Below are 108,478 nucleotides of genomic sequence, written 5' to 3' on the forward strand. Positions count from 1 at the left end.
TGATAGCTATTAACAGTTTTTAAATTTATACTCCTTCTTAAAAGAGTTCTGGCAATGGTTGTAATCAGGTTCGATTCCTGTTGCCGCAATAGGCGTGCGATGACCTATGCGTTGATCCAAGAGTTTCAACATTAGCTATTACATAGCGAGCATGTCAGAACGTGTATTGTATTAGTTTTTTGTCATTATTATTATTTATCACACAAATTATGTAGATTCATAGCAATGACCAATACGGAAGTCAAGTTATCTTAATTATAGGGCTAGACCTATTGGTACAGGTGCAATTCCTGACACGTTCTTAAGATTTCTCACAGAAAGTATGGCTGTGAGAAATCTTTTATGGACAAATAGCTCAGTTGGTAGAGCAGAGGAGTGAAGTCCCTCGTGCAGCGGTTCAATTCCGCTTTTGTCCACTATATTTTTTATTTATCAATAAAATCCGGCAGAAAACGACAGATTTTTGGTATTATTGTTTTAAACCAATTAGCATAGTTTATGCGAATAGAGATAGTACAGGAGGAAATATGAATTATTCAGAGCTATCAGGTTTGTTTAAAGATATTATTGCATGGTCAAAAAAAGCAAAGGACTATAAATTAACCCAAATCACTTTAGAATTAGAACATCAAACAATGGACATGTATCAAGAGAACATTGATTTAAAACACAAAATTGAAAAGATGGAAAATGACAATGATTTTTCCAAGAATATCCAGATTAAAAATGGGGCTTATTATTACAATGATGAACCAGATCCGTATTGCATTAGATGCTGGGATGCTGAAAAAAAGAAGGTGCATCTTGTTAAAACTCAGTATGACACATGGGTTTGCCCAGAAGAAATATATCAAGAAAGAAAAAAATATTAGAAAAGGATGCACTCAAAAGGGTGCTTTTTTGTTTGTCCAAAAAAGGAGGCGGTGAAATGATGTGACTGATCAGGAAAGAATAATAGCTGCTGAGCATGACTATGAACTTGGGATGAAGTACAAGGATATAGCCAAGAAGTACGGGGTATCTTATAACACAGTTAAGTCATGGCGCAGTCGCCACGGTTGGGCTAGAAAAGGTGCGCAAAAAAGGGTGCAACCAGACACAAAAAGGGTGCACCCTAAAAAGCCGAGTGAAAAAGCTATTGAGGAACTTAATGATAGCAAGCTAACAGACAAGCAGAAGGTATTCGTGCTTGAATATCTGCGCCTGTATAATGCAACCCAAGCTTATATCAATGCTTATGATGTGGAATATAACATTGCAAAAACTGCTGGTCCTAGACTGTTGGCGAATGTTGGAGTAAAGAAAGAAATCAAACGCATTCGTGAGGCCAAGCTGAAGGAATTAGCAATTGAACCGCTTGATCTGATTGAAGATGTAGCAAAAGAGGCCAAGGGCGACATTGGTAACTACCTAGATTTTGGCAGTTGGCCAGAGAAACTAACTGACCAAGAAAGTGGTGCATTTCTGACAGATGCAGACGGCAATGAAATCACTATTCATCACAGTTATTTGTACTTCAAAGACAAAGACAAGGTAGACACTTCGCTAATCAAGAAGATAACTAAGGGCAAAGACGGTGCAACGATTGAGCTATACGACAAGACAAAGGCACGTGACAAGCTGCTAGAGTGGCTCAAAGATCAATCAGACGACAGCGATACTACAGTTAACATCAATTTCGACATCCCAAAGGAGGACAGCGATGCAAGTAAGCCTTAAAAACAACATCTCACCAGCTTTTTACAAGCTATTTTGGGATATTCATAACAAAAGACATGCAAATTACTGGCTAAAAGGAGGACGTGGCTCGACCAAGTCCTCTTTTATTTCGCTCATGATTGTATTGGGAATAATGCAAGACAAAGATGCTAATGCAATTGTTCTTCGTAAGGTTGCAAACACATTGCGTGATTCTGTATTTGAGCAGTATCTTTGGGCAATTGACCTTTTACATGTTGATGAATACTGGCAGTCGTCAGTTAGTCCTATGCAACTGACATTTAAGCCAACTGGCCAACAGATTAGATTTAAAGGTGCAGACGATCCACGCAAGATAAAGTCGCAAACGTTCCGGCAGGGCTACACCAAGTTCAAGCACTTTGAAGAGGTCACTGAATTTAAAGGCATGGAAGAAATCCGTTCGATCAACCAATCATTAGGACGTGGTGGGTCTGGAATTATTACCTTTTATTCGTACAACCCACCAGCTCGGCAGTCTAACTGGGTTAATCAGGCAGTGGACAAAGAGCAGATGCGTGACGATACACTAGTTAACCTATCTGACTATCGGGCAGTACCTAAGCAATGGCTGGGTGTTGAGTTCCTTGCTGACGCTAGACAGTTAGAAAAAGACAATGAAAAGGCGTATCGGCATGAGTATCTTGGCGAAGTAACAGGTACTGGTGCAGAAGTGTTCAACAACATTACTACACGACCAATTACAGATGATGAGATTGCTAGGTTCGACAAGGTCTATTATGGCTTGGACTTTGGTTTTGCAAAAGACCCAACTGCGTTTGTAAAAATCTATTGGGACTCAGCAAGACGGCGTATCTTTATCTTTGACGAGTTCGAACGTGTTGGCTTAAAAGTACGTGATGCTGTTGCAATGATTAAGCAACGCAACGAGCGCAATGAACCAATAACAGCTGATTCTGCATCCCCAGACATGATTGCGGAGTATCAGGACCAAGGCTTGAACATATACGGTGCAATTAAAGGCGGTGGGTCACGTGACCACGGTTACAAGTGGCTAGAAGACTTACGCGAGATTGTCATTGATCCTAAACGTTGTCCAGATGCATGGCGTGAGTTTACTAGTTATGAGTTCGAGATAGATTTGAATGGTAATTATAAGTCGGGCTATCCAGATGGCAACGACCATACAATGGACGCCACAAGATATGCGCTTGAAAGTCTAATAAGGAAAGGAGGTTTCATCAAGTGGACGTAAAGGCAATGAAAAAGCTGCTTGAGAATACGAAACAAAGTCGTGTCAATTTCATTAATAAATATCAAAAGTCAAAAGATTACTATCAGAATAAAAATGACATCACCATAAAAAATGGCGGTGAATCTAAAACAAAAGAGGACGATGCCGCTAAAAAAGAAAAGAACCCTTTAAGACCAGCTGATAATAGAGTAAGCTCTAACTTCCATCAATTATTAGTTGATCAAGAAGCCGGTTATTTAGCCACCAAGCCACCATCAATTGATGTTGGAGATGACAAAGCTAATGAAGAAATCAAAAACACGTTGGGCGATAACTTTGCGTTGCGATTAAACGAGCTAGTTGTTGATGCAGCTAATGCAGGCGTTGCATGGTTGCATTACTGGATAGATGATGATGGACAATTCCGCTATGCACTCGTTTCTCCAGATCAAGTCACACCAATATACTCATCTGACCTAAACCGCAAGTTAGTAGCATTAAGGCGCTCATATCAGGAGTTTGATCCTGATAGTGGTAAGGATATATGGGTTCACGAATATTGGAACGACACGTCAGTGACAGCATTTAGATCCAAGGATGAACAGTTTACTGACTTGGAGCCATTTGACGATAGGTTCAACGTATATGATTTAACAACAGATGAACTTATTGGTACATCAAGCGTAAACAATCATGGTTTTGGACGGATCCCTTTTATTGCATTTCCTAAAAACAAGGAACAACAGCCAGACCTATATCACTACAAGGGTTTGATTGATGTTTACGACAAGATCTATAACGGCTACGCTAATGACCTTGATGATATTCAACAAGTTGTTCTTATTTTGAAAAATTATGGTGGAGAAAACTTAGACGAATTTCGTGAGGACCTAAAAAGATACAAGTCCATCAGGATTAGAAGTATGGGCGGTGGCGATGACTCAGGTGTCGACCAGTTAACAATTGATATACCTACTGAAGCACGTAACTCAATGCTTGAAACAACTAAGACCAACATCTTTGTTCATGCTCAAGGCATTGATCCGACAGATTTCAAGACAAACAACGCTACGGGTACTGCGATTAAGATGCTTTATTCTCACCTTGAATTGAAAGCTGCTAAGACAGAAGCTTACTTTAGGGATGCACTAACAGAATTAGTTAGGGCAATCATGAGGTGGTTGAAGGTACCAGATGCTGACAGTGTACGCATTAACCAGACATGGACAAGAACCGCTATCCAGAACGATGTTGAGCGTGCTCAGGTAGTTAGTCAACTTGCTAATTACACCAGTAAAGAGGCAATTGCTAAGGCTAACCCAATCGTTGAAGATTGGCAAGAAGAATTAAAAGACCAACAAGAAGATTTGAAGAACCGAATTGATAGTTTTGGCAATCCTGATAATCTGAACGGCGATGATGACGATGAGCAAGAAGACAAGACGAAGTCGTAGTTATTGGCAGAAAAGGTTCTTACAAGAGAAAGACAACCAATTAACCAATGCTGCTGAGTTTGAGTCAGCAATGCGAGCACGTCTAAAGGAAGTACAGCCAATGTTAGAGCAAGAAGTTGAATACTGGCTCAATCGTTATGCCAATAACCAAGAGATTAGCAAGGAGGATGCTCGTAAGATACTGAGTACGATTGGTACCCGTGATTGGCACATGACGCTTAAGGAATACAAAAGAAGAGCTAAAGAAGGTGGCTTTGATAAGGAATTAGATGCCGAGTATTTCAAAAGCCAGTTATCAAGACTTGAGAACATAGACGAGCAACTAACCAACCTATTAAGCCAATACGCCAACTCTGAAAGCAATAAACTAGAGCATAGTCTATCTAATCAGTTTCAACAAACATACATGCATAGCATCTATTTGACGCAATTAGAAAAGGCTAAGCTGTCTAGTAGCTTTGCTAACGTTAATGAGTATCAAGTTAAGGCAATCGTCAACAAACCATGGGATGGCAGCAACTTCTCTAAGCGTATTTGGAAAAACTACACTGAAGTGCTACCCAATGAGCTTGGAGATGCATTACTACGAGGCACCGTGCTTGGTCACTCACATGAACAAGTATTCCAGATGATGCGTCAACGAATAAAAGACGTTGAGGATTATCAACTGCACCGGTTAGTAATTACCGAAATGGGACATATTGCCGAGACAGCCACTGCAGATGCATACAAGGAAGAAGGCGTTGAAAAGTACCAATATTTAGCCACGCTAGAATCACATACCTGTGAGGAATGTGCACACCTTGATGGCGAGATATTTGATTTAAAGGACAGAAAAGACGGAATTAATTATCCGTTAATTCATCCATATTGCAGATGTACTACTGTACCATATATTGAAGGCTTGCCAGACGAACGAATTAGGTGGTCAAGAGATCCAGAAACTGGCAAAGGAACTTATGTTGATAACATGACTTTCGATCAGTGGAAGAAGGCTGTTGAATATCAAAGACAAAATGTGTCGTTACCGAATAACGCTGCGAGATATATTTCAAAAAAGGGCAATTATAACTGGAACGAACTCAATGCGGAGCAGTATAATAAGCACATAAGAAATACTCCTGAATATAAGAACTATACAAATGGACGCAAAAGACCAGTTAGTGAGTTAACTATTTCATCTGAAGAAGCTCAAATGTTGATTGATAAATACGGTAAAAAGCGTAAAAATACTGATAAGAACAGAATTTCATTTAACAATGATTCTTATATTGGCAAATGGGCAGATATACATGGCAATCTGTATCCGACAAAGAAAGGGCGTATTTCGTATCGGAAAAATAAAGGTGCTCATATTACACCTATTAAACCAGATTATTTAAACTAAAGGAGGTTAATCATGGATCCACATAAAATGTCATTACCTGAAATTTTAGACAATTTTCGTGCTAGAAATGTTACATTCAAATTAAAAGACGGAACTCAACGAACAATTTTTGTTAATGAGATTGAAGATGAAGACGATGATCAACCAGAACTGCTGTTTATGGCGGATGAGCCTGAAGATGATGTCTGGATTTCGGATGTAGTTAGTGCATTACCAAATTGAGGTTTATTTTGAAAACGATTGATAAAATAATTGATTTTTTAGCAAATCCGCTCAGTATTTCAGTAATTGTGGCTAGTTTTTTAACTTGCTTAGTATTATTAACTATGGAGTTTTTTTCTCCTAGTAATTTTCTGGGAAAATTGAAACTAGTTTCTTTTTTTGATAAATGGAATTATATTATCGTAATTGCTTTTTTTGGGTCTTTATTTTTGCTTATTGTTCAGTATGGATCCAGAAGAATTAAAAAAAGAAGAGATAAGGAATACAGTGATTATATTATAAAACAGCAAAATGAATTACTTGAAGACAAATACGCAATGGAAATTTTAAAGTACATGTATGCAAATCATCCCAATGCAGTAATGTTGCCATATCATAATCAAAAAGTTAGACTTTTACAACAATTCGGGTTAATAGGATTAGTTGACAATCAAATCTTTGTTAAAGATATCAATAATCCTAAATTGCCATATGTATTACAACCTATAGCCGAAAAGGCAATGATAGCTTTAAGCAAAGAAAAAACTAGGCAGTAATAAAAAATTGAACCAGAATTTGCCCTGAGCAAGGCGTAAAACTGCTCTTTTTTTATGCCTTGATTGTGGTCGCCCCACGTAAAAAGACGCGAGAGAGGAAACAAATGAAACGTGAAGAACTAAAGAAATTAGATTTAACCAATGAACAAATTGATAAGGTCATGGGTTTACACGGCGCTGACGTTGAGGCAATGAAAGCCAAGACAGACGAGCTAGGTAAAACCAATGAGTCGTTACAAACCCAGATTGCAGAGCGTGACAAGGATTTAAAGACGCTCAAAAAGCAAGCAGGCGACAACGAAGAATTAAGCAACCAGTTCAAAGAGCTTCAGTCCAAGTACAAGCAAGATACTGAGAACCTAACTAAAGAACTTCAGCAAACCAAATTAAATAGTGCAGTTGATAATGCTTTAGGAAAAGCAAAGGTACGCAATACCAAGGCTGCCAAGGCTCTCTTAAACATGGACGAAGTCAAACTCAACGACAAAGGCGAGCTTGAAGGCTTAGATGACCAGATCAGCTCATTGCAAAAATCTGACGGTTACCTATTCGACCAGGGCAGCAAAGAGCCATATAACCCGCAAGGTGGCGGAGGCAAAACAGATCCTGACCCTGTGTCGACCATGACAGAAGTATTCAAAGGAGAGACAAATAAATAATGGCAGGAACAATTAATTACGCAGAAGCGTATCAACAAGCAATTCAACAAGGGTTCTATGACGGACACTTATATTCGAGTCCGCTATGGCAATCACCATCAAACAGTATAATTAAATTCGACGGGGCAAAACATATCAAGTTGCCCCGTCTTTCAATTACAGAAGGTAGAAAAGATAGAACTAGACGTACTATTACCGACATTACGCCAAATTACAGCAACGATTGGGACACTTACGAGTTAAAAAACGAAAGATACTGGAGCACCTTAGTAGATCCTTCTGATATTGATGAGTCTAACTACGTTATTTCAATCGCTAATATTACTCGCCAATTCAATTTGGACGAAAAAATGCCAGAAATGGACAAGTACATGTTCAGTAAGCTGTTCTTAGAAAAGCAAACTAAAGACGGTGGCAAAGGTATTACTACTGATACACTGGATGAAAAGAACATTCTGACAGCATTCGATGACATGATGGTTGACTTTGACGAAGCGCGCATTCCAAATCAGAACCGTTACTTATATGTAACACCTAAGATTAACGGTGTATTGAAACGCGCTGAGGCAATGAACCGTGGTTTAACGTTAAAAGATCCTAATAGCATCCAACGTACGGTTTACAGCTTAGATGACGTGTCTATTGTAATCGTACCTTCTGACTTAATGCAGACTGCATATAATTTTACGGTTGGTGCAAAGACAATTGACTCATCAAAGCAGATTGAAATGATGTTAATCTACAATGGCGTTCAAATTGCACCTGAGAAGTACAGTTTCGTAGGCTTTGATCAACCAACTGCATCTTCCAGCGGCAACTATTTGTATTACGAGCAATCATACAACGATGTTCTTCTGCTTAACACTAAGACAGCAGGTATTCAATTTGTTATCGCCGATAAAGCGACACCAGCTGCACCAACTACCAAGACAGTGCAAGCAACTGATCCTACTGAAGATGAAAAGGTAGATACTAAATCTGCTGACGACAGCAAAGCAACCACTAAAACGGCTAAAAACGGGAAGTAGCGATGAATGAAGAACGTAAAGAAGAAATCAAGAATAAGGTCACCAAACTAACTGGTGACAAGGCTAATGCTGACATTGTGGACTTTAGCATTGACAGAGTAATTCAGTCAGTGGCCAATTACACCAATATTCCGGTCGGAGAGTTACCGCCTGAAATTGATACCACTATCGTAGCAATGTGCGTGCAGTTAATACAGACGCACAACTGGACTAGTGACAATAGTGACGTAGTTAACTCAATCAGTGAAGGCGATGTATCGGTTAATTTCGGTTCGCCAGCTGAAATATATGCTAAAGTGCAAGAGATTAACCCAATTACAGACGACTTCTTTGTTGATTTGAACCATTTTAGGAGGCTTAAATGGTAATTGACGCATTTAACAAACTAAAAGACATTGCCCCTAAGCTGTGGACTGATAAAGTGACAATCAAGGCCACCAAGAAAGTAGTCAATGAGCACCATATCACTACTAACGTGCCTGTGACGGTTATTTCAGGTGAGCCGGCTAAGGTCATACTCAAAGGATTAAAGGCCAGTGAGCAGTCATTTTTTGGCACTGATGAATACGATGCGACTTTGCTAATTAGGACTGGCATTGACATACCGGCAGGGGCAACGATTGAAGTTACCGACGCTAATGGCAAAGTAACTAAATACAAGCGCTCAAGTAAGGGATATTCGGGATATGTGAGCCATCAAGAAGTTGCAATGACGAGGGATGAGAAAGCATGAGTGCATTTGGCGATTTTGATGATGCAGAATTTCAACGATTTGCGCAGCATGTTAATGCAGTAGTTTCTGGCGGTGAACTTAAAAATGAGCTCAAAAAGAGTGTTAAGAATGTGGGTGAGACTTACAAGCGTAATGCTCAGGCTAATACTCCAGTTAAGACGGGTGATCTTCGTCGTAGTTGGCAACTAAAAGGACCCTATTTTTCAGGCTCAGACATTTCAATCGAATTGCGAAACGGTAAGAACTATGCCTCGTTCGTTGAAAATGGCCACCGGCAGAATGTTGGTCAGTATGTGCCTGCGATTGGTAAGAGGTTGAAGGCTAGTTGGGTGCCAGGGCAGCATTTCTTGCAAAGAGCAACCGACCAAACTAGCGGCCAGGTTCCTGAATTGCTGACACCTGTTATATGGGACATGCTAAGAAAGTTGATGGATGACTAATGACAATAATTGAGCGTATTGCAGATGAACTTGCAAGGCTATTTCCTAATGCAGTAATTTATACTGAAAATCAGGCAGACGGTTTTAGCGAGCCGTCTTTTTTTATTGAAAAAATCGGAACGTCGGCAAGTAGCGAATTGTTTGATAGACAGATGCGTAAGCAGACCTATCAGGTTATCTATTTTCCTAATCCTGAAAATCCTAAAACGGACATGGAGCGTGTCGAAGATTACCTACTAAGTGGATTGCTGGAATTAAAAGACTATGCGCCGCTTAGGCATATTGAAGTTATTCAGCAAGAAGACAATACATTAATCTATAAGTTCGAAATATGGGGCCGTTTCTACCCCGACAAAAAAGATGAAATCAAATTACAAAATACAGATGTGAAAGGACAGATAAAATGAGCTGGAAAACACAGAATAAACGCCGTCCAGGTGCCTATATTAACGTTGTCGGCAAGGGCAAAGATAATACAGGCGCAGACATTGGACGGACACTATTACCTATCAGCACTCAATTGAATTGGGGAGCCAAAGGAATTATTAAATTAACTAGCGATTCAAATTTTAAGGCATTGCTTGGACATGACATTAATGACCCAGAATTGCAAACACTGCATGAAGTATTAAAGGGTGCCAACACAGTACTATTGCTTAACAATAACGACGGTAAGCCAGCAACAGCTACTGAGCCATCATTGCCATGGAAGTTCACGGCAATGTATTCCGGCACTAAAGGCAACGAATTACATGTGACGGTTCAAAAACAGGATAGCAAGGTAACTGTATCAACACTGTTTGGCACTAAGATGGTTGATCAACAAGTTATAGATGTATCTAAGCCAGACAATCTAATTGACAATGATTTTGTCAAATTTGAAAAAACAACTGAATTAGCGCCATCTGCTCCAGGTAGTGATGGAAATGGCAGCAATGGTAGTGACTGCTCTGATACCAAAACTAAATCATTAAAAGCAAGCAATACACCAGTTGTAATGGCATCTAAGTTAGAAAGCCTAGGCAATGACGTAACTGTTGACCTAACTGGAGGTACTACTGTGCCTGTTCAGATTGCTGACTTACTAAATGATGCGCTAGAAACTGAAGACTATGATGTAGCAACTACAGCAGGCTTCCCAGTTGATAGTCCATTGCACAAGCAGTTAGTGGATGAGATTAAGCACCTACGTGATGACAATGATGTTAAGGTTCGAGGAGTTGTGCCAGCAACAACTGACAAGATCAATTATGAAGGTATTTCTACAGTAGCTAATGGTGTTGTACTTGGAGATGGCACTGAATTAGATGCCACGGTAGCAGCAGGCTACTTTGCAGGTGCATCTAGTTCAGCTGATGCTTCAAAATCATTAACATATGTGGAATACCCCGATGCAATCAGTGCGTACCCGAAGTTCAGTAACGACAAGACGATTGAAGCTTTGGAAAATGGGCAGATTGTTTTCACTACAAAACGTAATGAAACAGTGGTTATTGAACAGGATATTAACTCACTGACCAAGGTTACTGCTGATAAGCCAGTCTTTTTCAGCAAAAACCGTGTTGTAAGAACAATGGACACAGTCGTAACTCGAATTAAGCGTACATTTGAAGAAATGTTTATTGGCAAGATTACCAATAACTCAGCTGGACGTGACTTATTTAAGGCCAACATTGTCAGTTATTTGCAAAGCTTGTCAGATGCTGGCGTAATCAATGGTTTTAACGAGGATGATATTACGGTTGAAGAAGGCAATGACCGAGACGCAATCGTTGTTAACTTAGCAATTATTCCACTGGACTCAATGGAAAAGTTGTACATGACAATGGTTGTTCAATAATTAGGAGGTAAATATAGATGGCAGATGAAACAGTAAGCACCGTTGGCTCATTTCTTAATGGTCGCGATACCATTTCAACAAAAGATGCAAAAGTATATATCACAATTAATGGCAATGTTTATCCGTTGATTGAATGTAATGAGTTCAGTGCAAAGTTGGAAAAGAACAAAGAAGATGTGCAAACATTAGGCAGTCGCTGGGTTCATAAAAAAGTTACTTCTGTTGAAGGAACAGGCTCAATTGGTGGCTATTTAATTAGTTCAAATTGGACTAAGTATGCTTTACCTTACGTACAAGGTGGTAAAGACCTATACTTTGAAATCACGTTTACAATTAATGACCCAACCAGCCAAGCTGGTACTCAAACAATCCATTTAGGCGAAGTGAATCTAAACGATATTTCATTTGCAGATTTCAAAGCTGATAATGGCGTCATGCAATGGAAAACAGACTTTACCTTTGAACAAGTTAATTTAGTAACGCCATTCACAGGCTTTGATTTATAAGGAGAACTATAGATGAGTATTAAAAAGGAATACAACGTTAATGACTTTTTAGCGGAAAATGTAAAGCAAGAACGTAGTACTAAAGAGATTAAGATTACGGGCTATAAGGAACCTTTTGTAATTCAGAGCATAACTTCTGAAGAGTTTGATCAATTACAAAAACAAGCAACTTCAAGAATGATCAGCAAGAAGACTTATCAAGAAGTTGAAAAGTCAGACAGTAACAAGTTTACTGACTTGCTAATTGAAAAATCTGTTATTGTTCCTAATTTAAACGATGAAAAACTACAAAAATCATGGGGATGTATTGCTGAGCCGGCTAAAATGTTACGAAAAATGATTTCTAAGGCCGGAGAATATGGCGATTTATTAGAAGCAATATCTGAAATTTCTGGATTTGATAAAGATAGCTTGAGCAATTTCGTTGAAATAGCAAAAAACTAATTCAGTCCAATCGGGACTTTAATTATTGTTACTACTGCATTAACGAATATCATTGGACGCCTAGTCAATACGGCAATTTATCTTTAAGAGAAAAAGCAATGGTGCAGGCCACGATTGACCTTCGTGTTGAAGCTGAAGAAAAACAACGTAAAGAGGCCGAACGAGAGGCTAGAAAATATAGATAGAAAGGAGGTAAGAGATGGCCACTATTAGTGGGACACTCAGAATTAATGACGCTTTTAGTAATGTTTTAAACAGATTTAATTCTGGGATGCAACGCAGCATGGCTGCAGCTAACAGACTTAAAGCTGAAATGAACAAAGGCTCAGCTGGGATCGAGAACATGGGACGTAGTGCTAACACAGCCAATATAGGACTTAGGCAATTAATTGCCGGTTCTGCAATTGGGAACATGATTAGTTCTGCCATGAGTGCTGCAGGTACTGGCGTCCGTGCCTTTGTTGGAGAATTAAACGAATCAACAGTCGCTTGGTCAACTTTTGAGGGCAACATGCGCCAGATTGGCAAGAGCCCAGCGCAGATCAATTCTGCCAGAAACTCGTTGCAAAAATTTGCGCAAGATACAATCTATTCATCGTCTGACATGGCATCGACGTATAGTCAACTAGCTGCTGTTGGTACTAAAAATACCACACAGTTGGTTAAAGGCTTTGGTGGTTTAGCTGCAGCGGCTAATGATCCAAAACAAGCTATGAAGACTTTGTCAGAACAGGCTACCCAAATGGCTGCTAAGCCAATGGTACAATGGCAAGATTTCAAGCTAATGCTAGAACAGTCGCCAGCAGGTATGGCGGCAGTTGGTAAGACGATGGGAATGTCTACTAAAGAGCTAGTTAAGAACGTTCAAGCAGGTAAGATTAAGACAGAAGAATTTCTTAATGCAATCGCAAAAACGGGCACTAATGCCAACTTCTCCAAGATGGCAACGCAATACAAGACTATTGGTCAAGCGTTGGACGGGTTGAAGGAGACGTTGGCTAACAAGGTTCAACCGCAATTTAAGAAATTAAGTGAAATTGGTATTAAGGCAATCAGTAGCATTACTGACAAGCTTGGAAAAGTTAACTTTACAAGTTTTGCTGACAAGTTAATTGATGGCATTAATCGTATCAAAACGGCAGGCAGTGCCTTCATAAAAGGCTTTACCAGTCAATTTAATAAAAACCAGTTTGTTAACATAGTTCGAGACATTGGAGATAGCATTAGGACGATGTTTAGCAGTCTTTCTAATAATCAAGGACTGAAAGGATTGTTTAATAGAATTGGTCAAGACCTTGGTAGGTTTGCATTAACCATGGCTAGCGGGATTGCCAATGTTGTACAGGCTATTTCAAAAATTAATCCTAGTGCGCTCAAGATGTTAGCGGCTGCTTTTATAGCGTTAAAACTTGGCACTAATGGTCTTAAACTTGCTGCTATTGCAGCCGGTCTAAAGATTATTGGGTCGTTAAATCCAGGACAATTACAACACGTTGCCACAGCTGTCACTGCATTGGCAACCGCCTTTGTTGCGATGAAAGGAATCAGCGCAGTAGCAAGTGGCTTTTCAAAAATAACAAGTGGCATTGGCAATTTAGTAAATGGGATTATTAATGCTGGCTCTTTGTTAAAAACAATACCAGCAATGCTAACGGCGCTTACATCGCAATTGGGTACAGCTCTAGCAGCTGGTCTATCATTAGCGATTAGTCCAATAGGTGCAGCGTTAATTGGCATAACCGTGTTAATAGTTGGTGCTATTTATGCTTGGCAAACTAACCTTTTTAATTTTAGAAGTACCATGAGCAACCTGTTTAGCAACATCGGTACAATTTTTGAACCACTACGTAATGCTTTTAGTAATTTGGGCGAGGCACTCGCACCAGCAAGTGGTGTCTTTGCGGTATTTGGCAAGGTGCTTGGAGCTATTAGCATTGGAGCAATTTATGGCATAGCAGTGGGCATTGGTGCACTTGCTGATGCCTTTACGAGCGTTATAAGCGTTGCATCTTCATTTATCTACTCTTTGAGAGCGGTATGTGATGGAATCAGAGCCGTTGGCTCTGCATTTAATGATATTAAAAATGGAGATTTCAGTTTTAGCGGAATGCGTAAAGCATTCGGCGATGCGGGTAATGATATTAACCACATGTTTGATTCACTTAATCATGTGGGTGAGTTTAAAGCGACAGGAGCTGTAATTAATTCACTTAAGGGAATTGATGCCCAAGCTAAAACAACTAAATCTAGCCTTGACAATATCAAAATGCCAAATATTGTTCAGCAAAACAAAAAAATCAACAGTTTGGACAATGTATTTGCTAACAAGCAAGCTCTTAAAAAAGCCAAAGTAAAAGTTGATTATCAATTACCTGATCCAGCAAAATTGAACAATTTGAAGTCAAAATCAATTAAAACAAAAATTAAACCCGAATTAGATTCGACTACAAACATTCAAAAATTACTGCAATCTAAAGCGTCTAAAGTAAAGTATTCGACGCCAAAGATACCAACACCGAAGACTCCAAAGATTAAGACTCTACATGCCAAAGTTGCCAAACCTAAGATACCAACGCCTAAGGCGCCTAAGATTAAAACAATGCATGCCAAGGTTGCTAAGCCTAAGGTACCACAGCCTACAATGCCAAAGACCAAGACATTGCATATTAAGGTTTCCAGACCTAAGGTGCCACAACCGACAATGCCAAAAATCAGGCCAATACCAGGCCCAAGAATGGGACGCGCAAAAACAGGTGCGTTCTTGGCAAGTGTTCAATCAGCAATTAGTAGAGCTGCAGCAATTGCTCAAGCTGGGGCCGGCCCAATGTTTAGCGCCGGTGCAATGATTGGTGCTGGACTAGCCGCAGGTATGCGGTCACAAGTTGGGGCTGTAGCAGCAGCTGCTGACGCACTAGTTGCTCAGGCTGATAGGGCTGCACGTGCTAAGGCTAAGATCCATTCTCCATCAAGATTGTTTGCAGAAATTGGTGGTTATCTTGGCAAAGGTATGGCCGTGGGCATGGAATCCACTCAAGGACTAATTGCTAATGCCAGCGATGCAATGATTGCCACAGCGACACCAGATGCTTCTGGTGTTGGCTATGGCTTTAATCGTGATGATCAAAGCGGTAGCCTAGTTAATACAAAGTTTGGCGGTAACACAACAACATCTGACAACCACAGTTCAACATTGACAATCGAAAGTGGTGCTATTCAGATCAATAGCTCTGGAAATGCCGAGTATGATGCTGATAAGCTTTTGGGCATTTTAGAAAATGGAATAATAGCCAAGCAAGAGAAAGCTTTAAATTAAAGAATAGAAGGTGATAATAATGGATGGATTCGGTATCTTTTTAACAAGTTACAAAACAAGCGAAACTATCCAGTTGCCGGTCAACCCGGCCGAATTAAAGCTTAAGTATGAGAGCGATGACCAGAGCCAGACGGTCGTCAATCTTGGCGAGATTAATCGGCTGGGTAATCTAAAATTAGTAGGTATTACAGTCGAAAGTGTTTTTCCGAATGACGGAACAACGTATACAGCAACGAGTGAACTGCAAGAGCCCCAGTTCTATATTGACTACATTAGGGATGTACAGGACACTAAAAACCACATGCAGCTAGTGGTTGCTAATACTAAAATTAGCATGCCAATGACGGTATCTAGTTTTGAATATGGCTTTGAAGGCGGCTTTGACGAAGAGTATAAATATTCGTTAGAATTAAAACAGTATCGCGAATTTAAGGCTGTTAAGATTTCAGCCAAAAAGAAGAAAAAGAAAAAATCCAAAAAGGGTAAGAAACGCATTTCACCGCCCAAGAAATTCGGGGTACACTCTAACGTAATAGTTAACGGTAGAGTGCACATGGACTCTAACGGCAATGGCCCTGGTGCTTATGAAAAAAACGCAAAAAGGACAGTTATTAACATCGCAACTGGGCATAAGTACCCTATCTGTGTTGGTATTGGTGGTGCTGCTCGTGGTTGGGTTAAGAAATCGGATGTGAGAAAAGCATGACAGTTACAACACTTAAGCTCAAGCGACGCAGTAATCTTTACCGAAAATCTAAAAAGAATGGTAAAGGGACTACTTATGATTTGCGGCAAGTAGCTACTAACATTAAGTGGACGACTGACCTTAATTTCTCAGCCGGCGAACTTACCTTTGATTTAATTCAAGAGGCTCATCCGATCATACCCTACACAGGTGACATTATTACTTTTCGGTGGGATCATTCCAAGGTCTTTTATGGCTACGTTTTTAAATATGAGGTTAAAGAAGACAATATGGTAAGTGTTACATGTTATGACAAGTCACGTTATCTCAAGAACCAAGACTCAATTGTTTGGAAATCTGGCACAATTGCAGACCGTTTTAATAATGTGTGCAAAAGAGCAGGCATCAAGCACAAAGTTGTCAACAGGCCGACGCACAAGGTTGCCGCTGAAGTATGTGATGGTAAAACATATTTCGATATGATCAAAAGTGCTATTACGAAGACGCTGTCAGCCACCAAGCACATGTACTACGTCTACTGCAATTATGATGTGGTAGAGCTTAGAAGGGCTCCGTACAAAAAGTTGAAAATAATAATTGGTAGTAAGTCGGCAATGACCGGCTTTTCTTATGCAGTCGATATTAACAACACTGCCAATGTTGTTAAGGTAATCCAAAAAGATACAAAGAAATCGCAGTCAAAGTCAGCAACTGCCAAGCAGGATGATCCTAAGCGCACTAGTTTTAAATCGACTAGTGCTAAGGGGAAATCTACTGAACAATGGGGAAAGCTCCAGGTTACAGTTAATAAGAAGAGCAAGGCTAACCATGCACAAATGGTCAAACAAGCTAAAGATGAGTTACGTAAAAAGAATAGGGCTAACAAGGAATTAACAATTGATTGTATTGGCAATATTGACCTAGTTGCAGGAAATTCTGTTAATGTCAAAATTAACGATTTAAATAAAACGCTAAAAAATTGTCCCATTTTAAAAGCAGAACATAATTTTGGAACAGGTTACAATTGCCATTTAACAATGAAAGTAGGTGCAGAATGGCTGGCGAATACTTGATGCGTTTGCTAAATAGTCGTGGCGGAAAAGACAGTGAATATGCTGACGTAGTATATGGACTAGTTACTTCTGTCAAGCCATTAAAAGTGCAATTGGCTAATAATATGGTTATTGATGACAATTTCATCATACTAGGCAAGCACATTGGAAAATACAAGCTTGATGCCCAAGCAACAATCAAGGGTGAGAAAGTTACTATTAAAGACATGGAGTTTGACAACAGTCTTAAGAACGGCGACAAGGTAACCATGATACGTATGGATGGCGGACAGCAATTCTATTTATTTGAAAGAGAGGAGGCATAGGCATGGACGATGAAAACAATATTGTAGTCACTGATGACGATGATGAAATTGATGACGCAGAATTGGACGACGAAGACATTGACACTGATGAAGATGATGATGAAACGCTCGAAGATGAGCCAACTTTGACTTTTAAAATCGAAAACGGTCGTATTCGTAGCAAAGTTGACGAACAGGCGGCCATGATCCAGGCTGTTGATAAGATACTGCGCACAGAGCGTCTAGTCTATCCTATCTACTCTGACCAATATGGCAATGATCTTAACGACCTAATTGGTAAGGACATGGCTTACGCCAAAGTTGAAGTGGAAAGAATGCTAAAAGAGGCATTACTTGCTGATGATCGTGTAACGGCTGTTAAGATTGACGAAATAGCCCAAATAGATAGTGATACATTGGCTGTTAGAGGCACATGTACTACTGTCTATGGCGATATTAATATAGATAGCGAGGTGAGTGTTGACAATGAATCCAGATGATTACGCAGCTAATTTTACAGCCAAGGACTATGACTATTGGCTAGACCTAATGCTGGACAATGTGCCAGACGACATTGATGAACGTGAAGGATCAATTGTGTATGATGCGGTGGCACCGGCGGCAATGGTTATGGCACAACAATCGCTATCAATGGCTAACATTATCAAGCAGACTTATGTTAAAACGGCGCAAGGGCAATTTTTAGACTATAGAGCAGCAGAACATGGTACTGCAAGGTATGCAGCTACTCAAACTGAAGTCAAAGCTAAGTTTTTAGACAGTGACGGTAAGCCAATTAATAACGTACAGATAGGCGACCAATTCGCAAGCATTGGTGAAACGCCTATTTTTTATACTGTTCAGAAAATCAACGATGATTTAACAGCTGAAATGACCTCAGATGAGCCCGGGACGACTGCCAATTCTTACTTAGGTCAAGTTATGCCTGTAACGTCAAACGACGCTCTTAATTGGGCAGAGATAACCGAGATAGTGGCTCCTGCTCGTGACGAAGAGACAGACGACCATTTACGCGACCGATTGCTACGATCAGATGATTGGATAGCATACGGAGGCAACATTACCGACTATTTAGCAATGCTATCAAAGATAAAAGAAGTTGGAGCTGGACAAGTTTATCCCGTCTGGAATGGTGCAGGAACAGTTAAGTTAGTTATAGTTGATAACAATCTTATGCCAGCTAGTGATAGCTTAGTTAAGAAAGTAAAGAACATTATCGACCCTGTTGATGGTGAGGGAGAGGGTTATGGCCAAGCTCCAATTGATCACCAAGTTACCGTTGTTGCGCCAGTACCACTAACTGTTAATGTGTCCGCAACGGTTAACATTGACGGTTCTCATAGCGTTGATGCAGTTAAGACAAAGATCAAAACAGCAATTGAAGAATATTTCAAATTGTTGCGTCAAACCTGGAGCACAGTAGATCCTAAGACGGGACGTGGTTATTCACAAACAATCTACAAATCTAAGGTATTGTCACAGATCATGATGATTGATGGCGTGGTTAACTCATCTGTGCCAACACTCAACGGGGCTGACCAAGATATTGTTTTAACATTCAACAATCAAATATCACAATTGCCATTATTAGGAGAGGTGGTACTTGATGGCTAACAATTTAATGGATTACTTGCCTGATTGCTATGATGACGTCTATGAAATGCAAGCAATCATGCACGCTCAAGGCGGCGTATTAGATGAGCTAGAAGCCAAGCAATTTAGGCTATTGCTTAATCAATTTGTCACGCAGACTGACGCACAAGGAATAGCCGTTTTTGAAGACCAAGTAGGCATCAAGCCGTCACCAAGCGATACATTGCAGGTACGGCAAAACAAGGTGCTAATGCGATTGCTACCGCCTAGGCCAATAACTATTAGGTATATGAGAGAGCTGTTTGCAACGTTGAAGATACCAGCAACCATAAGGGTAGACTATCCGAAACGGGATGCAATTGTTGAGGCTAAAAGTTCTGATATTACTAGTAAACAGATTGATAACGTCAAGTATTTGCTTAACATTTATTTGCCTGCAAATATGGTCTACGAAATTAGAGTAGCTTTAAACAATGCTCAAATAACTAATATTATCAAGATTGGTATTGGTATTTGGTCTGAAGCATCAACAACCGTTCAAGCTAATTTTTCACAAATTAAAAACTAAAGGAAGTGATTCTATTTGTCAGAATATAACAAGACAGTATTAACCAATGCAGGACTAGATCTGATGGCTCGAGCTAATAAAGGAGCAGCCAAGTTTACAATTACAAGAGCGGCAACATCGACTGAACAGCTATCTGAAAAGAGTATGGCTGACTTGCAGCAACTGACTGAGTTGCCAAGTTTAATGCAATATGGCGTCATTAATAATGTTGCTAATTCTTCGCAGGACAGCAATATCGTCATTGGAGTAGAACTTGTTTTTAACAATCAAGATCTAGCTAATGGTTACAACATTAATACGATTGGACTTTTTGCTAAAGAAAATGGTAAGGATAAGGAGATCCTATATGCCATTACAACAGCAGTAACTCCTGAGTCTATGCCAGATTTTAAAAATAAAGTCTTGTTCAAATTCAATGTAACAATGTTTGTTGCGGTTAGCCAAGCAGATAGTGTAACTGTTAATGTAACTGATAATGGAGTTGTAACTCAAGAACAACTATCAACGATTATTAAGCAAACAGTAGATTCAATTGAAAACGATATTCAACTTAATATTAAAAAAGTTAACACCCTAGGTAATCCAATCCAAGTTAGCTCTGACACTAATCCCGATACGCTATGCGATCCAGGTATTTATTACAGTGAGAATGGGTTTAATTTTGGCAGCAAAGCACCAGCCGACTACTGGCAGGGAAAAAGCTATCTCATAGTATTCCATGGAGATAGACCTGATAGGTCGTACAATTATTTTCAGCAATTTTTATTCCAAAGCACTAAAGATACATACAACATCTGGTGCCGTGGAGGCTATCAATATTACAGTGACTCTTACTACACATTTGAATTTCAGAATCTAAAAAATATTTACGGTAAGTTAAAGCAAATTAGCATTAATGGCGGCGATCCGATTGACCCAGATGATAACGGGAGGATCAATTTAGACATTCCCAAGACTAATTTATCAGGGCTAGAAACCAAAGCAGATGCCAAGTCAGCGCATGATACCCTAGCCGCTAGTATCACATCTACGCGCAATTCGCTAAGTGGCGATATTAAAGCTACGCATGACAGCTTGTCGACTGATATTAAGACAGCACGTGATGCACTAAGTGCTGATATTGCTAAGAGGGTTTTAACTGTTAACGAAAAAAGCCCTAATTCATCAGGAAATGTGGTCTTAACTGACTTTGATCATCCCACACAAGTGTTTAATGACACAGATGTTAATCTGGACACATTAACTGCAACGGGCCTTTATGAATTACGAAATGCAACTATCCAAAACAGCCTGAGCAGTCTGCCTGGATTCACACAGCTAAATGCGACATACGCCTATTTAATTGCAATCAACAATCCGTCACTCGACAATACTTTTCAGATTTTAATTTGTCGGCAAATGCAAAATTTTGTTTTAGATTATCGCTATATCAATAAAAGCTATAATGACTATCCTGTTTTTAAACGAATCATTGATAGCTCAGACTATAGTAATCTGTTTAGTATGATTGACCAGGTTGATAAGAAAGAGCTAGTCCATTTTTGCGATGATCTTGATAGCGGTGTGGCTTATTCAAAGGCTAACCCTAACGTGTTCGTGGCAACACCATAGAAAGGAGAGATTGAATGCTAATGAACGGCCAGAAGGTTAATCATTTGGTAATTAATGGCGAAAGCTATACAGCAGATGATTTTTTGCCTGCCAAATATGATTTTGGCAAATCTTTTACTGATTATAATTATTTTCACTATATATTGGATGGTAAAGATGCATTTTACGAACATTATCAAGTTACTAATCTTCATCCTGATGATCTTACTATTAAATGGGCTATGGTTAATCAGATAGCTTTTTATAAAGGAGAAGAATATGCCCTGATTAATTGCTGGCTTGACGATCAGACAAATGGTACTGGAATGTATGGAGGTTATGCGTGGATTAAGGCTTCTGATTTGGGCGGTATGACACGAGTAGATGCAACTGGGGGGGTAAATAAGCCCTCCTATTTGCTATTTATTTATTGCATGGAGGAGGTGGCTCCTTCATGTTGATGAACGGAAAGAAAGTCAATCACCTAGTTATTAACGGAGAAACGTTCGACAAGAGTTTTGATGGCGGGATTAAAGTAAAAGTTATTAGAGATGCCACAGTTGGTGAGATCGATGAATTAGGCAGGATAATAAATCCGGCCTCGGCCCCCGATGGATTTTGGTATGTTCCCCGAGGCACAATAATACCTGTAATTGCTAGGTATAAAAACGCTGTTTGTATGGCGAGCGGATATGGCAGTTATGCAGGCTGGATGCCAATTAATGACGTTGAGTTTTTAGATTAATTTAATAGGAGAAAATAAATGGAAAGTAAAACAGAAAGTACCCCAACCAAGGGGTTCGTACAGGTTTATAAGTCAACGGACAGTGTGCCGTGTGAACCGTGGTTCGCACCTGCAGATGCGGAGGTGGCATATCCCTTCACTACAGATGAGCCAGAAGTGAGCTTGAAGGCACCCAAGTATGACTGGGCTAATCGGCGCTGGTTTGAAACGGACAGCGCAACAACTGGTCAAGCACTGGCATCTATTAATCAGACGGTTCAAGATCTGGCTAAAAAAGTTGAAAATGGTCAGGTTAGCCAAGAGGCAATTAATCAACAGATTGGTTCATTAACCAGCTTATTGTCAGCAACTGCAGTTGCTCAGAATGCTGATTCTGATAAGTCTGAAAAAGCGGAGGAAGGAGACAATAAATAATGAATGCAAATATCTTTGAATCTCTATATGCCTATCTTTACAAGGTAGGTGTTTATAGCAAAGCTAAGGTTGCAAGTTACGTTGGTTTATTAATTGATGCTGACGCTTACAAAAGGATCACAGGTGATGACTATGTGGCGCAGACTGCTTAAGAACATTGATTACAACTTTTACCAATTATTAATAGGCTTGTCGATTGTTTCGATGGGCCTATTTCTATGGGTCGATAAGAACTACTTTTCGTGGCCACCAGAATTGAGACCAATGATGAATAGCGAATATGCCGATCTATTTTTTGTTATATTGGGAATAATGCTACTTATGTTTTCTATTACTAACAAGGATATAAGGATCTCTAAAAAATGGACTGTTAAGGATATTACACTGACCGTTGCTGGTGGCGCCACTCTATTGCTTTTGATAGAGCAATTGTGGCAGGTCTTATTTGCGAAAAACATGGACATGACCATAGCTGTGATTTTTGATATTTTTCTATTCGTTTTAATAATTAGGTGCGCATACGACAGTTAGGGGGCGATCACTTGCACGACATTAGCAACCTAGTACAAGTGTTAGCCGGTGTAATTGGGACAGTAGCGACCGCTATGGCGGTCTTTCACAAGACAAACAGAGCAGACTACAGTGCTCTGCTAAAGGAAAAGGACGCAATTATTTCTGAGTTAAAGACAGAAAAGGGGGAATTTAAACAGTACTATAATGCTGAGCGAGAGCGCCGCATTAAGGCAGAAGAGCAATTATCTGAGTTGAAAATTAAATACGACAATTTAAAAAGTAAGCTAAAAAAAGCAAAAGAACACCAGTCTAACGATGACTAGTGCTCTTTTTTTAGAAAGGAAATAAAATGAGTCAAATTACCAATATTCTAAACACAGCATTACCATACATTGTACTGCTTGCTGTAGGCATTGTAGCTATCTATTCTTATGCAAAACAGCACAACCCAGCTGTTGCTGATAAAATCAAGTGGCTTTATGATGTGGCACAATACATTGTTGCACAACAAGCAACACATGATGACGCAACGGGAGCCGAAAAGAAAGCAGCTGCTACTGCTGCATTGTTAGATCAGGCTAAACAGTCAAAGACCAAGATTACTTCTGAAACAGCTAAGGGCATGATTGAGAAAGCTTATCAAGATACACAAAAGGATAACGAACCAACTGGCATTGATGACATTCAGGGCTTTGCCGAAGATGACGAAGATCAGCCAGTAGCTAATCCAATGGCCAACACACCAACTGACAACAGTGAAACAGATGGGACTGATAGCAATGACAGCACTGCCAAGTAAGAGCTACTTAACCGATGTTTCTGAGTTCCAGGGCGAAAACGTAGCTTATCCTTATTCTAAAGGGACGATCGTCAAGCTAATGCAATACAACTACCCAGGTTATAATTATGCTCGAGCAAAAGCACAAATAGCATCTAGCAAGGCTCATGGTCTAATGACAATGGGCTATTTTTATGCCACGTTTTCAAACAACTCTGCCAGGGCGAAAGCTGAGGCCGAATTTGCTTGCAAGAAAGCAGTCGAGCTTGGTCTTCCCAAGGGCACATTCCTTGCTGTCGATTGGGAAAACGGCAGTGGCAACAATATTTATTGCGGTGTCTCGAGCAGCACTTCAGCAATCTTAGCAGCAATGGCCGTGATTAAAAGCAACGGTTATGTGCCATTGTTCTATTCTGGAGCATCGGCGATGCGTAACCAGGTAGATTACAGAAGTATCGTCAAGACCTACGGCAACTGCTTATGGGTGGCAAGCTATCCAACAATGGCTGCAGTTAACTCTGCCAACATGGCTTACTTCCCAAGTATGGACGGTGTGGCCATCTGGCAATTTACTAGCAACTATAGGGGACTAAACGTTGACGGCAACATTAATGTGTTGCCATTAAAAACTAGCAGTGGTGCTGCTACTGCTAAGAAAGGAGACGATTTCGAAATGACGCTACACCCGGTAGCAAAGTGGGACATTAATCGCTTGTTTGTGGTAACTAATAAAAAGGGTTGTAATCTCTATGATGGGCCAGATTTAAAGCACAAAATTAGAACGCTCAAGCGTAAAACATTGTGGAAGGTACTTGAAGAAAAGGGCGGTGCGCTTAAACTTGGCAAGAACCAATGGATTGACGGCCGAGCCGGCGTAACTAAGTCTAATCCGATTGCCACGCATGACAATATCGGTGGCCGGGTTAAGATTGTGCTGCCAAACACGCATGCTCTGTACAGTCCAACCGTTGATAGCAAGAAGGCGTACAAGTTAACTACTAATAAGATCTACCGCATTGTGGGACGCAAAGGACGCTTCTTAAAGCTTAAAGACAAATATAAGGGCAAAACAGTATACGTAACGGGTAATCGTGCGTATGTAGTCTTTTAATTAAAGATTAAACAATATTAATAACTATCTTTTTTCTAAAATAAATAAGCCATTTCGGACTGATGTCTGGGGTGGCTTATTTTGTTATTTGTTTATAAAGAAGTTACGAAATCGAGTAAAATGTATTGAAATTGATACTTTTTGTTTGTAAACTAAATATATAAATTAACAATGTTGTTAACTTAAAAGGAGGTGGAAGATTATGCTTAATGAGCAAAAAGTAATTAATTGGTTTGCTGTTAAATCTGATGTTAATAATAAACTGTTTCCTGATAGAGATAAGCTAACTCAACTTAGATTAATGAAATTATTGTACTTTGCTCAAGGTACTTACTTAGCTTTATATAATGAAAAGCTTTTTGATGATAAAGCTGTCAATGCTCCTAATGGACCAATGTTTGAAAAAGCACATGATTTATATAATGGCTGCATATCTTTAGATAATAAGATAGATTGGGATCAAGCTGTAAAAGATTTTACCGAATTAAACGATCTTCCGAAAGTTAATATTGTTCTTAATTCTGTTTTTAATAAATATGCCGACGTAAAAACGAGTAAGTTGGTTAATATTACCCATCAACAAGCCCCATGGGAAAACACTAAAAGTGGTGAAGAAATGACGCCGGAAGCATTGAGAGATTATTTTGATAAAATTGTAGTAAGCTAATGGATAACGAAGAAAAGATTAAAATTTCTGATATTTTTCTAGAGAAGTTAACATTTAACTTCTCTTTTATTAGTAGAAAATATTCAGTTGAATATAAGAACTTAAGTAAAGATAATGCCAGGATAGTATTAAATAAACTTGTGAATGCTTCTAAACTAGGGTATGAAGTTCTGCTAGAACAAAATAATGCTGAGTGTATCACGCCGAAAGAAATGAGAGAATCTATGATGTCGATTCCTAATGAATTTAACCAAACGGGCAGATGCGATAAATGCTCAAAAAATTATTTTGTTATTAAAGGATCAGGTATCAGAATAATCGGAAAGATTAATCCAATTTCAAATATATTTTATATTTTAGCAATTGATACAAAATATGAATTGTACGACCACGGAGACCACAAAGGACGTAATAGACATTGATTAAAAAATAAGTCACTCTAGGAAAAACTAGGGTGGCTATTTTTTGTGCTATAATAGATGCAAACTAGTGTTTGCAGAGGGATAAAAATGCGAAAAAAATATAATCAGAAGGAATTCGATCAGATTCTCGACAATTTTTTTAAAACTTATCAAGACCGGGGTATGAAAAAGTGGCAAGGCTTAATGCTAAGTGATCACACTGCTGCTATTAATCGAGATAACCAACAGAGAGCAGTTGTCTATTGTAAGAAGCCTACTATGTCAGAAGAGCAGGCTAGTGAATTGCTGATGACGGCCTACGCTAACCACCGGCAAGTGGCTGTGCAACTGAAGGAGTTGGATGTAGAAGGCCACATCCAGCCTGATATAGTTGGGTTTGTCGAAGGCTATCACATCGATGAGATCATGATATCTGGCGAATGGGTAGATTTAAGCAATATAAATAACGTTAATATGATAGAATAGATTTTGGAAAGATGATTCTTTCCGAACTTCCTTTTTTATATGGTACAAAATCGCCTTTGGAAAATCCTAGGCGATTTATTTTTTTGCAATAAAAAAGCTCCCAACTTGGGAGCTAAAGGTAAGAAGTCTAAGGGACTTCTTAAAAATAATAACTTTCTTGAGATTTATTTGCAAATATAGTTGACAATATACGTTTAAACGTATATCATATAAGTATAAGGTAAGAAGTTAAAGAAAGGACTTATTAAAATGAAAAAGCAAAGTTTTAACGATTTTAGATTTAAGGGATTTGATTACGAAGATCAATCCAATAAATATTGGAAGTTTGGCTCACAAGTTAATGCTGACGAAGACAAAGCTTTAATTAGAATTGATGAAAACAATGTTTTTAGTTATTACGGCAATAATGGCTGGAAAGTATATGTTCTCAAACTCGATCGCAATCATTGTGTATTTATTAAACATTGGCAACATTTTGATGGCTTTTATGGCACCTACATCTTAATAGACAAGAATTACTATCACGTTGTTGATGCAAAAGAGCCGTTTGAAGACATGGCTGAAGAAGGAAGTATGAATACTTGGGAAAAAGTTCTGGCTTTAGCTAAGGCTCAAGATAAAAGTAACAAAGAAAACAATGAGTTGATTTTGGTTACCAAAAATTAAGTTAGGATGATTTAATGACAAAAATTAGCGAGGCGCAAAAACGAGCTTCCCAAAAGTGGGACAGCCAAAATAAAGAAAAAAAGAATTACATTGTAGCAAAATCGCAAGCCAAACGATTTATTAACAAATTTGCTACTAGGCAAGATTTAAAATTTTTAAGTGAATTAATCGAAAAAAAGTTAGAACAATAGTTGACAATATACGTTTAAACGTATATTATATAAATATAAGGTAAGAAGTTAAAGAAAGGACTTATTAAAATGAGAATTACAGAAATCGCAAAAAATGGACAAGCTACTATTATTTACAAATCAGCCGATGAGATAACCAATGAAGAACGTGAGATGTTAATCTTACCTAGCAATATGGAAATGGAAGATTACGCTGACTTTCAAGTAAGATACAACCGTAAAGGTCAATTACTAGGCGTTAAGGGCAATGCCTTTTCAGAAGCTAAAAATGAGTCAATTAATCAAGAAAGTGCTAAACCAGATGCTCTAGATGATTGTCAATTACTATTTGGCAATCGTCACAGTAAAGCCTACCGTTTAGCTAAAAATAAAGCAGGAGCAACTTCAGCAGAAATTACTGCAGCTAGAAAGATTGTGGCCAGCAAATGAACTATTCGTTTGACGCAAAAAAATTAATTGATGAACTATCAGCTGACATTGCCGAAGATGGCAATGTTGACGTCTGGGGCTATTGGATTGTTATGGAAAATGGTCAAGAGATTTACTTCGACTATTACCCTTTAGACGATCCAGAACTCGAAAATAATCCTGATTACAAATCTGTTTCTGATTTTGATAAAAAAGTATTTGAGACTTACCCCAATTTTTTAAGAAAGAAAATTAAGGCAAAAGATTTATTAGAGATCTTTAAAAAAGAAAATGAAACATTATAAAAAACAGCTCTAGCTAAATTGCTAGGGCTTTTTTTCGCACGGCAAACGCACGGCATAGAACAATAAAACAGTAAACAACTGTAAATGCAAAATGCTGATTTATGGGGATTTAAAACAATAAGAAACGCTAAGAAACGTCAATGTTAATTCCCCTCATCTCCATTTAAAAATATCTGAGAGCAATGGTTTATTTTGAACCATTGCTTTTAAGTTATATCAACAAATTATTTATTATCTTGACACGCTGATGCGGAATAACTTTATCTTTGTAATGTATTTTTAATTTTGTCAAGAACTCATTTCCATGTAATAATTGGGTTATAGACAGAAGCTGAATAATAATTAATAGCATTTTTATATCTTGTTTTTAGGCTGAGGTTTGAAAGCCATCTAAGAATAACTGCAGTAATTTTATTGATTGCGGAAATAGTCTTAATGTTGCTTGCGCTATATTCATCTTTTCTAAGCAAAAAAATATGAATATGTACACAATAAAAGTTAATAATTTTATCGCTTGGAAACAAAATTTCACAAAATGTTATCGTATTTTTATTTAAGATTTTAGAAAATATTATTGTAAAAAATCTATCAGTCCATATTCTGATAGGCTTTTTGTCTATTATCATTTAAAATATAGAAGATGGATCTGTCAAACGATAATTAAAAAATGAATATTTAATTACCTTTCAGATCTGGTTTTAGACCAAGTTTTCATATTTGAAAAAATGGTTTTAATTTTAGAGAGTAAAAGTTTAAACTTATATATGAGGTGAAATAGATGGAACCAATTTTTTTAACACCATACTTTAGACCTAAAATTTGGGGTGGCCGTAAGTTAAAGACTATCTTTAATTATGATATTCCTGAGGGACAAATTGGTGAAGCGTGGGTAATATCAGGCTATAAGGATGATGCTTCAACCGTTAAGACAGGTGATTTAAAAAACAAGAGCTTACGGACAGTTTACCATGAGCATCCTGAACTTTTTGGTAATCCTAAAAGTAAGGAATTTCCATTATTAGTAAAATTTTTGGATGCCAATGACAATCTTTCCGTACAGGTTCATCCTGACGATGAGTATGCTCGTAAAGTTGAAAATGATAGTGGCAAAACTGAAAGCTGGTATGTCTTACAAGCCGATCCAGGTTCATACTTAATCTATGGTCATAACGCAAAATCACGCGCTGAATTATCCGATATGATTAGTAAAGGTAAATGGGATAAACTCCTTCGCAAAGTTCCCGTCAAGAAAGGCGATTTCTTTTATGTTCCTGCTGGAACAATTCATGCTTTAACAAAAGGTATTGTAGTTATTGAGACGCAACAATCAAGTGATGTAACTTACCGCTTATATGATTATGATCGGATAGATCAAAAAACGGGTCAAAAACGAGCATTACACACGCAAAAGTCAATTGACGTTACAACGGTGCCGCATGTTGATCCTAAACTTGATGTTCAGGTTAAAAAGGAGCAAGATGCTGTCATTAAAACCTTAGTTTGTCCGCCTGTTTCACCTCATTTTTATCTCTGGCAAATCAGTTTGGATGGTAAATGGAAGACTGGGTTGAATAATAAACCTTACCTTTTGGTAACAGTCATTGAAGGCTCAGGTAAACTTGAAGTTAATTCGAAGATTTATGATTTAGATATAGGTACCAATTTAATAATTCCTAATCAGATGAAGAATTTTATATTCACTGGCAAGATGAAAATGGTTATTTCTGCACCAGGAAATGATAACTAATTTTTTTCGTTAAAAGGGGAGACAGTATGATTTATATAGCTTTTGGGTCGATTATTCTAGTTGTAGGTATTTTATGGCTAGTTAACCCACCCAAGAAACCTTGCCCATTTTATGGTTATTATTCATACTTAGCTCAGGTTAATAAAGCTAGTTTTAAATTTGCTCAAAAAAGGGCAAGCTTTTACTTTATTATTTTTGGCGGAATTCAGATAATATTAGGAATTGGGATTCATTCTTTTGAGTGGGATCGCTATTTTTTGCTTTGGCTACTTACATTTTATTTTTTTCTTCTGTTTCCAATTATGGTGACAGAAAAAAATTTGAAGCAATTTTTGCTTAAACGTCATGAATTACCGCGTGATTACACGGATCCTGACAATATAAAAAGGGTAAAAACTAAAGGATTTAGGGACCGAAAATGAAACCAGAAAAGAATTTGAAAATTTTAATGGTTGAGGATGATAAATCAGTTGCTGAAATGATGGACATGTTTATTAAAAAAGAAGGATGGACCATGGATGTAGCTGTTGATGGTGAGCAAGCTGTCAAAATGTTTGCTAAAAATCCTGACCAGTATGATTTGATCACTTTAGATTTAAATTTACCTAAAAAAGATGGTATTCAAGTTGCAAAAGAAGTTTGTGCCATCTCACCAACAATTCCAATTATTATGTTAACCGCTAGGAATAGTGAGGCTGAGCAAATCTTAGGATTGGAAGTTGGAGCAGACGAATATGTTTCAAAACCGTTTAGTCCACTTGCCTTAATTGCTCGTATTAAGGCATTGCAACGCAGGATTATGATTGAAGATAATCAAAGCAAAGTCAACTCTGAAAAAAGAGATGAGACTTTTGATGTCGAAACTAAACATATGAAAATTTCTAAAAAAAGACGAGAAGTACTATTTGATAATAAGGAAGTTGACTATATTACTCCGAAAGAGTTTAATTTATTGTATACAATGGCTCAAAAACCTAAACAGGTGTTTTCGCGCGGACAGTTGCTTGAATCCGTTTGGGGTTACGATTACTTTGGCGAAGAAAGAACAGTTGACGCCCACATAAAGAAACTAAGGCAAAAACTAGAAAAGGTTGGTGCTAAAGTTATTCAGACTGTTTGGGGTGTCGGCTATAAATTTGATGATTCGCAGGTATAAATTTACAATATGAAGTTAATTTATCAGCACATGCTCAGTTTTTTGCTGATTATTCTGACCACAGTGGGGATTATTGGGTATTCTGAAATTTTGTATGTTACTAATCAATCTTATTCTCAAAATTACCAACGAATGGAAGATTACGCATCGGCTCTGGGGTCACTTGCAACTACTGATAAGAAAAACGGTACTTATTTGCTTAACTCCGAATTTTTACATCAATTAGAATTTATTTTACATGGGGATGATCTTCACATTCGTGTTTTTGATTCTAAAAGTAAGCAAATATATCCCAAGACATCTGAGGATTTACATTTAGCTTCTGATGTTTTAGCAATTTTGAAGCAGGGACAAGAAATTCGAATTAAAAATAACAACGACTCTCATACTTATCTCGGCCATACGAAAGATTCATCCACTGGCGTGCTGGTTCCTTGGATTAGTGAACATCGATTCATTGGTGCTGTTTGGATTGGTGCCCGTGTCAAAAATGTGGAAAAACCCATTACTATGGCCAAGCAAAATTTAGTCAATGCCTTGATAGTTGCATTAATAGTTGGACTGGGGCTAAGTTTTGCTTTATCTTATTACACTACGAATAAAATTAAACACTTAACCCATGCAACACAAAGAGTTACCGCAGGCAATTTTGAAGTTCAATTAAATTATACGGGGCATGATGAAATTGATCAGCTTGCTGCTAATTTTAATCAAATGGTAAGAACATTGAAACAATCCGATAATGAGATTAAAAAGCAGGAAAAAAGACGGGATCAATTTCTAGCTGATGCGGCTCATGAAATGCGTACGCCTTTGACAACAATTAATGGTATTTTAGAGGGATTGCAGTACAATGCAATCCCTGAAGAATCAAAACCGAAATCAATTGAACTAATGCAGCGTGAGACTAAGCGTTTAATCAGACTAGTAAATGAAAATCTTGATTTTGAAAAAATTAGAAACAATCAGATTCTTTTGACTAAGACAGAATTTAATGCTGCGAAAATTTTAAATGATGTATCTATTCAACTTTCGCATAATGCTGAAAAAGTACATGATAAAATTACGGTTATTGCTTCAACTAACTTACCAATCTATGCTGATCAGGATCGCTTTACCCAAATAATTGTTAATCTCGTTCAAAACGCTATTCAGTTCACTAAAAAGGGTGAAATTACGATTTATGGTAAGAGAATAGATCATGGAACTGAAATTAGCGTTAGTGATAGCGGGATTGGGATGAGTGATGAACAGATGAAGTATATTTTTGAAAGATTTTTCAAAGCAGATCTTTCACGAGTACGTGATGGTTCTGGAGAATCGGGCCTTGGATTGTCTATTGTATCTTCACTCATCAAACAGCATGGCGGTAAAATTACGGTTAGATCTCAACCAAAGCATGGCGCGATTTTTACGATTATACTTTTTGATAAGGGATATGAACAATACACTACTGAGTAACGAAAAAAGACGCTTTTAGTTAAAGTGTCTTTTTTGTTTACTAATTTATGTTCGCTTATTCGTTTTTAGTAGATTCATTCCAAACTTTAGCTGTTGCTGGAATTGAACTTAAATTAGTCATATCATCTTTGTCAACTACAATCATATTGTTAGGACCAGCGGCTAATTTATTAAAGCTATCCAAACTTTGATTTTTAAAGTACCCATCACTAGCCTCAGCTAAGCTGCTTTGCAACTTACTAATTCTGTATGCCTCAGCATCTGCTTCTGTTTTAACGGCTTCGGCTTTTGCTTTTGCCGTTGCAATTAAAGCATCATTTTTAGCTTTAGTAGTCAATTCAATATTTTTAGCTTCACCTTCAGCTTTTTCAATAGCTGCAATTTTTTCACGATCGGCGGTCAATTGCTTATCCATTGCTTTCTGAATTTCAGCGCTTGGTAACAATTCATCGATATTGACCCGCACAACCCGAATACCATAAACATCAGTTAAATCACCAATGGCGTCAGCTAGTTGGGTATTAATTTTACTCGTTGATCCGAGAGCTTCATTTAAGTCCATGCGGCCAATGATGTCACGTAAATGCCCTCTAATTAATTCAACCATCGATTTAACTGAATCAGTATTATTGTAAAAATATTTATAAGAATCAGTTACCAAATAATTTAAAGTCAAGCTAGTGGTAATCTCAGCATTGTCTTTAGTAATGATAGAATACTTTGAAATTTCTGCTGGAAACATAGCTAAAGAAACGCGCCGCATTTTCTGAATAATTGGAATGATAATAACTAGACCGGCTTTAACGGTTCTAGAATATTTGCCCAGAGTCTCAATTAGTCCTTCGTTATTTTGTGGTACAACGCGTAAAGATGATAAAACGAGTAGAATAACCAAAATGGCAATTATTGCTTTAAACATAATTAAGGTAACCTCCATTAAAAATGAAATTTTTCTGATATCCTTATTTTTTAATTATAAGACTTTCTACCTTTTTTACTAGCTTTATTTTTCTTTTCAACTAAGTGATTGCCCGAAACCGAATCCGGAATATTCGTGATTTCCTCATGCCGGCCAGACAATTCAGCAGCATCGGTTTTGTACAAATTAGTGGTGGATTTGTGATGTTTAGTTATTAGGGCTGTTGAATGCCCTTTTAGTTTTTCTCTTATTTCTTCCATTTGCTGAAAATTAGTTAAATAATCGAATTGTCCCGGATCAACAGGTTTGAAGCCAGCTGGGGTGTAAAAGCGTAGAAGGTTATGGTTGTTTAACAGATCTGAATATTTAAGCGACATTTTACCCTTTTTAGCTAAAGCAGCAATTTCAATTTTTTCTTGTCTAGTAAAATTGATAATTTGCTTGCCAGATTGACGGTCGTAAACAACACCTTTTTGCCCCTTGCCACCAATGATGACGTATTTTTGACTAACGATAGTACCATTGCGGAAGACAATCCAAGGCTTATATTTTGGTGATAATAAGTCATTTCCGAATTGAACATAATGGCGATTAGAAATACCTAATAAATGAAGTAATGTTGGTAATACATCAATTTCACCGGCTACTTCGTGTTTAATTTCTCCCTTTATTATTTTAGGTGAATAAATCATGAAGGGAACTCGCTGCATTTGGACATTGTTATAACTGTTCCAAGTATCTGAACTTTCTCCAACAATCGGAGCCAAGGTTTCATTTTCTGAATTGCTTAAACCATAATGATCACCATATATGACAACCATCGTATTTTTACTTAAGCCAGAACGATTTAAGTAGTTAAAAAATTCGCGGACGGCTTGATCAAGATAATGGGCGGTTTCAAAGTAATTATTAATTGATTTATCATTCGTGTCAGCAGTTTTAAAAGATGGGTCTAAATCTTCTTCGTCCATATCAAAGGGAGTGTGATTAGTTACGGTAATAAACTTGGTATAAAATGGCTGCTGCATTCTTTCCAAGTACTTAACACTTTCCGCAAACATAATTTTGTCTTTAATACCATAACCGATTCGATCACTACGGTCATAACTGAAGTAATTTTGGTCAAAAAAGTAGTTATAGCCCATATTTTTGTAAACATCGTCACGATTCCAAAATGAGCCCACATTACCATGAAATACGGCAGAGGTGTAATTGCCATGTTCACGTAAGATTTGTGGTGCAGCTTGAAAGGTATTAGAACTACCAAGGGCAGTAAATAATGAGCCATCAGAAATACCAAAGGTACTGGTTTCAAGCATATTTTCCGCATCACTGGTCCGGCCAATGCCAACTTGATGGTAGAAATTAGCGAAACTAAGTGAATGCCGGCTATGATAGATTGAGTTGAGAAATGGTGTAACTTCCTTGCCGTTAACTTTTAAATCAATTAAAAATTGTTGGAAGCTTTCTAAATGGATTATAATCACATTCTTGCCCTTAGCTACACCATAATATTGGGGGTTAACCGGTAATTTGCCTTTTTTGGTGTAAGCCAAAATTTTATTTAAATCGGCAGTGTTCGCGTTGCGGTTAACTTGCTCAGTTTGCTCATTTTTTATGCCATCATAGATCGTAAACGTATTAATACCAAGATATTTGACAATATATGACCGATCAAAAGTTGTACCTAATAAGCGTGGCCGAGAAGATTCTGCCATGAACACGTTTAGTGACAAAATTACTGCGCCAAAAGAAGTGATTGCAAACGGTGTTAGTAGGCCATAAGATTTTGGGTCAATTTTAATTTTGCGCGCAATTAATAAGCCGATAATTACTATTAGATCAAGCCAAAGAAATAGATCGGAAAACTGTAAGAGGGCAACTGCACTTTTACCAAGCCCTGGTGCAACTTTACCGGCATTAGCAATTGTTTTTACCGTAATAAAATCGGAAAATTGCCGGTAATTAAGAATATTGGCAAAAAGCAAGCCGGTATCGGCAAAATCCATCAATAGCATCACACAATACGAAACTATTGGTTTAGGAAAATAAAATCCAATGCCGATTAACAAGATTGTCGTGCCAATCGGGCTCAACCACATAATAATATGTTGGTAAGGATCGGAAATGCCCAGGTTAAAATCGTGATATGCTGCGAAAATGTATTTCAGTGTGAATAACACCACTAAGAGGCAGAAAAAGCCTGTTCGTGTCTGAATGAACTTAATCAGATTCTTTTTTTTCAAAGTGAACTCTCCTTATTTAATTATTTTAAGATTTTCAGCAGTTTTAGACAATCTTTTCTGCATTGTTAGTCCTTTTTTAAGAATTAACTGGTCAAGATTGAGTATAATTTAAATGAATACTATTATGGGACTGAACAAAAATGATATTTTTAGGACCGCTATATAACCTAATTGCTCAAATGTATGCAACACAAATTAACCATTTTGCCTTGATCAAGTTAATTGTGCTAGCGTTTGATAAAACTATTTTTTACTTTTTAGTTTTTATGGTGCTGCGTTTGTTGTGGCTAATGGCGATAAGACGACGTCGAACAATCAAATCCGAAGCCTCTGTGTGGCTGTTTGCATTTTATCTAATCTTAGTGTTAATGCTAACAACCTTTCGGGGAACATATTTTCCGTGGCAGCTTTCTTTTAACTTTCACCGGCCGTTAAGTGACATTAACTTGGTATTTATGAAAGAAACTTGGAAAATGTTTTATGCGCAAAGCCGCTTAGACTTTGTTTATAATTCTTTTGGTAATATTATTTGTTTTTTGCCTTTTGGCTTTTTGGCACCATTTGTTTTTTCAAAAAGGCAAACATTTAATAGAGTATTACTAAGTGGAATGATGTTTTCGATTTTTATAGAGGCAATGCAATTTTTATTAGCAACTGGCGTGAGTGATATTGACGATGTCTTTTTTAATAGTTGTGGTACAGCCTTGGGGTACCTGCTTTACTGGCTAGTGCAAAGAGTTCGGCAAAAGTTATAAAACTATTCAAAAAGCTCTGGTATTTATAAAATAAGATTGCTAAAATGGTTTTGTGAAATAGATATTTAATTCAATAAGGGGAGCGTATTGTATGAATTTAATTAAATTCGATAGCACTAAATTAACACCGTTTGTTCATGAAAATGAATTAGGCGAAATGCAGGCCATGGTTGACGCTGCGGCTAAGGAATTAAAAGACGGAACCGGTGCAGGTAGCGATTTCCTCGGCTGGGTTGATTTACCAGTTAATTATGATAAAGATGAATTCGACCGAATTAAAAAAGCTGCTAAGAAGATTCAAGACGATTCTGAGGTATTAATCTGTATTGGAATTGGAGGATCTTACCTTGGCGCACAAGCAGCAGTTGAATTCTTAAATGGTGCATTTTACGGCAAGGGCAAAGAAAAGTACCCTACAATTGTCTTTTGTGGTAACTCACTTTCAGGCTCATATCTTCACGATTTAATTGAATGGCTTGGTGACAAGGACTTTAGCGTCAATGTTATTTCTAAGTCAGGTACAACGACTGAACCAGCTGTTGCTTTCCGCATTTTCAAAGATAAGTTAATTCAAAAATATGGCAAAGAAGAAGCACAAAAACGCATTTTCGCTACAACTGACCGAGCAAAGGGTGCTTTGAAGACTGAAGCAGATGCTGAAGGATACGAAGAATTTGTTGTTCCTGATGATATCGGTGGTCGTTTTAGTGTCCTTTCAGCCGTAGGTTTATTGCCAATTGCTGTTTCTGGTGCTGACATTGATCAATTGATGAAGGGTGCAGCCGATGCACGCAGTGATTACCAAGATACTGATGTTACTAAGGCTACGCCATATCAATACGCTGCTTTGCGCAATATTTTATACCGTAAAGGTTACACGACAGAAATTGTTGAAAACTATGAACCAACATTAAGAATGTTTAGTGAATGGTGCAAACAATTGATGGGTGAATCTGAAGGTAAGGACAACAAGGGAATTTGGCCAGCAAGTGCTAACTTCACTACTGATCTGCACTCACTTGGACAATATATCCAAGAAGGACTTCGAAACTTATTTGAAACTGTTATTAGAGTCGAGAATCCTGCAAATGATGTTGAAATTCCAACAGATGACCGTAATTTAGATCAATTGAATTTCTTAGCAGGTAAGAGCCTCAATTTTGTTAACGACCGCGCATATGAAGGTGTAGTTTTAGCTCACACTGATGGTGGTGTCCCGGTGATGACTGTTAACATTCCAGATCAAACTGAGCATACCTTAGGCTACTTGATTTACTTCTTTGAATTAGCAATTTCAATCTCTGGCTATTTGAATGGTATTAATCCATTTAACCAACCTGGTGTTGAAGAGTACAAGCGCAACATGTTTGGTCTTTTAAACAAACCTGGTTATGAAGACTTACACGATGATCTTTCAGCTCGCTTTGAAAAAGAATAAGACTATTTATTTAAAAGCTAATTGCGTTTTTTGCGAAAAAGCAATAAAATAGTTTAAGTGTATTTACTAACATTATCTTTAATAGCATTGTTTTATCAATCATATTGAGAAATTAGGTAAATTGGAAAAACAAAATTAGTATAGTTCATCCTGTACATGTTAAATTATTGATATTTAGTCAATTATGGAAAGGGTAAAAGTTAATTGCTTTTTACTCTTTTTTTATTATTAAAGATAAGGAGTTTATTATGAAAGAGAAAACAGAAACGCCCAAACACGTTTTGGCAATCATTAGCTGTGCTTTAATGGCCTTTGTCTCAATTTTGACGGAAACTAGTTTAAATGTTACCTTTCCGACGTTAATGAAACAATTTCATATCGGCTTAGGGCTAGTGCAGTGGACAACTACAGGCTATTTGCTAATGATTGCGGTGATTATGGTTTCGAGTTCTTATTTGAATGACCGTTTTTCAGCTAGGCAGCTATTTCTAACTGCTGCCATTGCTTTTATTGGCGGCTCGCTTGTTGCCGGGTTTGCCCAAAATTTCTGGGTTTTACTAGCTGGTCGATTGATTTCATCAGTCGGGGCAGGTTTATCTATTCCATTAATGTTTAATCTGGTTGTTGAATTGATGCCACAAGAAAAGTGGGGCTTTTATATGGGGTTAACGGGTTTGGTCGTCATTTTGGCACCATCACTGGGTCCAACCTTTGGTGGAACAGTTGTATATTACTTTGGCTGGCCATTAATTTTTCATATTGTTTCCGGTATCGCTTTGTTGGTGTTATTACTTGGATTTTTTACGGTTGAACAGTATCATGAAAAAAAGCACCCAAGTTTTGACTGGTTAAGTTACGGTGTTATTGCGGCAGCAATGGTTATCTTTAATATTGGCTTTAACCGCATTAGCAATGGTTTAACTGATCTTGGGTTTTGGCTTAGTATGATTGTGGTCGCAATTCTGGTGTTCATTTTTATTAAATTATCTAAGACGAGCGATAAGAAGCTCATTAATTTAGCTATTTTCAAGAATAAACCATTCATCTTTGCGATGATCTCATACTTGTTATTACAGTTTATTAATATTGGTACAAGTTTTGTTTTACCTAACTACGTTCAGATCGTTAATCATGCTAGTTCTCTGGTCGGCGGCTTGGTCTTATTACCTGGCTGTATTTTAAGTGGTATCTTGAATCCCTGGTTTGGCCATATTTATGATGAAAAGGGCCCAAAGATTCCATTTTTGACGGGAACATTGTTCTGCTTCAGTGCCAGCTTATTATTTACCATTTTTGGCCTAAAAATTTCTACGCTTTTAGTCGGTGTTTTTTACGGCATTATGATTATTGGTCGGCAAATGGCCTTTAACAATACAATGGCGGAGGCTTCGAAACTGCAACCAGATGAACTGCATACTGATGCAACCGCGGTATTTCAAACAGGGCAACAATATGCTGGTTCAATGGGCACGACAGTGATGGCAACAATTATTTCAGCTTGGCAAAAAAAGCCGGGTAATTATGCCGTGTTAACTGCTCAAGGTAGTCAGGTAGCTTTTTTGGTCATGACTGTCATTAGTGTAATTATTTTTCTTAGCTATTTAAACCTGTTTAGATTAGAAGCAAAGAAAAAATAAAAAAATGAAAGTAAAAAGGTCTCAGCATTTGATATGAACCCCGAAGTTAGGACAACTTCGAGGTTTTTATTATGGCTAAATTATCCAAACAAGATAAAATTGAAATCTTCAATCTTTGGCGGAATTATAACATTAGACCTAGTGAATTGGGTCGACGTTATGGTATTAATCCTGCTAACATTAAGTATTTGCTTGCTCTTATTCAACGTCACGGCCTAGCTATTTTAGACCAGCCGTATACTGAATATTCACTTGAGTTCAAAAAACAAGCTATTATACGAGTACTAGTCAAGCACGAACCAGCTTATCAGGTGGCACTTGATCTTGGCCTAAAAAGTAACGGTATGTTAGCTAATTGGCTGCGCAGCTATCGTGAAAACGGGTATAATGTCGTTATCAAACAGAAAGGACGATCGCCCCATGCCCAAACAAGATCCAGAAATCAACCGTCTGAAGCAAGAAAACAAGCACTTACGCCAGCAGAACTTGAAGCTGACCGTCGAGAACGAATTTATAAAAAAATTGGCCGCCTCAGTCGACCAGCGGACCAAGAACCGCAAGCCGCGGAAATAGCCCGGGCAGTTACCCAGCTGAGGCATGAACTCAAGGTCAGCGTAACTTTTATTCTTGCTGTTATTAATGCTAATCCCAATCTCCCGCATCTATCCCGCAGTATTATTACTACAATTTGCAGAAAAGGGATGAGGATCGTGGCAACCAGCAGGTGATGGCTGAAATCAAAGCCATTTATGAAGAACACCGACACCGCTATGGCTATCGGCGCATTACTCTGGAACTTAGACGGCGTGGTTGGCTAGTCAATCACAAAAAAGTACAACGCTTGATGAACAAGCTGAAACTCTTTGGCATCGTCAGTAAACGCTGGCACAAGTATAATAGCTATCGCGGCACCCAGGGTCCAATTAAGACCGACTTGATTAAACGTAATTTTAGCGCAGTTTACCCGGAACATAAGTGGTATTCAGACGTGACCGAGTTCAAACTCAACGGTCAGAAGACCTACCTGTCACCCATTGTTGATGGCTGCACGCAAGAGGTGATTGCCTACTCCATTTCCCGCAGTCCTAACCTTAAACAGATTATGGATATGCTAAAACAGGCTTGGCGCAAGCATCCAGCATTAAATGGTCTAATTTTTCATACAGATCAAGGCTGGCAGTACCAGCATCCTAAATTCCAAGCTTGGCTAAAAGGCCATGGAATCGAACAGTCTATGTCGCGTAAGGGCAACTTCTTAGATGATGGATTGATGGAAGGGTTCTTTGGCATACTCAAACGGGAAATGTTCTATGGCTTTGAAGGCCAATTTAAGAATCTAAAGGAGCTGGAAGAAGCAATCCAAAAATATATCAGTTACTATAACCAGCAAAGAATCAAAGTAAAACTAAAAGGACTAAGTCCGCTTGAATATCGGAAATTAGTCCTTAGTTAAGTTTTATTAAACTGTCCTAATTTTGGGGTTCACATCAATTTGCTGAGATCTTCTTTGTATTTAAACATTTTTTTCACCGAAGCGGTGCAAAAGATTACTGTAAAGCTTGATTAAACTTTGCAATGATAAGAAGGGAATAAGCGAGATATTGATTTTTTGAAAGGACTAATTTTATGACTAAGAAAGTTTTATTGGTTTGTGGTTCTGGTGCATCATCTGGATTTATGGCCGCTAATATGCGCAAAGCAGCTAAAAGTGCGGGACTCGATATAAAAATTCAAGCAAGGAGTGAGGCCGAATTACCAGATTATGCAAATGACATTGATGCATTGATGGTTGGCCCGCACTTAAAGGCGGAATTTGATGCTATCAAGGAAAGAGTACCATCTAGGGTAAAAGTTATCCTAATGAGACCAGATTACTACTCAGTTCTTGATGGTAAAGCTGCAATTGAGCATTTGATTTCAACTCTAAAGGAATAAAGTAAAGTAGGAGGATAGTTAAATGAATGGATTGATGAATGTTTTAAATAAGAAATTTGCTCCTAAGGCTCAAAAAGTTGCTAATAATCAGTGGATTATAACAATTAAAAACTCAATATTAGAGGTATTGCCTTTCATTTTTGTTGGGTCCTTAATCACGTTACTTAATATTCCAACAAATTTCATTAATTGGTGGCCTGATTTATCTCCAGTTAATAGCTTTACTTTTGGATTAACTTCAATCTTTGTTGCTTTTTTAGTACCATTTAATTTTATGGAATTAAAAAAATTAAATAGACAGAGAATTATTGCGGGCCTATCTTCTATTGCGCTTTTCTTAATGCTTGCTAACCCAACTTGGGATAGAACCGGTTCTGTTATTTCATACCAATTTTCGGAACTAGGAGCTGGCGGAATGTTTGTTGCACTAGTAGTCGGTTTATATGTCGCGTTAATCATGGAGCTATTTGCCAAGTTTAGTTTTTTTGACGACGATTCTTCAATGCCGGATTTCGTAACGGCTTGGTTTGATTCCATGCTTCCAATTGCGATCGTGATATCGACAGGTTGGATCTTGACTTATATTTTTCATTTTGATTTTTATCAATTAATCGTAAATATTTTTTCACCATTAGCAAATTCTCTTAACACCTGGTGGGGATTTACAATATTCTTGTTTTTTATGTGTTTTATTTACTCAATGGGAATTTCAAGTTGGGTATTAGCTGCAATTACTCAACCTGTTATGTTGGCCGGAATTGCTGCTAATGCAAGGGCTGTGAGCCTTGGTCATACGGCTACTCATTTATTTACTAGTGAATTGATTTATAGCTTTCCTTGGATTGGTGGAATTGGGTGTACTATGCCACTAGTTTTCTTAATGGTATTTAATGCAAAGTCAAACCGGCTAAAGGCTCTTGGAAAAGCCAGTCTATTACCAACATTTTTTAATATTAATGAACCTGTTGTATTTGGAACAATAGTATGGAATCCCTACTTGATGATACCCTTGTGGCTTAACGGATTAATTTTACCGTTAATTACTTTTTTATGGTTCCAAGCTGGATTGTCACCAGTTCCACATGCTTTAATGCAGATGTGGTATATCCCGGTACCATTTAGTACATGGATTGTAAGTCCAGCAATAAGTTCAATAGTTTTAGTAATTATCTTGTTTTTAGTTTCTGGAGTAATATATTATCCATTTTTCAAGGTTTATGATAAAAATCTGGTTCAACAGGAGTCAAAAAGTAAAGGTTAAGTGTAAAGATAATGGAAAAAAGAGAAGATTCAAAGCAATCAATTAAAAATACTATGGAAATTATTTTACATGCGGGAGATGCACGTGAATATATATCTAAGGCACTAGATGAAGTTGCTGATTACAATTACGATTTGGCTAAAAGTGAGATGAATAAAGCTAACAAGGAACTTATAATCGCACATCGCTTGCAGACAAATAAAATTCAAGAAGAAGCAGAGGGTAAGCATATTGAGTATTCAGTTTTATTTTCACATGCTCAGGACACTCTAATGACAATTAATAGTGAATATAATATAACCAATCATTTGATTAAAGTTTTTGAAAAGCGTGATCTAATGAATAGAGGTAATAAAAATGGACATTAAGATGAAAAACAACCGATATCCTAATTTTCCGGCAAGCTTTTTATGGGGAGGAGCACAAGCAGCTAGTCAAGCTGATGGAGCTTTCAAGGAAGATGGTAAAGGTTTAAATTCTTCGGATGTACAACCTTACCTTAAAGGATTATCTAATGTTGAAATTCAAAATCTTGAGTCGAAAGGAATGACAATTAAAGAAGTTGAAAAAAATTGTTCTGACAGTAGCAACTATTATCCTAAGCGCTTTGGAATAGATTTTTACCATACCTATCCTGATGATCTCAAACTTTTAGCAAACTGTGGTTTTAAAACATTTCGAACGTCAATAGATTGGTCAAGGGTATTTCCAAATGGAGATGAGAAAGAACCTAATGAGTCAGCTCTGAATCACTATTCAAAAATGATTGACTGTATGTTGAATTTGGGAATAGAACCTATTATCACAATGAATCACTATGAAACTCCAGTAAATATCACACTTAATTACGGTGGCTGGCCCAATAAAGCAGTTATTCCGCTGTTTGAAAAGTTCGCAAAGGTCTTGCTTGATCGGTTTGGCAGTCGTGTTAAATATTGGATTGTTTTTAATCAAATTAATATGGTTCAAATTGAGCCGTGGTTATCAGTAGGCGTGGCAAGAGACCAATACGATAATCAAGAAGAAGCTTTATATCAAGCAATGCACAATCAAATTGTTACAGCTGCATGGGTCAAGCAATATGCAAGAAGCTTGAAAATTACCGATTTAAATATTGGAACTATGGTTGCTGACGGCACTGTATACCCTGCTACGAGTAGACCTGATGATGTGGTTCTGGCGATGCAACAAAATAGATTGCAATATTTTGTTACCGATGTTCAGTTTAGAGGAAAATATCCTAAGTTCGCATTAAATTTTTTCGAAAAAAATGATTTTAATTTAGATATTACTCGAGATGAATTAAAATTAATTGATGAAAATCCTATGGACTTTTTAGCTATTTCTTATTATTATTCCAAAATCGTTGACTCAAAGAAAAATGAATTACGACCAGCTGATAATCTTCAAAATCCCAATTTAAAGAAAAGTGATTGGGGATGGGCAGTTGATCCTCAAGGCATTTATAATAGTTTGTCGCAGTACTATGACCGCTATCAAAAACCTATTATTATTGCTGAAAATGGTTTGGGATCATATGATAAATTAGAAGAGGATGGTCAAATTCACGATCCTTATCGGATAGAATACTTGAGTTCTCATATTGAACAAGTTGGAAGAGCGATCAATGATGGAGCAGAAGTAATGGCTTATTGTACTTGGGCACCAATTGATATTGTGTCTTGTTCATCACAGCAAATGTCAAAGCGTTATGGTCTAGTCTATGTAGATCAAGATGATGAAGGAAAAGGAAGTGGTAAGAGGTATTTAAAAGATAGTTACTTCTGGTATAAAAAAGTGATAGATTCAAATGGATCAAAAATCTAGATTTGGAAAAGCAAATGCCTTATGCGAAAAAAAGAAAGTTTGTTGTCATACTTACAAAAAAATACTGGATGGCATACCGCTGAAGAATTAGCAATTGAGCTTGGTTTGTCTAAAAGAACTGTAAAGAATTATGTTCAGCAACTTAGAAACGAAAACAGCGAAATACGGTCAGGAGTTAAAGGATACAAATTAGTTGAACTTTCAACTAACAATTTACATCAAAATGATCTACCTAGTACTAATGCGGAAAGAGTGAATTTTATAATTAATCTTTTAATAACTAATTCCTCATCAATTAATTTATATGATCTAGCCGAAATATTATTTGTTAGTGAATCTACAGTTTTACAAAATCTAAAAGAAGTTCGGAATGAGGTTGAACATTTTGGTATTAAGCTAAACCGAAAGGGTGATTATTGGTCTTTAGATGGTGATGAACGACAAAAAAGAAGCTTATTAAGCTCGTTGATCTATGAAGAATCTTCAGGCGTTTTTATGAATCAAAACATTATTCAAAAAAATTTTCCAAAAATAGAGATTGATCAACTTGAAAAAGTAATATTAAATGTTTTTCATCAATCTGATATTTATTTAAATACCTTTGATTTAAATAATATTTTACTGCATATAGCTATTGTGATTGAACGATCAAATCAAGGTCATGGGATTAATTATTATAAGTCAAAAAGATTTGCGCTTGATTCTTTTGAAATGAAAGTGGTAAATAAAATAAACGAAAAGCTGAAGCTTAATTTATCGGAAGCAGATCGCCAGGAATTGGCTCTGGTGATTGAAACTGATTTGGGCAATGAAAGTACCACAAAAAAAATAGTCTCCAAAGAAACTAAAGTTTTAATTGAAGATTTAATTGCGTATGTTTGGCAAAATTATGCGATCAATTTAGATACAAAAGCTTTTAAAAAAAGGTTTTCTCTTCATCTAGACAGATTGATTATCCGTTCAAAAGAAAATATTAAAGAGCATAATCCAATTTCTGCTAATATTAAATATTCATCGCCAACTATCTACGAATGCGCTGTAATCATGGCACATCGCATTTCAGAACAAGCCGAAATAGAAGTAAATGAAAGTGAAATTGGTTATATTGCTCTACATGTCGGTAATGCCATAGCTGAACAAATTACTGATAAGCAAAAAATTTCAGTAGTAATTATTATTCCAAAATATTATGATAATGCAATTATTCTTGTTAGAAACTTAGAAAAAAATTTTTCCTCCGAGCTTAATATAAAGAAGGTAATACATGAGCCGAATAAAATAAGCTCTTTAGAGCCATTTGATCTACTAATTTCTGTAGGATCTAATTATATTGATTCGCAACGCAGTACAGTGAATATTTCCCAGTTTCTTTTACCTAAAGACGTTCAAACTTTAAACTTGGCAATCGCAACAAAACAACATCAATTAAAAAATGATCATTTTCAAGAACAGCTTTTACATTTTTTTAACAGTGATAATTTTGTTAGCAGTAAGGAAATTAAAACCATTGATCAGGTATTTAATTTGGTAACAGAAAAATTTGTTGATAAAGGAATAGTAGAAAAAAATTTTGATAAGTTACTTATGCAGCGAGAAAAAATGTCATCAACGGCGTTTGGTAAAGTGGCGATTCCCCATTCATTAAATATGACGGCAAAAAGAAGTCAAGGTTTTATCATTATTAATCCCAATGGAATTAAATGGAGTGATGGAAACATTGTCTATTTAGTCATTGCATTAGCAATTGATCCAAATAATAAGCAGTTATTTCGCAATGTGTTTGATGAATTATCAGAGATAGTAACTAATATTAATAATATTGTGCAGCTGATAAAATGCCAAAACTATGATGATTTTATTAAGAACTTAATTCAGATGCTGTGATCTAAAGAGTATTATTAACAAAACAAGTTTTTATTTCAAACTTCAGAAAGAATGTAATATCACCTATACTTGTTACTTTTTAATAAGTATAGGTGTTTTCTTTTTTTCTAATTTTAAATAATTATAATAAATTTATGTACTTTTTAACTTATAATGATAAAATACTTAATAATTAAATTTCTAGGAGGGAAATAAAATGCAACGAATTACAAGCTTGTCATACTTGCAGGTCATTATTTTGAAGGGAAAGGTTCACTTAAAATCTAATGGAATGAAAGAGGAGTATTCTAATGGCTGGTACAATCGAAAATGAAAAAATAACTGTTAAAACTTTTCTAAATAATATTCTAGCGGGTACCGCAACTGGTATTATAGTCGGTTTGATTCCCAACGCAGTGGTAAGCGCAATTTTGAAATTATTTGGTGCGAATCCGGTAACTACCGGTATTAACCAAGCACTCTTGATTTTTCAATGTGCGACGCCCCTATTAATTGGGGCATTAATTGCCATTCAGTTTAAAATGGTGCCGCTGGATGTTGCGATTGTTGGTGCTGCCGCTTGCGTCGGTTCTGGCGTGACTAAATTTGTTCCGCAAATGGTTAACCCGGCAACTAAAGCCCAGGGGGTTTTTGTTTCTGCTGGAACCGGTGATCTGATTAATACCATGATCACTTCAGGTCTGGCTGTCGGCTTGCTACTCTTAGTAGGCGATCATTTTGGTTCAGTTAAGATTATTGCTGCACCAATCCTAATTGGCGGAGGCGCTGGTTGGATTGGGATGCTGATTTTGCCCTACGTCAGCAAAATTACGACTTGGCTCGGAACGTTGATCAACTCTTTCACTACCTTACAACCTGTCTTAATGTGTATTTTAATAGCTTGTATGTTTGCGATTTTAATTATTTCTCCTATTTCAACTGTCGCTATCGGCATGGCCATTCAGCTTAATGGCTTATCCGCTGGAGCAGCTGCGATGGGTGTTGCCGCCACTACTTTGGTATTAGTGGTTCATTCTTGGCGAACAAACAAATCTGGGGTGACCCTTGCGATTGCCTTAGGAGCGATGAAAATGATGATGCCGAATCTATTTCGTCATCCGATTATTCTCTTGCCAAGCATCATTACCGCCATTGTTACCGCTATTCCAGTGGCTTTGCTTGGCGTAAGTGGAACGCCTGCTTCAGCAGGGTTTGGCCTTGTCGGTTTGGTCGGCCCAATCGCTTCATTAGATGCTGGTAAAGCCAGCATTAGTATTTTTGTCGCCTTACTAGTTTGGATTGTCATCCCCGTAGTTGTGGCACTGATCTGCCGCTTTGTTTTTGAAAAAGTGTTCCATGTATATGATGAAAAGGTTGTCTTTGCTTATCTAGGCGAATAGTAAATAACAAAGAAAAAGCCCGCTTCTCGTAAAAGTGATGTGAACCCCAAAATTAGGACAGTTTAATAAAACCTAACTAAGGACTAATTTCCGATATTCAAGCGGACTTAGTCCTTTTAGTTTTACTTTGATTCTTTGCTGGTTATAGTAACTGATATATTTTTGGATTGCTTCTTCCAGCTCCTTTAGATTCTTAAATTGGCCTTCAAAGCCATAGAACATTATGCCAAAGAACCCTTCCATCAATCCATCACCTAAGAAGTTGCCCTTACGCGACATAGACTGTTTGATTCCATGGTCTTTTAGCCAAGCTTGGAATTTAGGATGCTGGTACTGCCAGCCTTGATCTGTATGAAAAATTAGACCATTTAATGCTGGATGCTTGCGCCAAGTCTGTTTTAGCATATCCATAATCTGTTTAAGGTTAGGACTGCGGGAAATGGAGTAGGCAATCACCTCTTGCGTGCAGCCATCAACAATGGGTGACAGGTAGGTCTTCTGACCGTTGAGTTTGAACTCGGTCACGTCTGAATACCACTTATGTTCCGGGTAAACTGCGCTAAAATTACGTTTAATCAAGTCGGTCTTAATTGGACCCTGGGTGCCGCGATAGCTATTATACTTGTGTCAGCGTTTACTGACGATGCCAAAGAGTTTCAGCTTGTTCATCAAGCGTTGTACTTTTTTGTGATTGACTAGCCAACCACGCCGTCTAAGTTCCAGAGTTATGCGCCGATAGCCATAGCGGTGTCGGTGCTCTTCATAAATGGCTTTGATTTCAGCCATCACCTGCTGGTTGCCACGATCCTCATCCCTTTTCTGCAAATTGTAGTAATAATTACTGCGGGATAGATGCGGGAGATTGGGATTAGCATTAATAACAGCAAGAATAAAAGTTATGCTGACCTTGAGTTCATGCCTTAGCTGGGTAACTGCCCGGGCTATTTCCGCGGCTTGCGGTTCTTGGTCCGCTGGTCGACTGAGGCGGCCAATTTTTTTATAAATTCGTTCTCGACGGTCAGCTTCAAGTTCTGCTGGCGTAAGTGCTTGTTTTCTTGCTTCAGACGGTTGATTTCTGGATCTTGTTTGGGCATGGGGCGATCGTCCTTTCTGTTTGATAACGACATTATACCCGTTTTCACGATAGCTGCGCAGCCAATTAGCTAACATACCGTTACTTTTTAGGCCAAGATCAAGTGCCACCTGATAAGGCTGGTTCGTGCTTGACTAGTACTCGTATAATAGCTTGTTTTTTGAACTCAAGTGAATATTCAGTATACGGCTGGTCTAAAATAGCTAGGCCGTGACGTTGAATAAGAACAAGCAAATACTTAATGTTAGCAGGATTAATACCATAACGTCGACCCAATTTACTAGGTCTAATGTTATAATTCCGCCAAAGATTGAAGATTTCAATTTTATCTTGTTTGGATAATTTAGCCATAATAAAAACCTCGAAGTTGTCCTAACTTCGGGGTTCATATCAAAGAGAATTGGACTTTTTTATTTAAAGGTGTTTAATTTATTTCTGTTCAATAAGAGGTTGAATTTAGCTTAATTTATTTTTTCCCAGGCTTGTTCAATTTTTTCATAATCTAAAAAGGAGGTATCAGGGAAAAGAAGTTTGGCTTCACTAAGTTCATCGCGGTCGCCAACACCGACTGAAAGTGCACTGGAGCGGTTAATTGCGGTAATGCCAGCAACTGAGTCTTCAATGCCTGCACAATCTTGCGGGGCAAGGTTAATTGCTTCAGCTGCCGCATTGAAAATATCTGGCGCCGGCTTGCCTGCAGCCACCTTGCTCGGATCGGCAATGGCATCAAAGGTATCAAGCAACTGCAGTTTTTCTAAAATAAAGGGGCCGTTTAAACTGGCTGAGGCCAGTGCGAGCTTAATGTCGTGCTGCTTAAATTGGGAGATTAGGTTGGAGATTCCAGGTAAGATGTTATTTGGCGTTAAGCCATTAAGTAATTCGCGAAAAACTTTATTTTTTTCGGCAGTCATTTGGTTAAAATCTTCATCACTAACTTTAATGTCGAGATAGTTTAAAATGGCCGTTAGTGAGTCGGCACGACTTACGCCTTTGGTTTGCACCTCGAGCTCATCGGGGAGTTCCCGGTTAAAATGGTCTTTAATTAGTTTGCGCCAAGCTTGAAAGTGATAGACCGAGGTATCGGCAATTACACCGTCAAGATCAAACAGTACGCCTTTCATTTAAAAACTTCCTTTCACTTGCTAATGGGGTTTGCGCCATGATCGCTTTAATTTGTTCAAAATCATCATCTGAAATATTGATAAATGGAAGCATGACATTCATTTCAATTAATGAACTGCTGCCAAAGGTTGCCAGATTCTTAGGATCTTGCAAGAAACCGAAGACGCCGTTAATTGGCAGCAGTTGATCGATTAATTCTTGATCAGCCATAAGATCTTTAGCCGGCATATTCAGATTGTAGTATTCGATATAACTAGTTTCCGGTTGATAAGAAATAGTATAGTCACCGTTAGTTAAATCTAATGGCAAGGTTTCTAAAGAACCATTAACTTTTACCTGACCGTTTGCCCGTGGCAATTTGACCTTCACGTGTTGTCCAAATGGAATGCTTAACTTGATTTCAATCGTATGATGCTCATCTTGTTCAAGTTGATATTCGATCTTCAGATCACCGTAGGAACTCTCGTAATGTCCCTGAACATGTTTAAGGCGGTAATCAAATTGCGGTGCAAAAGTGACATCCTGATAACCATTTTCTTGTGCGCCGAGGCCTAGCACTTGTTGGTAAACCCATTGCATAATTGCTCCGATTGAATAGTGGTTGAGTGAATTCATTCCTTCTGGATTCATTGAACCATCGGCCAAAACAGAATTCCACCGTTCCCAAATCGTTGTTGCACCAAGGTTAACTGCATAAAGCCAACTAGGGAAGTCCTCATTTAAGAAGATTTGCATAGCCAGTTTATGCTCGCTATTTTCTGAGAGCACTTGGCAAATCAACGGGGTACCAACAAAGCCGGTCTTCAGGTGGTTGTTATCTTTACCTAATCTGGTAACGAGATCACGAACCACCCGTTGTTTTTGTTCTTGCGGGACAAGGTCGAAGTGCAAAGCTAAGGCATAGGCAGTTTGGGTGTCGATTGATAGCCGACCGGTCTTAGTAATAAACTCGGCTCTGATTGCTTGTTTGATTGCTTCAGCTTGTTTAGCGTAGGTTTGTGCATCATCAGGATGGTCTAAAATTTCCGCTGCTTGAGCAACAATTGAGCTTGAATAGTAATAGTAAACAGAAGCAATAAAGTCTTCATCAGTCTTACCTGTCGGCATGGCTGGGTTTTCACCGTCTAAGGACAACCAGTCACCAAATTGGAAACAACCAGTCCATAGATTTGGGGTAGAAGTGGATTTGCTAATCCAATCAACCCAAGCCTTCATGCTGGAGTAGTTTTGGCGGAGAATTGCTGGATCATTATATGCTTGATAAACAGTCCAAGGAATGACCGTTGCCGCGTCGCCCCAAATAGCTGCACCACCGCTGTCATTGCCCATTGCTGGCGCATACATTGTCAACATGCCGTCATGATTTTCTTGCTCAATTTGCATGTCACGCGCATATTTCTTGAAGAAAGCATAAGCATCCATATTTAATACGGCTGTGCTTGAGAAAATGTCTGCGTCACCCGACCAGCCAAGTCGTTCATCACGCTGCGGGCAGTCGGTTGGAACATCAAAGAAATTGCTCTTTTGGCTCCACATCACGTTTGCAAGCAGGCGATTAACCTTGGCATTATCGGTAGTAATTGAGCCGGTTGTTTTCATGTCAGAGTAAATTACGGCAGCTCTAAATTCATCCTTGTTCAATGGCTTTGTGTTACCAGTTACTTTAACGTAGCGGTAGCCGTAGTAAGTGAAGTGGGGACGAACCCATTTTTGTTCACCATTAGACGTGTAATCAAAAGCAGCACGCGCTTCTCTTAGATTGTTGCGGTAGAAGTTGCCATTTTGTAAAATTTCCCCGACTTGCAATTTTAGGGTAGTTCCGGATTGCTCGCGGTTAAAGAATTCCGGCCAGCCAGCTTGGTTTTGTCCAAAATCTAGGACGGTTTCACCAGCAGGGGTCTGAATAATTTCTTTGACCGGTAAATATTCCTCAACTTTGAGCGGCAAGCTAAGACGATCGTGAAGCACTGACTTACTGTGGTCAATGACTTTCGCAGGTTGCCAAGCGGTAATTTCACGAGTATCGTCGTAGTCTTCACCATAGTAAATGGCGGATTTAGTTACTTTGCCGGAAGTAGTTTGCCATGATTCATCACTGACAATTTTTTCCGTAGAACCGTCTTCATATTGGACATAGAGTTCAGCAATGGCGATCTGTTGGTCACCATAGATGTTATCTTGTCCGCCATCAAAGCCAAAGTTACCTTTATACCAGCCATCGCCAAGCAAAATTAGCAGTTTTTGATCAGGTGAAGCTTGTAAAGCACTAGTCACATCATAAGTTTGAACTTGAACCAGGTGATCATAGGCGGTAACACCAGGGGCTAACAATTCATCTCCGATTTTCTCGTCGTTTAAGTATGCTTCATAGACGCCCAATCCAGTCATATACAAACGAGCACTTGCGACTTTTTGCTTTAAAGTGAACAGCTTTTCTAAAAGGGTGTTCTGAAGATTTTTATCTTCGTTACCAATCCAACTAGCGGTGAATGGTTCATCCATTTTTCCAGTTTCAAAAAAGCTGCTTTTGCTGATTTCTTTTGCAGGGGTTTTTACGCTAATTGTGACTTCATAACGTGTCCGCGGCGTGAGTGCAAGTTCAAAGTCAAAAAAGTTATGGTCATAATCTTGCCAGTCAGAAGCATAAACAGTTTCTTCGGCTTTTACCACGATCTTCTTTTTAAGCTCTTGCATTGGCTCAGAACTGGTGATTTCGAAATCAATGTGTAAATGATTGTCAAAATCATAGCCAAGCGGAGCAGCCAGATGATTAATTGAAATTTGGCTAATCTCCATCATTGTTATTCTCTCTTTCTATAAGCGGGTATCAAATTTACCGCAGAAAGGATCTACCGGATTCTTGCCTAAAAATTCTTCTTCTCCGGTCATCTTTCTCATTAAAGCATTGATTGTTACTTCGTTTCCAGTATAGGCATTGATGTAGGTTGAAACCATTGGAATATCAAAGAGGTGATATGGGTTGCAAGTTGAAACGAAAACAGTAGGGATATCCTTCATGAACCAAGGAGCATCAGCTGCCATTAGGTGAATCCAATCAAGTCTTGTGGTTGTTTGGTTGCTTGCTGTTTCGACATTGGCAACGTAAAAGGCCAAGTCAAAGCGTTTTTTTTCGTATTGAACCCCGCCTTCAAAAACCTCCTTAAAGTTCAGATTTTTACGGTCAAAAACAGTCACTTTAAAGCCTTTTTCTTCCAATTTTTGTTTGAACTTTGCCGTAACCTGGCCACCTTCCTTAAAGCCGCCATCATTTGTGTCGCCTAAAACAACTAACCGAATCCGTGGATACTTGTCTGGTGTAATTGGCAAGAGGTGATCGCGATCTTTGACAAGCGTAATTGATTCATCGGCAACTTTAGCAGCTAATTTTTCATGTTCAGCTAGTTTCAAATCAATTGAAGGTGAGGAAGGTTCACAGAGCTGGTTATCCGTGTTCATAACTCCTTGAGCGATTTTGGTTGCGATGATGCGGGTAACAGCGTCGTCGACACGTTCCATCGGAATTCTACCGTCAGCAACGGCATCAGTTACGTACTTATAATCTTCATCGATATCTTTGTTGAATAAAATCATGTCGATACCGGCATTAATGGTTGCAACCAATGCTTCTGAACGTTTCATAACGGCATTGTAACCAATCATTGGAGTAGCATCAGTAATAGTTAAACCATTGAAGTTCAACTCTTTCTGCAATAAGCCATCGATCAATAGTTTAGAAGTAGAAGCAGGGCGCAAGTCTTTATCTGCAATTCCTGGTTCTAATTTGCGTTCCCATGCAGGCTGCATAATGTGCGCAATCATAATACTTGGCAGACCATTTTCAATTAAGTGGTGGTATATTTCACCATAAGATTCCATCCATTCATCCGCTGAAAGTGAATTGACTGAACTAACAAGGTGTTGGTCACGCTCATCGACACCGTCACCTGGGAAGTGTTTAGCCACTGGAATAACATGGTTGGCGTTAAGACCGGCAATTTGCGCATCAGACATTTTGATCACGCGGTCTTTATCGCTACCAAATGTCCGAACGTTCATGATCGGGTTGCGGAAGTTTTGATCAATGTCAACAATCGGTGCAAAAGACATGTTGCCACCAACTTGTTTTGCCTCGTACCCAGATACAGCACCAAGATTATAAGCGTTTTGAGCATCATCAGTTGCAGCAATTTGTAATGGACGACCAAACCATGTTCCGCCTGTGATCAACCCATTTCCTCCAGCTTCGAGATTGGCTGCAATTAAAAGTGGAATTTTGCTGGCTTTTTGCGAAACGGCAATCTCGCGCTGTAATTTCTGCGCTTTATCTGGCCGATACATAATTCCGCCCGGTTGAAACTTTTTAACAAACTTTTGTAAATCGGTTTTTTCCTCATCTTGACCTATAACAAAAAAGAGTTGTCCGATTTTTGCATCAGTTGACATGCTTGCGACTGTTTTGCCGACAAAGTCAACTTGGACTTTCGACAAGTTATAAGGCTTTTTAGTAAGATTTACCATATTTATCCTCCATAGCATTTATTTTGTCTTGCTTTGTCCTTCATTTTAACTTAATGTAAAAATGTAAACTATTGTTAAATTACATAGAAAAACTGTTTATTTCACAGAATAAAATTGCTTAAGGATATACACATGCATGAAGAAATCATCCAGATGTTACGTAAAAATAATGGTTATCGTGACTGGGATACTATGTTGCAGGAATTTAAATCAAATGAGTTTGAACTGAAAATCGCAAAATATATCAATAACAAACCTGTTTATGAGTTTTTTAATACTTATTCAGATAATTTAGTTTTAAACAGCAGTTCAATCACTATCTCTGCTCAGCCAATAAAATCATTTATTCCTTTCCATATTCATGATTATGTAGAAATAAATATTCCTCTAGTGGGGAACTGTGTTGTTGTTACAGAGCATGAACGAATCCAGGTTAATCAAGATGATATGATTTTTATTGGTATGAAGACGCCACATAGAGTCGAGCCAATTGCAAAAGAAGACGTTGTAGTTAATATTGAATTACGTCCTTCTGCCTTTTCTTTGAATGAACTCAATTTTTTGCAAGCAAAAGGAAAGGGCATAACAATTTCAAATTTGCTTTTTTCGCTTTTGTCAAATGAAGAGCATGGTGAAGGACATTATAGTCTATTTAAAATTGATCATGACTTCCAAATAGGTAATTTAATTTATGATATTATTAATGAATATTATAATTCGCAAATTCAATCTGATCAGATAATTAAGCTTAAAATGTTAACAATGTTTTCTTTACTAATTCGAAAAATGTACAATCAGGAAGGCAAAATAAAGGATTCAAAAAAACAAACAAATAACTTATTATCACTACTTCTTTATATTGAGAAAAATTATCCTGATATTACATTAGAAAAGATGGCAAATTACTTTAACTTTAATCCTAATTATTTATCCGACTATTTAAAAAATTCTACAGGACTGTCATTTATTAAATTAGTTCAGCTTCAGCGTGTGAATGTGGCAGCTGAGTATTTAACTTGTACGAAGGTTTCAGTCGAGAAAATTGCCAACCAAGTTGGTTACCAAAATGCATCATACTTTTACAAAATTTTTAAACAATATTTTGGTGTTTCTCCAGCAAGATATCGAATTGAAACGAGATAGATCAATTGTTTAAATTAATAATGATTTGGTACCTGTGAAATAAACATAAACAATCTGGATTTTGAACATTTTTAAATACATAAAGCCCCTTGATTTTGATTATAAATAAGTTGTTAGAGACAGTTTTCATGTTTTTAAAGCTAAATTTAAATTTAGAATTTAGTCGGTTTTTTTATTTTTGTTAAAAGGCAAAAAAAGGGAAAATAACTATTACATTTACTGACTGTGAACTTTTAGAAATCGTAAGATTGATTTAGAATCAAATATTACAATCTGTGAAAACGACATAAATATCCTGTTTTTTATATATAGTTAATTTACAAAATTCTCTTTAGAATTAAAAATAGCTGATCCGTAAAGTGTTATCAGTAGTTCATATTTTCGATTATTTTTTATCTAGGAGGATACTATGAAAAAAATATTGGAGAACCCGTTCATGAAGAAACTCCAAGAATGGAGTGAAAAAGTTGGGAAAAACAAGTTTTTGTCTTCGTTACAAGCAGCTATGATGGGGACGCTAGGAATAATTTTAGTAGGTTCCATTGCACAGATATTAATGGTATTTTTGGGACCAACATTACTTAAAGTTATCTCAGATAAAGGAATAGTGTATAGTTCATTAAACTATATTTATCAATTTACCATGAATTTGATGTCACTATGGGTAGTTGCGCTTTTTGCATATAACTATGCTAAAAAGTTAGACTTAAAAGCTCCTCTCATGAATATTCTAGATGCCCTTGTCTGCTTTTTTCTTGCGGTTGGTTCCATAACAATTGGGAAAACCGGTCAAGCAAGTATTGATATGACATATTTAGGAACTCAAGGAATGTTTATAGGCTTTTTAGTTGTCTTCTTATCTGTTCGGATTGAAAAAGTCTTTCAAGATAAGAACATTCGAATAAAAATGCCTGATGTAATCCCGCCATTTTTGGCAGAGAGTTTTTCCGCATTGCTACCACTGTTGTTTAGTTCAGCATTTTTCTCTGTAATTGTTGGAGCTATTTCTGTTCTTTCAAATGGAAAATACACTCTTGCGTCTGGTTTTACAATGATATTGTCATATCCATTAAAAACACTGACTTCTGTTCCTGGAATGATAATTCTTTGTACACTTGCTGCTATTTTATGGTGCTTTGGTATTCATGGAACGATGTTGATTTCATCAATAGTTTTTCCTCTTTCAATCCAAGCGATTGGCATGAACGCAGCAGCACATGCTGCTGGACAACCTATGCAGTTTTATCCTGTATTTTTGTATGCCGGTCTTTCTATGGTTGGAGGAACTGGTAATACTTTACCTTTAGTTTTGATGGGTCTGAGATCAAAGTCAGAACAAATAAGGTCAATTTCTCGTGTATCTTTAATACCTAGTCTGTTCAACATTAATGAGCCAGTATCATTTGGAATGCCGATTATGTACAATCCAATATTGTGTATCCCTTATGTTCTAAGCGTTCCTATTATAATGTTATTAACTTACTTTGGCTATAAGAGTGGCTTTATTCAAGTACCATGGATTTTAATCCCACCTATGGTTCCAATTGGTTTTCAAAGATATTTAGAAGGATTGAAATGGCAAAATGCAATTTGGGATTACTTAATGATTATTCCAGCAACAATTTTGTATTATCCATTTTTCAAAATCTATGAAAAACAGCTATTAGAAAAAGAGTTAAAGGCAAAATCAAATTAAAGCTATTTGAAGGTAATTAATTATGGCAAAATTTCCAGAAAATTTTTTATGGGGTGGGGCAGTTTCAGCTAATCAGACTGAAGGCACTTTTTTAGAACATGGGAAAGGATGGTCGACAGCTGATATTGATAGATATGTTCCGCAAGGTGAGAAGCCAAAAGGTCCAGCAGATAGCTTAGTCAGAAAATCGGATGTTGAATTTGCTATGCTTGATAAAGAAGGCAGGTATCCAAAAAGAGATGGTATAGACTTTTATCATCATTACAAAGAGGATATTAGTTTATTAGCCGAAGCTGGAGTTAAAATGTTTCGAACTTCTATTTCGTGGCCACGCATTTTTCCCAATGGAGATGACAATTTACCTAATGAGGAAGGTCTAGAGTTTTATGACAAAGTCTTTGATGAATGCCTGAAACATAATATTCAACCTATGGTTACCCTGTCACACTTTGAAATGCCACTAAATTTAGTTTTAAAGCAAAATGGGTGGTTGTCACGTAAAACAATTAATCAGTTTGTACATTATGCTGAAACAGTTTTTAATCGTTATAAAGATAAGGTGAAATATTGGATCACCTTTAATGAAATCAATGTACTAGAAATGAGTGGTTTCACTAGTGGAGGGATATTAGCTGATAATGTTGAAAATAGAGTTGAGGCAAGATATCAGGCAGCTCATCATCAATTTGTAGCAAGTGCTCTCGCTGTAAAAAAGTGTCATGAAATAATACCAGATGGTCAAATTGGCGCTATGATAGCGAGGTTTGAAAGCTACCCTAGAAGTTGTAGACCAGAGGATGCTTTAGCAAATGTGAAGGCAAATCAGAACAACCTCTTTTTTAGTGATGTACAAATTAGAGGTTACTACCCAAGCTACATGACCAGGTTCATGAAAGAAAACAATATACATATAAGAGCTGAAAAAAAAGACAAAAGAATATTAAAGGAAGGGACTGCGGATTTTCTTGCATTTAGTTATTATTCTTCTATGATTGCAGTTTCAAAAGACTCGCAAGAGGGAGAAAAATTAACTTCTGGAAATCTCAAACTTTCGTTTAAAAATCCTTATTTAAAATCGAGTGAATGGGGATGGCAATGTGATCCTATAGGGTTAAGAATAGCTTTAAATGAGTTATATGATAGGTACCAAGTTCCACTTTTTATTGTTGAAAATGGCCTCGGTGCAAAAGATGTGATTGCAAGTGATAATCAAATTCATGATGATTACCGAATTGAATATCTGAAAGAGCACATTAAACAAGTAGGTGAGGCTTGCGAAGATGGAGTTGAAGTCATGGGTTATTTGGTTTGGGGCTGCATTGACTTAATAAGTGCCAGTTCATGTGAAATGTCAAAAAGATACGGAATTATATATGTAGATTTAGATGATTACGGCCATGGCACTCTGGAGCGGAAAAAGAAAAGTTCATTCGATTGGTACAAAAAAACTATTAAAATGAACGGTTCAAATCTATAAATTATATATTTTAAAAAAGAATATTGGCTCGTTTGTTTAAAGATAGGCCAATATTCTTTTATTTTGGAAGTAAACTAAAATGTATTATTTAGAAAAAATTATTCAAAATTAAAAAAGGGAGATAATAAATGATAACCTTTAAAATTGAAGAAAATGTAGAAACCGATTTTCCCCATTACTGGGAATTTTGTGTCGGCAGCTGCCACGCATATACGGCTTTACGGGAAGATTATCGTCAACAATTGATTAAAGTCCACCATGAACTAGGATTTAGATACGTTCGTTTTCATGGCTTGTTTGATGACGAAATGAGCGTTTGCATTGAAAATTTCGATTTTGCGGGTAAGTCAAAGGGAATAACCTATAATTTCATCAATGTTGATAAAATCTTTGATTTCCTGCTTGAGATTGGCATGAAACCATTTGTAGAGCTCGGTTTCATGCCAACCTGCATTGCTTCTGGTAATGGGAAAGTCTTTGCCTATGGCGGAAATAATTCAATGCCAAAATCTGATAAATTATGGGAAGAACTAATCGGCCGGTTTATCAAGCACATTATTGAGCGCTACGGTAAAGAAGAGGTGGAAACTTGGTTCTTTGAAGTCTGGAATGAGCCGAATTTGCCATTATTTTTTGCGGGAACGCAGCAGGATTATTTTCACCTTTACGAAATAACTGTCAAGACTGCAAAATTCTTAGATAATAATCTTAGGTTTGGTGGTCCGGCTACTTCATGCAATTCCTGGATTCCAGAAATGATTAATTTTTGCGAGGAAAATAACGTCCCACTGGATTTTATAACTACCCATCATTATCCAACGGATGATCCATTATGGAAAAGCGGGTTAGGTATTGCAGAATTTTTTAAAAATTCTGCTCAAGAAAAAACTGGTTATCACCGTGGCATTTTGCATGAAATGACTCTCAGTTCAAGAAAACAGGCTGGCAATTATCCACTTTACTATACTGAATGGAATGTTTCAGCAATGGTAGGCGATATGATTCATGATGAACCTTATGCCGCCGCTATGGTTGCCAAGACCCTTGCAGATAATGATGGCTTGGTGGAAGGTTATTCATTTTGGACCTTTACAGATATTTTTGAAGAGCAGTCACAAAAACCAGGTGTTTTCCATGGTGGGTGTGGTTTACAGACCGTTGAAGGTATTGAGAAGCCTGTCTACCGGATTTTTGAAATTTTTCACCGACTAGGTTCAAAACGTATTAAAGTTGAATGTAATGAACCAAGTACGACCGAAGTTTTGGCTGTCCAAAAGGAAAAAAATCTTCAAGTTTTGGCTTATAACCATAATGTTCCGAGTGGTAAAATTACCGCGGAAAAAATAAGGATTGAATTGCGGCAACAAAAAGCTTTTGATGGCATTTTGCAAAGGATTGATGAAAACCATGCTAATCCATTGAAAAAGTGGTGTGTATTGGGCAAGCCGCAATACATTAAGCAGCCAGAGATTGACTTGCTTCGTAAGTCATCCCAACTGCATAAAGAAAAACTGCACATTAAAGATGGTAGTCTTTCTCTAGTGGTATCTCCACACTCTTGTATTTTTGTGGAAATTCCTAATTATTTTGCATAAAGAGACGAAAACTCTTTGAACTAAATAAATGTTTAAAGCGTTTTTGTGTGTAAAAAGTAACAATTAAATTACATAACTAGGAATTTATTCTAATTTTCTGCTTTTTAAAACTGTTAATTAAAAAAGTTTGTCAAAGCTTACGGATGTAAACATTTTGCAATAATAACAGTTATTACGGTATTTTTTTGAAAGCGCACTTTTAATCTTTTAAATAACCTAAAAAAGCCCCATTTTTACCGTAAAAAAAGGTATAATTTTATTTGAAATTGAAGGGAGATATAAAAAAATGATGTGTGATAATATTTATTTCAAAATTTTGTGGGTGATTGTATATGGAATTACCGCCTATTATACATTTACCGGCAACATGATGATGGGAATGTACTGGATGGCTGGAGGCATGTTTGCCCAAGCAGTTGTTGACCTTGTCTATCATTTCTTACCAGCTCATAAAAAAAGCTAAAAAACAGCTGTATTGTTTGATATGAACCCCAAAATTAGGACACTTTATATTAGCTGCTAGCTGAGGACTAACTTCCGATATTCAAGCGGAGTTAGTCCTTTTAGTTTGATTTTGATTCTTTTCTGATTGTAATACTCAATGTAGTCTCTGATTGCGTCTTCCAGTTCATTGAGATTCTTAAACCGCTTTTCAAACCCATAAAACATTTCTCGTTTAAGTATGCCGAAGAAACCTTCCATTAAGCCATCATCAAGCGAATTACCCATGCGTGACATTGATTGGCTAATGCCATGATTTTCCAGCCATGCTTGAAATCTGTAGTTCTGATATTGCCAGCCTTGATCGGTATGGAAGATCAAGCCGTTCAGTACCGGATACTTGTGCCAGGCCTTTTTTAACATATTCATGGTCTGCTTAAGATTAGGACTGCGAGAAATAGTATAGGAAATAATCTCTTGGGTACACCCATCAATGATCGGTGATAAGTAGGTCTTTTGCCCATTGAGCTTAAACTCAGTTATATCTGAATACCATTTGTGATTGGGATAAATCGCATTAAAGTTACGCTTAATCAGGTCAGGCTTAATTGGACCTTGGGTACCGCGATAACTGTTATATTTGCGCTAGCGTTTACTGACTATGCCACACAATTTCAGTTTGTTCATTAAGCGCTGCACTTTTTTATGATTGGCTAATAAACCACGACGTCTAAGCTCTACAGTAATGCGCCGATAGCCGTAGCGGTGCTTGTGTTCTTCGTAGATAGCTTTGATTTCAGCCATTATTTCTTGGTTATCCCGATCTTTGTCCTTCTTCTTTAAAGTGTAGTAGTAATCACTACGGGATAGATGGGGTAGATTGGGATTGGCATTAATAGTAGCAAGAATAAAAGTTACGCTGACTTTAAGCTCACGTCTTAGTTGGGTAACTGCCACGGCTATTTCCGGGGCTTGCGGTTCTTGGTCCGCTGGTCGACTAAGACGCTCAATTTTTTTACAAATTCGTTCTCGATAGTCAGCTTTAAGTTCTGCTGGCGTAAGTGTTCGATTTCTTGCTTGAGTCGATGATTTTCCTGTTTGATCAGTTGTTCTCTTTTGGTCATGGGGCGACCTTCCTCTTTGCTTATTAACGATATTATACCCATTTTTACGATATTCTCGTAGCCAATTGTGCAACATGCCACGACTTTTTAAGCCTAAAGCTAGTGCAACGTGATAAAGGGATTCATGGTCAACTATAATCCGCTTGAGTGCCTGCTCCTTAAAATTACTTGTGTAAGTAGTGTAAGGCTGGTCTAAAATAGCTAGACCGTGACGATTAATCAAAGCCAACAAGTAATCAATATTCGGCTTGCTAACCTGATAACGCTGACTTAATTCAGTAGGACCAACTTGATAATCATGCCAAAGATGATAGATTTCAATTTTATCTTGTTTAGATAATTTAGCCATAAAAATAACCCCCAAATTTGTCCTAAATTTGGGGGTCACTTCAGTTAGAGAAACAGCTGCTTTTTGTTTAAAAGTAGTTTAGCTTAGTTTTTCTTGGCTATAGGTTAATGATCATTATCTTTTAAAAAAGTTTGAATTATTTTTTCGCGTAGGGTAAGAAAAATCTGATTGTGCCCAAAAGGGTGAATTCGGTTAGTCAAAAGGATCAAACCGGATTTTTTTATGCGATCGAGAATTAGCAAAACTCCAGTATAGCCTGTGTGCAATATTATCGGATAATGATAGGTCGGATCAAAACGCAAGTCCCAGCCCCAAGAGCGAGGTTTAATGCCTGCTGGATTCTTATTTTCGAAAAGTTGAGCAACTAAGTCTTGACTAAAGGGTAAAATGTTGCGGTCAAGTCCCAGATAACCGTTGCAGATTTTGATTAAATCAAGCATGGTTGAAAATAACCCTGCTGAACCACAATCACTGCCAAGCTGCCGAGCTTTGGGATCATGCGGAATGCCTTGAAGAACTCGTCCGTTTAGCAGTGAGGTAGGCACGCAATTGCTTTTATTGGGATGAAAAGAGGTTTCCGTCAAACCCATTGGTTTGATAATTTCATTCATGCCAACTTTCTGAACAGGTTGACCAAAGATTTTTTTAATAACTAATCCTAATAAAATAAAATTTGTATCCGCATAGCGCATTTTGTGTTGAAACTCATCAGTTACAGGGAGATGAATGATCGCGTCAATTAACTCATCGTGGCTCAATTGGTCGCGATGGTCGATCCAACCGCGAATGCCACTTGTATGGGTAAGCAGGTGAAACAGACGCACGTGTTTGTCCGTAAATTCGGGGATGAAATCATTAAGTGGCTCGGTAAAGTTTAATTTGCCGTCTTGATAAAGTTTTAGCAAAATGTTCTCCGTTACCAGCACCTTGGTGAGACTAGCAAGGTCATATTCCGCGAAGGGACTGAGCTGTGTGATTTTTGGGTATGTGCTAGCAAAACCAATAGTAGATGTAAAAATTTTGGTGTTTTTGATAAAGGCATAATTGACACCGGGAACAATGCGTTCAGAAACCATAGATTCAATTAGATATTGGGTGTTTGAAAAGTCGATCATAAAATTTGTCTTTCAATAAAAATTATCTTAAATCTATTATATCAATAATCAAAAAAGTTTTTGATTTAATATTTTTTATAAAGTAACATTATTCAGGCTAAAAAAGAAAAATTAGATGTGACCAATTTGCCTAAGTAAAAGATCTTTTTCAAAATGAAAAATACTCTTAAAGCGTGAAAATCACTTGACATTATACCCGCCTTCAAGCATAATAATTACTGTTGATTTTGCCCGTTGGTCAAATGGTTAAGACGCCACCCTCTCAAGGTGGAGTTACGAGTTCAATTCTCGTACGGGTGATTTAACACTGGGATATAGCCAAATGGTAAGGCACAGGTTTCTGGTTCCTGCATGTTTCGGTTCGAGCCCGGATATCCCAATAATTGTAATTTGTCTTAGTTTCAACTAGCTGTAAACGTTGATGCTAAGGCATTTTTATTTTTTCTGATTTTTTGAAACTAGTCTAAAATGAGTCAAAAAACTTCATATTAGACTTCATATTTTTAAGTAGACGTGCAAGTGGGCTAATCTTAGATATTTAGCTGAATTGGTATAGGTGTTCAATGAAAAACGTTGATTTAAAGGCAACTTCAAGAAGTGTCAAACGGTTTATAAACTTCTATTTGGAAATGTTTTGTCTAAGAACGGGACTAAAAACGACTGATCTAAATAAGAATTTCAGTCAAAAAGACTTCACATTATTAACCAGTGACCATAATACGGCATTGGGCTTATATATAATCTATCAAGCTATCAATAACTGTGATGCAAAATACCAGGCTATACTAAAAAAGCTGTATTTTGATAATAAAAGACAGCTTGATGTAATGAGTGACCTAAACATAACTCATAATACAGCGTGGAGGTGGCGTTTAGAGGCATCTAACCAGTTTGCCGTTAACCTGATTAAGCTACAAGAGCAGTTTGGCATCAATGATTTAAAAGATTTACGGGTATTTAGATAGCAGGGTGTGTAATACGCTTTTTTATTATGTCTATGGTAGATTATGCTTAAGTAATTAGTGACGCTTAGAGGGCCGAAATAAGCCCTATTAGGAGGGATGTATAAATGGAAAAAGTAAGAGTATTTCTTAAACGTGATCTTGGAAAGTTTGTTATTTGGTCAGGAAGGCGCAAGACTGATTTAGTATCTGATAAGGTTGATAAGCTAACCACTCTTGATGCAAAACGCACTACTAAAAAGATTGTTTTTGCTGAAAATATTACTTGGTGCATCGGTAAAGCTATCCAAGCATGCTCTGATAAATCAAGAAAAATACTAACAAGTGTTTATTTACTTGATCATTTGAATAAAACAGCTATGAAAGAAATAGGTTATGGCCAATCTAGATATTGGGAATTAAAGCAAAAGGCACTAGATGAATTCATGGAAAACTTTGCTGCATACCAGAAAGAAATAGGCTTAGAACCATATATTAAGCTGGTTAAATAAAATAGAGGTCGTGTTTTACGACTACCTTTAAAACTGCTGACCCGTCGAAATTACGGGATAGGCTAATAGCAAATTTTTAAATCGATTTGATCGATTTAAAACATTAACCAAATGATAAAAAGGGATGCACACTAGAATTTACTAAAAAATAAACTTAATAATGAACTGGTAAAAATACTAATCTTTAGTTTTTTTGATACAGCATACTTTTTATAAATTCGCACACTATTTTATTTTTTTGGTAAATAACAATACCCCTAAAATCAATATTCCTGTTAAGACAATTATTGCAATCCAATTAAACAAAATTTTGTTTTTATCTTTTGTACTATCTGTTATTCCTTTAATTTTTGAAATCCAATAAAACAGCAGTTCAGTAATTCCCCACATAATTAAACCGAAAATTGCAGCAATAATAAGAGTATATCCTAATGAAGATGCTGTACTGCCTGTATTTTTGAATAGATTGGTAAGTAGATTCATTCCACCAAAGATAGCAAAAGTTATTGCTGTGAATATCCCTAGAATTGTAATGAATTCGGAATATATACTATTTATTTTACCTGTGGTTTTTTGAAAACTATGTTGTTGATCTTCAATTATTTTCTTTTGTTTACCAATTATTTCCTTTTGCTCATTAATACTATCAGATAATGAATTTTGTTTCTCTTCTAGTTTTTTTTGTTGTGTAAACAGTTTTACTTTTCTATCATCGAGATAGTCGATCATGCTTGTATAATTTTCCGCACGAAGTAAATCAGTATGCATTTCTAGTTCATAAAATAATTCTTGATAGTTATTTTTAATAAAATCCATTTTTTCAATAAATATTTTGTCAGTATCTTTTTCTGGCTCTCTTTTATAGAAATATTTTTCTAATTTATAGTGCATATAACCTAAGTTCTCCCGCTCTTTGTTATAAATATAGGCAGGATGACTTGTTAATACACTATTGTTATTCCTTAAAAAATCAGAAAACTCCCTGTTATCGTCTTCTTTACTATCTAAAAAATCAAAAAATTCATTAATAATTGGTTTGTAGTCTTCATTATTCAATGTTAATCACCTCATAAAAATTATACATTAACAAGAATAGAGTTTTGATAGTATTTAGTTAATATAACCAGTTGTTAGCCGAATAGATATTACTCAAAACCGTAAAAATTATGTATCCCCAAGTTTTATTTTAGGGGGTTCAAAATTGAGCTCTCTTTTTGTTGTAGTAAGTATTAACGAACGCAATTTTACGTTGGTATATCAAGGCTGTTCAAAATGGATACTACTTTGACCTGACGCACCGAAACGGGGCGTCACATTTCGTTACTCCCTTTGGTAGGGATGAACCAATTAGGGTAGGTATATGAATTATAGGAGAAACTAATTATGGATTATCCTATAGTGTTCCGAGTTCATTTTTAAGCTGGGCTAAACGCCGAATGCAATTTTACGTTAGGCTGTAAACAGGTCGTTCAGAACGATCTGTTTTTGTATAAAGGATATCAGAATCCAATTTTAGCTTTTGACCTAAACCAATTATGGATTGGGCAAAACAGGTCAATTAAATTTATTTCGAAATGGTTCACAGCCATAACGAATTTCTAAGTGGGTCTGAGCCACTTAGAGATATTTAATGAGTGTAGTTGTAGCAATAGCTATTTAAGGGAGCCCTGAATTAGGGCGTCATGCTTGTATAATTTTAAACGGTGGAGTAACTATTCGTTACGTCATGTAACTTTGGCCATAGAAGTTTTCCGTAATCATCAAGACATTTTGTAGCTTGTGTACGAAATCTCGGCGCTGTTAAATCAACCTTTGTCAGTTTGACCCCCCCTTTCAAAAAATATTAAAAAAGTGTCCGTCTAGAAAGCGAACACCACTTGTTGCGGCTCCTCGCCAGCCGTTGATGGGGGCGGGGTTCAAAAATATTCTATTATTCAGTATATTTTAAGCATCATTCCCAAAATATTGCATTAGCAGTTGTACTTTTTTGTATTTTCTTTCTGTCATTATCATCTATTGTTTTTACAAAAGATTGATTTAGATCAAGTTCATTTCCATTTATTCGATTTTCCCAAATTTGAACATAATGTATTTTGTCAATAGAGTCATAGTATAACTTTATATTAGCAACTTGCTCATTTATGTTGTGAATTGTCAATCCTGAAGAAAACATTTTATGTGTAAATAGGTAAGACATGTTTTTTTCATCAATGAATGGAATATACAAAGTTTGATGTTCACCATCTGTATAGGTTATTCTAAAGCAAACGTCAGAAGCTAAGCTATTGGTTATATTTATAAGTTCATAACACCCTTTATTTTCTGTTAATAACGCATAATTAATCTTTGAACTGTCTATTTTTTTTGAAATTTCTTGAAAGTCATTGGGTTGCCAGTAACAGTTTTTAACTCCTTTTTTGAAGAAACGAGTATTAGATAAAGAAAAAAGCGGCTGGTTATTCTTCTGTTTTATTTTTTCTTGTTCCCTTTTATCATTTTCATATTCTACTTTTTGCTCATGTATTTGCCAATATGCAAATGCTATAGCCGCAATGGATCCTAATCCACTCAGCCAATCTGCAAAACTGCCTAGATTTTTCTGTGATATAGATATACATATAGCTCCACCTAATATTGCAGAAATAAAAGAAATTAGAATATACCAACCATACTTTTTAAACCAGTTCATTTTACTCTCCTAAAGACGATTATATTAGTAATGTATTATAAATTGAAGCATATACCAATAGAGAAAGACTTTGTTAACCATGAATAAGATTAGCATAAAAAATACAGTCGTGAGTTACGACTGTATTTTGGGTTTTAGTTTTATATTCGCTTAATCTCTCGTTTAACTTGGCTGCCTTCAATGGTATAAATATAAAATATCCTGCTTGAAAGCGAACCACAGAATAATGTCGGTGTACCATCATGTTCAACAGCTATCCTAGACCAACACAGCTTACCATTGTTTAGTTCGTTAAAGTAGTTGCTGTTTTCTGCTTTGTTAACAACTAGCATAATACAATCACTGAAATGTTTAGCTGCTTGTTTACCAGATTTTCTTTCAATTTGTTTAATTAAATTTGTGGTGTCGAAATTATTTAAATTTCCAACTGAATAATACATTCATTTACTTCCTTTGCTTCATATCTTATACTGACTTTTCACTCTTTCTGAAATCAATTAATGAATTAGTATAGGAGTTGGGCACAATTGTTTTTGTGCAGGAACGAATTAAAAAATAGGTATAATCCCTTACTGTCACTAGTTTTGGAACAAAGACACACGTTTTTTTCGATATTAGCCACGCATATATATAGTGTACTGTATAACCTAAAATATATATTTATATATACCTCCTGGTATTTTAAAATATAGATGTTCCTTTGTTCCTAACTTACTAGCTCTAAGAATAAGGACTATTTTATTTTTAATCCATAATTGTTCACACCTGTTCCATTGTTGATATATCAAGGCTTATCGTGATTATTTTTGTTCCCTAATTATTTAGCTTCGATGTCTTTAAAATAATAAACACGTGGTCTTTTACCGTTTGATGATCTTAACTGTTTGCTATATCGTATTATTCCTTTTCTCTCTAATTCGTTTTTGAGCTTAATTAGTGTAAGGGGATGCTTGATACCATTGTCTTCACACCAACTTTTATATGCTTGGTATAAACTACTCTGATTAACATTTTTCCCTTCAACTTGGATATAATTATCATCAATAAACTGTTGAACTTGATCATTATCTGTGAGCCATTTATTTCTAGTCTTAGTAATTAATACTGTTTGAGTGAGTGTATGGTTAGCTATAGCCTTTTTAGCTAGATACATGCATAAGTAAACAAATTTACCACGTTCTTTCTCTATCTTCTTAGTATCGATGACTTGGTCAAAGTTTTCTATTCGGTTGAAGTGAACAATGTTTGCTCTACGTTTAAAGCCGTTACTTGTATCTGAAAAGCTAGGTTCTTCATTGCCAATAAACAGCAATTTTGCATGGTTAGAGAAGGTAATATCATTTTTATTTTTTACGGGAGCGTTCATTTCTCCACCACCTGTTAGGTTCTTTATAGCAGCAGGGTTCTTAATAAAAGACTTTGAAATATCATCATGGATGTTTAAATACTTACCAGCTAGTTCCGAAAGACTAAAGTTATTGCTCATATCATCTGTTAAGTTCTCTAAAGAGACGTGTGCAACGTTTTCCTTACCTAGCAATCTCTGTAGATAATTGGCAAAGGTGGTTTTGCCGTCACCGCCACTGCTTATTATCATAATAAAGGCTTGAATAGGTTCATAACTGGGATAGAAAGCATAACCAATGAATTCCATTATTGGAGTTATGTTTTCGCCGAGCGATTTCCATAACCATTTAGAAGACTCAAGTTGTGGTGCTGTTTTGTTTTTAATGTTGATTAACTCTTTTTCTACATCAAATGTAACTAGGTCATAATCAACACAGGAAGTGAAATAGTATTTAGGCGAATGTTCTTGCAGTTTAAATGCATCCCAATCCCAAACACCATTTTTAAAGTTAAAATAGTTAACTGGTTTCTTACCAAAGGTTTCAGACCATTTAACCCGCTTAATGCTGTCACTAACAAAGTGGAAAGCATCCCTAGCCACGCGATCAGTCCACATATGATGCTTGTTTAAAATGCTTGTAATAGAGCTTTTGATACTTTTAATATTTTTTAATTCCCAATAGCCTAAATTTTCTTTATACTCGTAAAAGTCTTCTTTATTGCCATTTTCAGCGATAATACAATTATGCTTTTCAAGAACGGTTTTACCAAGCCTTGAAATATTAACTTTCGGCTTGCCATCATCGTCAAGGACTATCCATTCGGGTGTGTCTTTGACCGCCTTATTATATTTTTCTTTTAACTTAGGGTCTATTTTTATAATTTCTGATTTATTTTTCAGCAATATTTTTTACCTCCCGTTCTAAAATACTGTTAAAAGTCCGTATTACTTCATTTATAGGCAACGGCTCTTGAAACTGCTTATTGGCAATAATAGCCAATTGGTAAATTGTTTCTGCTCTTGCACCTGTATTAAACAGTTTCCCAATAATATGAGTAAGGTAGTCATTTCGCTTGCCCACTATCTGCGGATAAAACAATTCATCCAATAAGCAGCCTGTCCATGTTTTCAGTACGTAATAACGCTTTTTAGCATTAGTGCGTCTCTTAGTTTTCTCTTGAATGAACTCAATCAGTTCTGTGGGTGCTTCGACAATAGGCTGATTAAGATTAACCCACTCATAATTAACACCGTTAATCAGGGTAGGAGGTACCAGAGAAATATTGCCTTGTTCGGCTTGAATATCTACACCCGGTAGAAAACCCGCTTTAGTTTTGTTGGGGTGACCATCTTTTTTTAAGTAATATAGATGTAAGCCATCATTAGGTGTTAGGGCGGTCAGAGTATCAGGTAACCACTCTAAAGGGATGCTTTCTCTAATTGACTTAAAACCGTCTATTTTAGTTTTTCCACTATGTTTAGGCGTATCAATATCAATGCTAAATATGTTAGTCATTTTCCACGCTATACCAAACTTAGGGTTATCAGTCCATAATTGAGTTATTTCCTGGTCTGTGAGGCTTGCTCTTTTAGCATGAGATATAGCAGGACTTTTTAAATTAACGTTTGTTGGGACTACTGAAAAGCCTTGTTTGCCATACTGTAAAGCCCAGTCTATGTTTTTCATTGCTAATACCTCTAATTATCAATGCAAACAGTTATTACTTGCAGTTTTCTAATTGACGTATTAATATTTTTCAAGTCTTGGTTAATTTCTTCTAGAAGTTTGATTTGTTCTTCATCTTTTTTGCTCATAATAATTCCTTTGTTAGTTAAACATCTAAGATTAATTCACTTGCACACTTTTAGATGTTATAATTATGTAAATACCGTTTTCTTTTTCGTGGTTGTCTAAGAAACGGTTTTTTCTTTGCTCTCAATCCATCTAGTAATAGTCTGCTTACCATACAGCTTGCGCCCATCAATCACGGCTACAGGCATCCCTAATGAAGCCCAATAAGTAATTGTTGAGGGAGCAACACCAAAATATTTAGCAATCTCTGCACGGTTTAAATATGGCTGCTGGGGTGTAGCAGCTTTTTCTAGACTGTCTTTAATCAGACCACAAACATAGCTTTGTAGGTCTGTTTTTTGTTCCTGATCTAATTTGAATTCCATAATGTTTACTCCTCTTTAAACTCAATTAATGACTCTGTGTGTGATATTTCATCACGTTGGTTCTTGGCATAGACTTTCATTAGGTCAGTTAGGGCATATAGTTGTTCGTAATCACTTAAGGTCAAATCTTCAGGCTGCTGGATGCTGTGCAGTTTATCAAGCATTAATTCCGCTGCTCTTAATAAATTTTCGCTCTGCAGGGATGCAGCTATTAAGCCGTTGTCTAATTCTGTTACATTCTTTACTGTTCCAACCATGGTTAGTTAGTCCTTTCTACATCTAACTAGCGTGTACATATTATTAACTGAATTGCTATGATGGTTAGCATAGCCTTCAATTACTTTAGCCAAAGCTGAAATTCTGTTTAATTCGTCTAGTGTTAGATAATCAGGGCTTTCTATTTCATCTATTTTGCTTGTAAGCACACTTAAGCAGTCACGTAAGCGACAGCTTTCTAGAGATATCTGAATAAATTTATCATCAAAATCATTTGGTACTGTAACTGTTTGTTCCATTTTCTAACTCCTAGCTATCCAATTAATTGATACGTTTTTTCAGCTAATTCAGCATGTTTCTTTGCATATGAATTACTAATTTGGGCCAAACCCACAAGCTGATTAAAATCTTCCAAAGAAATTGAATCAGGCGATCCAATATTTAAAAGCTTATCTGCTAGAAGACTTAGTGCAGAAGATAAATATGTACTCTGCAAAATAATGTTTACTAAGTTATCGTCAAGTTTATTTGTTTCTGTTTTGTTCATAATGATCCTTTCTATTTGATAGTTGTGTACTGGTCAATTAACCAATCTTTTATTTTTTCAACTGTAGTAGATGACAGATTAGGATTTTTTTTAATAATTCTACTTATAGTCCATCTACTTAACCCTACACTTTTTGCCAAAGCGCCAATACTTAAATTCTTTTCACCACGTTTTCGTTTTAAAGCTAAGACTTGCTGCTCTGTTAGTTTCATATATTCTCTTGTCTCCTTTTAGCAACATTTTTGTTTACAAGTAAATTATATGACTTGAATATTATTATGTCAACAATAATGTTGCTATTAACGTTATTGTTGCTACTTTATGCAAAGAATTATAAAATAAACAAAGGAGATGGTATCTGTGATTTTCAACAATCGAATAAAAGAATTAAGAGAAAAAAAAGATGTGAGTCAAGGTGATTTAGCAAAAGTAACAGGTCTTACTCGCCAGGCGATTAGTAATTATGAAAATAATGAAAGAACTCCAAACAAAGAAATTTGGGAAAAGTTAGCTAGCTATTTCAATGTATCTGTTCCTTATTTAAAAGGTGCATACAGTAAAAAAGAAATACTAGTGAAACTTCAACAAGAATATATCTGTGGAAGTAAAGAAAATTCTAATAGCATAAGCCATGCAATAAAAAATAGTGAGATTACTTTTAATGTTGATTTGATAGCAATAGCTAAGGGAATAGTTTTTTATGATCAACCGAATTTTAACTTGTTGACTGAGAAAGAAATCACTAATTTTTATTTCTGGGAAAAGAATTTTTCGTTTATTTTTGATAATTTGGCTATTAACTGGTTAGTGACTAAACCGCTAGATGCGACAGATGAAGATATTTCAAATGCACTCAATGATGCTTTATCTGTAGAATTGCTTAGATTAGAAAGAGACGATAGAGATCAACAAGAAGGTGATGAATGGATAGAATCACCTAAAGAGCTATTAGAAAAAAGACAAGATTATATCAATAAACACATTTTTACTGATGATGATGGAGCATCGTATGTAGATTTCACAAAAACTACTGGTCAATAATTTATAGCCCGTCACGAAACGTTACCCCATAAATACATGTTAAATATTTAAGATTAGTTCACTTGCACGCCTTCTAATGTTAAGAAGGGAATTAATTAAACATGGATAATGAAATTAAAGAGTACACCACGCCAAGTGGTCAAAGCAGATACGGATTTAATATTTATGTAGGTAAAGATGAAACGACAGGGCATACCATTCAAATAAAAAAGCAAGGCTTTAAGAGCAGGGATGCTGCTGAAAAGTCTTACTATGAATACAAAATAAAAGTCCTTAATGGCGAATATGAGCCCCTTACTCATAAACGGTATACCATGAAAGACTTGTTTAAAATATGGTCTAAGACGTATAAGACTACGGTTAAAGAAAGCACATATGCTACAGCACTAAGAATTTTCAATAATCATATTCTTAAGGAATTAGGTAATTTATATATAGATAAGCTTACCATTTTTCAGTGCCAAAGTGCAGTAAACAAGTGGTTTGAAGTGTCCCATAAGACCTATAAACGCTATATCCGCTATGCATCACGTATGTTAGATTATGCTGTTGATCTTGAATTAATCGACAAGAATCCTATGAAAAAGGTTGTAAGACCTAAATATATAGAACAGCCAAAAGAGTTTGATAATTTTTACTCTAAGGATGAATTAAAAAAGTTTCTTGACTACGCTAATAAAAGAAATTTTCTATATTATGTATTCTTTAGGCTATTAGCCTATTCAGGGATGCGAAAGGGCGAGGCATTGGCTTTAAAATGGAATAGGGTAGATTTCCTTCATGGTTCAGTAAAAATCGATAAATCTGTAAGTAAGGGCATTAATAATAGGCTCTATATTTCTACACCAAAGACGCGTGGCAGCATAAGAACTATTCAAATGGACAAGCAAACCATGGGTGTGTTAAAAGAGTGGCGAACAAAGCAGCAAAAAGAAATGCTGAAGTTAGGGTATAATTTTATGAGTACAGATAATCTGGTATTTCCGACTTGGCAAAATAAGCCTAATCAACCAACACAGCCCACGCAATGGAATAATAGCATCTGTGAGCATGGTCATCTTAGGCATATTACAGTTCATGGGTTTAGGCATACTCATGCATCCCTATTATTTGATTCTGGTGCATCAATGAAAGATGTACAGAAAAGGTTAGGGCATTCATCAATGAAAACCACGATGGATATTTATACTCATGTAACCAAGCAGAGTGAACAAGAAACTGTAACAGAATTCGAAAGGTATATGGAGGGTTAAAATCGACTTCATATCGGACTTCATATACCGAGTAAGCTAGTAAAAACACTAATATAGCAATACTTAATGGGTCTTCGGTTCGAGCCCGGATATCCCAATATTTTAATTTACCTTTATATCAGGTTGCTTAAACTCTGGTATAAAGGTATTTTTTGTTTTCGATGACTGTCGAAAATGATTTATATTAGATCAAAATAATTCAGATTTTAATTAGACGTGTAAGTGGATAAATCCCAAGCATTTAGCATAAAGATTGATATAAGGACATTCTTTTTTAGTTATGCTGATAAATCGTCGACGATGCAAAATAGACTTTGATTTAGAAACCGGTTTTATCGTAAGTAAAAATGATGAAAAGACATTTTTTGCTGCTTTAATGTAAAAATTTATTGGAAGTGCGTTTTATACCTAAGTAAAACAGGAAGAACGGCAAATTTAAAAGTTTTTTAGTTGGCAAGTAAGATGTAGAGTAAGAAAAATAATTTAGCCTTAAAAAGTAAGAATCTTTTTTTACATGATTTTGGTGTAATTGTAATTTTGCTAGTGATACACAAAACAAATTTAGTATTCCGATAAGATTAATGAGCAAATCATATTTCCTACTGAAAAGCTAATTTTTGTTGAGAATATTACTTGATGCACTAGTAAAGCTAATATGCTACTGCTCAAATAAAGAACTAGCAAGTATATATTTGGTTAATTTAGTAAACCAAGTAAATTATGTTATGGGTAATCTGAGTTTTGGGGATTATATCTCGAGGTGGCTCTGACTGGATTCATAACTATATTATTTTTTTACAAGCTAAATAATTTAATAAAACTGTGCTTTTTTTAGGAAAGTTATGTAATTTATAAAAACTGGTGTTAAAATAAATTATGTATATAGGAACATATATAAAAATGATAGAAAGGAACTTATTTTGAAAAAAGAAAAGAATACTAAAGCTGTTATTGCAACTACAGTAGTCGGATTAGTATGTGGGCTGGCTTTAACGCAGCAGCAGGCAAAGGCGGCAACGGTAGATCCTGCTAACAGTCAAAACACTGCTGCAATTGTACAGGCACCGAAGGCAGAAAAAGGTGTTATACCAGCAGAAACAGATTCTCATGTTAATACTGGTATAGAAGATGATTCTACTGCAAAAGCAACCGAAAACAAGCCGACAGATAATGCTGGTAAAGATGTTGCTTCGACTTCTATCGACAAGAGTGAAGCTGCAAATAAACAAGCAGTAACAAATCCTGAAACAATTGATCAAGGCACATGGGGGACTAGCAAGTGGGAATATAAGCATGAAGGTGATGATTATGTTCTTTACCTGCATGAAGGAACCTTGGGAAACATATATCATCAGAGTATTAATCAGTTAAACAGCGCTTTTGCAGATCAATTAACAAAAATTAAGGTTGATCGCGGTGTAGTTGCCAATCAAGATTCACAAGGGCTTTTTATGGGCTTGAACAAGCTGACCACAATCGATGGCTTAGAAAATTTAGATACATCAAAAGTTACTAACATGCAAGATATGTTTGAAAACTGTCGCAATATAGAAGTATTGGATGTAAGTCACTTTGACACTTCCCAAGTTACTAACATGGATTCTATGTTTGCTTTTTGTAGCAATTTAAAAACATTGAATGTAAGCAATTTCGACACTTCCCAAGTTACTGACATGGCTAGTATGTTTGAAGATTGTAATAATTTAAAAACATTGAATGTAAGCAATTTTGACACTTCAAAAGTTACTTACATGGATTGGATGTTTAGTGAATGTAATAATTTAAATACATTGGATGTAAGTAATTTTGACACTTCTCAAGTTATTGATATGGCTTGTATGTTCGGAAACTGTTACAATTTAGGAACATTGGATGTAAGCCATTTCTACACTTCCAAAGTTACTGACATGTCTGGTATGTTTGACAGATGCAATAATTTAAAAGCATTAGATTTAAGCAATTTCGACACTTCTAAAGTTACTCAGTGGACCCATATGTTTTACTCATGTAACAGCCTTAATCGCTTAGTTCTTGGGGCAAAAACTAAGTTGACTTCTGACGTTAAATTACCCACAGTCCCCGCTGTCAATACCGTGATTTCGGGGACCAATCGAATTGTAGCTGCGCCTTACTGGGTGGCAACTAGCGGTTATGAACAAGGTAAGCGTTATACATCAGATGAGTTAATGTCATTAACCGGCCGTGATCAGGTCACAACCTATGACTGGGATACGCAAACATTAGCTACCAATACAACGCAAACTAAGGCAGTAACACGCTTGATTGTCGTTCATCAGCCAGATGGTTCAACTAAGACAGACGCGCAAACGGTAATGATTACCAGGCCAGGACTAGTCAAACCAGATGGTACAATCGCATGGGGCAGCTGGACAACAGCGCAATGGACAGCACATGAAGTACCTTCTTTTGCTGGTTATAAGCCAAGTGTTAAAGAGATACCAGCCCAAACAGTTACTAGTCAGACTGGTGATCAGGCAATTGATATATACTATGACCCAATTGAACAGACAATCACGGTGCAATATGTTGATGCTAGTGGCAAAGTTGTTGGCACGCAAGAGCTAACTGGCTATACAGGCGATACGTTGACGCCTAATTATCATGCGCCAGCTGGCTATGAACTAGCCGCAGCACCACAGCCAAGTATTAAAGTTGATGGTTCAGGAAGTCAAGTTATCAAAGTTACGGTTAATCCAAAGTCAATTCAAAATACAGAGCTGAAGACTATCACCAGAACAATTAATGTCCACCAACCTGATGGCAGCATAAAAACTTATAATCAAGTGGCGATTATCAGACGAACTGTAAGTCAAGACCAAATAACAGGCGAAAAGACCTATGGCAGTTGGCACAATGACAGCTGGGACGAATTCAAGGTACCAGTAATTACTGGCTATACGTCAAATCAAGCAATAGTAGCTGGTCAAGAAGTAACAGCGGATAGTGAAAATGAACAAGTGGAAATATACTATTTTGCGAATAAATAAAGCTGGTTCATTGTTAATTTATCTTAATAGAATTTTATAATTTTCTAATTGAGCGTCAGGCTATTAACTAGACTTGATGCTCTTTTTTGATCGTAGTTTTTGTCTCTTCTAGTTCACTACCGTCAATTAAATGACTTAGTCATAATTTGTCTTTCAGATCCTTTTTGGACAAGCGTTAAGTCGACTTTGTCATATTTGCTATAAGGCTTTAAAGTTGCTGTTAATTCATGTCTAAGCCTTAACTTTATACCCTGATTATAAACCTAAGTAGCGTTAATTCTGAGATGAATAAAATCATTTATCTTTGCTTTTATTTGTTTTATTTTATGAGTTTTATAATACTAGTTATACTTATTGTTATTTTAAACAAAAAAATAAAATTCCATATAGATTACAAGCAAAAAGTGCTATAATATCTGCAACAGCTTAAGGTTAAGCATTTTCCTAATAAGTTCAATTTTCTTTTTCTGTTTAGTAGTGATTTTTAACAATTCATTCTAAGCAACGAAAAAATTAGTTTATTTAAGAAATGTAATGATTTGAAGTAAGAAAATGGAGAAATTGTTATGAATAGAACAAAAATTGCAAATAAAAAGATTAAAGCGTTATTAGTTACTAGTATTTCGTTTGCAGCATTAACATTTGGCTATGCTAATTCGGCTAATGTAGTTAAAGCTGATACAACTACCACTGAAGATACTACTGCCTTTTATGGCAAGTCAATTGTGGTTGCTCACTACCAAGATGAAAATGGTAATAAACTTGCAGAAGACCAGGTTATTGATGGTCGCGCAGGTGTGGCATATGGTACGATGCGGAAAGCCATTGACGGCTACACATTAAAAGACTGGCAAGGTCCAACAGAAGGTTACTTCCATAATCAACCAAAGGACGAGGTAACTTATATTTATACTAAGGGTAATGTTGGGGTAAATAATGAGCAGACTCCTGTAGCTAATAAAGATCAACAGACTGGTACGGATAATAACCAACCTGAAGCACCAGCCGGTGATAAGCAAAATGCACAAAAGCCAAGTGATGATAAGCAAAATAATACTAACGCCACTGGTAAGACACCTGAAAAAAACCAGACAGTTCCAAGCGCAACTCAGCAAGGAAAGGCTAATGTAGCAGATCCTAATAGCAAAACTCAGCTACCACAAACAGGTTCTGCTAAAAATGCTTCATTAAGCATGATCTTGGCCGGTGTTGCTGCATTATCAATTTCTTTCTTGGGGATGTTTGGTATTCAAAGAAAGCAAAATTAAATATTTGTTTTTGTCAAGGATAATTTATATAATAGATAATATACAAAACGTCCTATTTATTTAAAGGCTGGTTTTGCCGTGAAAGCAAAGCTAGTCTTTTTATTTTGACTAAAAGCCAGTTAATCCTTTAGAATCAGGCACAGGTTAAAAGGCCGCACCCCGATTGAATATCGGAATACGGCCTTAGCGAATAAGAAATAATGTTAATATCCAATTTTAGGGGTTAACTTTAGTCTAGGTGCTTTAAAATTGCTAATTAAGCTCGTTTCTCTTATTACGTACAAGCTACATGCCAGCTTTAATGATTTTTTGTTCAGCCATTGTTTTACGCAAAGAAAGCAGTGCGGTATAAGTTGATAAAATATAAACTTTTTCTGTTGGCAATTTAGCGATTTCATTGATGACAGACCCATTGTCAGGGCAGGTAGTCATGATACTTGGGTCAAAACCAGCAACATTAAGACGAAAGCCCATATCGTGCCAACGCTCGCCACCAACTAAAATCTTTTTAATTTGCTCATGATTAAGATCCTCAAACTGACCATCCCATATCCAAGAGGTATCGATTCCGTCAGCATGGTTGGCGTTAAGAAGAGTAACAAGTGAGTAATTGTCTTTTTCAGTATTTAGCATGTGTAATACTTCATCAAGTCCGACCGGATTTTTCACTAAAATTAAGTTAATCTTTTTTCCGGCGTAATCAATCAGTTCTTGGCGGCCAAAGACGCGTTTGTTTTTAGAAAAAGCATTAGCCACTTCATCATCACTCAAGCCAAAATGTCTGGCAACCGAATAGGCGGTCAACGCATTGTAAATATTATAGGTTCCACCAACATTGATGCTATAATTTTTAGAGCCCATTTGAAATTCTAAATGATTTGGGCTTTGTGCAACGATCTTGTTAACGGAATAAGTTAGTTCTGGACGATGATAGTCGCAGTTGGGGCAGAAAAAATCACCTAAATTAGCGTAAATCCGTTCGTGGTAATGTAAAATATGATCACATTTCGGACAAAGAACGCCATCAGTGTTGACCGGCGCTTTTACATCGTTTTTTGCTTGGTCACTGGCAAGCTTGAAGCCATAAAAAATCTTCGGATTAGGTAAGTCAACGGATGAAAAGATACTTGCATCACCATTAGCGATAATAGTTGCTTGGGGCGCAAGCTTGATTCCAGCAATAATTTTTTCATAAGTAGTATAAATTTCACCGTAACGATCCATTTGATCACGAAAAATATTGGTTAAAACAAACACACTTGGATGAACCAGTTGTGTAACCATTTTAACGTTAGCTTCATCAACCTCAAGAACAGCGATTTTCCGGCGTGTTTTTTTATTTTTATGAGCTAAAAAGGCGGTAACAATTCCTTGCTGCATATTAGAGCCGGATGGGTTGGTAAGGACATCACCATATTTTTCCCGCAGTGCTTCAACAATGAGAGCTGTGGTCATGGTTTTACCGTTTGTTCCCGTTACAATTACTGTTTCGTAATCCTTAGCTAACGTGTTCAAAATTTCTGGATCAAGATTCATAGCCAGCTTACCTGGAAAGCTGGTCCCGCCTTTTAAAACATTGTGCAGAAACCAGTAGCTTGATTTTCCGGCAAATTTTGCAATTCCAGATTTTACGTTCATGTTTATCCCTCGCTTTAAAATCATTATCAACTATAGCATAGGGAGCAAATGAAAACGAGTTTTTGACAACGATTTAAATGCATAGAATTTATTTTTCATCTATACTAGATGAGTTAGGTGAATTTAATTAGACAAAGGAGCAAAAATGGCACAATTATTTTTTCACTACGGGACAATGAGTAGTGGCAAAACACTTGAAATTCTCAAGGATGCACATAATTATGAAGCCCAGGGGCGCAAAATTGTGCTGATGACAAGTGGAATTGATAATCGTAGTGGAGTTGGAGTAATTGCTTCGCGAATCGGACTGCATCGCGAGGCAGTTCCAATTGAACGTGAAATGGATGTTTTTGCTTATATTAAAAAGATTAATGTCCAAGAAGAAAAACGTGGTGATGGCCCGATTGCCTGTGTTTTCATTGATGAAGCACAGTTTTTAGAGCGGCATCATGTTTTTGAATGCGCCAAGATTGTTGATGAATTAGGCATTCCGGTGATGACTTTTGGGTTAAAAAATGACTTTCAGAATAATTTGTTTGAAGGCACTAAGAACTTATTGATTGTAGCTGATAAGATTAATGAGATTAAAACAATTTGCCACTATTGTGGCCGTAAGGCTACAATGAATCTACGGATTCATAATGGCAAGCCTGTTTATGAAGGTGAGCAGGTCCAAATTGGTGGAGATGAAAGCTATTACCCGGTTTGTCGTTTTCATTATTTTCACCCAGATAAGCAAAGATAGAGAGGGATTGAGAAAACATGGATAAGATTATGGCACAGCTTGAAGGGCTTGTGGCTCACTATGATGAGTTGCAGGAAATGATGGCCGATCCAGAAGTTATCAATGATACTAAGCGCTACATGGAGATATCTAAAGAAGAATCTGACTTGCGCGAAGTAGTCGAAAAGTATCGTAAATATAAAGCAGATAAAAAAGAAATTGCAGAAAATAAGGAAATTATCTCCAATGAAAGTGATTCTGATTTAGTTGAAATGGCTAAAGAGGAAAACAGCGACTTAGAAAAAGAAATCTCTGATTTGGAAGACCAGATTAAAATTTTGATGCTGCCCAAAGATCCTAACGATGATAAAGATATCATTATGGAAATTCGGGGCGCTGCTGGTGGAGATGAAGCTTCTTTATTCGCCGCTGACTTACTTAGAATGTATGAAAAGTATGCTGAGCGGCAAAACTGGCAAGTTTCAATTGTTGATAGTGAAGCGACTGAAGTGGGCGGTTATAAGCGCGTCGCAGTTATGATTACTGGTGATAAGGTTTACTCTAAGCTTAAATACGAAAATGGTGCTCATCGGGTACAAAGAATTCCAGTTACTGAATCCCAAGGTCGTGTTCATACGTCAACTGCCACTGTGGCCGTAATGCCAGAATATGAACAAGTTGATTTTGAACTTGATCCAAAGGATATTCGTGTTGACGTTTATCGTTCAAGTGGTGCCGGTGGCCAGCACATTAACAAGACTTCTAGTGCTGTTCGGATGACGCACTTGCCAACTGGAATCGTAGTGGCGATGCAAGATCAGCGTAGTCAGCAGCAAAACCGGGAAAAAGCAATGCAAATTCTAACTTCTCGTGTCTATGACTATTACGAAAGTCAAAATAGGGATCAATATGATGCCAAAAGAAAAAGCGCTGTTGGGACAGGTGATCGTTCCGAAAGAATTAGGACATATAACTATCCGCAAAATCGGGTGACAGATCATCGCATTGGTCTAACATTAAATAAATTAGACCGAATTATGAACGGTGAACTTGATGAAATTATTGATGCACTGATTTTATATAATCAAACTAAGCAGTTAGAGGAGCTGGCTGAGCAAAATGTCTAAGATTGTCACTTTAAGTGATTTACGAATCTGGTCTTCTGAAACAGCGCCTGATGAGCGCCCAGAAGATATTGCTTTTCTATTGGCCGAGCGGCTAGGATTGAGTCCCAGTGAATTTCAATTAAAACAGGATTTGCAATTAACTACTAAGCAGATAGCCCAAGCAAAAAAAGATATTACTAAACTGGCCAAAGGTATATCACCGCAGTATATCTTGGGTTACTCTTGGTTTTACGGCTATAAAATAATGGTTCAGCGGGGTGTGCTAATTCCGCGCTTTGAAACTGAAGAACTAGTAAGTTGGGCTTTGGCGCATTTAGCAAATAACCAAACAATTCTTGATTTGGGCACTGGTTCAGGCTGTATTACGGTTGCTTTGGCTAAGCAAGCAAAAGAAAAGGGGATTAGTAACCTGAATTTTTATGCTTCAGATGTTACTGATGCTGCCCTTAGAATTAGTGAGGAAAACTTTTTACTTCATGACATTGATGTAACCGTAAGAAAGGCTAATATTTTAATTGGATTAGAAAAATTTGATGTGATTGTTTCTAATCCTCCTTATATTAAAGAAACAGAACAAGATGTCATGGATCAAAATGTCCTGCAAAATGAGCCAAAAGAAGCGCTGTTTGGTGGTAAAGACGGAATTGTTTTTTATCAAAAATTTGTCAAGCAAGTTCGGCAGCATTTAAATCCTGGTGGAAGATTCTTCTTAGAGTTTGGCTTTAGTGAAAAAAAGCAGCTTGAAGAATTGTTTGCTAAAGAATTGCCTGACTTTACGATTGAATTTAAAAATGATTTGGCTAATAAGCCCCGTATGGTAAGTGGAAAGTGGAATAAGTGATGGAAACAAAGATTTTTGATCAAGAAAAAATCAATGATGCAGTTGAACTTTTAGCTGCTGGGGAACTGGTAGCTTTTCCGACCGAAACGGTTTATGGCTTAGGCGCTTTGGCAACTAATGAAACAGCTGTGAAGAATGTTTATGCTGCCAAAGGTCGCCCTAGCGATAATCCATTAATTGTCACAGTTTCTGATGAAAAAATGATGGCTAAATATGCTAGGGAAATTCCAGAAAGAGCCCAGAAACTGATTAAACATTTTTGGCCGGGTCCATTGACTATTTTGCTTTTTGTCAAACCGGGCAGTTTACCGTCCGCTGTGACTGGCGGTTTGGAAACAGTTGCGTTTCGTTGTCCTGATGATAAATTGACCCATGAACTTATTGCTAAACTGGGAGAGCCAATTGTGGGTCCGTCGGCAAATACTTCGACTAAGCCGAGTCCAACGACTGCCCAACATGTTTACCATGATTTAAATGGCAAAATTGCTGGAATTATTGATGGCGGACAAACGAAGGTCGGTCTTGAGTCAACAATTATTGATTTATCTGTTAAAACACCAGTTGTTTTACGTCCTGGTGAAATAACTCCTGAAGAATTGAGCCAGGTTTTAGGTGAAAAAGTACTGATTAATTCCGGTAAGGTAGCTGAAAAGGGTGTACCCAAAGCTCCTGGAATGAAGTATCGGCATTATGCACCAAGCGCTCCCGTCATTGTGGTTGATCACTTAGAAGATTTTTTGCAAATTGATTTCAATGATACGATTGGGGTCATGGCAGTAGAAGATATACTCGCAAAGATTAAATTACCAGAAGAAAACAAGTTTAATTTAGGTAATTCCTTACAAGAAGCTGATCATAATTTGTTTGGTGGCTTGCGTTATTTTGATGATAAACCACAAATTAAGCAAATTTTTGTCCAGGGATTTAGCGGCAGTGAGTCTTCACTTGCTTACATGAATCGGTTAGATAAAGCCGCTGCGGGGCATCACTATATGACAAAATAAAAAAACGACAGCAAAGGACTTTAAACCCTTTGCTTTTTTGATTAAAATAAGCGAGAAGTATTATTTGTTTAGTAGGAGGAAAAAAAGATGGGCAAATTTACGGTTTTAGATCACCCGTTGATCCAGCATAAGTTAACAATTATTCGCCGTAAGGAAACAAGTTCCAATGAATTTCGGCAAATTGTTGGTGAAATTGGGGGACTAATGACTTATGAAATTACTCGCGATTTACCGTTAAAAGATGTTGAAATTGAAACACCTATTGGCAAAACCACGCAAAAAGAGATTGCTGGCAAAAAGATGACCATTGTCCCAATCTTACGTGCAGGAATCGGGATGCTCAATGGTGTGATGGAAATGATTCCATCGGCCAAAGTTGGCGTAATTGGAATGTACCGTGACGAAGAAACATTAAAGCCACATGAGTACTTTTGCAAAATGCCAAAGGATATAGCTGAGCGCGAATGCTTAGTAGTTGATCCAATGTTGGCAACTGGTGGTTCTGCCAACATGGCCATTGGTGCTTTGAAAAAGCGAGGCGTTAAAGCAATTAAGCTGGCAGTTTTAGTTGCTGCTCCCGAGGGTGTTAAAGCCATTCAAGAAGAAAACCCTGATGTTGATATTTATGCAGCTGCTGAAGACGAAAAACTGTTGCCCAACGGTTACATCACACCAGGGCTTGGTGATGCAGGTGATCGTTTATTTGGCACAAAATAGTGTCTTTAAGCAAAAAAATTAAGAAAATTCGCTTACAATTTTTCACAAAATTTTTGTTTGGTGTTAATATTGTATGAGTGTTCTATAATTTGGGCACAAGAAGGGAGGTCACGAAGTAATGGAGAGACCATTTGTTTTTAAGTTCTTGGGTTTGACCTTTGATCTTTCGGGGATTATTGGCTCAACTTTAATGGCAGCTGTGGTTTTATTTGTCTGCATCTGGCTTTCACGAAAAGTTGAAATGAAGCCTAACAAAAGGCAAAATGTGATTGAGTACCTGCTTGATTTTACTGATGGAATTGTTAAAGATAATGTCAGTGATCCTGATGCGCGCAAGCACTTGTCCTTATATGCTTTTGTGTTGTTTCTATTTATTTGGTTTATGAACCAATTAGGTCTTTTCTTGGAAGTCAAGGCTGGCGATAGCATTTTCGTTAAATCCCCAACTGCTGATCCAGTAACGACAATGTCGTTTGCAATGATGACCTTGCTTCTATCATTTACATTTGGAATGCAAAGATTTGGCACTAAAGGTTATTGGCGTAATTATGCTGAACCTGTTGGTTTTCTTTTTCCGATTAATATGATGGAAGAGATTACTAACTTTTTAACGCTGTCTTTGCGTCTATATGGTAATATTTATGCAGGTGAAGTTTTACTAACTTTAATTGGTAATAGTTTTGCACCTAGCTATGGTGCACTAACTTTAGTTTTAGCTGCACCGCTTGCTATGATATGGCAAGGTTTCTCTGTCTTCATTGGCTCTATCCAGGCATATGTTTTCGTAACCTTATCAATGGTGTACATTGGTAAAAAGGTTACACAAGAATAATTTTTCGGAGGTTTAAATATGTCACAAGCTTTTAAATATATTTCCGCAGCGGTTGTAGCTGGTATTGCTGCTTTAGCTGCTTCATGGGGTAATGGTAAAGTTATTACAAAGACGGTTGAAAGTATAGCTCGTCAGCCTGAAAGTGCAGGTAACTTGAGATCGACTATGTTTATCGGTGTTGGTTTAATTGAAGCCGTTCCAATTTTGGCGATCGTTGTTGCTTTTCTGATTCTCTTCCGTTAATTTTTTAAAAATTTCGGTTAAAGTAAAAAGAGAGAAGGGCAGTAAATGATATTTCAAACTTTATTTGCAGCCTCTGCAGGTCATATATATCTTGGCAATACCATTTGGTATTTAATAGTTTTTGCGATTTTGCTTATCTTAGTAAAACATTATGCTTGGGGACCAGTTTCCAACATGATGGAGAAAAGACGGCAAAAGGTGATTAATGATTTGGATTCGGCTGCTGACAACCGTAAAAAAGCTGAAGTTTTAGCTAATGAACGTGAAGCTGCCTTGAAGAATTCAAAACAAGAGGCAACGCAAATTCTCTCGGATGCAAAGGCGAATGCTCAGAAAACAAGCAGTCAAATTGTTGCTGAGGCTAATGATGATGCAGCATCTATTCATGAAAAAGCTCAAGCAGATGCTGCTCAAGCTAAATCAGATGCTCTAAACGAAGCCCGCGCACAGGTTGCAGATATTTCAGTGACGATTGCAGAAAAAGTGATTGCAAAGAATTTATCTGCTGACGATCAGAAAGATTTAGTCGATCAATTTATTAAGGGGCTGAACGAATAATGGCCTTGACTAAAAAAGAAATTGCTGCACGTTATGGTACTGCACTATTTGATTATGCGCAGGACATGAATGCTTTAGATAAAGTTCATGCAGATTTAGGGGAATTGCGTGAGGCAGTTTCCGCTAACCCTAAGATTTTAAGTGTTTTTAGCGATCCGGTTTTTAATAGCGCTGAAAAGAAAAAGTCGTTATCAATAATTGAAGCAGGTTTTACTGAAGAAGTTCAGACCTTTTTAAATTTGCTGTTAGATTATAACCATTTTTTACAATTAGTTGACATTATTGATTGCTTTAATGAGCTATATAATGACAATAAGAAAATTATGACAGGTACGGCTGTTACCGCTGTTGAGCTTGATGATGCACGATTAAAAGCTTTAGGTCAGAGTTACGCAAAAAAGTACGATTTAACTAGTGTTAATCTAAAAAATGAAGTTGACAAAAGTATAATCGGTGGTGTAATCCTGAAAGTTGGCGATTGCGTGATTGATGGCTCAGTTAAAAACAAACTGAAAAAAATTCGTGCGCAGTTAATTAGTAAAAATTAAAAGAGGTGAAACCATTGAGCATTAAAGCAGAAGAGATTAGCTCTTTAATCAAGCAACAGCTTGAACACTATGATGACAAACTCGACATCAACGAAGTTGGGGTTGTAACTTACATAGGTGATGGTATCGCCCGGGCTCACGGATTGAATAATGTTCTTGCTAATGAACTATTGGAATTTGACAATGGTTCTTATGGTATTGCCCAAAACCTTGAATCTAATGATGTTGGTATCATTATTTTGGGTAACTTTGATGATATTCGTGAAGGTGACCAAGTCAAAAGAACCGGTGAAATTATGAGAGTGCCGGTTGGAGATGAGTTAATTGGTCGGGTCGTAAATCCATTAGGTCAGCCAGTTGATGGCTTAGGCGACATTAAGGCCTCAAAAACTCGTCCAATCGAGGCTTCAGCACCGGGTGTTATGCAGCGACAATCAGTTAATCAACCACTGCAAACTGGTATTAAAGCGATTGATGCTTTAGTTCCAATCGGTCGTGGTCAGCGTGAGTTAATCATAGGTGACCGTAAAACCGGTAAAACTAGTCTGGCAGTTGACACAATTTTGAACCAAAAGGGACAGGATGTAATTTGTATTTATGTCTTTATTGGTCAAAAAGAGTCAACTGTTAGAACACAAGTAGAAACATTAAAACGTTTTGGCGCAATGGACTATACCATTGTTGTTGAAGCAGGACCAAGTGAACCAGCACCAATGCTGTATATTGCACCATATGCTGGTACAGCTATGGGCGAGGAATTTATGTACAATGGCAAGGATGTTCTGGTGATCTTTGATGATCTATCCAAGCAAGCTGTTGCTTACCGTGAACTTTCTTTGCTACTTCGTCGTCCGCCTGGTCGTGAAGCTTATCCTGGTGATGTTTTCTATTTGCATTCACGTCTGTTGGAGCGTAGTGCAAAGTTGAGTGATGATCTTGGTGGCGGTTCGATGACTGCCATTCCATTTATCCAAACTGAAGCTGGCGATATTTCGGCTTATATTCCAACCAACGTAATTTCTATTACGGATGGTCAAATTTTCTTACAAAGTGATTTGTTCTTTGCGGGAACTCGTCCAGCTATTGATGCTGGTAATTCAGTTTCTCGTGTTGGTGGTAGTGCCCAGATAAAGGCTATGAAGAGGGTTGCCGGTACATTGCGTACAGATTTGGCAGCCTACCATGAATTGGAAAGTTTCGCTCAATTTGGCAGTGATTTGGATCAGGCAACCCAGGCTAAGTTAAACCGGGGACGCAGAGTTGTTGAAGTATTAAAGCAACCTTTGCACGACCCAATTCCAGTCGAAAAGCAAGTTATTTTATTGTATTCATTAACTCACGGTTACATCGATTCCGTTCCTGTTGAAGATATCGCGCGGTTTGAAAAAGAACTTTACGATAACTTTGATAGTAATCATGCAGATCTATTAGATCACATCCGTAAAACAGGAGAATTGCCAGATGAAACTGAGTTGAAATCTGCAATTTCACAATTTGCTGATAGTTTTTCACCAAGTAATAAATAGGAGGTAGCTTATGCCTGCATCTTTACTTGAGTTGAAGAAAAAAATTGCTTCAGTTAAGCAAACTGGTAAGATTACGGAAGCCATGAGAATGGTTTCTGCTTCAAAACTTAATCAAACTGAAAAGCGCGATGAGGGCTACACGATTTATAACGATCATGTAAGACAAACCTTGTCTCGCTTAATGAGTGCAGAAGTTGTCCGTCATTTACAGAAAGAAAATGTTGCTGTTGACGAAGATAGTATTGGCAAAATCGATTATGAAAATGTTTTTGGCTTAGGAATCGTTTCTGATATGGTTCAAGCAAGGAAAAAGGTCAAATCAACTGGTTATTTAGTTATAACTGGTGACCGTGGCCTTGTTGGCTCATATAACAGTGCCGTCATTAAAAATATGATGGGTCTTGTTCAAGATTCCAAAGCTGAAAATAAAGATATTAAAATTTTAGCAGTGGGCTCTGTAGGGGCAGAATTTTTTAAAAAGAATAACTTAAATGTTGTGTATGAAAATGCTGCTATTTCTGATGTTCCAACATTTGATGAGGTTTTACCAATCGTCTCAACAGCGATTAAAATGTATTTGAATGGTGTTTATGATGAATTGTATGTTTGTTATACGCACCACATTAACTCTTTGTCTTCTGCATTTAGAGTTGAAAAAATGTTACCGGTTGTCGATATTGATATTGGAATCAAAGAAGCTGAAGCACACAGAGATTTAGAATATGATATTGAACCAGATGTTAACGCAGTTTTGACCACTTTAATTCCACAATATGCTCGTTCAACTATTTACGGAGCTATTCTGGACGCAAAAACAGCCGAGCATGCAAGCTCAATGACTGCTATGCAGAGTGCGACAGACAATGTTAATGACTTGGTTTCAAGTCTGACAACTAAATTAAACCGTGCAAGACAAGCAGAAATTACCACTGAAATCACTGAAATTGTCAGTGGTGCTAATGCTTTGAAATAAATTGAGAAAAGGAGGTAGATGTTTTGAGTGAAGGTGAAGTTGTTCAAGTAATCGGCCCCGTTGTCGATGTTAAATTTCCACTTGATAAAAACCTACCTGATATTGACAATGCTTTGCGTGTAGTTAAATCAGAGGATGAAACTATTGTCCTTGAAGTCACGCTAGAGCTTGGGGATGGCGTTTTAAGAACAATCGCCATGGAATCTACCAATGGTCTCCGTCGCGGAATGAAAGTCGAAGATACCGGCGGTCCAATATCCGTTCCTGTTGGTAACGATACTTTAGGACGTGTGTTTAATGTTCTCGGTGAACCAATCGATAATGGTCCAAAATTTGATAAGGATCATGCTCGTAATAGTATTCACCGAAATGCACCAAAGTATGATGAATTAACAACTAGTCAAGAAATACTTGAAACTGGAATTAAGGTTATTGACCTGCTGGAGCCATATGTTCGTGGTGGTAAAGTTGGGCTGTTCGGCGGTGCCGGTGTTGGTAAAACAACTATTATTCAAGAGCTAATCCATAACATTGCGCAAGAACACGGTGGTATTTCCGTTTTCACTGGTGTTGGTGAAAGAACTCGTGAAGGTAACGACCTTTATTTTGAAATGAAAGCATCTGGCGTTTTAAGCAAAACCGCCATGGTTTTCGGACAAATGAATGAGCCGCCTGGTGCCAGAATGCGAGTTGCATTAACCGGGTTAACTTTGGCAGAGTATTTTAGAGATGTTGAAGGGCAAGATGTGTTGCTCTTTATCGATAACATCTTCCGGTTTACGCAAGCTGGTTCTGAGGTTTCAGCTTTACTAGGTCGGATGCCAAGTGCCGTTGGTTATCAGCCAACTTTGGCAACTGAAATGGGGCAATTGCAGGAAAGAATTACTTCGACAAAGAAGGGTTCAATTACTTCAATTCAAGCCGTTTATGTGCCTGCTGATGACTATACTGACCCAGCACCTGCGACTACTTTTGCTCACTTGGATGCTACTACTAATTTGGAGCGTAGCTTGGTTGAGCAAGGTATCTATCCAGCAGTTGACCCCTTAGAGTCAACATCAAGCGCTTTGGATCCTGAAGTAGTTGGTGAGGAACATTATGATATTGCAACTCGTGTACAACATATTTTGCAACGTTACCATGAACTGCAAGATATTATTTCTGTTTTAGGTATGGACGAATTATCTGATGAAGAAAAAGTAATTGTTAGTCGTGCTCGTAAGATTCAGTTCTTCTTGTCACAAAACTTCTTTGTTGCTGAACAATTTACCGGGGTTCCTGGTTCATATGTTCCAATTAAAGAAACAATTAAAGGCTTTAAGATGATTCTCGATGGTCATTTGGATGATCTTCCTGAAGATGCATTTCGTAGTGTAGGCCCAATCGAAGATGTTTTACAAAAAGCAAAAGTTATGGGCGTAACAGCTAGTGATCCTGAAGCTAAAGCCTTGTTAGAAAAGTAGGGTGATGTCACATGGCAGATCCAGAAAAGCTTTTTAAGGTTAATGTTGTAACTCCAGATGGGCTAATTTTTTCACATCATTGCAGTATTGTGGAAATGCGTGCAATAGATGGTCAGCGGTCGATTCTGTATAATCACTTACCGATTTTAACGCCACTCGCAATTGGCGAAATCAAAGTAACTCGTAGTCGACAGATGAATAATGCTGTTAACCATATTGCTGTTAGCGGTGGCTACTTCGAATTTTCAAATAACGTTGCAACTATTATTGCGGATAGTGCGGAACGCTCCAGCAATATTGATGTTTCGCGTGCCGAGGCAGCTCGAGAACGTGCACAAAATGCAATGAAAGAAGCTAAAGCTGCGCATGATCAACGTTCACTGGAAAGAGCCCAAGTTGCATTAAGAAGGGCTGTAAACAGAATTAGTGTTTACAATTCAAGTAAATAGTATTAAAGTTTTAACGGACGCACAATTTTGTGCATCCGTTTTTATTTAATTGAAGAAATGTGAGAAGAAGTATGTTTCAACTTGGTGTACATGCCTTGATTAGTATTGTAATTTACTTGATTACAATCGGCTTATCGTTTCAAATTATGAAAAGCGTTCAAGTAGAGAAAATTATACGAAAAAATAAAATTTTTGAGGCTCAGCTTTTGTTGATTTTTGCTGCAATTGCTTTAGGCTTTTTAGTAGGCAACTTTTTCATTACTCTAATTGACACATCTTTGCAGCTGAGTAATTTCTTTTAAGACTTAATTAAACGAATGAAGCTAAAAGCAAACTTGGTATCTTTATGGTAAAATGTACAATGAATATTTATGGAGGATTATCGTGGCACGAGATATAGGAATAGATTTGGGGACAGCCAATGTGCTTATCAATGTTTCTGGCAAAGGAATAGTTTTGAATGAGCCCTCAGTTGTCGCTGTTAATACAAGTACAAATAAAGTTGTAGCCGTTGGTACAGAGGCTTATAAAATGGTTGGGCGGACGCCCGGTAATATTCGGGTAATTAGACCATTGAAAAATGGTGTCATTGCCGATTTTGATATTACAGAGGCGATGCTGTCCTACTTTATCGAAAAGTTAAATGTCAAAGGCTTTATGTCAAAGCCTAACATACTAATTTGTGCGCCAACAGGAGTTACGTCAATTGAACAAAAAGCGATAATTCAAGCAGCAGAAAAATCTGGTGGCGGTAAAGTATACTTAGATTTCGAACCTAAGGTTGCCGCAGTAGGTGCTGGTCTTGATATTTTTAAGCCGCAAGGAAACATTGTAATTGATATTGGTGGTGGAACTACCGATATAGCCGTTTTATCAATGGGTGAAATTGTAACTAGTCAATCTTTGCGCTATGCCGGCGATCATATGAACCAAGCAGTTGTTTCATATATTAAAAATAAGCACAATCTTTTAATTGGATCTCGGACCGCTGAACAGATTAAAATTGAAATTGGCAGTGCTTTCGAGCCGGATAAAGAAGAAACGATTACTGTTCGTGGTAGAGATGTAGTTGATGGGTTACCTAAGCAAGCCACAGTTTCAGCTCCAGAAATTCAAGAAGCACTTCATGATGGTTTAATGACTATTATTGCGGCTACAAAAGATGTTTTAGAAAAAACACCACCGGAATTATCAGCTGATATTATTGATCGTGGCATTATGCTTACTGGTGGTGGAGCACTACTTAAAAATATTGATAAACTTATTTCGTATTATCTTAAAGTTCCTGTATTGACTGCCGATCATCCTTTAGAGGCTGTAGCCTTGGGAACAGGTATTTTACTTAAGAATATCGAAAAGCATCAGCGTCATTGATAGAATTGGGAGATTGGCTTGCGTAAGTTAATGATTTTTTTAGTTAAAATTTATCAAAAGGTTATATCCCCGGCTTTACCTAAAAGTTGTCGTTATTATCCAACATGTTCAACCTATATGATTGATGCATTAAAGAAATTTGGACCGGTTTTAGGGTTAGTCATGGGAATTTGCCGAATTTTACGGTGCAATCCATTTGTACGCGGCGGAGTAGATCCCGTGCCAGATAAATTTACTATTTTACGTAATCCTCATCCAGAAAAATATGAAGATGAAATTATCGCTAAAAAATTTCATCCATATGTAAAGTAGGAGAAGTTATGTCAAGAAAGCCAGAAAATATAAACGTTGAGATAAATGAATTAAAAGGAAAGGAAAACCCAACTTGGGAAGTAGTGATTCCAAATAAAAAAGCGATTGGTTTAATTGAAAAGATTTCTGGTCGTTATCGTGCCACAACTGGAAAGACTAACAGTATCTTGTATTCAAAAAGTTTAGAAAGCAGCATTAACGACTTGCTTTCTTACTTTTCATTACATGAAAAATAGTTAAACAGTATCGGACAGTGATAATTAATGGTAAAAGTACAAAATAAAACTAGTCTTTTTGATCAGATAGCTTGGAATATTGTGATTCCTGTTTTAATTCTTGCGGCAATTGGTCTTTACTCAATTTACTTTGCGGCAGTTGATGATCCAAGTCATATGGGTAGCCCATTAAAAGCCGTATTGATGCAGGGATTATGGTACGTTATCTCGTTTGTAATTGTTATTTTTGTGATTCAATTCGATGCGGAACAATTATTTAGGATCGCACCTTATGTTTATGGTTTTGGGATAATGCTGCTTGTTGCCGTTTTATTCTTTTATAATCGGAGTATTGCGGCTGATGCGGGGGCAAAGAGTTGGTTTAAGCTCGGACCAATTTCATTTCAGCCTTCGGAGGTTATGAAACCGGCATTTATTTTAATGCTAGCGCGGGTTGTTCATGAACATAACCAAAAGATGGCACATACAATAAAAAACGATTGGCTACTCATCGGTAAGATGCTAGCTTGGCTTTTTCCGATTGCTGTCTTGTTAAAATTACAAAATGACTTTGGGACCATGCTAGTGTTTATTGCTATCGTTGGTGGCGTTATACTTGTTTCAGGAATATCGTGGAAAATCATCACACCGATGTTTGTAGCTGTCTTTATATTAGGAACAGTAACTATTTTTATGGTTACAACTGCTGGAGGACAGTCTTTTCTTAGCCATTTCTTTCAGCCTTATCAGTTTAGACGAATTATGTCCTGGCTTAACCCCTCGACGGATACTTCAAAAGCAGCCTACCAGCTATGGCAGAGCATGCAGGCGATTGGTTCAGGGCAGATATTTGGTAATGGTTTTGGGAACCTTAGTGTGTATGTTCCAGTTCGCGGCTCTGATATGGTTTATTCTGTCATTGGCGAGTCCCTTGGCTTCGTTGGCAGTGTCGCGGTAATATTGTTATACCTATATTTAATTATTCAAATGGTTCGTATTACTTTTGATACAAAAAATGCTTTTTATTCGTATGTTTCAACTGGGGTGATTATGATGATTTTGTTTCATGTTTTTGAAAACATAGGAATGAGCATTGATTTATTGCCATTAACCGGTATACCTCTACCATTTATTTCGCAGGGGGGATCAGCCCTAATTGGCAACATGATTGGAATTGGCATGATTCTCTCAATGAAGTTTCATAATAAGGATTACATGTTTAGCCAAGCAGGTGACTTCTAATTAATTTATTTATTCGCATAAAAAAACACTTCGAAAATTCTTGAAGTGTTTTTTTAGTTTAAATTAAATCCTGGTTCTCTTTTGAACGGCAAACTAGAACATCACAGTCAGCGGTTCTAGTAACATACTCGGTCACACTACCAATTAAAATTCGTTCAACCGCATTTAAGCCAGTAGCACCAACGATAATTAGATCAATTTGATGCTTCTTTGGAAATTCGTGAGCGATGATTGATTTTGGAGAGCCAAATTCAATTGAAAAATGTACTTCTTCAACACCAGCTTTCCTAGCTTCGTCATAGTATTCCTGCAGTTTTTCTTTCGCGTCATTTGAAACCTGTTCAACCATTTCAGAGTCAAAACTCGAAACATTTTGAAATGAACGGGTGTCAATGACATGTAAAATTTCAAGTACTGCCTCATTACGTTTAGCAGCAGCAACAGACTTTTTAAAAGCTAAATCTGCTTCTTTTGAACCATCAACGGCCACCTGAATACGGTGATATTGTTTCATCATATAAAACACCTCTCTAATACTATTTTACCAAATTTTGGCTGCACTAATCATTCTTTTGATTAATTAAAAGACTAAAAATTAAAATAGTGATGGAACTAAGAAACAGGGTTATTAAGTTCAGGTATTTATTTGCTTGAAATAATATGAAACAGCCGATAAGACATTCAATTGTTAAAATAATTGCTGTCCATGACATGATATGAGTAAAACTGGTGTTGCTTTTTTGACTGTAAATTAAAAATTGCCGCTTGCGGTTGCTCCATAAGTATAGGGCAGTTGCCAGTATGATTACCAGGTAAATCGTCATAACAAATTTAAGAATCATCAATTTCTCCAAATAAAAAACGGTCATCAGACCGCTTCGTAATATTCTAAATAAATCCAAGTCGACTAAAGTAGCAAAACAATGCTTGTTGAACCCGCAGTGTTCAAATAAATGAGACGTATCGCAACGAATATGGATCCTATCAACAGATAGTCTTCCGATTCGAAAGTTATTTACAATCTCGCATGTTTTATGTTTGACCGGTCAACTATAAATAATTAAGCCATTAGTTCGACTCAGATCAATTATTATACTACCTAAGAGCATAATATTTGTCAAGGGTTTATGAATTATGAGGAGGCTTAATTCCATCGTAAAAGCAATTAATATATTTGCTAGGTTTAAACTCAATAAATTAAACTTTTTAGTATCGTTTAAAATTAATAATCTTTATAAGCGTAGTAATATTTTTTAATTCGTGAATATCATTGTACAATAATGCGATGGCCGGCGCACCAATGTGATTTGCGCAAAAACCAGAAATTTTTTCTTAGTTTTTAAAGCTAAAATTAAGCTTGTACTGCATTAATAGCTTTTAATTACAAAACTAATACGAAGTAAAGACTTAAGTCAAATTATAAATACACTCTTGAAAATTGTTAACCCGAATAGCCTGAATTTAAAGGGCTATTTTTTATTTAGATAAGTTGGTTAACAACAGCATTTTAATTTTTCATTGCTCGGTTCTAATTCATTTTGGTTTTTTAGCAGACTGAAACTCTAACTACGCATCTTTCAGTAGCTTTTAGCAAGCTCACTTTTGAGAGCAAATCTTATGAGAATAATCACGGGCAACCCTTATTTGCATATAACTAGATGGCCATGGATTGCTTCAAAAATAATAGTTTCAATGACTATGTGTAGCTGTTGTTCATAAAAAAACAATGTGTGCCGAAGACCTACCTAAAAGAGTAAGTTTGAAAATAGCTCTAACACTTTTGCTAAACGAGGTGAGTTAAGCCTAACCGATAATTTCTTTTCCAAATACATTGTTCTTATAATCAGACTAAAGTGTTCGACATCGTATAAAAAATTCTAATTTTAACTGATGAATATTTGGCTATAGAAAAGTATTTTTAATAGTTTGATTTAAAATCTGAATTTTATGTGGTTTATTAAAAGATCCGGTCTTCTTTATCACAGTATTGCTAGCAGTATTAAATAATACTAAGCATATGTAAATTAATAATGAATAACTAAATATAAATAATTAAGCTTAGGCAATATGTTTCAATTAGTTCTTTCTTATTGTTAAGCTTTTACTACTTATTTATTTAATTAAACCTGGTCATGTTTTTTTAAACAAGATTGATGTTGAAAAAGAATTAAAAGGTATAAAAGGTCTCACCTAAAAATATTATTCTTTTTACCTAAATGACAAACCAAGAAAATTGCTTAATACGTTATTTTATTTAAGCCGCAAAAGTTATGTGTTTTAGAAAAAAATAGACCAATAATCGAATATAAGATTAATTAAAATTACAAATTTAGTTTTTTATAAAAGCACATAAAAAATAAATTAAATATTGACATCTCAATAATTTGGGGCTATCTTAAACCTGTATAGTATTTGTCAATAGGAAAGGACGTTTGTATGTTAGGAAAGAATAATTACAAAGAACGCTTGAAGAAGATGGAAATGCAATCCAAGCAAGACCATTTTTCAATACGTAAACTAAGTATTGGAGCGGCCTCTGTATTACTTGGCTTTACTTATTTTGGTTTAAACAGTCAAACAGCGAAAGCTGATACTGTTGACCCTAATCAGGAAGTTAGTGAAAATGTAAACACAGATTCTGCTCAATCCTCTTCGAATAGTTCTGGGAAAAAGATTGAAGTCCAAAATACTCAATCTGACAGTATAAAAGTAAAGAATCCCAAACTGTCGACTTATAAAGGTTTAACTTCATTTTTTAAAGGTACTGACAAGGTAATTGTGAAAAATGATAACAGTAACAATAATCAACCTTTGAGTAAATCTAGTGAAACGCAATCTGTTGCTGAAAAAGACAATCAGATTGATGATTCTGCTGAAAAACAAGCAACTGATCAGAAGAATTCAAATCAGAATCAAAGTTCTGCTCTTACCAAATCGAGCCAGAGCAATGCTTCTGACATCACTGGTTCAACGGATGTAAAAGATGACACAAGTAAATTAATGGCTAATTCTACCGCTAACCAGGAAAAAGCTGATGAATTAACTGGGAGTGATAATCCGAATCTTGCCGTTACTGATCAAGAGCAAAAGGTTCAAACTAGAGCTGATGACAACACAACAGGCCCTATACCAACGATTATTAATGGTGCCGCGCATATTTATAACTGGGATCAATTTAAATCTGCTTATACGAATGCTAATGTTTCAGAAATTGATATTATGCAAGATATTTGTTATGTAACTGAAAATACACAAGATTCTTTTGACATTCCCGGAAGAAAACTGTTAATTACATCAGGTGGTAATACCAGACATATTATTGATTTTGAAGGATCTCATCCTAATTTAATTGGTAGTAATCAACTTCAGATAACCTACCGAAACTTAGAAATTTGGAGTTCAGATTATTACGGTATAATTAAAACCGATTATTTCAGTTATGATGCAACTAAGAAAAATACTGCGATTATTACACTGGATGATATTGATTTTCATGGTTCCCAAATGTTATATGTTGGTAGCCATAACGAAATCCACTTGAAGAATAAAATTACTGCGGAAACAATTAATAATAATTATAAAAGTCCTGTAGATCCTCAAGGACATATAGCAAAGGGTGGTGGTAATACACAACAACTATTTGAATTTACTAATAACGATAATAATATTTATTTCGATACGGGCTGTACTTTCACAGGTACAACTTATGGCGGTAATGTTATCCAGATGTCACAAGGCAACGGCAACATCCATGTTGAGCAAGGAGCCACTGTTACTTTAAATCCATTAGGTAATGCAGATGGTTCTCTAGGTAACAATCCTAGTGAAAATACTGGTACTACATATGGCATTTACATAGCTGGTTCAGGAAATATTGACGTTGAAGGTGCTTTAAACATTAATGTCGGCAAGAGCAAATCTAGTGACTCTAGGGTTGTTTATAATGGAACACGAAATGCTGCGCAAGCAAAGGCTATTGGACTTAATGATCCTAATTCATCGTTTAATATTGGATCTGGCGGCAGTGTTAACGTTAATACTAACGGCAATATTTCTAATAATACTAATAACAGCTTAATTTTCGACGGCGGTAATTTCATCATTAATCCCAATGGTTCTTTGAAAATAACTGGGGAAGATATGGGCGACTATAACGGTACATTAGTTTCAATTGCCAGCAGTGCAGACATTGAAAATGGTACTTTTGAAATTCGCTTGGGAAATGGTGGATCGACTGGTGCAGGTAGTGGAGCTATAACACTAATTGATGCGTCTGGTAATTTGACAGTTAATAATCCTAAGTCTTTAGTTCTGGATGCACACCTTAACACGAATTCTGGTACCAGTCTTATCGGCAATAACCAGGTTACCATTACCAACGTACGGCAAAAGCTAAATCTTTCTAGTATTGATTCTAGTCTCAAAGATCTCACGTTGCCACCTTACCACTTATTAAAGGTTGGCAAGACTAATGGAAAAATCACGGTTGCTCCAAATGGTATTGAAGTATTAAATGGTCAACAAATTTTTGATACAGTTACTCTTCAAAAAATCCTGGATGATAAAGAAATAGGTCCTATTTTAAAGAAATTACCGAATGATATTCTAACTAATTTAAAGGGGCTTGCTGATAGTGGCAAAGCCACATATGATAATGTCTTTAGTGGAATTATCAATTACGCCTTTAGCAATTCTTCAAACATAGGCTATAACGATATTAGTTTTATACCGGCCAACCCAAGCGGCTTTTTGGATATTAATCCTGCTGATGTTAAGGTATCGTATAACGAAGATGGCACAAGCACTATCACTGGTTCAATTTTGAATTATACAGATGAAAATGATGGTGTGAACAGTGACGGCCTATTTAGTAAGATTCTTCCAGGTGGAACCAATGCTTATTTAAGGGCTTATGTCAAAGATTCATCTGGTAAAAAAATATCTATTAAGCCTAACAGCGGAATAGATGATCCGTATAAGCAAACAGCAGATTCCGGTAAGACATTGTCTCATGACTTTACTGCTATGGCTAAATATAATGAGCAAACTGGCCGTTACGAATTTAGTTTTAACATTCCAGCTGAAACAACCAAAGCCCTGAAAAAAGGCGATAAAATCGAATTATACCCTAATGCTAATTTTATCGAATATAATCCACTGGCAACTAAATTGTCTGAAACAGATTCAAACCACAGACCAATTGCTGTTGACGTTTTAGCAGCGGCTCAAGATACAGCGGCTCAAGAAATCAATGATGAGTTGCAAACGATTAATAATGATCAATCAATAAAGCTTAGTGATGATTTAAAGAATGCTATTGCTAATGCAAAACAGGTTGCTGCTAAGTCAAATTCTAGCGACTATGATTCTAACAAATCGGTTTATGGTGCTGATAATATTCCAGAAGTAGAGAAGAGAAAGAAAGATGCTTTAAGTAAATTACAAATAGCTTATGATACGGCCCAGAAGGAATCGAAAGCTTTAAGTGACCAGGTAAATACTTCTAGTAAAGCGATTGCGAATGCTGCAGATGCTGCTAAAGCAAGAATATATAAAACTAGCCTTTCTAATGAAGAGCAGCAAAAATATATTGACGCAATCGACAACGCCGAGAAAGCTGCTTTAGCAAAGAAAGGTGACGCTAATTTCGATCCTGCGAAGTCGATTTATGGTAGTGACAACGTTGATGACGTTAAGAATAAGGAGACGAAAGCTACTAACATTTTTAACAAGGAAGCTGCTAAAGGTGAACTTGACGGTTTTGCCAAAGACTGTGAAACAACATTAGGCTTAGATTCAACCACTAATAAGGGTGTTGAAAAGGCTAAGACAGCTGCCATTACTGCTATTGATAACATATCTGATAGTGCTGCGCCTGTTGGTGATAACACAACAGATGTAAACAACGTGGAAAATACGGGTAAAACTAATATTTTAGATGCCGTTAAAGTCGCTGCTAAGGATCAGCTATCTAATAGTAATACTATTGTGCAAGGTGCTATTGATAAAATTGATGGTCTGTCTGAAAAAGAGAAAGCCGATTATAAAGCTCAAGCTGGTGCGCTAGTTACAAACGATAAAAAAACTGGCTATGCAGATTTAATTGATCAAGATCCAACTGCTGCTGATATCAAAGGTCACTTAAATGATGGAATAGCAGCGTTAAATGAACTGGAAACCAAAGCAAAGGCTATTGGCCGTATTAATGATGCTGCAACTAATGCAAAAGCACAAATTGACCAGAATAAAGACTTATCTGATCCACAAACTTATAAGGATCAAATTGATTCTTTAGTTAGCGAAGGAACGGATGCTGTTAATAAAGCTGAAAGTGCAAAAATTGATACTACAGCACAGGAATATATTGATCAAATTAATAATGTTCCGAAAACAGCTGGAAACGATATATTAAATAATCAACGTAATACAGCAAAACAAGCAGTTGATGCTGCCGCCAAAATTGCAAAGGATGCTATTTCTGCAATTTCTGATGATTTACTGGATCCAGCAACAAAGACCCAATATAATAACGATATTGATGCTGCAAAGAGCACGGCTGAAAAACTTATAGATGCCGCTACGACCGCAGATGCAATTACTTCTGCACAAAACACCGGTATTAATAATATAAATAAAGTTGAACAAGACGCCTCACTTGCTGCAGAAAAAGCCAGTGCATTAACTGAATTGGCTACTGCTAAGGAAAAAGATCTTGGTCTTATAGACACTGCTCGTAAGGATGGCTCCATTGATGATCAAACAGCACAAACTGCAAGAGATAACATAAATGACATTTATAATCAAGCGGTTGTTAAAATCACAACCAAGGATAATGATATCAAGACTGTCGATACTGATAAAACCGACGCCATCCAAAAAATGGCTGATATTGCAAATAACATCAAGGGCAGTCAGGCAGAGCAAGATTTAAGAAAAGCGAAAAAGAATGCAATTGATGATCTAACGGAATCAGCTGATAAAGTTAAGACTGAGATTGCCAATGATAAGAACTTATCCCAAGTCGAAAAAGATGGCTATACAGCTAAAGTTGATCAAGCTTTAGCTGATGCTAAAACTAAAATCAACGCCGCCGAAACTCCAGAAGCAGTTAAATCCAGTGAGGATACGGCCAAAGGAAAAATAAATCAGGTCGAAAATGATGCATCACTTCAATCTGCTAAAGATCTAGGCTTAAATAACATCCAACAAGCTAAGAAGGACGCTCTTGACCAAGTTAAGAAATTAACTAATGTTGATGACGATACCAAGAATCAGCTAAATAGTGAAATAAATGATACTTATGATGCAGCTAAAGACAAGATTGAAAATCCCGACCCAGCAACGGCAGACCAAGTTAAAACGAACGCTCAAGAAGGCGTGACAAACATCAACAATGTGGTTAGTGATCTTAATGTTGCCAAAGAGACAAATAAACGGAAACTTACCCAATATGCCGAAAAGGCAATTGACCGCATTGATGCTAATACGGACTTAACGGCTGATGATAAGACAAAAATAGAACAAGCTATTGAGGATGCTCGCGATAAAGGAATAACTAATATTGATGCAGTTACAACCACGGTAGCTGATGTTGAGGCAGCAGAAAAAGAAGCTGAGGAAAACATTAATGTTGCGGCAACAGCTGGAGACAATTTATTAAATACTCAACGTAATACAGCAAAACAAGCAATTGAAGGTGCAGCAACAAAGGCCAAGAGTGACATTGAAAACAATAAATTTCTTGATGCTGACAGCAAGACGAAATATGAAGATAAAATTGAGGCTGCCAAGAAAGCCGCAGAAACAGCTATCGATGCCGCTACAACCGCAAACGCAATTACCTCTGCACAAAACACCGGTATTAATAATATTAGTGATGTCTCACTTGCTGCAGAAAAAGCCAGTGCATTAACTGAATTAGTTACTGCTAAGAATAACGATCTTGAAACTGTAAATGATGCTCATGATAAAGGTTCTGTTGACGATTCAAATTGGAAAGATGCAGTAAATAATATAAATAGTATTTATGATGCTGCCGTTAAGAAAGTTACGAACGATGATGATGTTACTACAGTCGGTACGGATAAAAATGACGCTATCAGTGCCATGGATAAGATTGCAAATGGCATTAATGGCGATCAGGATGCACAAGATTTAAGAAAAGCGAAAAAGGATGCAATTGATGAACTAACGGAATCAGCTGATAAAGTTAAGACTGAGATTGCCAATGATAAGAACTTATCCCAAGTCGAAAAAGATGGCTATACAGCTAAAGTTGATCAAGCTTTAGCTGATGCCAAGACTAAAATCAACGCCGCCGAAACTCCAGAAGCAGTTAAATCCAGTGAGGATACGGCCAAAGGAAAAATAAATCAGGTCGAAAATGATGCATCACTTCAATCTGCTAAAGATCTAGGCTTAAATAACATCCAACAAGCTAAGAAGGACGCTCTTGACCAAGTTAAGAAATTAACTAATGTTGATGACGATACCAAGAATCGGTTAAATAGTGAAATAAATGATGCTTATGATGCAGCTAAAGACAAGATTGAAAATCCTGATCCAGCAACAGCAGACCAAGTTAAAACGAACGCTCAAGAAGGCGTGACAAACATCAACAATGTGGTTAGTGATCTTAATGTTGCCAAAGAGACAAATAAACGGAAACTTACCCAATATGCCGAAAAGGCAATTGACCGCATTGATGCTAATACGGACTTAACGGCTGATGATAAGACAAAAATAGAACAAGCTATTGAGGATGCTCGCGATAAGGGAATAACAAATATTGATGCAGTTACAACCACGGTAGCTGATGTTGAGGCAGCAGAAAAAGAAGCTGAGGAAAACATTAATGTTGCGGCAACAGCTGGAGACAATTTATTAAATACTCAACGTAATACAGCAAAACAAGCAATTGAAGGTGCAGCAACAAAGGCCAAGAGTGACATTGAAAACAATAGATTTCTTGATGCTGACAGCAAGACGAAATATAAAGATAAAATTGAAGCTGCCCAGAAAGCTGCAGAAACAGCTATCGATGCCGCTACAACCGCAAACGCAATTACCTCTGCACAAAACACCGGTATTGATAATATTAATAAAATTGAACAAGACGCTTCACTTGCTGCAGAAAAATTGCGTGCATTAACTGATTTGGCTTCTGCTAAGAATAACGATCTTGGTATTGTAAATGCTGCTCATGAGAATGGTTCTGTTGACGATTCAAATTGGAAAGATGCAGTAAATAATATAAATAGTATTTATGATGCTGCCGTTAAGAAAGTTACGAACGATGATGATGTTACTACAGTCGGTACGGATAAAACCAAGGCCATCAATGACATGGATAAGATTGCAAATAACATCAATGGCAGTCAGGCAGAACAAGATTTAAGAAAAGCGAAAAAGAATGCAATTGATGATCTAACGGAATCAGCTGATAAAGTTAAGACTGAGATTGCCAATGATAAGAACTTATCCCAAGTCGAAAAAGATGGCTATACAGCTAAAGTTGATCAAGCTTTAGCTGATGCCAAGACTGAAATTAACGCTGCTAAAAATACAGAAGCAGTTAAATCCAGTGAGGATACGGCCAAAGGAAAAATAAATCAGGTCGAAAATGATGCATCACTTCAATCTGCTAAAGATCTAGGCTTAAATAACATCCAACAAGCTAAGAAGGACGCTCTTGACCAAGTTAAGAAATTAACTAATGTTGATGACGATACCAAGAATCAGTTAAATAGTGAAATAAATGATGCTTATGATGCAGCTAAAGACAAGATTGAAAATCCTGATCCAGCAACAGCAGACCAAGTTAAAACGAACGCTCAAGAAGGCGTGACAAACATCAGCAACGTGGTTAGTGATCTTAATGTTGCCAAAGAGGCAAATAAACGGAAACTTACCCAATATGCCGAAAAGGCAATTGACCGCATTGATGACAATACGGACTTAACGGCTGATGATAAGACAAAAATAGAACAAGCTATTAAGGATGCTCGCGATAAGGGAATAACAAATATTGATGCAGTTACAACTACGGCAGCTGATGTTGAGACAGCAGAAAAAGAAGCTGAGGCAAACATTGATGTTGCGGCAACAGTAAATCTTGATGCCAATAAGAATTCAGCCAAGAGTACTTTGGATACTGCAGCAACAAACGCCAAGACTGATCTTAAGAATAATTATGATAAGTTAACTGATGACTATCAAAAGTTAACTGAGGATCAAAAAGCAGCTACAAAAGCTGATTATGATAAAGCAACCCAAGCGTATGAAGATGCTATTAAGGAGGGTGGCACAATCGATCAGGCTTGTGCTGCTGCAAAGGCAAAAGTTGATTCAGCTAAAAATAATGATGAATTAAACAAGGCATTAACTGATGGGAACTCTAGCATTTCAAGTGCAGAATCGAAGGCATCGTTAGCCATCATCAAGGCTCAAGCTAAACAAGCTATTCAAAAGGCTGTAGATAAGGCGAAAACTGATTTAAAGGGTAATAATGGCGAAATTAATCCGAGTGATCAAAGTGCTCTGGATGAAGTTCAAAAACTTGGTAATTCAGATATTGATGCAGAAACTGATGCGGAGACCGTTTCAACAATCAAGGATAATACGATAAACGGAATTACTAACATTGTCACTAGCGCTAACTCAGCAAATGCAGATCAAATTAGAAAAGATCGTGACAATGCCATTAAAGAACTTGATAGGGTACTTAAGGGCGATAAAGATGTTGATATTTCTGGAGTACTAGACAAGATCGAAGCCCTTAAAGATGATACTGGTAAAACTGGCTTAACAGCTGATGAAATAGCTAAGTTTAAAGAACAAGCACAAACTGCCCACGATAAGGCGGTTACAGATGTAATTGGTGCTACTGATGATCAAATCAATGATTTCAAACAAAAAGGAATTGCAGCGATTAATCAAGCCTTAACTGACGCACAACTTCAGGCAGCTAAGCGCAAGGGTAATAGTGATCTAGATGCGGCTGCAAAAGACGCTAAGAACAAGATTGCACAATCCAATAAGCTTACTGATACTGAAAAGGCTGAAGCCAATCAAGCAATTGACAATGCTACAACTACAGCCAAAAAAGAGGTTGATGCGGCAACTAGTGTCGAAGAAATTTCTAAAGCTGTTTCTGATGGTAAGGCTGCAATTAATAATGTAGTAACCCAAGCAAATAGCTCCAAAGACTTGTCAACAAGAAAACAAAATGCTAAGGCTGCAATTGATGCCGAAGCAGAAGTAATTAAAAAGAGAATTAATAGTGATGCTAACTTAACTATATCTGAAAGGTATAGACAAGCTGCTAATGTTGACTTAGAAGCAGGCAAAGCTAAAAATGCAATCGATCGTGCTGAAGATTCTGCAGATATTGTTAAAAAACTTGAATCAGGTATAAATTCAATTGATGCACAATACACATCTGGGAAACCACTCGCTGATCAAAAGACTGATGCAATCAAGTTAATTAATGATACTGCTACTACAGCTTTGAATACGGTTGACAAAGATGAATCAAAATCAGCAAATGAAAAAGCTAAGGAAAAGCAAGCTATTGATGATGCAGCAGCTGAAGCTAAAAATGCGATAAGCAAAGCTAAAGGTGCTGAGGGTATCAATGACGCTGTATCAAATGGAATTGCTAAAATTGAAGCAGCTCAAAAGCCTGTCATCACATTAGACGATCAAAAGAAAGCTGCTAAATCTGAAATTGATACAGTTGCTGATAAAGCTAAAAGCAAGATATCTTATGACTTGAATTTAACTAATGAACAAAAAATTGCTGCTAATGCAGCAATAGATACAGTAGCAGCTGCGGCTAAGTTGGCTATAGATAAAGCTACTGATGCTGATGAAGTTAATAATGCCGAATCTGATGGTTCTGCAAAGATTAATCAAACTGTGACTGATGCTATTTTGTTAAAGAATAAAGATAGAGCAAAGACTATTATCAGTCAATATGGTGATACCGCTAAAAAACAAGTTGATGGCATCAACTATCTAAGTTCTGATGAAAAGAAATCAACCAAAGAAAAAATTGATCAAGTTATTAACGATACAAAACTTAAAATAGGTTTAGCAAATTCAGATGAAACAATTATTTCTCTAATTGCTCAAGCTCAAGATGTGATTCAATCGCTTGTTCCAAATTCGAGTGGTTCCGGCTCTAACGGTTCAGGCTCAAATGGCTCCGGTTCCAACGGTTCCGACTCAAATGGTTCCGGCAGCAATGGCTCAGGATCAAACGGTTCTGGTTCTAATGGCTCCGGCAGCAATGGTTCTGGCAGCAATGGTTCCGGCTCCAATGGTTCCGGCTCAAATGGTTCTGGCAGCAATGGCTCAGGTTCTAATGGTTCCGGCTCGAATGGTTCAGGCAGCAATGGCTCCGGCTCCAACGGTTCAGGCAGCAATGGCTCAGGTTCTAATGGTTCCGGCTCCAATGGTTCCGGCTCCAATGGTTCCGGCTCCAATGGCTCTGGTTCAAACGGTTCAGGATCAAACGGCTCAGGTAGCAATGGTTCTGGTTCAAACGGTTCAGGATCAAACGGTTCCGGCAGCAATGGTTCTGGTAGCAATGGCTCAGGTTCTAATGGTTCCGGCTCCAACGGTTCCGGCTCCAATGGCTCAGGCTCCAACGGTTCCGGCAGCAATGGTTCTGGTAGCAATGGCTCAGGTTCTAATGGTTCCGGCTCCAATGGCTCAGGTTCTAATGGTTCCGGCTCCAATGGCTCAGGTTCAAACGGTTCAGGATCAAACGGCTCAGGTAGCAATGGTTCTGGTTCAAACGGTTCAGGATCCAACGGTTCCGGCAGCAATGGCTCTGGTTCAAACGGTTCAGGATCCAACGGCTCAGGTAGCAATGGTTCCGGCTCCAATGGCTCCGGTTCCAACGGTTCCGGCAGCAATGGCTCTGGTTCAAACGGTTCCGGCAGCAACGGTTCCGGCTCAAATGGTTCTGGCAGCAATGGCTCTGGTTCAAACGGCTCAGGTAGCAATGGTTCTGGTTCAAACGGTTCAGGATCCAACGGTTCCGGCTCCAATGGCTCAGGATCCAACGGTTCCGGCAGCAATGGCTCCGGTAGCAACGGCTCAGGCAGCAATGGCTCTGGTTCAAACGGCTCAGGTAGCAATGGTTCTGGTTCAAACGGTTCCGGCTCCAATGGCTCAGGATCCAACGGTTCCGGCAGCAATGGCTCTGGTTCAAACGGTTCAGGATCCAACGGCTCAGGTAGCAATGGTTCAGGATCCAACGGTTCCGGCTCCAATGGCTCCGGTTCCAACGGTTCCGGCAGCAATGGCTCTGGTTCCAACGGTTCAGGATCAAACGGTTCCAGCTCCAATGGCTCAGGATCCAACGGTTCAGGCAGCAATGGCTCCGGTAGCAACGGCTCAGGCAGCAATGGCTCTGGTTCAAACGGTTCCGGCAGCAACGGTTCCGACTCCAATGGCTCAGGCAGCAATGGCTCTGGTTCCAACGGTTCCGGCAGCAATGGTTCCGGTTCTAACGGCTCAGGTAGCAATGGTTCTGGTTCTAATGGCTCCGGCTCCAATGGCTCTGGTTCCAACGGTTCAGGATCAAACGGTTCTGGCAGCAATGGTTCCGGTTCTAACGGCTCAGGTAGCAATGGTTCCGGTTCTAACGGCTCAAGTAGCAATGGTTCTGGTTCTAATGGCTCCGGTAGCAACGGCTCAGGTAGCAATGGTTCAGGTTCTAATGGCTCCGGTAGCAACGGCTCAGGCTCCAATGGCTCTGGTTCTAATGGTTCCGGCTCAAATGGTTCTGGCAGCAATGGCTCAGGCTCCAACGGTTCCGGCAGCAATGGTTCCGGTTCTAACGGCTCAGGCTCCAACGGTTCCGGCAGCAATGGTTCTGGTTCAAACGGTTCCGGCTCCAACGGTTCCGGCTCCAATGGCTCAGGCTCCAACGGTTCAGGCAGCAATGGTTCCGGCTCCAACGGTTCCGGCTCCAATGGCTCAGGATCCAACGGCTCAGGCAGCAATGGTTCAGGTTCTAATGGCTCCGGCTCCAATGGCTCTGGTTCTAACGGTTCCGGCAGCAATGGTTCCGGCTCAAATGGTTCTGGCAGCAATGGTTCTGGTTCTAATGGCTCCGGCTCCAATGGCTCAGGCTCCAACGGTTCCGGCAGCAATGGTTCCGGCTCCAACGGTTCCGGCTCCAATGGCTCAGGCTCCAACGGCTCAGGCAGCAATGGTTCAGGTTCTAATGGCTCCGGCTCCAACGGTTCCGGCAGCAATGGTTCCGGCTCAAATGGTTCTGGCAGCAATGGCTCTGGTTCCAACGGTTCAGGATCAAACGGTTCCAGCTCCAATGGCTCAGGATCCAACGGTTCAGGCAGCAATG

General features: G+C 37.3%; 100 protein-coding genes, 3 tRNA genes and 3 pseudogenes. 86 read left to right on the plus strand and 20 right to left on the minus strand.

Features of this window, described 5'->3' with window-relative positions; all coding sequences use genetic code 11:
• Positions 1–344: 344 nt before the first annotated feature.
• The 44 genes from J3U71_RS08585 (at position 345) to J3U71_RS08800 (ending at position 32,357) form a co-directional block, all read left to right on the plus strand.
• Positions 345–416 (plus strand) — tRNA-Phe (locus tag J3U71_RS08585).
• A gap of 111 nt (positions 417–527) precedes the next feature.
• Complete coding sequence (locus J3U71_RS08590) at positions 528–872, plus strand: hypothetical protein (protein ID WP_267394446.1); 345 nt, start codon at positions 528–530, stop codon at positions 870–872.
• Positions 873–933: 61 nt separating this feature from the next.
• Entirely contained in the window at positions 934–1,719 is a 786-nt protein-coding gene (locus J3U71_RS08595; RefSeq protein WP_267394448.1) for a terminase small subunit, read from the plus strand.
• Positions 1,703–2,953, plus strand: a complete 1,251-nt coding sequence (locus tag J3U71_RS08600) for a PBSX family phage terminase large subunit (RefSeq protein ID WP_267394450.1) — start codon at positions 1,703–1,705, stop codon at positions 2,951–2,953. The genes J3U71_RS08595 and J3U71_RS08600 overlap by 17 nt, the downstream gene beginning before the upstream one ends.
• Entirely contained in the window at positions 2,944–4,386 is a 1,443-nt protein-coding gene (locus J3U71_RS08605; protein ID WP_267394452.1) for a phage portal protein, read from the plus strand. Before J3U71_RS08600 ends, J3U71_RS08605 begins: the two co-directional genes overlap by 10 nt.
• The gene (locus J3U71_RS08610; RefSeq protein WP_267394455.1) at positions 4,358–5,773 is read left to right on the plus strand and encodes a minor capsid protein; all 1,416 of its coding nucleotides are present in this window, start codon (positions 4,358–4,360) and stop codon (positions 5,771–5,773) included. Before J3U71_RS08605 ends, J3U71_RS08610 begins: the two co-directional genes overlap by 29 nt.
• A 12-nt stretch (positions 5,774–5,785) precedes the next feature.
• On the plus strand, positions 5,786–5,995 hold the full coding sequence (locus J3U71_RS08615; RefSeq protein WP_267394457.1) for a hypothetical protein: 210 nt from the start codon (positions 5,786–5,788) through the stop codon (positions 5,993–5,995).
• A gap of 8 nt (positions 5,996–6,003) precedes the next feature.
• On the plus strand, positions 6,004–6,531 hold the full coding sequence (locus J3U71_RS08620; protein ID WP_267394459.1) for a super-infection exclusion protein B: 528 nt from the start codon (positions 6,004–6,006) through the stop codon (positions 6,529–6,531).
• 104 nt (positions 6,532–6,635) lie between these two features.
• On the plus strand, positions 6,636–7,190 hold the full coding sequence (locus tag J3U71_RS08625; RefSeq protein WP_267394461.1) for a phage scaffolding protein: 555 nt from the start codon (positions 6,636–6,638) through the stop codon (positions 7,188–7,190).
• On the plus strand, positions 7,190–8,218 hold the full coding sequence (locus tag J3U71_RS08630) for a capsid protein (protein WP_267394463.1): 1,029 nt from the start codon (positions 7,190–7,192) through the stop codon (positions 8,216–8,218). The genes J3U71_RS08625 and J3U71_RS08630 overlap by 1 nt, the downstream gene beginning before the upstream one ends.
• Before the next feature lie 2 nt (positions 8,219–8,220).
• A complete protein-coding gene (locus J3U71_RS08635) occupies positions 8,221–8,586 on the plus strand; it encodes a hypothetical protein (protein ID WP_267394465.1) in 366 nt (121 codons plus the stop codon).
• Entirely contained in the window at positions 8,586–8,951 is a 366-nt protein-coding gene (locus J3U71_RS08640; RefSeq protein ID WP_267394529.1) for a hypothetical protein, read from the plus strand. Before J3U71_RS08635 ends, J3U71_RS08640 begins: the two co-directional genes overlap by 1 nt.
• Positions 8,948–9,391: an HK97 gp10 family phage protein gene (locus J3U71_RS08645; protein WP_267394467.1), complete on the plus strand. Its 444-nt coding sequence runs from the start codon at positions 8,948–8,950 to the stop codon at positions 9,389–9,391. Before J3U71_RS08640 ends, J3U71_RS08645 begins: the two co-directional genes overlap by 4 nt.
• Complete coding sequence (locus J3U71_RS08650) at positions 9,391–9,798, plus strand: phage tail terminator family protein (protein ID WP_267394469.1); 408 nt, start codon at positions 9,391–9,393, stop codon at positions 9,796–9,798. Before J3U71_RS08645 ends, J3U71_RS08650 begins: the two co-directional genes overlap by 1 nt.
• Positions 9,795–11,231, plus strand: coding sequence for a phage tail sheath subtilisin-like domain-containing protein (locus tag J3U71_RS08655; RefSeq protein WP_267394471.1), 1,437 nt, complete (start codon positions 9,795–9,797; stop codon positions 11,229–11,231). The genes J3U71_RS08650 and J3U71_RS08655 overlap by 4 nt, the downstream gene beginning before the upstream one ends.
• Positions 11,232–11,248: 17 nt before the next feature.
• Entirely contained in the window at positions 11,249–11,737 is a 489-nt protein-coding gene (locus J3U71_RS08660; protein WP_267394473.1) for a phage tail tube protein, read from the plus strand.
• 12 nt (positions 11,738–11,749) lie between these two features.
• Positions 11,750–12,181, plus strand: coding sequence for a phage tail assembly chaperone (locus J3U71_RS08665; RefSeq protein WP_267394475.1), 432 nt, complete (start codon positions 11,750–11,752; stop codon positions 12,179–12,181).
• 199 nt (positions 12,182–12,380) lie between these two features.
• The gene (locus J3U71_RS08670) at positions 12,381–15,494 is read left to right on the plus strand and encodes a tape measure protein (protein ID WP_267394477.1); all 3,114 of its coding nucleotides are present in this window, start codon (positions 12,381–12,383) and stop codon (positions 15,492–15,494) included.
• A gap of 19 nt (positions 15,495–15,513) precedes the next feature.
• The gene (locus J3U71_RS08675; protein WP_267394479.1) at positions 15,514–16,200 is read left to right on the plus strand and encodes a hypothetical protein; all 687 of its coding nucleotides are present in this window, start codon (positions 15,514–15,516) and stop codon (positions 16,198–16,200) included.
• Positions 16,197–17,252, plus strand: coding sequence for a hypothetical protein (locus tag J3U71_RS08680; protein ID WP_267394481.1), 1,056 nt, complete (start codon positions 16,197–16,199; stop codon positions 17,250–17,252). Before J3U71_RS08675 ends, J3U71_RS08680 begins: the two co-directional genes overlap by 4 nt.
• On the plus strand, positions 17,234–17,557 hold the full coding sequence (locus J3U71_RS08685; RefSeq protein WP_267394483.1) for a DUF2577 domain-containing protein: 324 nt from the start codon (positions 17,234–17,236) through the stop codon (positions 17,555–17,557). Before J3U71_RS08680 ends, J3U71_RS08685 begins: the two co-directional genes overlap by 19 nt.
• A 2-nt stretch (positions 17,558–17,559) precedes the next feature.
• The gene (locus J3U71_RS08690) at positions 17,560–18,036 is read left to right on the plus strand and encodes a DUF2634 domain-containing protein (protein WP_267394485.1); all 477 of its coding nucleotides are present in this window, start codon (positions 17,560–17,562) and stop codon (positions 18,034–18,036) included.
• Positions 18,023–19,171 (plus strand): baseplate J/gp47 family protein, encoded by a 1,149-nt coding sequence (locus J3U71_RS08695; protein ID WP_267394487.1) that lies wholly within the window; start codon positions 18,023–18,025, stop codon positions 19,169–19,171. The genes J3U71_RS08690 and J3U71_RS08695 overlap by 14 nt, the downstream gene beginning before the upstream one ends.
• Positions 19,164–19,718 (plus strand): putative phage tail protein, encoded by a 555-nt coding sequence (locus J3U71_RS08700; RefSeq protein WP_267394489.1) that lies wholly within the window; start codon positions 19,164–19,166, stop codon positions 19,716–19,718. The genes J3U71_RS08695 and J3U71_RS08700 overlap by 8 nt, the downstream gene beginning before the upstream one ends.
• A gap of 15 nt (positions 19,719–19,733) precedes the next feature.
• Positions 19,734–21,329 (plus strand): hypothetical protein, encoded by a 1,596-nt coding sequence (locus tag J3U71_RS08705; protein WP_267394491.1) that lies wholly within the window; start codon positions 19,734–19,736, stop codon positions 21,327–21,329.
• A gap of 14 nt (positions 21,330–21,343) precedes the next feature.
• A complete protein-coding gene (locus tag J3U71_RS08710; RefSeq protein WP_267394492.1) occupies positions 21,344–21,769 on the plus strand; it encodes a hypothetical protein in 426 nt (141 codons plus the stop codon).
• The gene (locus tag J3U71_RS08715) at positions 21,763–22,053 is read left to right on the plus strand and encodes a hypothetical protein (protein ID WP_267395733.1); all 291 of its coding nucleotides are present in this window, start codon (positions 21,763–21,765) and stop codon (positions 22,051–22,053) included. Before J3U71_RS08710 ends, J3U71_RS08715 begins: the two co-directional genes overlap by 7 nt.
• Positions 22,054–22,071: 18 nt before the next feature.
• A complete protein-coding gene (locus J3U71_RS08720; protein WP_267394496.1) occupies positions 22,072–22,467 on the plus strand; it encodes a hypothetical protein in 396 nt (131 codons plus the stop codon).
• On the plus strand, positions 22,467–22,619 hold the full coding sequence (locus J3U71_RS08725; RefSeq protein ID WP_267394498.1) for an XkdX family protein: 153 nt from the start codon (positions 22,467–22,469) through the stop codon (positions 22,617–22,619). The genes J3U71_RS08720 and J3U71_RS08725 overlap by 1 nt, the downstream gene beginning before the upstream one ends.
• A complete protein-coding gene (locus J3U71_RS08730) occupies positions 22,591–22,998 on the plus strand; it encodes a hypothetical protein (protein ID WP_267394500.1) in 408 nt (135 codons plus the stop codon). The genes J3U71_RS08725 and J3U71_RS08730 overlap by 29 nt, the downstream gene beginning before the upstream one ends.
• Positions 22,999–23,009: 11 nt before the next feature.
• Positions 23,010–23,303, plus strand: coding sequence for a hypothetical protein (locus tag J3U71_RS08735; RefSeq protein ID WP_267394502.1), 294 nt, complete (start codon positions 23,010–23,012; stop codon positions 23,301–23,303).
• 26 nt (positions 23,304–23,329) lie between these two features.
• Entirely contained in the window at positions 23,330–23,779 is a 450-nt protein-coding gene (locus J3U71_RS08740) for a phage holin, LLH family (RefSeq protein WP_267394504.1), read from the plus strand.
• Complete coding sequence (locus tag J3U71_RS08745; protein WP_267394506.1) at positions 23,760–24,869, plus strand: GH25 family lysozyme; 1,110 nt, start codon at positions 23,760–23,762, stop codon at positions 24,867–24,869. Before J3U71_RS08740 ends, J3U71_RS08745 begins: the two co-directional genes overlap by 20 nt.
• 202 nt (positions 24,870–25,071) lie before the next feature.
• On the plus strand, positions 25,072–25,536 hold the full coding sequence (locus J3U71_RS08750; protein ID WP_267394508.1) for a Panacea domain-containing protein: 465 nt from the start codon (positions 25,072–25,074) through the stop codon (positions 25,534–25,536).
• Positions 25,536–25,958: a hypothetical protein gene (locus tag J3U71_RS08755; protein ID WP_267394510.1), complete on the plus strand. Its 423-nt coding sequence runs from the start codon at positions 25,536–25,538 to the stop codon at positions 25,956–25,958. The genes J3U71_RS08750 and J3U71_RS08755 overlap by 1 nt, the downstream gene beginning before the upstream one ends.
• 183 nt (positions 25,959–26,141) lie before the next feature.
• Complete coding sequence (locus tag J3U71_RS08760) at positions 26,142–26,423, plus strand: hypothetical protein (protein WP_267395734.1); 282 nt, start codon at positions 26,142–26,144, stop codon at positions 26,421–26,423.
• A gap of 249 nt (positions 26,424–26,672) precedes the next feature.
• A complete protein-coding gene (locus J3U71_RS08765; protein WP_220269509.1) occupies positions 26,673–27,089 on the plus strand; it encodes a hypothetical protein in 417 nt (138 codons plus the stop codon).
• A 14-nt stretch (positions 27,090–27,103) separates the two neighbouring features.
• Positions 27,104–27,280, plus strand: a complete 177-nt coding sequence (locus J3U71_RS08770) for a hypothetical protein (protein WP_220269510.1) — start codon at positions 27,104–27,106, stop codon at positions 27,278–27,280.
• 69 nt (positions 27,281–27,349) lie between these two features.
• A complete protein-coding gene (locus tag J3U71_RS08775) occupies positions 27,350–27,709 on the plus strand; it encodes a hypothetical protein (RefSeq protein WP_267394515.1) in 360 nt (119 codons plus the stop codon).
• A complete protein-coding gene (locus J3U71_RS08780; protein WP_267394517.1) occupies positions 27,706–27,993 on the plus strand; it encodes a hypothetical protein in 288 nt (95 codons plus the stop codon). The genes J3U71_RS08775 and J3U71_RS08780 overlap by 4 nt, the downstream gene beginning before the upstream one ends.
• Positions 27,994–28,771: 778 nt before the next feature.
• The gene (locus J3U71_RS08785) at positions 28,772–29,740 is read left to right on the plus strand and encodes a type I phosphomannose isomerase catalytic subunit (RefSeq protein ID WP_220269513.1); all 969 of its coding nucleotides are present in this window, start codon (positions 28,772–28,774) and stop codon (positions 29,738–29,740) included.
• A 26-nt stretch (positions 29,741–29,766) separates the two neighbouring features.
• Positions 29,767–30,162 carry an SdpI family protein gene (locus J3U71_RS08790; RefSeq protein ID WP_220269514.1) on the plus strand — a complete coding sequence of 132 codons (396 nt, stop codon included), beginning with the start codon at positions 29,767–29,769 and terminating at the stop codon, positions 30,160–30,162.
• The gene (locus tag J3U71_RS08795) at positions 30,159–30,896 is read left to right on the plus strand and encodes a response regulator transcription factor (RefSeq protein WP_309478035.1); all 738 of its coding nucleotides are present in this window, start codon (positions 30,159–30,161) and stop codon (positions 30,894–30,896) included. Before J3U71_RS08790 ends, J3U71_RS08795 begins: the two co-directional genes overlap by 4 nt.
• A gap of 9 nt (positions 30,897–30,905) precedes the next feature.
• Positions 30,906–32,357, plus strand: a complete 1,452-nt coding sequence (locus J3U71_RS08800) for a sensor histidine kinase (protein WP_267394520.1) — start codon at positions 30,906–30,908, stop codon at positions 32,355–32,357.
• 55 nt (positions 32,358–32,412) lie between these two features.
• On the opposite strand, the gene J3U71_RS08805 is transcribed toward J3U71_RS08800, so the two are convergent.
• Complete coding sequence (locus J3U71_RS08805) at positions 32,413–33,276, minus strand: SPFH domain-containing protein (protein ID WP_258562435.1); 864 nt, start codon at positions 33,274–33,276, stop codon at positions 32,413–32,415.
• Positions 33,277–33,326: 50 nt separating this feature from the next.
• Entirely contained in the window at positions 33,327–35,522 is a 2,196-nt protein-coding gene (locus J3U71_RS08810; protein WP_267394523.1) for an LTA synthase family protein, read from the minus strand.
• 140 nt (positions 35,523–35,662) lie between these two features.
• Here J3U71_RS08810 and J3U71_RS08815 point away from each other — a divergent pair, with 140 nt between their 5' ends.
• From J3U71_RS08815 to J3U71_RS08860, 10 genes and pseudogenes are all read left to right on the plus strand, one after another.
• Positions 35,663–36,277: a VanZ family protein gene (locus J3U71_RS08815; RefSeq protein WP_267394525.1), complete on the plus strand. Its 615-nt coding sequence runs from the start codon at positions 35,663–35,665 to the stop codon at positions 36,275–36,277.
• Between the two features lie 91 nt (positions 36,278–36,368).
• A complete protein-coding gene (locus tag J3U71_RS08820) occupies positions 36,369–37,715 on the plus strand; it encodes a glucose-6-phosphate isomerase (RefSeq protein WP_103752193.1) in 1,347 nt (448 codons plus the stop codon).
• Positions 37,716–37,963: 248 nt separating this feature from the next.
• Complete coding sequence (locus J3U71_RS08825; RefSeq protein ID WP_267394527.1) at positions 37,964–39,352, plus strand: MFS transporter; 1,389 nt, start codon at positions 37,964–37,966, stop codon at positions 39,350–39,352.
• A 71-nt stretch (positions 39,353–39,423) separates the two neighbouring features.
• Positions 39,424–40,805 (plus strand): annotated as a pseudogene (locus tag J3U71_RS08830) (IS3 family transposase).
• 173 nt (positions 40,806–40,978) lie between these two features.
• On the plus strand, positions 40,979–41,287 hold the full coding sequence (locus tag J3U71_RS08835; RefSeq protein ID WP_267394608.1) for a PTS sugar transporter subunit IIB: 309 nt from the start codon (positions 40,979–40,981) through the stop codon (positions 41,285–41,287).
• A 22-nt stretch (positions 41,288–41,309) separates the two neighbouring features.
• Positions 41,310–42,548, plus strand: coding sequence for a PTS sugar transporter subunit IIC (locus J3U71_RS08840; RefSeq protein ID WP_267394610.1), 1,239 nt, complete (start codon positions 41,310–41,312; stop codon positions 42,546–42,548).
• Positions 42,549–42,559: 11 nt separating this feature from the next.
• A complete protein-coding gene (locus J3U71_RS08845) occupies positions 42,560–42,916 on the plus strand; it encodes a PTS lactose/cellobiose transporter subunit IIA (protein ID WP_267394612.1) in 357 nt (118 codons plus the stop codon).
• Positions 42,906–44,375, plus strand: coding sequence for a glycoside hydrolase family 1 protein (locus tag J3U71_RS08850; RefSeq protein ID WP_267394614.1), 1,470 nt, complete (start codon positions 42,906–42,908; stop codon positions 44,373–44,375). The genes J3U71_RS08845 and J3U71_RS08850 overlap by 11 nt, the downstream gene beginning before the upstream one ends.
• A gap of 21 nt (positions 44,376–44,396) precedes the next feature.
• Positions 44,397–46,259 carry a BglG family transcription antiterminator gene (locus J3U71_RS08855; RefSeq protein WP_267394617.1) on the plus strand — a complete coding sequence of 621 codons (1,863 nt, stop codon included), beginning with the start codon at positions 44,397–44,399 and terminating at the stop codon, positions 46,257–46,259.
• Between the two features lie 290 nt (positions 46,260–46,549).
• Positions 46,550–47,638: a PTS sugar transporter subunit IIC gene (locus J3U71_RS08860; protein WP_267394619.1), complete on the plus strand. Its 1,089-nt coding sequence runs from the start codon at positions 46,550–46,552 to the stop codon at positions 47,636–47,638.
• A gap of 72 nt (positions 47,639–47,710) precedes the next feature.
• Here the strand turns inward: J3U71_RS08860 and J3U71_RS08865 are convergent.
• The 4 genes and pseudogenes from J3U71_RS08865 to J3U71_RS08880 form a co-directional block, all read right to left on the minus strand.
• Positions 47,711–49,082 (minus strand): annotated as a pseudogene (locus J3U71_RS08865) (IS3 family transposase).
• Positions 49,083–49,192: 110 nt separating this feature from the next.
• A complete protein-coding gene (gene pgmB, locus J3U71_RS08870; RefSeq protein WP_267394435.1) occupies positions 49,193–49,852 on the minus strand; it encodes a beta-phosphoglucomutase in 660 nt (219 codons plus the stop codon).
• Positions 49,833–52,649, minus strand: coding sequence for an alpha-L-rhamnosidase (locus J3U71_RS08875; RefSeq protein ID WP_267394443.1), 2,817 nt, complete (start codon positions 52,647–52,649; stop codon positions 49,833–49,835). Before J3U71_RS08875 ends, pgmB begins: the two co-directional genes overlap by 20 nt.
• A gap of 18 nt (positions 52,650–52,667) precedes the next feature.
• Positions 52,668–54,371 carry a glycoside hydrolase family 3 protein gene (locus tag J3U71_RS08880; RefSeq protein WP_267394433.1) on the minus strand — a complete coding sequence of 568 codons (1,704 nt, stop codon included), beginning with the start codon at positions 54,369–54,371 and terminating at the stop codon, positions 52,668–52,670.
• 153 nt (positions 54,372–54,524) lie between these two features.
• On the opposite strand from J3U71_RS08880, the gene J3U71_RS08885 reads away from it, so the two are divergent.
• The 5 genes from J3U71_RS08885 (at position 54,525) to J3U71_RS08905 (ending at position 60,745) form a co-directional block, all read left to right on the plus strand.
• Positions 54,525–55,514 (plus strand): AraC family transcriptional regulator, encoded by a 990-nt coding sequence (locus J3U71_RS08885; protein WP_267395735.1) that lies wholly within the window; start codon positions 54,525–54,527, stop codon positions 55,512–55,514.
• Between the two features lie 409 nt (positions 55,515–55,923).
• Positions 55,924–57,210: a PTS sugar transporter subunit IIC gene (locus tag J3U71_RS08890; protein WP_267394429.1), complete on the plus strand. Its 1,287-nt coding sequence runs from the start codon at positions 55,924–55,926 to the stop codon at positions 57,208–57,210.
• Positions 57,211–57,232: 22 nt separating this feature from the next.
• A complete protein-coding gene (locus J3U71_RS08895) occupies positions 57,233–58,687 on the plus strand; it encodes a glycoside hydrolase family 1 protein (protein WP_267394427.1) in 1,455 nt (484 codons plus the stop codon).
• Positions 58,688–58,815: 128 nt separating this feature from the next.
• Positions 58,816–60,282, plus strand: a complete 1,467-nt coding sequence (locus tag J3U71_RS08900) for a GH39 family glycosyl hydrolase (protein ID WP_267394425.1) — start codon at positions 58,816–58,818, stop codon at positions 60,280–60,282.
• A gap of 286 nt (positions 60,283–60,568) precedes the next feature.
• Complete coding sequence (locus J3U71_RS08905) at positions 60,569–60,745, plus strand: hypothetical protein (protein ID WP_267394423.1); 177 nt, start codon at positions 60,569–60,571, stop codon at positions 60,743–60,745.
• 56 nt (positions 60,746–60,801) lie between these two features.
• Here J3U71_RS08905 and J3U71_RS08910 read toward each other — a convergent pair.
• A pseudogene (locus J3U71_RS08910) lies at positions 60,802–62,196 on the minus strand (IS3 family transposase).
• Between the two features lie 104 nt (positions 62,197–62,300).
• On the minus strand, positions 62,301–63,311 hold the full coding sequence (locus J3U71_RS08915) for a serine hydrolase domain-containing protein (protein ID WP_267394421.1): 1,011 nt from the start codon (positions 63,309–63,311) through the stop codon (positions 62,301–62,303).
• A gap of 228 nt (positions 63,312–63,539) precedes the next feature.
• On the opposite strand from J3U71_RS08915, the gene J3U71_RS08920 reads away from it, so the two are divergent.
• The 4 genes from J3U71_RS08920 (at position 63,540) to J3U71_RS08935 (ending at position 64,764) form a co-directional block, all read left to right on the plus strand.
• Positions 63,540–63,611 (plus strand) — tRNA-Glu (locus J3U71_RS08920).
• Positions 63,612–63,619: 8 nt separating this feature from the next.
• Positions 63,620–63,691, plus strand: a tRNA-Gln gene (locus J3U71_RS08925).
• 183 nt (positions 63,692–63,874) lie between these two features.
• Complete coding sequence (locus J3U71_RS08930) at positions 63,875–64,276, plus strand: hypothetical protein (protein ID WP_267394419.1); 402 nt, start codon at positions 63,875–63,877, stop codon at positions 64,274–64,276.
• Positions 64,277–64,380: 104 nt separating this feature from the next.
• Entirely contained in the window at positions 64,381–64,764 is a 384-nt protein-coding gene (locus tag J3U71_RS08935) for a hypothetical protein (protein WP_267394417.1), read from the plus strand.
• A 225-nt stretch (positions 64,765–64,989) separates the two neighbouring features.
• Here the strand turns inward: J3U71_RS08935 and J3U71_RS08940 are convergent, their stop codons facing one another.
• The 10 genes from J3U71_RS08940 to J3U71_RS08985 form a co-directional block, all read right to left on the minus strand.
• Positions 64,990–65,820: a hypothetical protein gene (locus J3U71_RS08940; protein ID WP_267394415.1), complete on the minus strand. Its 831-nt coding sequence runs from the start codon at positions 65,818–65,820 to the stop codon at positions 64,990–64,992.
• An 895-nt stretch (positions 65,821–66,715) separates the two neighbouring features.
• On the minus strand, positions 66,716–67,453 hold the full coding sequence (locus tag J3U71_RS08945) for a hypothetical protein (RefSeq protein ID WP_267394413.1): 738 nt from the start codon (positions 67,451–67,453) through the stop codon (positions 66,716–66,718).
• 140 nt (positions 67,454–67,593) lie between these two features.
• Positions 67,594–67,893 (minus strand): hypothetical protein, encoded by a 300-nt coding sequence (locus J3U71_RS08950; RefSeq protein WP_103752209.1) that lies wholly within the window; start codon positions 67,891–67,893, stop codon positions 67,594–67,596.
• 377 nt (positions 67,894–68,270) lie between these two features.
• Entirely contained in the window at positions 68,271–69,704 is a 1,434-nt protein-coding gene (locus tag J3U71_RS08955) for a DNA primase family protein (protein ID WP_267394411.1), read from the minus strand.
• Positions 69,691–70,488, minus strand: coding sequence for a bifunctional DNA primase/polymerase (locus J3U71_RS08960; RefSeq protein WP_267394409.1), 798 nt, complete (start codon positions 70,486–70,488; stop codon positions 69,691–69,693). The genes J3U71_RS08955 and J3U71_RS08960 overlap by 14 nt, the downstream gene beginning before the upstream one ends.
• Before the next feature lie 224 nt (positions 70,489–70,712).
• Positions 70,713–70,979: a DNA-binding protein gene (locus tag J3U71_RS08965; RefSeq protein WP_267394407.1), complete on the minus strand. Its 267-nt coding sequence runs from the start codon at positions 70,977–70,979 to the stop codon at positions 70,713–70,715.
• A gap of 5 nt (positions 70,980–70,984) precedes the next feature.
• Positions 70,985–71,236: a hypothetical protein gene (locus tag J3U71_RS08970; protein WP_267394405.1), complete on the minus strand. Its 252-nt coding sequence runs from the start codon at positions 71,234–71,236 to the stop codon at positions 70,985–70,987.
• Positions 71,237–71,242: 6 nt separating this feature from the next.
• Positions 71,243–71,494 carry a hypothetical protein gene (locus tag J3U71_RS08975; protein WP_267394403.1) on the minus strand — a complete coding sequence of 84 codons (252 nt, stop codon included), beginning with the start codon at positions 71,492–71,494 and terminating at the stop codon, positions 71,243–71,245.
• A 14-nt stretch (positions 71,495–71,508) separates the two neighbouring features.
• On the minus strand, positions 71,509–71,742 hold the full coding sequence (locus J3U71_RS08980; protein ID WP_267394401.1) for a hypothetical protein: 234 nt from the start codon (positions 71,740–71,742) through the stop codon (positions 71,509–71,511).
• Positions 71,743–71,753: 11 nt separating this feature from the next.
• On the minus strand, positions 71,754–71,954 hold the full coding sequence (locus J3U71_RS08985; protein ID WP_267394399.1) for a helix-turn-helix domain-containing protein: 201 nt from the start codon (positions 71,952–71,954) through the stop codon (positions 71,754–71,756).
• Positions 71,955–72,102: 148 nt separating this feature from the next.
• Between J3U71_RS08985 and J3U71_RS08990 the strand changes: the two genes are divergently transcribed.
• The 4 genes from J3U71_RS08990 (at position 72,103) to J3U71_RS09005 (ending at position 78,312) form a co-directional block, all read left to right on the plus strand.
• Positions 72,103–72,783, plus strand: a complete 681-nt coding sequence (locus J3U71_RS08990) for a helix-turn-helix transcriptional regulator (protein ID WP_267394397.1) — start codon at positions 72,103–72,105, stop codon at positions 72,781–72,783.
• A gap of 101 nt (positions 72,784–72,884) precedes the next feature.
• Entirely contained in the window at positions 72,885–74,036 is a 1,152-nt protein-coding gene (locus J3U71_RS08995; protein WP_267394395.1) for a tyrosine-type recombinase/integrase, read from the plus strand.
• A 920-nt stretch (positions 74,037–74,956) separates the two neighbouring features.
• On the plus strand, positions 74,957–77,044 hold the full coding sequence (locus tag J3U71_RS09000; protein ID WP_267394394.1) for a BspA family leucine-rich repeat surface protein: 2,088 nt from the start codon (positions 74,957–74,959) through the stop codon (positions 77,042–77,044).
• 566 nt (positions 77,045–77,610) lie between these two features.
• Positions 77,611–78,312 carry a MucBP domain-containing protein gene (locus J3U71_RS09005; RefSeq protein ID WP_267394393.1) on the plus strand — a complete coding sequence of 234 codons (702 nt, stop codon included), beginning with the start codon at positions 77,611–77,613 and terminating at the stop codon, positions 78,310–78,312.
• Between the two features lie 285 nt (positions 78,313–78,597).
• Here J3U71_RS09005 and J3U71_RS09010 read toward each other — a convergent pair whose 3' ends face one another.
• Positions 78,598–79,950, minus strand: coding sequence for a Mur ligase family protein (locus J3U71_RS09010; protein ID WP_267394392.1), 1,353 nt, complete (start codon positions 79,948–79,950; stop codon positions 78,598–78,600).
• Between the two features lie 145 nt (positions 79,951–80,095).
• Between J3U71_RS09010 and J3U71_RS09015 the strand changes: the two genes are divergently transcribed.
• The 18 genes from J3U71_RS09015 to J3U71_RS09100 all read left to right on the plus strand — a co-directional run bounded on the left by J3U71_RS09015 (position 80,096) and on the right by J3U71_RS09100 (position 94,098).
• Positions 80,096–80,695 (plus strand): thymidine kinase, encoded by a 600-nt coding sequence (locus tag J3U71_RS09015; protein ID WP_103752223.1) that lies wholly within the window; start codon positions 80,096–80,098, stop codon positions 80,693–80,695.
• Positions 80,696–80,712: 17 nt separating this feature from the next.
• Entirely contained in the window at positions 80,713–81,801 is a 1,089-nt protein-coding gene (gene prfA, locus J3U71_RS09020) for a peptide chain release factor 1 (protein ID WP_267394391.1), read from the plus strand.
• Positions 81,794–82,642: a peptide chain release factor N(5)-glutamine methyltransferase gene (prmC, locus tag J3U71_RS09025; RefSeq protein ID WP_267394389.1), complete on the plus strand. Its 849-nt coding sequence runs from the start codon at positions 81,794–81,796 to the stop codon at positions 82,640–82,642. Before prfA ends, prmC begins: the two co-directional genes overlap by 8 nt.
• The gene (locus J3U71_RS09030) at positions 82,642–83,646 is read left to right on the plus strand and encodes an L-threonylcarbamoyladenylate synthase (protein ID WP_267394387.1); all 1,005 of its coding nucleotides are present in this window, start codon (positions 82,642–82,644) and stop codon (positions 83,644–83,646) included. Before prmC ends, J3U71_RS09030 begins: the two co-directional genes overlap by 1 nt.
• An 87-nt stretch (positions 83,647–83,733) precedes the next feature.
• Complete coding sequence (gene upp, locus J3U71_RS09035) at positions 83,734–84,363, plus strand: uracil phosphoribosyltransferase (RefSeq protein WP_267394385.1); 630 nt, start codon at positions 83,734–83,736, stop codon at positions 84,361–84,363.
• Between the two features lie 118 nt (positions 84,364–84,481).
• Positions 84,482–85,195, plus strand: a complete 714-nt coding sequence (gene atpB / locus J3U71_RS09040; RefSeq protein ID WP_220269543.1) for a F0F1 ATP synthase subunit A — start codon at positions 84,482–84,484, stop codon at positions 85,193–85,195.
• Between the two features lie 18 nt (positions 85,196–85,213).
• Positions 85,214–85,438: a F0F1 ATP synthase subunit C gene (gene atpE, locus J3U71_RS09045; RefSeq protein ID WP_220269544.1), complete on the plus strand. Its 225-nt coding sequence runs from the start codon at positions 85,214–85,216 to the stop codon at positions 85,436–85,438.
• Positions 85,439–85,483: 45 nt separating this feature from the next.
• The gene (atpF, locus tag J3U71_RS09050) at positions 85,484–85,996 is read left to right on the plus strand and encodes a F0F1 ATP synthase subunit B (protein WP_220269545.1); all 513 of its coding nucleotides are present in this window, start codon (positions 85,484–85,486) and stop codon (positions 85,994–85,996) included.
• The gene (atpH, locus tag J3U71_RS09055; RefSeq protein WP_267394382.1) at positions 85,996–86,544 is read left to right on the plus strand and encodes an ATP synthase F1 subunit delta; all 549 of its coding nucleotides are present in this window, start codon (positions 85,996–85,998) and stop codon (positions 86,542–86,544) included. Before atpF ends, atpH begins: the two co-directional genes overlap by 1 nt.
• Positions 86,545–86,558: 14 nt before the next feature.
• On the plus strand, positions 86,559–88,070 hold the full coding sequence (gene atpA, locus J3U71_RS09060) for a F0F1 ATP synthase subunit alpha (RefSeq protein ID WP_267394380.1): 1,512 nt from the start codon (positions 86,559–86,561) through the stop codon (positions 88,068–88,070).
• A gap of 10 nt (positions 88,071–88,080) precedes the next feature.
• Entirely contained in the window at positions 88,081–89,043 is a 963-nt protein-coding gene (locus tag J3U71_RS09065) for a F0F1 ATP synthase subunit gamma (RefSeq protein WP_220269548.1), read from the plus strand.
• A 23-nt stretch (positions 89,044–89,066) separates the two neighbouring features.
• Positions 89,067–90,506 (plus strand): F0F1 ATP synthase subunit beta, encoded by a 1,440-nt coding sequence (atpD, locus tag J3U71_RS09070; RefSeq protein WP_267394377.1) that lies wholly within the window; start codon positions 89,067–89,069, stop codon positions 90,504–90,506.
• Between the two features lie 11 nt (positions 90,507–90,517).
• The gene (locus J3U71_RS09075) at positions 90,518–90,955 is read left to right on the plus strand and encodes a F0F1 ATP synthase subunit epsilon (RefSeq protein WP_267394375.1); all 438 of its coding nucleotides are present in this window, start codon (positions 90,518–90,520) and stop codon (positions 90,953–90,955) included.
• Positions 90,956–91,026: 71 nt separating this feature from the next.
• Positions 91,027–91,257, plus strand: coding sequence for a DUF1146 family protein (locus tag J3U71_RS09080; protein WP_220221054.1), 231 nt, complete (start codon positions 91,027–91,029; stop codon positions 91,255–91,257).
• Between the two features lie 82 nt (positions 91,258–91,339).
• Positions 91,340–92,329 carry a rod shape-determining protein gene (locus tag J3U71_RS09085; RefSeq protein ID WP_220221055.1) on the plus strand — a complete coding sequence of 330 codons (990 nt, stop codon included), beginning with the start codon at positions 91,340–91,342 and terminating at the stop codon, positions 92,327–92,329.
• Positions 92,330–92,347: 18 nt separating this feature from the next.
• Positions 92,348–92,641: a membrane protein insertion efficiency factor YidD gene (gene yidD, locus J3U71_RS09090; protein ID WP_220269551.1), complete on the plus strand. Its 294-nt coding sequence runs from the start codon at positions 92,348–92,350 to the stop codon at positions 92,639–92,641.
• 8 nt (positions 92,642–92,649) lie between these two features.
• Positions 92,650–92,877: a DUF2969 domain-containing protein gene (locus J3U71_RS09095; RefSeq protein ID WP_220269552.1), complete on the plus strand. Its 228-nt coding sequence runs from the start codon at positions 92,650–92,652 to the stop codon at positions 92,875–92,877.
• A gap of 27 nt (positions 92,878–92,904) precedes the next feature.
• Positions 92,905–94,098 carry an FtsW/RodA/SpoVE family cell cycle protein gene (locus J3U71_RS09100; RefSeq protein WP_267394369.1) on the plus strand — a complete coding sequence of 398 codons (1,194 nt, stop codon included), beginning with the start codon at positions 92,905–92,907 and terminating at the stop codon, positions 94,096–94,098.
• 58 nt (positions 94,099–94,156) lie between these two features.
• Here J3U71_RS09100 and J3U71_RS09105 read toward each other — a convergent pair whose 3' ends face one another.
• Entirely contained in the window at positions 94,157–94,615 is a 459-nt protein-coding gene (locus J3U71_RS09105) for a universal stress protein (protein ID WP_220269554.1), read from the minus strand.
• A 1,919-nt stretch (positions 94,616–96,534) separates the two neighbouring features.
• Here J3U71_RS09105 and J3U71_RS09110 point away from each other — a divergent pair.
• Positions 96,535–108,478 (plus strand): DUF1542 domain-containing protein (locus tag J3U71_RS09110; RefSeq protein ID WP_267394364.1); only part of this gene is annotated, 11,944 nt, incomplete at its 3' end.

Origin of the sequence: Lactobacillus sp. B4015, from assembly GCF_026536055.1 — a bacterium.
GTDB lineage: Bacteria > Bacillota > Bacilli > Lactobacillales > Lactobacillaceae > Lactobacillus > Lactobacillus panisapium.

Bases quoted from the DNA above. Each gene is read 5' to 3' on its own strand.
- J3U71_RS08930 (WP_267394419.1), top strand. From the start codon at position 63,875: ATGAAAAACGTTGATTTAAAGGCAACTTCAAGAAGTGTCAAACGGTTT.
- J3U71_RS08820 (WP_103752193.1), top strand. From the start codon at position 36,369: ATGAATTTAATTAAATTCGATAGCACTAAATTAACACCGTTTGTTCAT.
- J3U71_RS08655 (WP_267394471.1), top strand. From the start codon at position 9,795: ATGAGCTGGAAAACACAGAATAAACGCCGTCCAGGTGCCTATATTAAC.
- J3U71_RS08985 (WP_267394399.1), bottom strand. From the start codon at position 71,954: ATGAAACTAACAGAGCAGCAAGTCTTAGCTTTAAAACGAAAACGTGGT.
- J3U71_RS08880 (WP_267394433.1), bottom strand. From the start codon at position 54,371: ATGGTAAATCTTACTAAAAAGCCTTATAACTTGTCGAAAGTCCAAGTT.
- J3U71_RS09075 (WP_267394375.1), top strand. From the start codon at position 90,518: ATGGCAGATCCAGAAAAGCTTTTTAAGGTTAATGTTGTAACTCCAGAT.
- J3U71_RS08750 (WP_267394508.1), top strand. From the start codon at position 25,072: ATGCTTAATGAGCAAAAAGTAATTAATTGGTTTGCTGTTAAATCTGAT.
- J3U71_RS08635 (WP_267394465.1), top strand. From the start codon at position 8,221: ATGAATGAAGAACGTAAAGAAGAAATCAAGAATAAGGTCACCAAACTA.
- J3U71_RS08630 (WP_267394463.1), top strand. From the start codon at position 7,190: ATGGCAGGAACAATTAATTACGCAGAAGCGTATCAACAAGCAATTCAA.
- prmC (WP_267394389.1), top strand. From the start codon at position 81,794: ATGTCTAAGATTGTCACTTTAAGTGATTTACGAATCTGGTCTTCTGAA.
- J3U71_RS08840 (WP_267394610.1), top strand. From the start codon at position 41,310: ATGAATGGATTGATGAATGTTTTAAATAAGAAATTTGCTCCTAAGGCT.
- J3U71_RS08900 (WP_267394425.1), top strand. From the start codon at position 58,816: ATGATAACCTTTAAAATTGAAGAAAATGTAGAAACCGATTTTCCCCAT.
- J3U71_RS08975 (WP_267394403.1), bottom strand. From the start codon at position 71,494: ATGGAACAAACAGTTACAGTACCAAATGATTTTGATGATAAATTTATT.
- J3U71_RS08615 (WP_267394457.1), top strand. From the start codon at position 5,786: ATGGATCCACATAAAATGTCATTACCTGAAATTTTAGACAATTTTCGT.
- J3U71_RS08665 (WP_267394475.1), top strand. From the start codon at position 11,750: ATGAGTATTAAAAAGGAATACAACGTTAATGACTTTTTAGCGGAAAAT.
- J3U71_RS08860 (WP_267394619.1), top strand. From the start codon at position 46,550: ATGGCTGGTACAATCGAAAATGAAAAAATAACTGTTAAAACTTTTCTA.
- J3U71_RS08845 (WP_267394612.1), top strand. From the start codon at position 42,560: ATGGAAAAAAGAGAAGATTCAAAGCAATCAATTAAAAATACTATGGAA.
- atpB (WP_220269543.1), top strand. From the start codon at position 84,482: ATGGAGAGACCATTTGTTTTTAAGTTCTTGGGTTTGACCTTTGATCTT.
- pgmB (WP_267394435.1), bottom strand. From the start codon at position 49,852: ATGAAAGGCGTACTGTTTGATCTTGACGGTGTAATTGCCGATACCTCG.
- J3U71_RS08720 (WP_267394496.1), top strand. From the start codon at position 22,072: ATGGAAAGTAAAACAGAAAGTACCCCAACCAAGGGGTTCGTACAGGTT.
- J3U71_RS08895 (WP_267394427.1), top strand. From the start codon at position 57,233: ATGGCAAAATTTCCAGAAAATTTTTTATGGGGTGGGGCAGTTTCAGCT.
- J3U71_RS08770 (WP_220269510.1), top strand. From the start codon at position 27,104: ATGACAAAAATTAGCGAGGCGCAAAAACGAGCTTCCCAAAAGTGGGAC.
- J3U71_RS08745 (WP_267394506.1), top strand. From the start codon at position 23,760: ATGACAGCACTGCCAAGTAAGAGCTACTTAACCGATGTTTCTGAGTTC.
- J3U71_RS08995 (WP_267394395.1), top strand. From the start codon at position 72,885: ATGGATAATGAAATTAAAGAGTACACCACGCCAAGTGGTCAAAGCAGA.
- J3U71_RS08695 (WP_267394487.1), top strand. From the start codon at position 18,023: ATGAATCCAGATGATTACGCAGCTAATTTTACAGCCAAGGACTATGAC.
- J3U71_RS09100 (WP_267394369.1), top strand. From the start codon at position 92,905: ATGGTAAAAGTACAAAATAAAACTAGTCTTTTTGATCAGATAGCTTGG.
- J3U71_RS08760 (WP_267395734.1), top strand. From the start codon at position 26,142: ATGCTAAGTGATCACACTGCTGCTATTAATCGAGATAACCAACAGAGA.
- J3U71_RS08670 (WP_267394477.1), top strand. From the start codon at position 12,381: ATGGCCACTATTAGTGGGACACTCAGAATTAATGACGCTTTTAGTAAT.
- J3U71_RS08945 (WP_267394413.1), bottom strand. From the start codon at position 67,453: ATGAACTGGTTTAAAAAGTATGGTTGGTATATTCTAATTTCTTTTATT.
- J3U71_RS08590 (WP_267394446.1), top strand. From the start codon at position 528: ATGAATTATTCAGAGCTATCAGGTTTGTTTAAAGATATTATTGCATGG.
- J3U71_RS09005 (WP_267394393.1), top strand. From the start codon at position 77,611: ATGAATAGAACAAAAATTGCAAATAAAAAGATTAAAGCGTTATTAGTT.
- J3U71_RS08690 (WP_267394485.1), top strand. From the start codon at position 17,560: ATGGACGATGAAAACAATATTGTAGTCACTGATGACGATGATGAAATT.
- J3U71_RS08905 (WP_267394423.1), top strand. From the start codon at position 60,569: ATGATGTGTGATAATATTTATTTCAAAATTTTGTGGGTGATTGTATAT.
- J3U71_RS08700 (WP_267394489.1), top strand. From the start codon at position 19,164: ATGGCTAACAATTTAATGGATTACTTGCCTGATTGCTATGATGACGTC.
- atpF (WP_220269545.1), top strand. From the start codon at position 85,484: ATGATATTTCAAACTTTATTTGCAGCCTCTGCAGGTCATATATATCTT.
- J3U71_RS08960 (WP_267394409.1), bottom strand. From the start codon at position 70,488: ATGAAAAACATAGACTGGGCTTTACAGTATGGCAAACAAGGCTTTTCA.
- atpE (WP_220269544.1), top strand. From the start codon at position 85,214: ATGTCACAAGCTTTTAAATATATTTCCGCAGCGGTTGTAGCTGGTATT.
- J3U71_RS09015 (WP_103752223.1), top strand. From the start codon at position 80,096: ATGGCACAATTATTTTTTCACTACGGGACAATGAGTAGTGGCAAAACA.
- J3U71_RS08875 (WP_267394443.1), bottom strand. From the start codon at position 52,649: ATGGAGATTAGCCAAATTTCAATTAATCATCTGGCTGCTCCGCTTGGC.
- J3U71_RS08645 (WP_267394467.1), top strand. From the start codon at position 8,948: ATGAGTGCATTTGGCGATTTTGATGATGCAGAATTTCAACGATTTGCG.
- J3U71_RS08785 (WP_220269513.1), top strand. From the start codon at position 28,772: ATGGAACCAATTTTTTTAACACCATACTTTAGACCTAAAATTTGGGGT.
- J3U71_RS08800 (WP_267394520.1), top strand. From the start codon at position 30,906: ATGAAGTTAATTTATCAGCACATGCTCAGTTTTTTGCTGATTATTCTG.
- J3U71_RS08765 (WP_220269509.1), top strand. From the start codon at position 26,673: ATGAAAAAGCAAAGTTTTAACGATTTTAGATTTAAGGGATTTGATTAC.
- J3U71_RS09105 (WP_220269554.1), bottom strand. From the start codon at position 94,615: ATGATGAAACAATATCACCGTATTCAGGTGGCCGTTGATGGTTCAAAA.
- J3U71_RS08725 (WP_267394498.1), top strand. From the start codon at position 22,467: ATGAATGCAAATATCTTTGAATCTCTATATGCCTATCTTTACAAGGTA.
- J3U71_RS08855 (WP_267394617.1), top strand. From the start codon at position 44,397: ATGCGAAAAAAAGAAAGTTTGTTGTCATACTTACAAAAAAATACTGGA.
- J3U71_RS08805 (WP_258562435.1), bottom strand. From the start codon at position 33,276: ATGTTTAAAGCAATAATTGCCATTTTGGTTATTCTACTCGTTTTATCA.
- J3U71_RS08890 (WP_267394429.1), top strand. From the start codon at position 55,924: ATGAAAAAAATATTGGAGAACCCGTTCATGAAGAAACTCCAAGAATGG.
- J3U71_RS08790 (WP_220269514.1), top strand. From the start codon at position 29,767: ATGATTTATATAGCTTTTGGGTCGATTATTCTAGTTGTAGGTATTTTA.
- J3U71_RS09010 (WP_267394392.1), bottom strand. From the start codon at position 79,950: ATGAACGTAAAATCTGGAATTGCAAAATTTGCCGGAAAATCAAGCTAC.
- J3U71_RS08795 (WP_309478035.1), top strand. From the start codon at position 30,159: ATGAAACCAGAAAAGAATTTGAAAATTTTAATGGTTGAGGATGATAAA.
- upp (WP_267394385.1), top strand. From the start codon at position 83,734: ATGGGCAAATTTACGGTTTTAGATCACCCGTTGATCCAGCATAAGTTA.
- J3U71_RS08815 (WP_267394525.1), top strand. From the start codon at position 35,663: ATGATATTTTTAGGACCGCTATATAACCTAATTGCTCAAATGTATGCA.
- J3U71_RS08950 (WP_103752209.1), bottom strand. From the start codon at position 67,893: ATGTATTATTCAGTTGGAAATTTAAATAATTTCGACACCACAAATTTA.
- J3U71_RS08915 (WP_267394421.1), bottom strand. From the start codon at position 63,311: ATGATCGACTTTTCAAACACCCAATATCTAATTGAATCTATGGTTTCT.
- J3U71_RS08675 (WP_267394479.1), top strand. From the start codon at position 15,514: ATGGATGGATTCGGTATCTTTTTAACAAGTTACAAAACAAGCGAAACT.
- J3U71_RS08625 (WP_267394461.1), top strand. From the start codon at position 6,636: ATGAAACGTGAAGAACTAAAGAAATTAGATTTAACCAATGAACAAATT.
- atpH (WP_267394382.1), top strand. From the start codon at position 85,996: ATGGCCTTGACTAAAAAAGAAATTGCTGCACGTTATGGTACTGCACTA.
- J3U71_RS08780 (WP_267394517.1), top strand. From the start codon at position 27,706: ATGAACTATTCGTTTGACGCAAAAAAATTAATTGATGAACTATCAGCT.
- J3U71_RS09080 (WP_220221054.1), top strand. From the start codon at position 91,027: ATGTTTCAACTTGGTGTACATGCCTTGATTAGTATTGTAATTTACTTG.
- J3U71_RS08775 (WP_267394515.1), top strand. From the start codon at position 27,350: ATGAGAATTACAGAAATCGCAAAAAATGGACAAGCTACTATTATTTAC.
- J3U71_RS09095 (WP_220269552.1), top strand. From the start codon at position 92,650: ATGTCAAGAAAGCCAGAAAATATAAACGTTGAGATAAATGAATTAAAA.
- J3U71_RS08755 (WP_267394510.1), top strand. From the start codon at position 25,536: ATGGATAACGAAGAAAAGATTAAAATTTCTGATATTTTTCTAGAGAAG.
- J3U71_RS08685 (WP_267394483.1), top strand. From the start codon at position 17,234: ATGGCTGGCGAATACTTGATGCGTTTGCTAAATAGTCGTGGCGGAAAA.
- J3U71_RS08885 (WP_267395735.1), top strand. From the start codon at position 54,525: ATGTTACGTAAAAATAATGGTTATCGTGACTGGGATACTATGTTGCAG.
- J3U71_RS08715 (WP_267395733.1), top strand. From the start codon at position 21,763: ATGTTGATGAACGGAAAGAAAGTCAATCACCTAGTTATTAACGGAGAA.
- prfA (WP_267394391.1), top strand. From the start codon at position 80,713: ATGGATAAGATTATGGCACAGCTTGAAGGGCTTGTGGCTCACTATGAT.
- J3U71_RS08740 (WP_267394504.1), top strand. From the start codon at position 23,330: ATGAGTCAAATTACCAATATTCTAAACACAGCATTACCATACATTGTA.
- J3U71_RS08825 (WP_267394527.1), top strand. From the start codon at position 37,964: ATGAAAGAGAAAACAGAAACGCCCAAACACGTTTTGGCAATCATTAGC.
- J3U71_RS08610 (WP_267394455.1), top strand. From the start codon at position 4,358: ATGAGCAAGAAGACAAGACGAAGTCGTAGTTATTGGCAGAAAAGGTTC.
- J3U71_RS08660 (WP_267394473.1), top strand. From the start codon at position 11,249: ATGGCAGATGAAACAGTAAGCACCGTTGGCTCATTTCTTAATGGTCGC.
- J3U71_RS08980 (WP_267394401.1), bottom strand. From the start codon at position 71,742: ATGAACAAAACAGAAACAAATAAACTTGACGATAACTTAGTAAACATT.
- J3U71_RS08850 (WP_267394614.1), top strand. From the start codon at position 42,906: ATGGACATTAAGATGAAAAACAACCGATATCCTAATTTTCCGGCAAGC.
- J3U71_RS08680 (WP_267394481.1), top strand. From the start codon at position 16,197: ATGACAGTTACAACACTTAAGCTCAAGCGACGCAGTAATCTTTACCGA.
- J3U71_RS08650 (WP_267394469.1), top strand. From the start codon at position 9,391: ATGACAATAATTGAGCGTATTGCAGATGAACTTGCAAGGCTATTTCCT.
- J3U71_RS08965 (WP_267394407.1), bottom strand. From the start codon at position 70,979: ATGGAATTCAAATTAGATCAGGAACAAAAAACAGACCTACAAAGCTAT.
- J3U71_RS08600 (WP_267394450.1), top strand. From the start codon at position 1,703: ATGCAAGTAAGCCTTAAAAACAACATCTCACCAGCTTTTTACAAGCTA.
- J3U71_RS08935 (WP_267394417.1), top strand. From the start codon at position 64,381: ATGGAAAAAGTAAGAGTATTTCTTAAACGTGATCTTGGAAAGTTTGTT.
- J3U71_RS09065 (WP_220269548.1), top strand. From the start codon at position 88,081: ATGCCTGCATCTTTACTTGAGTTGAAGAAAAAAATTGCTTCAGTTAAG.
- J3U71_RS09030 (WP_267394387.1), top strand. From the start codon at position 82,642: ATGGAAACAAAGATTTTTGATCAAGAAAAAATCAATGATGCAGTTGAA.
- J3U71_RS08710 (WP_267394492.1), top strand. From the start codon at position 21,344: ATGCTAATGAACGGCCAGAAGGTTAATCATTTGGTAATTAATGGCGAA.
- J3U71_RS08835 (WP_267394608.1), top strand. From the start codon at position 40,979: ATGACTAAGAAAGTTTTATTGGTTTGTGGTTCTGGTGCATCATCTGGA.
- J3U71_RS08970 (WP_267394405.1), bottom strand. From the start codon at position 71,236: ATGGTTGGAACAGTAAAGAATGTAACAGAATTAGACAACGGCTTAATA.